This window comes from Caballeronia sp. AZ7_KS35, from assembly GCF_023631045.1.
Classification (GTDB): Bacteria; Pseudomonadota; Gammaproteobacteria; order Burkholderiales; family Burkholderiaceae; genus Caballeronia; species Caballeronia zhejiangensis.
This window is the reverse complement of the sequence record NZ_JALQDV010000030.1, coordinates 1-114,881: the sequence shown is the minus strand read 5'-3', so window position 1 is coordinate 114,881 and position 114,881 is coordinate 1. Positions and strand designations below refer to the sequence as shown.

Below are 114,881 nucleotides of genomic sequence, written 5' to 3'. Positions count from 1 at the left end.
AGGTGCGCTCCATCGCGACTTCGCCTTCCTCGCGCACGATCTCGTGGATGACGAGCGGATGCGGTGCGGAATGCTCGGCGGCTTGCTCCTGCTCGGCGCTGTCGAGATGCGGCGAGTCGGCCCCCGCTTGCGGGTCGTTCATGTTCTTTCTCCCTGAACGCCGCTCGATGCGAAATGTGGATGAGCGGCTGGCGCATCCACGAAGCAGGAAGAATGCCCGTTGATTATCTGGCGACGCCGCCGTCGAGCGATTCGTAACCGCGCCACTTGTAGATGAGCGCGGAGACGATCCAGCACGCCGCGAACAGCGCGACGATGCCGTAGCCGAGCATCCCGAAGTGCTCGGAGAGCGACGCTGCCACGTCCCACAGTCCGCCCTTCAGCCGCAGCCGGTCCGCGATCAGCCCGAGCGCCTCGATGCCGCCGATCAGCACGGCAATCAGCACCGAGACGAGCGTCACGGTGAGGTTGTAGTAGAGCTTGCGGATCGGCTTCATGAAGGCCCAGCCGTAGGCGCCGGTCATCAGCAGGCTGTCGGCGGTGTCGATGAGCGACATGCCCGCCGTGAACAGCATCGGGAACACGAGAATCGACCACACCGGCATGCCGCGCGCCGCTTCGGCCGCCGCGATGCCCATCAGCCCGATTTCGGTCGCCGTGTCGAAGCCGAGGCCGAACAGAAAGCCGAGCGGATACATGTGCCAGCTCTTGCCGATCAGCCTGAAAAGCGGACGGGCGATGCGCGCGAGCGGACCGCCGCCGACCGTGAGCATGTCGATGTCGTCGTCGCGGCAAGTTTCGCCGCGCCGCACGCGACGGAACGCGCGCCATACGCCGCGCAGCACGAACAGGTTCATCGCCGCGATCGCGAACAAAAAGAGCGACGACACCGACGTGCCGATGATTCCGCCGATCTCGCGGTACTCGGCGAACCGGCCGTGCACGGCCATCGCCGTCGCGGCGATGAGCGCGGTGGCGGCGATGACGATCGTCGAATGTCCGAGCGAAAAGAAGAAGCCGGCGAAGTGCGGCCGCTTGCCTTCGTGCATCAGCTTGCGCGTGACGTTGTCGATGGCGGCGATATGGTCGGCATCGACCGCATGGCGCAGCCCGAGCGAATACGCGAGCAACGACGTGCCGAGCAGCAGCGGATAGTGACGGAACGCGACCAACGCCCAGAGCCATGCGAGCACGTTGAACGCGATCAGCCCGCCGATGAGCCGCGCGGATTTGCGCGGCAGGTTGCGATGCGCCTGATGCGGCGCGGAAGCGGGCTCGATCGGTTCGGACATATGCGCGCGCTTGCGAGGATGAAGGGACAAAGCATAACGTGCGCCGATGCATGGTCAAAAATCGGATGCATATTGCGTCGAATGCGAAATCCTTAGCCGGATTCCTTGGTTGGGAGGCGTGCGACGCGCCGCTACCATGGCCCTTCGCCATTTTCGACGTCCGCCATGCCCCGCTATCTCGACGACGCCCAACGCCAGGAACTCCAACGCCAGCGCGAAACCTGGCGCTGGCGCAGCGAATGGCCGACGTGGGCGGTCGCCGTCGCGATCTACGGCGGATGGTTCGGCGTCGCGCTCAACGCGCGCGCGATCGGGCTGGTTCCGGCCGTCGCGCTGCTCGCGGTGCTGTCGTGCTGGTATATGTCCCTGCAGCACGAGCTGATGCACGGTCATCCGACGCGCTGGCCGCTCGTCAACATGCTCATCGGCATCGCCCCGCTCGCGGTGTGGTTTCCGTATGAGGTGTATCGCGAGTCGCATCTGCGGCATCACGACGACGCGCATCTGACCGAGCCGGGACGCGATCCCGAGAGCTATTACGTGACGCCCGAACAGTGGGCGAGCGCGGGCCCCGTCCTGCGCGCCGCGCTCGCCGCGCGCAATACCTTCGCGGGCCGGATGCTCATCGGGCCGTGGTTCTCGATCGCGGCATCGTGGCGCGAGGCGGCGCAGGCCGTCGTCGAGCGGCGCTGGAAAATCGTCGCGAGCTGGATCGTGCATCTCGCGTCGCTCGTGCTGCTCGCGAGCTGGCTCGACACGCGATGCGGCATTCCGTGGCGCGCCTTCGTGTTCGGTGTCGGCTATGCGTCGCTCGCGCTGGCGTCGATTCGCTCGTTTCAGGAGCATCGCGCGGCGGAGAGCCATAGCGAACGCACGGTCGTCAACGAGGCTGCGTGGCCGTGGCGACTGCTCTTTCTCAACAATAACTTTCACGCCGTGCATCACGATCTGCCGGGCGTGCCGTGGTTCGCGCTCGGGCGGATCTATGCACGGCGGCGCGATGCCTATCGCGCGAGCAACGGCGGTTTCGTCGTGCGCGGATACGGCGAATGGGCGAGCCGTCACGCGTTCGCGCAGGCTGCTGAACCGGTACATCCGTTCGCCGCGCCGGACGCATCTGCCGATCGACGCCGCGACGCGCGCCGCGAACCCGCGCGTCTCGCGAGCTGACGCCTCCCACGGTACGATTCGCGTCATGCACTGGATCGCCGCCCTGCCGATGTACAACGTCGCGCCCGCGCTCGCCGCGGATTGGCGCACGCTGCTCGAACGTGTCCGCGAGCATCTCGCGGACTGGCTACGCGCACGCGGCGATACGCTCGAGATCGTCGATCCCGGTGCGGATCTCACCGCGTTCTGGCTGCGCGACGACGTGTTGTTGTCGCAAACCTGCGGCTATCCGCTCGTGCATGCGCTCGCGAATCGCGTGCAAGTCGTAGGCGCGCCCGATTTCAACGCGCCCGGCTGCGAAACCGGCGCTTATCGCAGCGTGATCGTCGTCGGGGCGCGTGTCGGCGCGCAATCGGTCGAAGACTGCCGGAACCTGCGCGCAGCCTACAACGACGACGATTCCAACAGCGGCATGAACCTTTTCCGACACGCCGTCGCTCCTTACGCGCACGACGGGCGTTTTTTCGCGTCGGTGACGAAAACCGGCGCGCATCTCGCGTCGCTCGCCGCAATCGCCGAAGCGCGCGCTGACATCGCCGCGATCGACTGCGTCACGTTCGCGTTCGCGCAGGCGCATCTGCCCGAATTGACGGCGGGCGTGCGCGTGCTCGACGTGACCGCCGGCGCGAGCGCGCTGCCGTTCATCGCGTCGCTGCGCGTGCCGCCGGATTCCATCGACGCAATCCTCGACGCCCTCGCCGATGCACTCGCGGACGACCCCGCGCTCGCCGCACGGCTGAGGCTCAAAGGCATCGTCAGACGCACACAGACGGACTACGCGGCCATTCTCGACTACGAGCGCGAGGCCATCGAGCGCGGCTATCCTCGCCTCGCCTGACACTTCGCCCCACGGTGCATTCCGGCAGATTCCGCGGACTTTCGGCACAATCGGTCTTTTCAGCGCGTTAAACCAGCGCGATGCCGGATGCATCGCGATCCGTCACGCTTTCGGAAAGCCGCAATGATCCCCTTCTCGCTACTCGACCTTTCCCCGGTTCCGCTCGGCTCGACGCCGGCCGACGCCTTCGCCCATTCGCTCGATCTCGCCCAGCACGCCGAGCGCTGGGGTTATCTGCGCTACTGGCTCGCCGAGCACCACAACATGACGGGCATCGCCAGCGCGGCGACCGCCGTCGTGATCGGCCATATCGCGGCGGGCACGAAGACGATTCGCGTCGGCTCGGGCGGCATCATGCTGCCGAATCACGCGCCGCTCGTGATCGCCGAGCAGTTCGGCACGCTGGCTTCGCTGTTTCCGGGACGCATCGATCTCGGACTCGGACGCGCACCCGGCACCGACCAGACCACGGCGCGAGCGCTGCGCCGCGACCTGCACGGCAGCGCCGAATCGTTTCCCGATGACGTCGTCGAATTGCAGCGCTACTTCGCCGATCCGGTCGAAGGCCAGCGCGTGCGCGCGGTGCCCGGCGCCGGCCTGAACGTGCCGATCTGGCTGCTCGGCTCGTCGCTGTTCTCGGCGCAACTCGCGGCCGCGCTCGGGCTGCCGTTCGCGTTCGCGTCGCATTTCGCGCCGGATTATCTGCTGACCGCGCTCGAGGTCTATCGCAAGCAATTCCGCCCTTCCGCGACGCTGCAAAAGCCCTACGCGATGGTCGGCGTGAACGTGTTCGCCGCCGATACCGCCGATGAAGCACGCTTTCACTTCACGTCGCTGCAGCAGCAGTTCATCAATCTGCGGCGCGGCACGCCCGGACAATTGCCGCCGCCGGTCGAGTCGATCGCGTGGAGCGACGCCGAGCGCGCGGGCGTCGAGCATTCGCTCGCGTGTTCGGTCGTCGGCGCGCCCGCCGATGTCGAAGCCGGGCTGCGCTCGGTCATCGATCAGACGCAGGCCGACGAGCTGATCGTCACCGCGCAGATCTTCGATCACAAGGCGCGTCTGCGCTCGTTCGAGCTCACGAGCCAGGCGCGCGACGCGATCGGCGCGAGCGCCTGAAACATCGGCCTGAGCAGAGAAAATTAGGGGTCGCAAGGCTTCGACGGGTCTCCCGCTTTACGCGCGCGCTTTTGACAGGCAATAATGAGATACCGGAGGACGGCGCGGGCCGCGCCATCCTTCGCGTCCGCTTCACTTGCCAAGTTGAAACTCCGCATGGCGCGCCCGATATTCGTGCATGCCGGTGTTCGGCGCGGCGACACAACAACAACGACGTCGCAAGACGGGAGGAAGAATGTCGATGCCGAGAAGCGCCGCCACTGGCGCCATGACGCTCCTGACGGAATACGACGATGCCAGCGGACAGGAAGTGCGTTCGCTGCGCCTCGAACCGGCAGCGGACGGCAAAGCCGTACTGCTGATTGAAATCGACGAGCGCAAACCCGGCATTCACCGCGAAGTGCGTTATGAAATTACGCCCGCGGAGCTGATTGCCGCCATTCGCGCGCACGGTGCCGAATTACCTGGGGAACAACACAGTCGTTAAAACGTTTTAATAGTTGCCATCGGCAGCATACAATAGAGTTAGCGAGGTTTCGGCCGCCATGCGGAATTGGCGGAGCGGCTTCGCCATCGGTTCGTGGCTCCCCACGTGACGTTCCGCGCGCTTCCCGTTCGCGCGTCCGTCACGGCGATGCTCGGGCGGGCGAACGTTCGCATTGGTGGCAATGCACACATTAAAGGCAAAGTCATCGCGCGAATTAATAGGCGTGCGGTAATACACTAATTGACGCGTGCCATGCACTGCGTCACGCTTCATAAAACACATATATTCAAGTCATCGAACCGCCCCGGTCCGCGCGGGGTTTCGGTTCGTCCTCTGAAAATCAAAAAGCTGAATCAGGAAAGCCGTGGACGAAAGAAAGCGAGACAGCATCATTGCGTATTTGCGCAGCCGAATGGCTGAGTTCGGCATTTCGGAAAGAGCGTTGGCCGAAGCATTGGCCGAAGCGCCGGCGGAGAATCCGCCGCCGCCCTCCTTCACCAAGACCAACGGGACTCATGGCGCACCCAAGGCAAAGCGGCCGATGCCGCAATTGCCCCTGATACCGCATTCGTCGGATGCCGGGGCGCCGATATTCCGAAACGCGAGCGGCGATACGTGGGACGGCATCGGCGATATGCCCGAGTGGCTCAAGCGTGCAGTGCACGCCGGGCAGGACATTGAGTTTTATCGCGTTTGAGCGTCGTCGGCACATTGCCGAGGCAGGCCGCGCCTCGCTCGCGGCGGTTCGCGCGCGTCCTTTGAAACGCAGACCCGGTACATTGCGCCCAGCGCGCTCGCCGGTCGCGTTTTCGCTGCTCATAGGCAGCGTTCATAGGCAATTCACAGGGATTTATCAAGCCCAAAAAATTTTCGCCGATGGTTGCCCATCGAGCCTGAAAACGTTTATTGATACTTCTCTGTAAGTCGGCTCCTATTCGAGCCACGCATCGGCCTGACGTCAAGCACGCCCGATCAAGTCCCGCCGTCTCCATTCGACCAGGGGGCACGCATGAACGCATACGGACGCCGCAACGTTGCACCCGCCGCTCGCCGGCATCGACCGGCACAGGAACGCGCGCGAGGCACCGGCTCGGGTTCGCACAGTGGCGCCTGACGTCCCGGTCAACCGAAGTAATCCTAACGATCGAGCGGCGCGCGCCATGCTCTCCCGTCCCGACACACTGCCGAGCGTCGTGCGGCGCATGACGGCCGGACGCATGCTGCTCGGTGGCGCGTCGGTCGAGGCGGTGGCCGAGGCGCTGCATCTTTCCTTGCAAACGGTGCGGCGTTACAAGGCGATCGTCGACGAAGGCGGCCTCGACGCGCTCGGCAAGATGGGCGTCGGCGGGCGCGCCTCGGTGCTGGATCGCGAGGCGCTCGACTGGATCGCCGCCGCGCTGCGTGGGCCCGCGCGCGCGCACGGTTTCGAGAGCGATACGTGGACCAATGCGCGTCTGCGCGAACTGATCGAGCGGCGCTACGGCGTGCGTTACTCGCGCGTCTATATCTGGCAGATCGCGACGAACCTCGGGCTCGGACATTTGCTGTCCAAGTCGCGCCGCTGAGCGCGTTCCGCAAGTTGACTGAAGCAACACGAACATAAGGAGGCACGGCATGTTCCGCTCGTCATCTCAAATTTCGCATCGTTCGGTCAGGATTCTCGCTGCCTGCATGGCGCTCGCTTTCGGCGCGGTCGGAAGCGCATCCGCCGACGATGCCGCGTCCGCCCCGACGACGCGCGGCGCGGCGGCCATCGCACAGGTGCAGGCGCGCGTGGTCGGCATCGATCCGACGACGAACAGCGTGTCGCTGCAGGGTCCGGGCGGGCGCGTCGTCGAAGTGGCGGTGAATCCCGAAGTCGGCGATGTGAAGAAACTTCAGCTCGGCGATATCGTGAACATCGAATATCGCAGCGCGGTGCTCGTGAGCGCGACGAAGGTGAAGTCGAACGGCATCCGCGAGCGCATCGACACGGACGCGTTGATTCCCGCGTCGGGGGGCGTGGCGGCGGAGGCGCGCGTCGTCGAGGTGATCGGGACGATCGAGCGCGTCGATGCGAAGAACCGGCGCATCACGCTGCGCGGGCCGAACAAGACGGTGACGCTGCAAGCCGCGCCGGATGTGCCGCTCGCCGGGTTGAAATCCGGGGATATGGTGCACGCGCGGTTCGAATCGGCGACCGCCGTGCAGGTGATGCGCAGCGGCCAGGGGATCAAATGAATGTGTGCGGTTGTCCACAGTTTTTGTGGAGAGCCTTGTGGATAGCCGTGGGAGCATCGCCTCAACGCTTTGATCGCAAAGGCTTTTCCTTCGTGCATCGACAACGCGGCAGCCGCTGAAAAACGAAACGCCCCGCAGGGCGTTTCGTCATCCTCTCAGGCTCGAAGCGCGCCCTTCTCGTCAGAAATTGAAGTTGTCGATATTCGCGGCATCGAAGGTCGTCGGCGGGCCGAGAATCACTTCCCCGCTCTTGCCCACCGTGCGCTTGCCCAGCTTGCCCGCCTCGAACGAATCGCCTTCCTTGCCGGTGATCGTCCCCGATGCGAGATTGGCCGCCGCGAACGCCGCGAGATAACCCAGTTGACCCGGATCCCACAACTGGAACGCCTTGACCGTGCCGTTCTTCACGAACGCGCGCATCTGATTCGGCGTGCCGAGGCCCGTCACGACGACCTTGCCCTTCGCCGGCGAACTGGAGATATAACGCGCCGCCGCCGCGATCCCGACCGATGTCGGCGCGACGATACCCTTCAGGTTCGGATAAGCCTGCAACAAGCCCTGCGTCTCGACGAAGGACTTCTGATCGTCGTCGTTGCCGTACGCGATCTTCACGAGCTTCATCTTCGAATATTCGGGCTTCTTCAGTTCCTCCTGCATCCACTTGATCCAGGTGTTCTGATTCGTCGCATTGGGCGTCGCCGAGAGAATCGCGAATTCGCCCTCGCCGCCGATCAGCTTCGACAGCAACTGGATCTGTCCGCGCCCGATCGCTTCCGAATCGGCCTGATTGACGAAGATCTGCCGGCCATCGGGCGCCGTGTCCGAGTCGAAGGTCACGACCTTGATCCCTTGCGACATCGCCTTCTTGAGATACGGCACGACCGCGTTGGCATCGTTCGCCGCGATCACGATCGCGTTCTGCCGCTGCGTGATGAGCGTGTTGATGTAGCTCACCTGCGACGACGCGCCCGCATCCGACGGACCCACGACCTTGCCATCGCCCTTGAGCTCCTTGATCGCGGCCATGCCGCCGTCGTCGGCGATCACTTCGTACGGGTTGTTGATCTGCTTCGGCAGGAAAGCGATCTTCAGGCCGCTCTTGATATCGGCGGCGCTCGCCGAAAGCGCCACGGTCGCCGCGAGAAAGGCCGCCGCCAGCGCCGGCCCGCGCAGGAATCGATGAGGTTTATTCATGTTGGCATGTCTCCTGTCATTGCGCATTGGCTGCGCTGGTTGATTACGACGTTCAAAGCGCCTGCGCCATCAGACGCTTCTCGCGCGCGGCCCGCCAGCGCGCGACGAGATTCGGGATCAGCACCGACGAAAGCAGCAGCGCGCCCGTCACGATGGTGAGCGTTTCGCTCGATACGTCCGCGAGCGTCAGCGCATTGCGCAGCACGCCGATGATGACGAGCGACAGCAGAACGCCGATCATCGAGCCGCGTCCGCCGAAGATGCTCACGCCGCCGAACAGCACCGCCGCGATCACCGAGAGCTCGAAGCCTTCGCCGTTGTCGCCGCGCGCGCTCGTGAAGCGCAGCGTGTAGACGATGCCCGCGAGCGCCGCCATCGCGCCCGACATCATGAAGAGCTTCAGCTTCGTCTTCGCCACATCGATGCCGGAAAATTGCGCGGCCGTCGGATTCGCGCCGATCGCGAAGAGGCTGCGGCCGAAAGGCGTCGCTTGCAGCAAGACCGTGAAGATGATCGCGCCTGCAATGACGAGGACGAACGGCATCGGCAGGAAGGTGTCGCCGACCGTATCGATGCCGAACGCCGTGTACGACGCGGGAAAATCCGCGATCGCCTGATCGCCGAGCAGCACGTACGCAAGGCCGCGAAAAAGCGCGAGCGTGCCGATCGTCACCGCGAGCGATGGCAGACTGAAGCGCACGATCACGAGGCCGTTGAGCAGGCCAGCAAGCGTGCCGAACGCGAGCACGAGGACGATCACGAGCGGCATCGGCAAGCCCATGTGCCACAGCACGCCCATCAGCGCGCTCGATGCGCCGAGCACCGACGCCACCGACAAATCGATCTCCGCCGCGACGATGATGAGCGTCATCGGCAGCGCGATCAATGCGATCTCGGTGAAGTCGGCGAGCATGTTCGAGATGTTCGCCGTCGACAGGAACAACGGCGACAGCACGCGCCCGGCGACGAGCGATACGACGAGCACGATCGCGAGCATCGCTTCCCATTGCAGAGGGCGGCGTTTCGTCGTGGACAGAGCGGAATCCGGTTTAGCCATGATCGCGTTTCCTCATCATGCGGCGCGCGACGGAACGCGCGAGCAAGGTATCGAGCGCGATCGCCGCGACGATCAGCGCGCCTTGAATCGCCTGCTGCCAGAACGGCGACACGCGCAGCACCACCAGTGCGATGTTGATGACGCCGAGCACGAGCGCACCGAGCGTCGCGCCGGCGATGGTCCCGACGCCACCCGTGATCGCGACGCTGCCCACGACCGCCGCGGCGACGACTTGCAGTTCGATGCCCTTCGCCGTGCTGGCATCGACGGTGCCGAAACGCGCGAGCCACAGCACGCCCGCGAGCCCCGCGATCGCGCCGGAAAGCAGGAAGCCGATCATCACGCGGCGATCCACGCCTATGCCCGCCAGACGCGCGGCCTCGGGATTCGAGCCGATCGCATAATGCTCGCGCCCGCCGCGATACTGCTTCAGATACACCGACAGCGCGATCAGCACGACGAGCGCGATCAGCACGAGATTCGGCACGCCGATAAGCGAGCCCGTCGCGATGGACGCGAATGCGTCCGGCAGGCTCGTCGCGTTGATCTGGCCGCCGTGGACCCACGCGTAATCCGCGCCGCGCACGATATAGAGCGTCGAGAGCGTCGCGACGAGCGACGGCACGCGCCCGAACGTGACGAGCGCGCCGTTCACCGCGCCGATCACGAAGCCGATGCCGATGCCCGCGAACATCGCCACGATCACCGGCATGTGCGGGAACATGACGAAGAGGCTGCCGACGCCATACGCGCTCACGCCGACGACCGACGCCACCGACAGATCGATATGCCGCATCAGCATCACGATCGTCATGCCCGCCGTCAGCAGGCCGATGATCGACACGTTGAGCAGCACGTCGCGCAGGTTCTGCAGGTTCAGGAAATCGGGCTTCACCGCGGCGGTCGCGCCGATCAGCACGAGCAGCACGATGAAGAGCGTCAGCTCGCGGCTCTTCGCGATCGTGACCGCGAGGCTTTCGCGCTTCGTATCGGCGGCGTGCATCGCGGGGAGTGAAGATGTAGGTCGAGTCATCATGCTGCGTGCCCCAAAACGGCAGGCGATGCGCCCAGCGCAGCGCTCATTACGCGTTCTTCGTTCGCCTCGGCGCGCGCGATATCGGCGCTGATGCGGCCTTCGTGCATCACGAGCACGCGATCGGCCATGCCGAGCACTTCGGGCAGCTCGCTGGAAATCATCAGCACGGCCATGCCTTCTCTGACGAGTTCGGCGAGCGTGCGATACACCTCCGCTTTCGCGCCCACGTCGATGCCACGCGTCGGTTCGTCGATGATGAGCACCTTCGGATTCGTCGCGAGCCATTTGCCGAGCACGACCTTCTGCTGATTGCCGCCCGACAGCGTGCCGACGGGCGCATCGAGATCGCTGGCCTTCAGACGCAGGCGCTTGCCCCAGTCGGCGGCGAGCGTCGATTCGCTTCTCGCCGTGATGAGCCCGTGGCGCATCAATCGGCCGAGCACCGTCAGCGATGCGTTGCGCGCGATGCTCAACTCCAGCGCGAGCCCTTGCGCGCGACGATCTTCCGGCACCAGCGCGAGCCCGGCGCGCACCGCCGCCGCCGGATGCCCAAGCGCGAGCTTCTTGCCGGCGATCTTCACCTCGCCGCCATCGACCGGATCGATGCCGAAGATCGCGCGCGCCACTTCGCTTCGTCCCGCGCCGACGAGTCCCGCGAGCGCGACGATCTCGCCCGCGCGCACATCGAAGGACACGTTCTTGAACACGCCTTCGCGCGTGAGATTGCGCACCGAAAGACGCACGTCGCCGGGCGCGACATCGGCTTTCGGATAGAACGTGTCGAGATCTCGGCCGACCATTTTGCTCACGATCGCATCGATGTTCATGTTCTCGGTGAGCGCGTCGTGGACCTTCATGCCGTCGCGCATGATCGTCATGCGCTGCGTCAGCGCGAACACTTCATCGAGACGATGCGTGATGAAGAGAATCGCGGCATCGCGCTCGCGCAACGCACGCACGATCGCGAAGAGCCGCTCGACTTCGGGCAGCGAAAGCGCGGCCGTCGGCTCGTCCATGATGAGCACGTTCGCGTCGAGCGACAGCGCCTTCGCGATCTCCACGACTTGCTGATCCGCGATCGACAATCCGCGCACGAGCCGTTGCGCGCGCAGATTCACGCCGAGCGACGCGAGCAACGCATCGACTTCGCGATGCATCTCGTCGTAGCGAATGCGCCCGAAGCGATCGCGCGGCTGGCGGCCCATGTAAATGTTCTCGGCGATGGAAAGATCGGCGAAAAGCGTCGGCTCCTGATAGATCACGGCGATGCCCGCATCGCGCGCTTGCGCCGGATTCGCGAAGCGGCGCGCCTCGCCTTCGACGAGCAACTCACCCGCATCCGGCTGATAGACGCCCGCGAGCAACTTCACGAGCGTCGATTTGCCCGCGCCGTTTTCGCCGAGCAGCGCGTGCACTTCGCCGGGAAAGAGTTGCAGGCTGCCGTCGCCGAGCGCGCGCACGCGGCCGAACGATTTGCTGGCGTGTCTCAGTTCAAGACGTGGCGTCGTCATGTCGTTTTCCTCAGATGCGGTAGATGCGTTCCGCGTTGCGCACGAAGAGCGCTGCTTTCTCGCTGTCGCTCGCGTCGGCGACGATGCGCGCATACGCGTTCCACAACGCCGTGTACGTGCCGAACAGCCGATCCACCGGAAAGTTCGATGCGAACATCGCGCGCTCGACGCCGAACGCATCGATCGTCTCGTGCACGTAAGGACGCAGGCTTTCGATAGTCCAGCCGTGATCGAACATCGCAAAGCCGCTCAGCTTCACCGCGACGTTCGGGCAAGCGGCCAGCAAGCGCATGCCGTCGCGCCACGCGCGATAACCTTGCGTCGATGCGCGATCCACGAACATGCCCGCATGATTGACGATGAATTGCGTATCCGCATGCTCGCGCGCGAGTTGCGCCGCCTCTTCCATCTGCGATGGATAAAGCTGCAGATCGAACGACATGCCGAAGCGCTTGAGCAAGCCGAAGTGCCTGCGCCATTGCGGCTCGCGCATGTAATGACGCCCGACGTAGTCGTAGAGCTTGCTGTCATGCACGTTGAGAATCTGGCGGATGCCGCGCGTATTGGCGAACGCCGCATGCGCTTCGAGCACTTGCTGCGCGTTATCCGCCGACAGATCCGCGCCCGCGACGATGCCGTTCGGCATGCCTTCGATATCCGCGATCGATTGAAGCCAGCGCGTTTCCTCGACGGGATCGGCGGGATCGTGATTTGCATCGACGTGCACGAGCTTCAGCACTTCGATGTCTTCGGCATCGCGCAGCAGATCGGTGAGCAGATAGTCGTGCTGCAAGTCGCGCGCATCGCCGACGAACGACGTCTGCGGATTCGCAAGCCACGGGTAATGATGCGTCTTCAAGTCCCACAAATGAATGTGCGGATCGACGACCTGCATGATGGCGTTCCTCGCGAAAGAGGCGAACGTTTCAGGGAAGATGAAAGACCGGCACGAGCGGCGTCGTCACGGGCGAATTGTCCGCGTGCGTGTCCATCAACTCGGCCATGAGGTTCCACCACTTGCGCATGATGGGCAGCGTCGGCAACACATCGGTCGTGTGCGTGTCGGTGCGCTGATAAATGGCGAAGAGATGCCCGTTCGAGTCGTCCAGAAAGATCCGGTAATCGCGGATTCCGGCGGCGCGCAACGCATCGGCCAGTTCCGGCCATATCTCGCGATGACGCTTCTCGTATTCCTCGCGCATGCCCGGCTTGAGGGTCATGCGAAATGCCACTGTCTCCATGGCGGACCGCCTTTTTATGTTTGGTGAATCCCTGTGTTCGGGACTTGTCGTGCTGCGACTATAATTCGCCGACCGATAACACGACAATCCGATTGCAGGATTGGCCGATCGCAAAAACGTATCGCTGCGCCGTATCATCGCGCGGTTTCGAGCGGACTGTCGAATGAACCAGAACGTGTCCCAAAGTGTGTCGTCCAGCCTTTCACCGATCGCGCTCGTCAATCGGCTGAAGTTCAAGCATCTCGCCCTTCTCGTCGCGCTCGACGACGCGCGCAATCTGCATCAGGCCGCCGACGCGATCAACGTCGCGCAGCCGAGCGCGAGCCGTATGCTCGCCGACATCGAGGAAGCATTCGGCTTTCTGCTCTTCGAGCGCAATGCACGCGGCATGCAGCCGACGCCGCTCGGCACCGCCGCGCTCGCTTACGCGCGCCGCTCGCTCGCGGACCTGACGCGCTTCGCCGACGATCTCGACGCCAAGCGCCGCGGCGGTCACGGTCAACTGACGGTCGGCGCGATCATGGGCGCAGCGCCCGACGTGCTGGCGATGGCCGTCACCGAATTGAAATCCGAACGTCCGCTACTGAACGTGCGCATTCTCGGCGAGACGAGCGATCAGGTCGTGCAATTGCTGCATCGCCGCGAAGTCGACCTCGCGCTCGGACGCCTCACCACGCCGTTGCAGCACAACGATTTCGACTTCGAGCCGCTCGCGCGCGAAGCGATGCGGCTTGTCGTGCGCGCGGGGCATCCGTTGGCGGACAAGGCTTCGCTCGAGCTGCAAACGCTCGTCGGCTGGCCCTGGATTCTGCAACCGATCACGAGTCCCGCGCGCGGCCTCTTCGAAGACGAACTCGCGCGCGCCGGGCTGACGACGCCCGCCGATATCGTCGAATGCGCGTCGATCTTCGCGACGCTGCAACTGCTGCAAAACAGCGAAGCCGTCGCGATGCTGCCGGAATCAGTCGTGCGCGACTATCTGCGCGCGCAATTGCTGATCGAACTGCCGATCGAGATCGGCAAGAGCCTGTCCGGATTCGGCTTGTTGCGGCGCAAGTTCGAAACCTTGAGCGAACCGGCCGAGTACTTCATCGCGTTGTTGCGCAAGTACTCGGCGTCGTCGCGTCACTGAAGGTTCACGAACAGCCCGCCATCGACGAGCAAGGACGCGCCCGTCACATAGCGCGCCCGATCCGAAGCCAGAAACACGACGCACTGCGCGACATCGTCCGGTGCGCCGAGACGTCCGAGCGGGATGCGTTTTTCCATGTAGGCGCGCTTGTCCTCGTTCGAGAGATCGTCGGCGTTGAGGTCCGTCGCGATCGTGCCGGGCATCACCGAATTGCAGCGGATGCCGTACGGTCCCAACGCGATCGCGCAGGATTGCATCAGCGAATGCACGCCCGCCTTGGTCGGCGTGTAATGCGTCTGCATGCCGCCGCCGACGAGCGCGCTGATCGAACTCGTCGCGACGATCGCACCGCCCGTGCCCTGCGCTTTCATCTGGTTCGCGGCGGCCTGCGTGACGTAGAACGCGCCGTTCAGATTCACGGCGACCGTGGTTTCATAGACAGAAGCCGGCATGTCGAGGAACGCGTGAAACGGACAGATGCCCGCGTTGCTCGACAGCACATCGACGCGCCCGAACGCTTCCACCGTGCGCCGGATCAGTTCGATGCCGGTTTCGCGCTCGGCGACGTTGCCTTCGACCGCGATCGCGCGCCGCCCGAGCGCCTCGATCTCGCCGACGATCGATTCCACCGCCGACGCCTTCCCGTAAGACGTGTCGTTGTCGCGCCAGTAGTTAATCGCGACGTCCGCGCCTTCGCGCGCGCTCGCGAGCGCGATCGCACGGCCGATGCCGCGCGAGCCGCCCGTCACTACGACGACCTTGTTCTCCAGCAACATGCGATGCCCCTCAGTGTGTGTAAGGCCGCGTCAACGCGCATTCCGGATTCAGCCGCACGCCGAAGCCCGGCGTCTCCGGCACCTTCATGCGGCCGTTGACCGGCACGGGTTCGTCGAGCAGCAAGGGCGTAAACATCGGCACGACCTGATCGGCCTTGGGCGCCATCATCAGAAACTCGGCGAACGGCGAGTTATGACGCGTCACGACGAAGTGATAGCTGTACACCGACGAACCGTGCGGCACGACGAGCACGTTGTGCGCGTCCGCGAGCGCCGAAATCTTGATGAGCTCCGTGATGCCGCCGCACCAGCCGACATCCGGCTGCACGAGATCCGCGCAACCCATTTCGAACAGCATGCGAAAGCCCCAGCGCGTCGCTTCGTGCTCGCCGGTCGTCACCATCATGCCGCCCGGCACGGAACGGCGCAGTTCGGCATAGCCCCAGTAGTCGTCGGGCGGCAGCGCTTCTTCGATCCACTTCAGGCCGTGCTCGCGCGCCGCGTTCGCGAGGCGCTTCGCGTAGTTGAGATCGAGGCTCATCCAGCAATCGAACATCAGCCAGAAATCGTCGCCGACTTTCGCGCGCATGTCCGCGAGCTTCGCAATGTTCTTGTGCAGCCCTTCCTCGCCTTCCGCCGGGCCGTGCTGCAAGGGCATCTTGCCGCCGATGAAACCCATCTCCTTCGCGAGATCCGGACGCGCGCCGGTCGCATAGAACTGCAGCTCGTCGCGCACCGGTCCGCCGAGCAGATGGAACACCGGCTCACGGCGCACCTTCGCGAGCAAATCCCACAGCGCAAGATCGACGCCCGAAATCGCGTTGAGCACGATGCCCTTGCGCCCGTAATAAAGCGTCGCGTTGTACATCTGATCCCACATCTTTTCGATGTCGGTCACGCGCTGGCCTTCGAGAAAGCGCGCCAGATGCTTCTCGACGATGAACGCGCCGATCTCGCCGCCCGTCGTCACCGCGAAGCCGACGGTGCCGTCGCTCGCTTCGATCTCGACGACGAGCGAGCCGAGCACGTTCAGCCCGAACGACTGGCGGCTCGCGCGATATTCGGGATAGCGGGCCATCGGCGTGGCGATGTGATCGTCGATCCAGTGATCGGCGCCCTGATCGTGGTAATCGGCGCCGCCGCCGCGAACGGTGAAAGCGCGTACTTGCTTGATCGTCGGCATGGACATGTGTTCGTCTCCTTCTCGGTTCTTTCTGTTCAGGATGCGCTGGCGGTTTCGCCGCGCGTAATCGAATGACGTTCGGGCACGCGCACCAGCACGACGATGACAAGCGCCGCGAGCACGCTCGCGCCCGCCAGCACCATCAGCCCCGCGCTCGCCGAATGGAACGCGGCTTCGGCGGCGGTGCGGGCCATCGGCGCAAAGAAGCCGCCGAGTCCGCCCAGCGAATTGATGAGCGCGATGCCCGCCGCGGCGGCCGCGCCCGTGAGATAACGCGTCGGAAAGGTCCAGAAGAGCGGTTGCGCGGCGATGAAGCCGCTCGCCGCGCAGCACAGCGCGATCAGCGACACGACCGGCGATCCCGCGATGCCCGACACGGCGATCGCGACGCCCGACATCGCGAGCAGCGCGACCGCGCACACGCGATGCCGGCCGGTGCGATCGGCGTAGCGCGGCACGATCCACGTCACGATCACGGCGGCCATCCACGGCAGCGCCGTCACCAGTCCCACGCGAAATCCGACTTTCGTGCCGAGCAGCGCCGACACCTGTTGCGGCAGATAGAACACGACGCCGTACACCGCCGCCTGAATCAGGAAGTACACGCAACAGAGCACGAGCACGCGCGGATCGACGAGCGACGCGAGCACACTGCGCGGTCCGTGCGACGACGCCGCGCGCGCATCGTCGTCGAGGCGGCTGGCGAGCAGCGCGCGCTGATCGGGCGTAAGCCAGCGGGCTTTCGCGGGATCGTCGTCGAGATACCAGAACGCCCACACGCCGACGATCGACGCGAGCAGTCCTTCGACCAGAAAGAGCCATTGCCACCCTTTCAGGCCGAACGCGCCGTGCAGATCGAGCAGCAGACCGGACAGCGGCGCGCCGAAGATGAACGCGAGCGGCGCGCCGAAATAGAACACGCCGAGCGCACGCGCGCGCGACGATTGCGGAAACCAGCGCGTGAGGTAATAGACGATGCCGGGAAAGAAGCCCGCCTCCGCCACGCCGAGCAGGAAGCGCAGGGTATAGAACGTCGTGGCGTTATGCGCGAAGGCCATCGCCGCGGAGACGAGGCCCCACGTCACCATGATCCGGCACATCCACAGCTTTGCGCCAACGCGATGCAACAGCAGATTGCTCGGCACTTCGAAAATCGCATAGCCGACGAAAAACACGCCCGCGCCGAAGGCGAACGCGGCGTTCGTGAGGCCGGTGTCCTGCTGCAGCGCCTTTTGAGCAAAGCCGATATTCGCGCGGTCCAGAAACGCGAGCACGTACATGAGCAGCAGAAACGGCAGCAGCCGGCGCATGACACGCGACGTGACCGCGCCTTCCGCCTGTGCGGAATGGTTCATGTGAGTCTCCCGATGATGCGTTTCAGTACGTCGCGCGTCCGCCCGACAGATCGAACACCGCGCCGGTGCTGAACGCGCAGTCCTCGGACGCGAGCCACAGAATCAGCGACGCAGCTTCTTCCGGCATCAGGAAGCGGTTCATCGGAATTTTGGAGAGCATGTAGTCGATGTGCTGCTGCGACATCGAATCGAAGATTTCGGTCTTGGCAGCGGCGGGCGTGACGGCGTTCACGAGGATGTTCTTGCCCGCGAGTTCCTTGCCGAGCGATTTCGTGAGCCCGATCAACCCGGCCTTCGACGCGCTGTAGTGCGACGCGTTCGGATTGCCCTCCTTGCCCGCGATCGACGCGACATTGACGATGCGCCCGTAGCCCGACTTCAGCATGTGAGGCACGACGGCGCGGCACGTCAGGTACGGCCCGATCAGATTGACATCGATCACGCGCCGCCATACGTCGGGCGCGAGTTCCCAGGTCGTGCCGTTGCCACCGGTGATGCCCGCGTTGTTGACGAGCACGTCGATCTTGCCGTGCGCCGCCAGCGCCTTGTTCACGGCTGCATCGACGGAGGATTCTTCGGTCAGTTCGACGACCGCGTCGCTGACTTTGCGCTCCCTGTACTTTGCCGCGAGCTCGGCGCTCGTGCGGGCGAGGCGCTCGCCGTCGACATCCCAGAGCGATACCTCGGCGCCGGACTGCAGCGCGCGTTCCGCCACAGCGAGGCCGATGCCACGCGCGCCGCCCGTGACGATCACGACGCGGTTCGCCAGGTCGATACGGTTCATGGATGTGTCTCCTTTCGTTGTTCGTTGCTTTGGATGGTCATGCCGTGAGAGGCACTATAGTCCGGCGGCAATAGCGCAACAATTCGAAAGGGCGATCGTTCGATAGCAAAAGCGGATCGGTGGCGGAGTCGAAGCGGGCGGGGGTTAAGATTTCTCGATACGAATCGCGGAAACGCGCCTAAAGTTATAATTTCTCGATAAACGTTAAGAAATCTCGATGACACCGATCGGTTATTCCCGACTCATCGCCATCGGCGAACTGCGCGTAACGCCGCCGCGGAGGCTGGCGTACGCCAGTTCGTCGGTAAACCGGCGCGTCGACAGCGAGAGCCATATCCTGTTTCCAAACAGCGTGGCGTTCGACGATACGCCCGTCGGTCATCTGGAGTTCGCGCTACGCCACGAAGGCGTGAATCTCGAGATTATCGATGCCGCGTTCGAGCATATCGAGCCGGAAGAACTCATCGCCCGTCTGCGCGCGACGCCTTCCGGCGAGCAGATTCGCCGCGCCTGTTTCCTGTGGGAATGGCTGACCGGCAAGGCACTGGATGCGGGCGTGAGCGTCCGCGGCGGTTACGTCGACCTCTTTGCGCCCGATGTCTATTACACGGCGCCGCAGCCCGTGAATTCGCCTCGCTACCGCGTGCGCAATAACGCGCCGGGCACGCCGTGGTTTTGTCCGGTCGTGCACCGCGCCGCGATTCCGGACGATCCGCCCTTGAGAGACCTGCTTCAGGAAGCGCAAAGCGCGCTCGACGCGATGCAGGACCCCGATCTGTACAAGCGCGCGCTCGCTTTTCTGTATTTATCGGAGACGCGCGGCAGCTACGCGATCGAATCCGAAACCCCCAGCTCCGACAAGCAAGAGCGTTTTGTGCAGCTTCTGAAGCGCGCGGGCGAGCCTGCGAAGATCGACGAAGAATGGCTGGTGCAGTTGCAAAACGTGATCGTGCGGGACGTGTATAGCCAGGAAGCGTCGTATCGGACGAGACAAAACTGGCTGGAGGACGCTGCGGGCCGGATCGACTTCTTTCCCGCGCCGGTTGACGATCTTCGACGCGTGATGACCGATTGGGAAGCCTTCGTCAACGATCGGAAACGGTGCCCCGATGTGCTCGTGAAGGCCGCCTGCGCGGCCTTCGGCTTCGTTTATCTGCATCCGTTCTTCGATGGCAACGGCCGGCTGCATCGATTTCTCATCCAGCACGTGCTTGCGCGCTCGGGCGTGCTAGGCGCGGATACCGTGATTCCGGTGTCGGCTGTGATGGAGCGAAACATTCCGGCTTACCACGCCGTGCTGACGGCGTTCTCGCGCCCGGTCACGCGACTATGGAATTACCGTCGCGTCGATACGGAGCCGCTCGTACTGAGTGCGCCTTCGAGCCGCGCGTACCGGTTCTTCAACGCCGATCGTGAAGTCGCGTTTTTGCACGCGATGATCAAGGAGGCCGTGCGCGAGGAAATTCCGCGCGAGATCGCGTGGCTTCAGGGCTACGACGCCGCTTTTGCGCAACTGAACGACGAGTTCGACTTGCCGCGAAAGGATCTTTCAGCGCTCATTCGGATGGTTCAGTCGAACAAGGGGGTCCTGTCGGCGCATCGCAGGAAGCAGTATCAGCACCTTCCTCGCCCCGTACTCGACCGAATCGAGGAAGTGGTGCACGGTGCGTTCGCAAGCAGGGCGGCAGACTCGGAAAGTTAAGATTTCTCGAGTCAAACGCCAAAAATCCATCGAAAATCAAAATATCTCGTTGGGCGTGTAGAAATCTCGATTCCCTCGCCCCTCAGTGCGTTTGCCGGCGCTCGGGCCTTTCCATCCCGGAAACGTGGCCGCGCGGCATGGCGACCGAATCCTTGAAATGCTTATCGGCAAAAAGCGCGAATCCGAAAAGCGCGGCCACGCCGAGCGGGCAAATGACGAAAGCAGCAACGAGCACGGCAACCTCCATTCGATGATGCTCGCAGTGTATCCCGCGTAAAGCCGCCAATTGTCGTGAAAATCGACAATACTCCGTTCAATGTTCGCGAACTTTCACCCTGTTTGATTTGATGAGCGTGCGTATTCGCACCGGATCGTGGTGCCAGGCACGGCCGTTGCTATATGCACCAGCCGTCGATCCCGACACCGAATCAACCTGGAAAAGCATGTTCACACCGAAAGCCTGCACCGCTACCTGCGTACTGGACGGAATGCCCGTCACGCTGACCTACTTCCCCGACACCACGCTGCTGCGGATCACCGACGCGAATGGCCGCTGCGTGCGCGAAACCCGCTGGCCCGCGCCGTGGCGGACGTTTCTCGCGACCTTGCGCGAATTCAGCGGACGCGATGCCGAAAGCCAGCTTTCGACCTTGCTCGACGAGATTCCCGCCATGTCGAAGCCGACGCGCGAGCTGGCATCGGCGCTCGCGTAGCGGAATGTTTCATCACTAGAATCAATGAGTTCCATCGAGACAATTTTGAGCGCGCGGACCTGCGCCATTTACAATGTCGGATCGGCCGCGCATGGGCTGCCCGGCCCGCGCCGATTCACGCCCCTCGCGGTCCCACTCTCACGCATCCGACTGGCTGTATGGTCACTGAAACGTCTTCATCGGAATCCCTCGCCGTCGCTGAACGCGTGCGCGAACTCATGGGCCGTCACGGCATCGGAAAGCGTCAGCAGACAGCGGAGCTGTGCCGCATTCTCGACCTGAGCTTTTCGCAGGGCCACCGGAAGCTGCGCGGGAACAGTCCGTGGACGCTCGCGCAGATTCGCCGCGTCGCCGATGCCTTCGACGAACCCGCGCTCAAGCTCTTCGATTCGATCAACACGCGCCCCGACGAAACCGAAGGCACCGCGCACGACGCCGTGCTCAAGCTCGGTTCGGTGGAAATTCCCTGCATGGCGTGGGTCGGCAACGCGCTCGATGCGGGCAGCCGTCCGGATTTCATCGCGCAGAAACTCAACAATCGCTGGATCGTCACCAAGCACGAAGGCGTGCTGCTGCACGAAGCCAGCGACGTCCACAAGATCGAAATCCAGCCGCGCCGGCCGGATACCGACAAACCCATCATCGCCGTGGTCGACGACGATCACGCCTCGGCCGACAATCTGCACGACTATCTCGAAGCCACCGGATTCGCGGCGATGGCCTTCTACGGCCTCGACGCGTTCCTCGAAGCGCTGCAGACGCAAGTGTTCGATGCCGTCGTGATCGACTGGCTGTTCGGCGTGCATACGTCGGCGGATGCGATCCGCGCGGTGCGCGAGTCGGACAATCCGGACGCGCCGGTTTTCGTGCTGACGGGCGAGCTCACCACGGGCAAGGCGAGCGAATCGGAAATCAGCCAGGTCATCCGCGACTACAACGCGACGTGTTTCGAGAAGCCCGCGAGGCTCGGCATTCTCGTCGCCGATCTCTCCAAGCGGCTGATGCGCAATTAGCTGACGCGCCGGCGCACCGTCACCGCGCGATGCACCGCGCCCTTCAGCACCTCGTAGCGCACCGGCTTCAGCAGATAGTCGAAGAACAGCACGGCCGCGCTCGGATCCACCAGTTCGGGCGCGTACGCGCTCACCGCGATGATCGGCACGCTCGCGCCGGGCGCACTGCGCGCACGATACTCGTTCGCGAACGAATAGCCGTCCTTGCCCGGCATATGCAGGTCCGCGAGGATCACGTCGGCGTCGTTCGCGCGCAGCCACGCGAGCGCGCTGTCGACATCCGGCAGCGCGACCGCGTAATAGCCGAGATGCGTGAGCATTTCGATCAGAGAATCGCGGATCGACTCGTGGTCGTCGATCACGAGCACGCGCGACTTGCGCAACTCGGGCGCATCGGCTTCCGGCTCACGCCGGGGCACATGACGCGCCGCGACCGCCGGCAGGCTCACGCGAAACGCCGCGCCCTGCCCGACTTCGCTCGAAACCTCGATCTTCCCGCCAAGCAGCTCGACCAGCCCGCGCACGACCGCGAGGCCCATTCCCGCGCCGTCGAAACGCCGCGTGCTCGATGAATCGAGCTGCGTGAATTCCTGGAAGATGAGCGGCAACTGCTCGCGGGAAATGCCCGGCCCCGTATCGATCACGGAGATGTCGAGGCGCTTCTCCGTGCGCGCGAAATGCACGTCGATGGAACCCGCTTCGGTGTACTTGATCGCGTTGGTCACGAGATTCGTCACGATCTGCCGCACCCGATGCGGATCGGATTCGATCGGGCCGCGCTCGCCCGCATAATCGCCGCGCAACGCCAGGCCCTTCGCGCTCGCGGCGGGTGTGTTCGCATCGACGATGGATTCGAGCAATTCGACCGGATCGAAAACGGCCATGCGCAGTTCGAGCTTGCCCGCGCCGAGACGCGCGTAATCGGTCAGATCGCGCATCTGCGCTTCGAGATGACGCGCGCCCGCTTCCAGACGCTGCATGATCTTGCGGTCGGCGTCGCCGCGCGCGTTCAGCCCGAGCAATTCGACCGACGAGACGATCGCATGCAGCGGCGTGCGCAGCTCGTGGCTGATCATGCCGAGGAACGTGTCTTTCGCGACGCCCGCCTCGCGCGCCGCGCGCGTCGCCTGATGCTCCGCCGCCAGCGCCGCGCGCTGCTGTTCGATAAGGCGCGTGCGCCGATAGCCGTTCAAGAGCAGCAGGATCGTCGCCGCCGCCGAGAGCAGGCCGAGCAGCACGCCGCCGTAAATCAGATAGCGGCGCTTCGCCTCGAAATCGCGCACGATCGCCTCGCGCTCCGCGACATCCATCAGCCGACGCCCGCCCGCCAGTTCCGCGACGACGGGCGCGTTCTGCCGCAATACGCCGATCACACGCAGGGTGCGCTGGTGCTCGCTCTGCAATCCGTCGATATCGCCTTGAATGGAATCGAGCGCCGTTTGCAACTGACGCAGAATCTCGCGCTGCCGGTTCAGCAGCGCCTGATGATCGTCCGACACACCCGCCGATTCCGACACCTGCCTGAGCCGCGCCCGCAGCAGCCGATAGCTCGCGCGCACGCCCCCCGCGTCCTCGTCGATGCCATTGCGATACAGCAGAACGTGATTTTCGAAGCGCGCGTACGCGATCTGAAACTGCGCCGCGTCCCAGTACACGTCGTAAGGCAGAACGAGCCGATGCGTCTCGCGCGCGACCAGACCCGAATACAGCATGTAGCCGACCGCGCCGATCGGCGGCGCGACCGCGAGCGCGATCAGCGCCGCATACCAGAGCCGGCGAAACCAGGGTCGCGCGGCGTGTGCGCGCAACGGGGATTCGGTGCGGATGACGGCCATCCGCTATTGCAAGGCTTCGATCGCCCGGGCCGCGCGCTCGGACGCGACGACGATCAGCTTCATCGTCGCCCGCGTCGCGCCGACGAAGATCTTGCGCGCGGCCTGCTCGTCGAGCGCGTCGAAATCGACTTCGGTGAGAATCACGCAGGGCGCCGATTGCCCCTTGAAGCGATAGATCGATTCGAGCAGTACGTCTCCCTCGCGATACTCCGGGTTGCCGAACAGATCGTACGTTCCGGTGAAGGCGCGCAGCCGATGCGGGCCGAGGTGATCGACGGCAGTGAGCGCCGAACCCTCGCGGCCCCGGAACGACAGCACCGCGATGTCCTGCTTGCGAAAGCCGAGCGACAACGCGTGGGTGATCGCGCGCTTGGTCGCCTCGATGATTTCCTCGGGATGCCCGTCGGCGTAGGTCGAAACGCTCACGTCGGAGCCGTCGAAGGGACTGCCCGCATCGAGCCGCACATCTGGCCCGACGACCTTGCGGATGAAACCGAGCAGATCGCGCGGGCTGCGATAGTTCGTCGTTTCGCGCAGGATCGTCCAGCCCGGCAGCGGCACCGGCTCGCGCAAATACAGGTTCTGCATCGGATCTTCGAGCCACCACCACGCGCCTTCAGGATTCAGCAGACGTTCGAGCGCCTCGACCCACGCCGCCTGAAAATCCTGGCCTTCATCGACGATGAGCACATCGGTCTTCCATTGCTCGGGCACGGGCACGGCGGCGAAGCGATCTTCGAGCGTCGCGAAGACATTCGGCTGACTGAAGTCGGGCGGACTGCCCGCATCGCGCGCGACGGCCGCGCTCAACTGATGGTAATTCGCGATCTTCGCCTCTTTCGGTGCGATCGCACGGATATGGTCGGCGAGCGGCCGGTTGAAGCACACGTAGAGCACGCTCTTGCCCTGCGCGAGCGCGTCGCGCATCACGCGCACGGCGAGTTGCGTCTTGCCCGCGCCCGCGGTCGCGATCACGCGAAGACGGAACGGTTCGAATTCGAGCCGCCGCGCCCACGTCGCGAGCCCGCCCGACAGACGCGTGACGAGCGTGTTCGCCGCACCGACGAGCGCGTTGGTATCGGGCGTGAGCGAAAGTTCGTCGGCGAGAAAATGATGGATGCGCGCCGCCGATTCGAAGCGCGGCTCGTCCGGCGGCAGGATTTCGAGCACGACGCGCGCAAGCTGCGACTTGCGGCTCGCATCGACGATGCGCGCCGGCGACACGCCCGCGATGGCCGTGTTCTTGACGGTGTAATCGGGGCAGTAAAGCAGTTCCTCGATCCGGTACGTGCCCGCGCCGAACGCCGCCGTGAACCGCCGATGCAGGTTCTCCAGCGTGCGCGCGAGCTGAATGGCGACGTTGCGCTCTTTCTGCAAATAGACCTTGACGAGACCTTGCCCCGTCTCGCGCAGAAAACCGGCCTTCTGCTCGATCATCAGCACGCGGCCGGACGGCGCGACGACTACGAAATCCGCTTCGCCGAAGACCGAAAATCCTTCGTTGACGCGAGTCCAGTGCACGCCGTGATAGACCGTGTAGTCGTCGGGCAGCTTTTCGAGGCGCGCGAGCGTTTCGAGTTCGCGCGCCGCCGCGCCGGTCGCTTCGAGGTTCTTCCAGTCGTCGGGAACGATTCGGGCCATGCGTCGCCTTTGGGCTGAGTGATTGCGTCCGAGTCATTGTACGCAACGCGCTTACCGTTCCCGCAATAGGCCGGATGGCTAGCTTGCGTAATCGTATCGGCCGCCTTTTTCGAGCGCGCGCTGATATGCCGGACGCGCGTGAATGCGTTCGAGAAAGGCGCGGATATGCGGCATCGACTTCGCGCCCGCGCGGGCGCTGCCGGCTTCGAGGGGAAAGCTCATTTGAACGTCGGCGGCGGTGAACGAATCGCCGGCGAACCACGGCGACTTTGCCAGTTCGGCATCGATATAGCCGAAATGCAGACGCAGTTGCGGATCGATGAAACTGCTCTGCATCGTCTGCGCGATGCGCCTTGCGATCGGCTTAGCGAAGAACGGCATTTTCGCGCTCTCCAGCCGCCGCGCGACGAGCTTGAGCAGGAGCGGCGGCATCGCGGAGCCTTCGGCGTAATGCATCCAGTAGTTGTAGCGCACGCGTTCGGGCGTCGTGCCGGGCGGCGGCGCGAAACGGCCTTCGCCGTACCGTTCGACGAGATATTCGATGACCGCGCCCGACTCGGCGAGCGTGAGGCCATCGACGGTCACGACGGGCGATTTGCCGAGCGGATGCACCGCGCGCAACTCGGCAGGCGCGAGCATCGTGCGCGGGTCGCGCTGATAGCGCTTCAGCTCGTATTCGACGCCGAGTTCTTCGAGCATCCACAGCACGCGCTGCGAGCGGGAATTGTTGAGATGATGAACGGTCAGCATGCCTGGACTCTTCTTCATATTCGACGATGCCGCTCGCGGTACGCCACTTGCATCCAGCGAACTGATGCGCGGCCGGGCGTCGAAAGCATACGGCCCTTCGATGAAGGCCGCGCAACGATTTCTAACACACAACGAAAAAGGAGAAGTCGATGACGCTGATCATTTATCTCGTAGGCTGGCTGATTTTCATTGGCGGCGTGTCGTGGGCGCTCGTGGCGATGCACGTCTCGCAGCACACGATCATGATCGTGGCCGTCATCATGCTGGGCATCGCCGTCATCACGGGCGCGACGCGGGCGCGCAACCGCGACCGGTCCTAGGCGTTCCGGGCCGCCGTCGATGGCGGCCCGCGCGACTCACATCACATCACCACACGGGCCCGAGCCGCGTCCTGGATCAGCGTGACGAGTTCGTCGGGATGCACCGGCTTCGTCATGAAATGCTGAAAGCCTTCGCCGATGCTGCGTAATCGGTATTCCTCGCCGCCGTGCCCCGTCAGCGCGATCGCCACGGACGGCGGCAGATTTCCGCGTATTTCGTGATCCCGCAAACGTTGGACGAGGTAGAAACCGTCCATCTCGGGAAGGTCGAGATCGCAGATCACCGCATCCGGAAGATGCTCGATCGCCGCTTGCGCGCCGTCTTCGGCGTCGGCTACGGCGATGACTTCGGCACCCTCTTCTTCCAGCAACGTCTGCAGCGACGCTCTGCTCTCGGGATCGTCTTCGATGAGGACGATCCGCATATGCCCCAGTCTTGCCACTTCGTTCATGATGTTCTTTTCTACTGCCAAAAACGGAATTCTCGCGTCGGTCTCCAGCTCTTTCCGCCGCGCGCGCGGTAGCGCGCACTGATTGACACGAGAACGCGGCGGGAATTCCGAACGCACCGTTTTTTATGCCGCGCGTACGCCGGTGCGGAACGCCTCGCGGTTTGTGACTGCGCCGACGCGAAAAATCGCCCGGTTGCAGCGTGCCTAAAAGAGCAAAAACCGGACCGGTTTGCATCTTTCGCCGCAAGCGCCGCGTCGCGCGGGCCTCCCGGCCGATCCGCCTCGCCCAAACGCTCGTCACACGCGCACGATCGTGTAATTCCGGCATCGGCCGTGCCCTGTTTTCCCATCAGACGTTTGTCTCGCGGATGGAATCGGGGCGCGAGGCGCTCGACGTGCCCGCCTGCAGCAGCGCGCGATATTCGCTCGGCGTGAGGCCGACCGTCGCCTTGAACTGGCGCGTGAAGGCGCTGTGATCGGTGTACCCGCACAGCGCGGCGACATCGGTGACTTTCTCCTGCGAGACGAGGAGCGCAGTGGCCGCGTCGAGCCGCGTTTTCAACAGCACCTGGCGCGGCGTCAGATGAAAGACCTTGTGAAAGTAGCGCTCCAGTTGCGCGATGGACATGTTCGCCATCTGCGCGAGCTGCCGCATGTTGAGCGGCTGCACGTAATTTTCCTGAATGTGCTGCACGACCGCCGCGAGCCGGCTGTACGCGGGATGCGTGCCTTCGGCCGCTTGCAGATCCCGCGAAATGCCCGCGAGCCCGACGATATGTCCCTGCGTATCGTGCAGCGGCTGCTTGCACGTCATGCACCAGCCGGGCTCGCGCCCCGGATACAGATGCAGTTCGAGCTGATCGATCAGCTGATGTCCCTGCGCGATGATCGCCTGATCCTGCGCCGTGTAGATGCGCCCGAAGCGACGCGGGAATACGTCCTCGGCGGTCTTGCCGAGCAGCGCGGATTTGTCGTCCTTGTGACCGCAGCGGCGCGCGAGCGTGCGATTGACCATCGCATAGCGCGCCTCGCGATCCTTCACGAAGAACACGATGTCGGGCATCGCGTCGAAGACCGGCGCGAGCAGCGCGAAATGCGCGAGCATGTCGGCGAGCGTCGATGCCGGAGGTGGTGCGATCGTCATGCGTGCGGGTGTCGGTTGCGCTCGGTGGATTCTGGCGACCGATTATAGGAGCGCCAATACGCGGACAAAATTGGCGCTGGCCCCACTAGAAATGACGCGTTTCGGTCAGTTCGCCCGCAGCGATCAGCGTGTCGATGCAAACCGGCGCGAACGGCGGACGCGCCACCGCACGCGGCCATCCGAACAGGACCGACGCCGCCTCGCCGCAGATGCGCCCCTGACACGGCCCCATGCCGCAACGCGTCTGCAATTTGGCATCGCGCCAGCTCGCGTGCGCGGCGACTTCGCCGATTGAAACATCCTCGCAGCGGCACAGCAACGTATCCGGCGATGGCATCGCGCGGGCGTCGGCGCCGAGTTCGAACGTACGTGCGACGCGTCGCGCGAAGGCACGCCAGCGATCGCGTTCGCGCACCAAACGCGCATCGATGGCGACGCCGAGCGCCGCCTGCGCCGCGATCGCGCCTTCGACGCGCGCGAGTTCCATCCCGCCGATGCCCGCGCATTCGCCCGCCGCGAATACGTCTCGCTGAGAGGTTCGCTGGGCGCCGTCGACGTGGATCGCGCCGTCGCGTTCATCCGTCAAGCAGCCGAGTGCGAGCGCGAGCGTCGTGTTCGGCACGAGTCCGAAACCGCACGCGATGCGATCCGCTTCGAGCGTTTCATCGCGCCCGCGCGTGCGGATCGTGACCGCCTCCACGCGCGCGCTTCCATGCGCCTTCACGACGACGCTGCCCGTCCGGTAACACGCGACGCCGAGCGCGACGGCCTGCGCCAGCTTTCCCGGCGTCAGCGCCAGCGACGCGACGAATCGTGCGACCCGCGCGAACGGCGCCTGTTCGACGACCGCGACGACGCGCGCACCGTGACGACGCGCGGTATCGGCGGCGGCGAGCAACAGCGGCCCGCTGCCCGCCACGACGATGCGCTCGCCAGGCACCGGCATGCCGCCTTTGACGAGCGCCTGCAAGCCGCCTGCACCGGTCACGCCGGGCAAGGTCCAGCCGTCGAAAGGAAGCAGCCGCTCGCGCGCGCCGGTCGCGAGGATGAGCTTCGAATACGCGAGCACGAGCGGCGCGCCGTCGCGTTCGAGCAGCAGCCGTTTGTCGCCGGGCGCTGCCGCGACCTTCGTCGAGTTCATCACGATCAGCTTCGCGTGCGAGCGCGTTTCGTCGAGCCATTGGCGCAATGGCGCGGCGGGCGCTTGCGTCGGACCTTGCCGCCAGATCTGGCCGCCAGCGCGCGGATTGTCGTCGATGAGCGCGACGCGCCCGCCCGCTCGCGCCGCCATTCGCGCCGCGCTCAAGCCCGCCGGTCCCGCGCCGACGATCGCGATGTCCACTCGTTCGATGTTCATCGCGTCGTCTCGATCGACAGGCCGTCGCGGCAAAGCGTCTGACAGCCGAGCACATGCGCGCGGCCATCGACCGTCACGCGGCATTCGTGACACACGCCCATGCCGCACAGCGCGGCGCGCGGCTCGCCGGTGACAGAGCGCCGCGTGCCACGAATGCCCCGCATCGCGATCGCGGCCGCGACGGTCGCGAACGCGGGCACGTCGAGCGATTCGCCGTCGATGATGACGCGCACGCGCTCAGCCATCGGCGTGCTCCGGCGCGAATCGTTGCGGGCAGAAAGCGTTCATGTCGGGCATATCGAATGCAAGCGGCTCGCCGAGCATCTGCGCGACGAGGAGTTTCGCGGTGCCGAGCGACGTCGTCACGCCGAGCCCTTCGTGACCCGCCGCGAGCCACAGCCGGTCGCCGGGGAAACGCGCCGGTCCGATCAGCGGCAAGCCGTCGGGCGTGGCGGCGCGAAAACCGGTCCACGCCCGAATCGCATCGAGCCCGCCGATTCCCGGCAGATAGCGCGTCGCGCGCGCGAGCATCATCGTGAGCACGTTCATTTCGACGGCGGGATCGAGCGTGCCGAATTGACGCGACGACCCGATCAGCACTTGCCCGGTCGGACGCGGCTGCGCATTGAACGCGACCGACGTGCCGCGCGCGTGATGCGCGCTCTTGATATAGCCGAGCTCCAGCACCTGATGACGAACCGTGCCCGGATAACGATCGGTGATGAGCAGATGCCCCTTCTTCGCTTCGAGCGGCAGGCCCGCGATCAGATCCGGCGCGGCGAGCCCGTTGGCGATGACCACGTGCGCAGCCGTTCGTCGTTCACCATTCGCGAGCGTGACGCGCGCGTGCGCGCCGGCGGCATCGACGGAATGCACCGCGCAGCCGGTCGATACGCGAATGCGCGTCGAGCTCGCCAGCAGCCATTGCGCGGCGGCGGGCGCGTAGACGATCGCGTCGTCGTCGATGAGCAGGCCGCCTTGCATCGCGTGGCTCACCGACGGCTCGGATTCGCGCAGCGCGGCGCGGTCGACCATATGCGCGCGCACGCCCGCCGCGGCGAATGCGTCGCGCATCGCGCGCGCGGCGTCGAGTTCCTCGTCGTCTTCGGCGATCCAGAGCGTGCCGCAGCGCGAGAACGCATCGCGCTCGCGCAGTTGCGGGCCGAGCGCGAGCCACAGTTCGCGCGAAGCCCGCGCCAGCGCGAATTCGGCGGGCGAATCGTTCATCACGACGATATGGCCCATGCCCGCCGCCGTCGCGCCGCCGCCGATGCCGCCCGCGTCGAGCACATCGACCGTCATGCCGCGCGCGGCAAGCTCGGCTGCGCACGCCGCCCCGACAATCCCGCCGCCGACGACGATCACGTCCGCCGTCATATGCCTTTGATGAACGGATCGCGCGCGTCGAACACGAGCCGTCCTTCGCACATGACGTGCGCGTAACCGGTGATCGTCGGGATCAGCGCGTCGCCGTCGAGCGCGTAACTGCCCTCGAACACGCTGCCGATGATGCTCTCCTGGCGCCAGATGTCGCCCGGCGCGAGCGCGTCGTCCGCCGCGAGGCACGCGAGCTTGGCGCTCGTTCCGGTGCCGCACGGCGAACGGTCGTAGGCGCTGCCCGGACACAGCACGAAATTGCGGCTGTCGACGCCGGCGACGGGCGAATTCGCGAACAGTTCGATATGGTCGATGAACGCGCCGTCCGCGCCGGTGATGCCCTGCGCATGCAAGGCATCGCGGATCGCCTCGGTGAACGCGGTCAGCTCGGCGATGCGCGCGGGCACCAGTTCGCGACCGTGATCCGCGACGAGAAAGAACCAGTTGCCGCCCCACGCGACGTCGCCGGTGAGCGTGCCGTGGCCGGGCACATCGACCGATACCGCCCGCCGATGCCGATACGCCGGCACGTTGCGCACGCTGACGCTGCCGTTCTCGTGCAGCGTCGCATCGACGGGCCCGACGGGCGTATCGATCCGATGCCGCCCCGGCGCGATCCTGCCCGCATGGGCGAGCGACGCGACGAGCCCGATCGTGCCGTGCCCGCACATGCCGAGATAGCCGACGTTGTTGAAGAAGATGACGCCCGCCGCGGCAGCGGGATCGTCCGGTTCGCAGAGCAACGCGCCGACCATCACGTCCGAGCCGCGTGGCTCCGTGACGATGGCGCGGCGCCAGTCATCGAAGCGCGTGCGAAACGCGTCGAGCCGTTGCACGAGTGTGCCGTTGCCCAGATCGGGGCCGCCCGCGATCACGAGGCGCGTCGGTTCGCCGCCCGTATGCGAGTCGATGATGTCGATGGTTTTCATGCCGCTATCGTAGAAACGCGTACGCCGGGCGTCTTGACGCGGCTGGACGGTTTGGATGACGAAATCGGCATAATCGAAGATCGTCCGGTGGGGCTTTTCGCGGTGCGAAACGGCTATGCCGAAATCGGCACGCGGCGCGCGCGAATCACGCAAGACGCCTGATTTTTCGGTGCTTACACTGCGTACCGTCCAATCAATTTCGGAGAGCCGCCGTGACGCATATCTGGGAAGGCGTGATGCCCGCCGTGACCACCAAGTTCAACGCCGATTTCAGCATAGACCGTGCGTGGACCGCGAAGAACATCGACGCGCAGATCGAAGCGGGCGTGGACGGCATCATCGTGTGCGGCTCGCTCGGCGAAGCATCGACGTTATCGCTGGACGAAAAGCTCGACGTGCTCGACATCGCCGTGGACGCCGCACGCGGCCGCGTGCCGGTGCTCCTGACGATCGCCGAGAACAGCACGCTCGACGGCTGCCGCCAGGCCGAGCGCGCCGCGCGCCACGGTGCGGCGGGCTATATGGTGCTGCCGGGTTTGCGTTATCTGTCGGACCGGCGCGAGACGCTCAATCATTTCCGCACGGTCGCCGATGCCAGTCCGCTGCCGCTGATGGTCTACAACAATCCGCTCGCTTATGGCGTCGATGTCACGCCGAAGATGTTCGCCGAACTTGCCGAAGACAAGAAGTTCGCGGCGATCAAGGAATCGAGCGGCGACGTGCGCCGCATCACCGATCTCATCAACGAAACAGGCGACCGCTATGCGATTTTTTGCGGCGTCGACAATCTCGCGATGGAAGCGATGCTGATGGGCGCGCACGGCTGGGTCGCGGGTCTCGTGTGCGCGTTCCCGCGCGAAACGGTCGCGATCAGCAAGCTGATTCGCGCGGGGCGTGTCGAGGAAGCGCGCGCGATCTATCGCTGGTTCGCGCCGCTGCTCGCGCTCGACGTGTCGCACAAGCTCGTGCAGAACATCAAGCTCGCCGAGGCGATCGTCGGTCTGGGCACGGAGCCGGTGCGTCCGCCGCGCCTGCCGCTCGCCGGCGATGAGCGCAAGGAAGTCGAAACGCTGATTCGCCGGAGCATCGAGACGCGCCCCGCATTGCCGGCGCTTTAAGACGCGCGCGAAATGAAAAATGCCGCCGGTTTGTCAACCGGCGGCATTTGCTTTTTGATGGGCTTCAGGCCGCGATCTGCGCAGGCGCGGGATCGGTGAGACCGCCATCCGAATCCGCGCCTTCATCGTAGAGATGTAGCAGACGGTAACCGCTCTTGTACACCGGCTGCAGGCGGAAGTTGTTGACCGGCTCGATTTCCAGCGCGAGACGCAGGCGCGAAACGTGGCTGTCGATCGTGCGGGTCGTTTCGCGGAACTCGCGTCCCCAGACCATCGCGAAAATATGATCGCGCGACAGCACGCGGCCGATGTTCGAGAAGAAAAGCTGCGCGAGACGGAATTGCGTGCCGCTCAACTGCACCGGCTTGCCGCGCACGGTGACGGTTTGCTGGCGTGCGTCGAAACGATACGGCCCGACTTCGAGGCATGCGCTCGACGTCGCGGGATACGCGCGGCGCAAGAGCGCTTCGACGCGCGCGCCGAACTCGCCCGGGCGGATCGGATACACGACGAAATCGTCCGCGCCGGCGGTGAGCGCGCAGACAACGTTGTGTTCGGCGCCGTCCGGCGTCGCGAACATGACCGGCACGCGTTCGCCGAAGCTCGAGCGCACGGATTTCAGCAGATCGAGGCCGCAGAGGCCCGTGGAATTCCAGTCGAGAATCAGCAGATCGACCGTGGAGCGGGACAGCGCCTTCGACAGCACGAGGCCATCGCCGAAAGTCACGCAAGTGTGGCCGAGTCGTTTGACGACATCGCTGATGAGATTTCGATAACTGGGGTCGGTTTGCAAAACGGCGACGCGCATAGTGTCTTACCTGATGAGTCCAAGGGACATGAAGCGGAGGCCGTTTTGCGGCGCCCGCCGGGCGTCTCGTCGCGGGATGAGACGGGGATTTACAAGCTGCGAATTCTGGGCAGCGATGCGACCCTTTCCCATCGGACTCATCCGAATTGTCAACGCATGTGACTGCCTAGCGCCCGGAACGGGCGGCGTCTGATGCGCGCAACCATCTCGAAATTAGAACGGGTTTTCGCTTTTGCGAGCGCTTTCATCCTGTAACATGCCGTGTTTGGCTCAAAAGTTCCCGCTTCCGCCGTTTTACCGAGACGTCGCGTAGCAAGCTGCGCCGCGACTGTCCGTCGCATCGCGCAGCGCGGATGACGGGCAGCGGCTTTCGAATCCGCGCCCGCTGGCTTCCGGCCCGGATCGTTCGCGTTCCGCGCCCGGGCCTTCGCTTCGCGTCCACCCGGCGCGTTTAGTCACTCCCGCAGGGCAAAGCCTCGTTCTACCGCGCGTCATGCGTGGCTTTTCCACTTACGGGTTCTTTTCCGATGCAGGCAACACCTCTGTCCGACGCCCCGCGCGCGGCCGGCCGTGCGCTCACGCGCGGCGATTACAAGACGCTCACGCTCGCCGCGCTCGGCGGCGCGCTCGAGTTCTACGACTTCATCATCTTCGTGTTCTTCGCGCCGGTCATCGGCCAATTGTTCTTTCCGCCGTCGATTCCTGACTGGCTGCGTCAATTGCAGACTTTCGGCATCTTCGCGGCGGGTTATCTCGCGCGCCCGCTCGGCGGGATCATCATGGCGCACTTCGGCGATCTGCTCGGACGCAAGCGCATGTTCACGCTTTCCGTGCTGCTGATGTCCGTGCCGACGCTCCTGATGGGCCTCCTGCCCACGTACGCGTCGATCGGCCTGATGGCGCCCGTCCTGCTGCTCGTGTTCCGCGTGATGCAGGGCGCGGCGGTCGGCGGCGAAGTGCCGGGCGCGTGGGTGTTCGTGTCGGAGCATGTGCCGGGGCGTCATATCGGCTATGCGTGCGGCACGCTCACGGCCGGCCTGACGGCGGGCATTCTGCTCGGCTCGCTGATCGCCACGGGCATCAACAAGGCGTTCGCGCCGGCCGAAGTCGCCGATTTCGCGTGGCGCCTGCCGTTCCTGCTCGGCGGCATCTTCGGTCTGTGCTCGGTGTATCTGCGTCGCTGGCTGCATGAAACGCCGGTGTTCGCCGAGTTGCAGAAGCGCAAGTCGCTCGCCGCGGAACTTCCGCTCAAGGCCGTGCTGCGCGATCACGGCCGCGCCGTCATCGTGTCGATGCTGCTGACGTGGATGCTTTCCGCCGCGATCGTCGTCGTGATCCTGATGACGCCGACGCTGCTGCAGAAGCAGTTCCACATCGCGCCGGCGACGGTGCTCGTCGCGAACTGCGCGGCGACGCTGTGTCTCACGATCGGCTGCGTGCTGGCGGGCGCGATCGCGGGCCGCATCGGCGCGGGCAAGACGATCTTCGTCGGCGGCGTGGCGCTCGCCGTCACGTACTGGATGATGTTCCAGCAGGTCGCGGCCGATGCCTCCGCGCTTTTGCCGTGGTACGCGCTCGCGGGCTTTTTCGTCGGCGTGATCGGCGCGATTCCGTTCGTGATGGTCAAGTCGTTCCCCGCGGCCGTGCGTTTCTCCGGCATCTCGTTTTCGTACAACGTCGCGTATGCGGTGTTCGGCGGACTCACGCCGATCGTCGTCTCGCTGATGATGAAATCGAGCCCGATGGCGCCCGCGATCTACGTCGGCGCACTGTGCGCGGTCGGCGCGCTGACGACGTTGTTCATCAAGCAGGCGCGCTGATCCGGCGTTAGCGTTCCACACGCGAAGTGGCGCACCGTTCACGCGGTGCGCCATTTTTCATTGCGCTTTCACGTTTCGGCCCACGCCGAAACATCGGCCGCGCCGCGCGCCTACGATGGCCGGCATGAACTCGAATCTTTCTTCATCCGAAACGCGTCTGTCCGCACGGCAGACGCTCACCGTGACCGCGACCAGCGTCGGCTTCGTCGTCTCGCAACTCGATGTCTCGATCGTGAATGTCGCGCTCGCGCGCATCGGCCACGATCTGGGTGCGAGCGTCGCGAGCCTGCAATGGACCATCGACAGCTACGCGCTCGCCTTCGCCGCGCTCATGCTCTCGGCCGGTTCGCTCGGCGACCGCTTCGGCGCGCGGCGCATGTTCGTCGGCGGACTTGCGCTTTTCGCGCTGGCGTCGCTCGCGTGCGCCTTTTCCGGCGACGCGACGCAACTCATCGCCGCGCGCGCCTTGCAGGGCGTCGGCGCGGCGGCGATGCTGCCGAACTCGCTCGCGCTGCTGAACGCGGCGTGCGGCCACGACCGGCGTCTGCGCGCGCGAGCCGTCGGCTTGTGGACGGCGGCGGGCGCGGTGTCGATCGCGGCGGGGCCGATCGTCGGCGGCGTGCTGATCGCGGCGTTCGGCTGGCGCAGCATTTTCTGGGTCAATCTGCCGATCTGCGCGGCGGGCATCGTCGCGACGCTCGCGTGGATAGAAAACGCGCGACCCAAAGATGCCGGTCATGCGCGCGGCATCGACCTGCCCGGCCAGGCGCTGGCGATCGTCGCGCTCGCCTCGTTCGTCGGCGCGGTGATCGAACTGCGCCCGCTCGGACCGATGCATCCGCTCGTCATCGGCGCTTTGCTGCTCGCGCTGGCGGCGGGCGGCGCGTTCATCGCGATCGAGCGCGAAAGCCGCACGCCGATGCTGCCGCTGTCGCTCTTCGCCGAGCGCACGTTCAGCGCGGCCGTGGCCTTCGGTATCGGCGTGAATCTCACCTACTATGGAATGGTCTTCGTGCTGAGCCTGTATTTGCAGCGCGTGCTCGGTCACACGCCCTTGCAGACCGGCCTCGCGTTCCTGCCGCTGACGGGCGGATTCCTGATCTCGAACCTGGCGAGCGGCCCTGTCGTCGCGCGCTTCGGCTCGCGCGGCCCGATGATCTTCGGCGCGCTGCTCGACGCCGCCGGTTTCGCCGCGCTCGCCTTCGTCGATGCGACGACGCCCACGGCCGCGCTGCTCGTGCCGTTCCTGCTGATTCCATCGGGGATGGGACTCGCGGTCCCGGCGATGACGACCGCGCTGCTCGGCACCGTCGGCCAGCCGCGTGCGGGCACGGCGTCGGCGGTGCTCAACACGGCGCGGCAGGCGGCGGGCGCGATCGGCGTCGCGGCGTTCGGCGCGCTCGCGGCTCATGGCGACGGCGCGGCGAGCGCGCACCAGATCGTCGATGCGGTGCGCTGGTCGGCGGCGATCTCCGTCGCGCTTCTGTTGTGCGCCGCGTTGATCGCGCGTCATGTGAACAATCCGGCGAGCGCGAACGCCGAAGAACGTGTTACTTAGAGACGGACGTCGGGAACGGCCGTTGCAACGCCCAGGTAAAGCCGCGAATCTTTTGAGGACAACACCATGTCGACAATGCCCCGCTCCCCCGAGGAGCCGCTCGAACCGGACCCGGACAAGCTGCTCGATCCCGACGCCGCGCCGAACCCCGAAGATCCGGACATGCCTGACGGCCCGGATTCCGCGACGCCGATGGTGCCCGCCGATCCGAAAAACGGCGAACCGCGCATGTAGAACGCCGGGCGGCCATCGCGCGCATAAAGCAATGCCCGCGCGGCCTTGAAAGCGGCGCGGGCATTCTTACTGATGCTCGTGGACGAAGAGCGTTACAGGCTAGTGGTCTGCACCGCGCCGGTTTCCAGCGCACGCTCGATGAGCGCTTCCTGCTGCGCCTTGCGAACGGCATCGGCGACGAGCGTATCGGGCGCTTCCACTTCGGCCTTGATCGCGCCGATGATGCCGTCCGCTTCGACGATCACGAGCGATTCCGCCGAATCCGCACGGCTGATGATGACGCGCAGCGGCCCGCCGCCCTCCGCGATGCTGGCGCAAAACTGCATCGTTTGCCCGCCGATCACTTGTTCGAATGTTTGAATCATCGCTGCCTTCCGCGTTGGTTGGACAAAAGCTGACACAGGCTGCGCGCCAAGCGGCGCGCAGCCTGCTTTCTCATTGATCCGCGCATGTCGACTAGGTTCAATTCTGTAAGCATGCGCGGCGCGACGCAAGCTCAACGTCTTGCGTCGGCGAGTTCGCGAAGGATGGCGGCGGTCGAATCGTCGGCGGGAAAGAAGGCTTCGATCGCAAGCTCCGACAACGTGATGTCGACGGGCGTGCCGAAAACCGTCGTCGTGCTCAAGAACGACAGCACGCCGTGCTGCGTGCGCAAACGCAAGGGCACGACGACGGGATCGGTCTCGCCGCGCGGCTCGTGGGTCGCGTGACGCGGCGCGGGATACGCCTCCAGTTCGGCCAAGAGCGCGACGAGCGTCGCATCGCCGGACACGTCGATTTGCCGGCGCAGGCGCGCGAGCAGATGCGCGCGCCACTCGTGCCAGTTGTCGATGGCATCGGCGAGACCTTGCGGATGCATCGACAGCCGCAGCACGTTGACGGGCGGCACGAGCAATTGCGCATCCGCCGATGCGACGAGCGGCGCGAAAGCCGCGTTGGCCGCGATCATCGTCCAGTGACGATCGACCGCGAGCGCGGGATACGGCTCATGCCCTTTGAGCACGAGATCGACAGCACGCCTGGCAGCGGAAAGTTGCGGATCGGCCAGCGCGCGCTCGCGATAAAGCGGCGCATAACCGGCCGCGACGAGCAGCGTGTTGCGCTCGCGCAGCGGCACGTCCAGTTGCTCGGCGAGGCGCATCAGCATGTCCCGGCTCGGCAGCGAGCGGCCCGATTCGACGAAGCTCAGGTGACGCGTGGACACGTCCGCAACGCCTGCGAGATCGAGCTGGCTCATGCGCCTGCGCTGACGCCATTCGCGCAATAGCGCGCCGACGTCCGATCGAACGGCTGGATGTACGAGGGTCGAGTTCATGCAACCGATGTTAGACGAAACATGATCACGCGATCCATTACCTGCGAAGTAAGCGGCGCCACGAACGTAACATTTACGCCGCAAACATTTGCGAAGAAAAACTTGCGCGCGACACCCTAAATCTCCGGCACTTTCGCGCCGATAAGTCCAACAACAAGCGAACAATGCGTCGCGAGCCGTGCGCGTCTCAATCCCGAGCACGCACGGCCCGCGGCGCCCGGACTTTTGCGGAGAAATCATGTTTGTCATCATCGGATGGTTGTTGGTCATCGGCTCGGTGATCGGAAGCTTCGTCGGCGTCGGCGGCCACCTCGCGGCCCTCGTGCAACCGTTCGAGCTGCTGTGTATTTTCGGCGCGGCGATCGGCGCGTTCGTCGTGTCGAATCCGACCGCGACGCTCAAGAAAACGTTGCAATCGATTCCGAAGGCGTTCAAGGGCGGCGGCTACACGAAAGAGAAATATCTCGCGCTGATCGCATTGCTCTACGAACTGCTTCAGAAGGCGCGCAAGGAAGGCATGATGGCGCTCGAAGCCGATGTCGATGCGCCCGAGTCCAGCCCGGTCTTTCAGAAGTACGAGCACGTCATGGCCGATCATCATCTGCTCGACTTCATCGTCGACTATCTGCGCATGATGTCTGCGGGCAATGTCAACGCGCTCGAAATGCAGGATCTGATGGACGAAGAGCTCGACACGCACCACACCGAAAGCTCGATCGCCGCGAACGCCATTCAGAAAATGGCCGATGGCCTGCCTGCATTCGGTATCGTCGCCGCGGTGATGGGCGTCGTGCACACGATGGGCTCGGTCGGCGCCGCGCCCGCCGTGCTCGGCGAGATGATCGCGGGTGCGCTCGTCGGCACGTTCCTCGGCATTCTGCTGGCGTACGGCTTCATCGGCCCGCTCGCGGACCTGCTCAACGCGAAGGGCGCGGCCGAAGCGAAGCCGTTCCAGTGCGTGAAGTCCGTGCTGCTCGCATCGATGAACGGTTATGCGCCGACGATCGCGGTCGAGTTCGGCCGCAAGGTGCTCTTCACCGCCGATCGTCCGAGCTTCAAGGAACTCGACGACGCGGTTCGTGCCACCAAGATGCCGAAGGCGGCTTCGTGATGACATCGGGTACGCAAAGGACCAACGCACATGGCTGAGAAACCGTCACGCGATCCGCTGCAGTCCGTGCTTGCGCCGACTGTCGTCGTCAAGCGCAAGAAGAAGGCGCACGGACACGGCCATCATGGCGGCGCATGGAAGATCGCCTACGCCGACTTCGTCACCGCGATGATGGCGTTCTTTCTGTTGATGTGGCTGCTCGGATCGACATCGAAGTACGACAAGGAAGGCATCGAGCAATACTTCAATACGCCGCTTTCCGCATTGTTCGGCAACGATGGCGGCGCGTCGGCGCATACGAGCGTCATCGCGGGCGGCGGCAGGGATCTGTCGAGCACGCGTCCGGGTGAAGGCAACAAGACCCAGACGCAACCGGTGCCGCAATCGATCGCGCGCGCTGCCGTTGCGATGGACGACTTGCGCAAGCTGCAGCAGCTCAAGCAGAAGCTGATGGCGCTCATCGAGCAGACGCCTGCGCTGCGCGCGTATAAGGACCAGATTCGCATCGCGATCACGAGTGAAGGCTTGCGTATCGAGATCGTCGATTCGCTCAAGCGGCCGATGTTCGCATCGGGCAGTTCGAGACTCGAAAGCTATGTGACGACGATTCTGACGAACATCGGCGCATCGCTGAACGATGTCGATAACCGCGTGTCGATCGCGGGGCATACGGATGCAGTGCCCTATTCCGGCGGTCAGGCGGGCTATTCGAACTGGGAGCTTTCGAGCGAGCGGGCGAATGCCGCGCGGCGCGCGCTCGTCGCGGGCGGCATGAAGGAAAGCAAGGTGCTGCAAGTGCGCGGACTGTCCGACGTGCTGCCGCTCAACAAGGATGTCGTCGACGAGCCGACGAATCGGCGGATCAGTATTCTCGTGCTGAACAAGGCCGCGGAACAGGCGTTCTTCCGCGATGGCGGCAGAACCACGGTCGATGAAACGCGGCCTGTCGAAGCGGCGCTTCCCGCGCCGGTCTCGGTCAAGTCGGATGCGCCGGCGGCGGTAGTGAAGTAGACAACGCTCGCGGCTTGACGAAGCGCCATGCACATCGAATCGTGCATGGCGCTTTTCATTTCAGCCGAGCCACTCCGCGACCGTCTGCACCACGAGCCAGACGTTCGCCGCGCTGATGACCACGAACAGCGCCCACGCGACGAGCTTCATGAACGGTTTGTTCGAGAACGCTCCCATGAGGCCGCGATCGCTCGTCATCCGGATCAGCGGATAAAGCGCGAACGGCAGTTGCAGGCTCAGCACGACCTGACTCGCGACCAGCAGCTTGCCGACCGCGCCGTTGCCCATCACGTACACGCCGATCAACGCTGGCACGAGCGCAAGCGCCCGCGTGATGAATCGGCGCTGATAGCACGGGATTTTCAGTTGCAGGAACCCTTCCATGATGACCTGCCCTGCAATGGTCCCGGTGAACGTCGAACTCTGGCCCGATGCAAAGAGCGTCACCGCGAAGAGAATCGCCGCAAGCCCGGTTCCCACGATAGGCGCAAGCAGCTTGTACGCATCTTCGATCTCGGTCACTTGCGTGTGTCCCGTCGCGTGAAATGCCGATGCCGCGAGAATCAGGATCGCCGCATTGATCAGCAGCGCGAGAACGAGCGACACGATCGTATCGAGCCGCGAGAGATTGATCGCCGATGCAAGGCTCTTCGCATCGCGATTCACCACGCGCGTCTGCACGATCGAGGAATGCAGATACAGGTTATGCGGCATCACGGTCGCGCCGAGAATGCCTATCGCGAGATAAAGCGGCTCGCGATCGCTCAACGCGTGAATCGATGGCACGAGCCCGGCAGCAACCGAAGGCCAATGCGGTTTGACGAGCACGAGCTCGACGATATAACCGACGCCGATCGTCGCGATGAGCCCGAGCATGATGGCTTCGAGGTCGCGAAAGTTCTTGCCTTTCAGGCCCAGCACGATGAGCGTATCGAATGCGGTGAGCACCACGCCCCACATCAGCGAAACGCCGAACAGCAAATGAAACGCGAGCGCGCCGCCGAGCACTTCCGCGAGATCGCACGCGATGATCGATAACTCCGCGAGCATCCATTGCACGCTCGCGACCGGTTTCGCGTAACGCTCACGCGATAGCTGCGCGAGATCCTTTCCCGTGACGATGCCAAGGCGCATCGAAAGACATTGCAGCACCATCGCCGCAAGACTCGACAACACGACGACAAAGAGCAGGCTATAGCCGTAGCGTGAGCCGGCTTCGATATCCGTCGCCCAGTTGCCCGGGTCCATATAGCCGATGGAAATGAGCAAGCCCGGCCCCGCGAATTGCAGAAGCTTCTTCCATAGCGGCGCGCCCGGCGAAACGGCGATGGAGCCTTTGACTTCCGATGGGCAAAACGGCGCGGTGGCCGTGGTCGGCAGATTGAACGGCAATTTATCGAGTCCTGATGGGATATCGGGGACAACATCCGCGAACGATGTTGTTCAGGTAGCTTACAAGGCGCGTCTCGCGGGCGAGTCTATCACCGGCTGCGCGCATTCACAGACAGCCCCAATCTGACCAAAGCGTCATCTCATCGCCAGCATCTCGTCACGGTACGACAAATAGAATTCAGTGGTGGCTGTAGCGAGCGTGCCGACGCTGCATATCGCGCAACCGCACGTCCCGTTCATTTTTACCCGCATGAGGAGTGCGCCATGAAACTAGTCACACGCATCGCTGTAATCGCCCTTGCTGCCGCGCCGCTCGCCGCGCTCGCACAATCCGAAGGTCTCACGCGCGCGCAGGTGAAAGCGGATCTGCAACGCGTCGAACAAGCCGGCTATAACCCGTCCGAGCGCGATGCGTTCTATCCGAACGACATCCAGGCAGCCGAAGCCAAGGTCAGCGCGCAAAGCGCATATGGTTCGTCCAGCGACGGTTCGTCGTCTTCGGGACGCACGATGTCGACGACGCCGCTCGGTCAAACCCCGCAGTAACGCACGCTCATCGAACGAGACACGCGCGGCCTTCCGCGCCGTCTCGCTCGCGTCCCTTCGAAGCGCGTAACCCGCGCTCGCGCTTCGCTATTCCCCGCTGTCCGATGCGAATGCTCCGCCCTACCATGGGCTTTCGCAAGCTTGCTTTCAAACCGCCTTATCTGACATCGGCGCCATATTCACGTCATATTGTCGTTGGCACCCGGCCACTACTATAACGACACTGATGGCGAACCGCACGCCCCGCTCCGTCATTGCGTCCCGCGCGTTGCATTCGCCTCATTCGCAGCGCCCTCTCCCAGCTTCTTCCGAACGACTCAATGTGGATAGTCAACGTTGCGCTTAAGCGGCCATACACGTTCATCGTGATGGCCATCATGATCCTGCTGGCGACGCCGTTCGTCCTCATGACGACGCCTGTGGACGTGCTTCCCGAAATCGACATTCCGGTTGTCAGCATCATCTGGAATTACACAGGCCTTTCCGCGCAGGACATGGCCAATCGCATCACGTCGGTCAACGAGCGCAGCCTCACGACCACGGTGAACAATATCGAGCACATCGAGTCGCAATCGCTGCAAGGCATCGCGATCATCAAGCTCTTTCTGCAGCCCACCGCGAACATCCAGACCGCGATCGCGCAAACAGTGGCCGTCGAACAGGCGCAAGTGAAGCAGATGCCGCCGGGCGCGACGCCGCCCCTCGTCATCAGCTATTCGGCGTCGAGCATTCCGGTGATTCAGCTCGGGCTTTCGAGTCCGAAGCAATCCGAGCAGGACCTGAACGATACCGCGCTCAATTTCTTGCGCCCTCAACTCGTGACGATTCCGGGCGCGGCCGTGCCTTATCCGTATGGCGGCAAGACGCGCCTCATCTCCGTCGATCTCGACACGCGCGCGCTGCTCGCGAAAGGACTCACGCCGACCGATGTCGTCCAGGCCGTCAACGCGCAAAACCTGATCCTTCCGACCGGCACCGCAAAGATCGGCCCGCGCGAATATACGGTCGACATGAACGGTTCGCCCGCGACCGTCGCGGGCCTGAACGACATTCCGGTTCGCACGATCAACGGCGCGACGACCTATCTGCGCGAAGTCGCGCACGTCCGCGACGGCTTCTCGCCGCAGACCAACATCGTGCGTCAGGACGGGCATCGCGGCGTGTTGATCTCGGTGCTGAAGAACGGCAACGCGTCGACGCTGTCCATCGTCAATACGTTGCATGATCTCTTGCCGCAAGCGCGGGCGTCGCTGCCTTCCGATCTGAAGATCAGCGCGCTCTTCGATCAGTCGGTGTTCGTGAAGGCCGCCGTGCAAGGCGTCGTGCGCGAAGCGCTCATCGCCGCCGCGCTCACCGCCGCGATGATCCTGCTCTTTCTCGGCAACTGGCGCAGCACCTGCATCATCGCGATCTCGATACCGCTCTCGATTCTCTCGTCGCTGATCGTGCTGCATGCGCTCGGGCAGACGATCAACATCATGACGCTCGGCGGCCTCGCGCTCGCAGTCGGCATTCTCGTCGACGATGCCACCGTCACGATCGAGAACATCGAGCGTCATCTGCACATGGGCACGAATCTGCACGACGCGATCCTCGAAGGCGCAGGTGAAATCGCGGTGCCCGCGCTCGTCTCGACGCTGTGCATCTGCATCGTGTTCGTGCCGATGTTCTTTCTCACCGGCGTCGCCAAGTTCCTGTTCGTGCCGCTTGCGGAAGCCGTCGTGTTCGCAATGCTCGCGTCGTACATCCTTTCGCGCACGCTCGTGCCGACGCTCGCGATGCTGTTGATGGGCCACGCGCACGCACCCGATGGGAAGGCAAAGCCGAATCTCTTCGTGCGTCTGCATCAGCGCTTCGATCGCGGCTTCGAGCGCATGCGCGGCGCGTATATCGTGATTCTGTCGAGCCTGCTCGTGAAGCGGCGTCTGTTCGCGACGCTCTTTCTCGGCTTCTGCCTGTTGTCGGCGGGCCTCGTGTTCGTGCTCGGCGAAGACTTCTTCCCGAGCGTCGATGCGGGCGATATTCGCCTGCACATGCGCGCGCCGACCGGCACGCGCATCGAGGAGACCGCGCGACTCGCGGATGAAGTCGAAAAGGTCGTGCGCCAGATCGTGCCGCAAGACGAACTCGCGACGATACTGGATAACCTCGGTCTGCCTTATAGCGGCATCAACCTGTCGTACAGCAATGCCGGAACGATCGGCACGCTCGACGGCGAAATTCAGGTCGCGCTCAACGCGGATCATTCGCCGACGCAAAAGTACATCGACGAATTGCGTGCGCTCCTGCCGCGCCGCTTTCCCGGCGTCGAATTCTTCTTTCAACCTGCGGACATCGTCACGCAGATTCTCAACTTCGGCTTGCCCGCCGCCATCGACGTGCAGATTCAAGGACAGAACGGCCAGGCGAATTTCGAAGTCGCGAGCAAGCTGATGAAGCAGATCCGCATGATTCCCGGCAATGTCGATACGCACATCCAGCAGAAGCTAGACGAACCGGCCATCGATTTGCAGATGGATCGCACGCGCCTGCAGCAACTCAATCTGTCCGCAAGCAACGTCGCGCAGAACGTGCTGGTTTCGCTTTCGGGAAGCTCGCAAACCGCGCCGGGATTCTGGTTCAACCCGCGCAACGGCGTCGAATACAACCTCGCGGTGCAGACGCCGCAGTATCAGATTTCATCGATCGACGAACTGCTGCGAACGCCCGTGTCCGCATCGCTCAACGGTCCCACGCAACTGCTCGGCAACCTCGTGCGCCTCTCGCCGAAGAATCAGTTCGCGGTGGTCACGCACTACAACATCCGGCCCGTGATCGATCTCTTCGTGAGCGTCGAAGGCCGCGATCTCGGCAGCGTCGCGCGCCAGGTTAATCAACTCGTCGATGAAGCGCAGAAGACGCTTCCGCGCGGCAGCCAGATCGTCGTGCGCGGTCAGGTCGAGACGATGCGGACGTCGTTCGTCGGCCTCGGATTGGGCGTCGCGATGGCGATCGTGCTCGTGTATCTGCTGATCGTCGTGAACTTCCAGTCGTGGATCGATCCGCTCATCATCGTAAGCGCATTGCCCGCCGCGCTCGCGGGCATCATCTGGATGCTCTTTCTCACCGGCACGCACCTGAGCGTGCCCGCGCTGACCGGCGCGATCATGACGATGGGCGTCGCCACCGCGAACAGCATCCTGATGGTCTCGTTCGCGCGACAGCGTCTGAACGCGGGCATGCCGCCGCTCACCGCCGCGCTCGAGGCGGGCGCGAGCCGCATACGCCCCGTGTTGATGACCGCGTTCGCGATGATCATCGGCATGATTCCGATGGCGCTCGGCCTCGGCGAAGGCGCCGAGCAAAACGCGCCGCTCGGCCGCGCGGTGATCGGTGGCCTGCTGTTCGCAACGGTTTCCACGCTCTTTTTCGTGCCGCTCGTCTTCGCAGGCATTCACGCACGTCTTGCACGGCGCGCCGCGCGAAGAGGTAACACGCAACATGAAGACGGCAGCGGCCAACACTGACATCAAAGCATCCCGACGAACATGACTGAAAAGAACCACGCATCGCTTGCGATTCCCGCTCGCGACCCGAACGAAGGGCCCGCGCTGCCGCCGCGCAACGTCGAATGGAAACGCGCGAAGATCGCGCTCGTGATCGTGCTCGCGTTGCTCGCGATAGGCGCGGCGCGCACGGTCGTCACCGATGTGCTGCATGGCCATTCCATCGCCGCGCGCACGCAGCAGAACGCGCAGCAATACGTGAACGTCGTCATGCCTAAAGAGACCGATGGCGGCGGCGAAACGACGTTGCCGGGGACCTTGCGCGGCTTCGTCGAATCGCCGATCTATGCGCGTGCGACGGGTTATCTGCTGCACTGGTACGTCGATATCGGATCGCGCGTGAAGCAAGGCCAGTTGCTCGCCGATCTCGACACGCCCGAGATCGATCAGGAGCTTGCGCAAGCGGTCGCGCAACGCGATCAGACGGCATCGAGCCTCGGACTCGCGAAGAGCTCGCTCGAACGCTGGCAGCAATTGCGTCAGCGCGATGCCGTGTCGCAACAGGAACTCGACGAGCGTCAGAGCACGTACAACCAGGACGTCGCGAATCTCGCGGCCGCCGATGCCAACGTGAAGCGTCTGCGTCAGCTCGAATCGTTCAAGCGCATCGTCGCGCCTTTTGCGGGCGTCGTCACGCAGCGCAATGTGGATGTCGGCGATCTGATCGATGCGGGCAGCGGCACGAGCCGCGCGCTCTTCGCGCTCGCCCAGTCGGACCCGTTGCGCGTGTTCGTGCAGTTGCCGCAGGCTTACGCGCAGAACGTATCGGTCGGACAGGACGTGACGGTCACGCAGGCGGAGCTGCCCGGCGAACAGTTCCACGGCAAGATCACGCACATCTCCGGCGCGATCGACGTGCCCACGCGCTCGTTGCAAGTCGAAGTGACGCTGCCGAATCCCGATGGGCGGCTACGGCCCGGCGCGTATGTGCAGGTCGCCGTGCCCGCGACCGCGCACGCGCGTCTGCTCGTGCCAGGCAACGCGCTGCTCTTCCGTTCCGAAGGTCCACGTCTCGCGGTCGTCGATGGCAACGGTCATGTGAGCCTGCGCAAGATCGTGATCGCGCAGGATCTCGGACAATCGCTCGAAATCGAGAGCGGAATCGACGCGACCGACAAGGTCATCATCAACCCGAGCGATTCGATCGCCGATGGCGATCACGTCGTGATCGCGCCGCAGCAAACGCAACGACAGCCCGCGTCGGGCAGCAAGGCCGCATCATGAAGACCGCGCTTGGCATCACGCTCGTCTCGCTGCTTGCCGCGTGTACGGTCGGGCCCGACTATCATCGGCCCGTCGCCGCAACGCCGCCTACGTGGAAGACGGATTCGTACTGGCGCGTGGGCGAGCCGTCGCATGCGCCGCTCGCGCTCGACTGGTGGCAAGGCTTCGGCGATGTGACGTTGAACGGTCTCGAAACGCTGGCGCTCGCACAGAATCAGACGCTCGCCGCGGCGAGCGCGCACTACGCACAGGCTCGCGCGACGCTCGCGCAAACATCCGCGCTGACGCTGCCTGAAGTCGATCTCGGTGCAAACGCGTCGCGCTCGCGCATTTCGAAGAACCGGCCCGTCACCAACTACGCGACGCCGAGCAACGCTACCGTTCAAAGCGATCTGAAGCTCGCGCCGACGGTCAACTACGACGTCGATCTGTTCGGCCGCATCCGTCGCGAAGTGGAGGCCGCGCATGCATCGGCGGATCAGTCGCGCGACGATCTCGCGAATGCGCGCCTCGTGCTGACCACCGATCTCGCCAGCGACTACTTCTCGATGCGCGAGCTCGATGCGGAGATCGACGTGCTGAATCGTTCTGTCGTGCTGCAAAAGAAAGCGCTCGATTACGTGCAGGCGCAACACGATCTCGGCGCGGTGTCAGGCCTCGATGTATTGCAGCAGCAAGCGCAACTCGATCAGACGCGCGTGCAGGCGCAACTGCTGCTCAATCAGCGCGCGCAATTCGAACATGCGATCGCCGCGCTCGTCGGGACGCCCGCGCCGCAATTCTCGATCGCGCCTGAATTGAACGAACGCCCGCTTCCGCCGATTCCACTCGGCGTGCCGAGCGATGTACTGCAACGCCGGCCCGATGTCGCATCCGCCGAGCGTGCGATGGCCGCGGCCAATGCGCAGATCGGCGTCGCGAAAGCGGCGTTCTTTCCGAGCCTCACGTTGAACGGCACGGTCGGCTGGGAAAGCACGGCGTTCTCAAGTCTGATTTCCGCGCCGAGCCTTTTGTGGACCATCGGGACGATGGCAAGCCAGGTCATCTTCGATGGCGGACGGCGCTCGGCAGCCGTCGATTTCGCGAACGAAGGCTATGTCGCGGCCGTCGCGAATTATCGGCAGACGGTGCTCGGCGCGTTTCAGCAAGTGCAGGACGGCATCGTCGGATTGTCGGTGCTGGACGGCGCGGCGAAACAGTCGCACGCCGCGGTCGTCGATGCGCAACGCTTGCTGTCGCTCGCGAACGATCGTTATTCGGGCGGGCTCGTCGCCTATCTCGACGTCATCACCGCACAGCAGCAATTGCTCACGAGCGAACGACAGGACGTGCAGATTCGCGGACAGCAGCGCACCGTATCGGTGGCGCTCGTGAAGGCATTGGGCGGCGGATGGGACACTGCATCGAACGACGATCAGAAGCTTGCGAACGCAACTACTTCGGGCGAGTAGAAAGAAAACGTAAGCACGATGCCCGCGAGGCTCGTATAGTTAGCAGTTGAACAATGCGGTAAACACACACTGAACGCGCACAGGTGCCAGGCATGAAAGTCCTGATAGTCGAAGACGAACACAAAGTGGTGGATTACCTGCGCTCGGGGTTGACCGAGCAAGGCTGGGTCGTCGATGTCGCGATGGACGGCGAGGAAGGCACGCATCTCGCCATCGAATACGACTACGACGTGATCGTGCTCGACGTGATGCTGCCAAGACGCGACGGCTTCGCGGTATTGAAGGCGCTGCGCCTCCAGAAGTCGACGCCGGTCATCATGCTGACCGCGCGCGATCACATCAACGATCGTGTGCGCGGCCTGCGCGAAGGCGCGGACGATTACCTCACGAAGCCGTTCTCGTTTCTCGAACTCGTCGAGCGTCTGCATGCGCTCGCCCGCCGCACGCGCGCGCAGGAATCGACATTGATATCGGTCGGCGATCTGTATGTCGATCTGATCGGCCGCCGCGCAACACGCGACGGCGTGCGGCTCGACCTCACCGCGAAGGAATTTCAGTTGCTCTCGGTGCTCGCGCGCCGTCACGGCGACATTCTCTCGAAGACCGCGATCACCGAGCTCGTCTGGGAAGTCGATTTCGAAAGTCACACGAACGTCGTCGAAACGGCGATCAAGCGGCTGCGCGCGAAACTGGACGGACCGTTCCGCACCAAACTGCTTCATACCGTGCGTGGCATGGGCTATGTGCTCGAAGTGCGCGAAGTTCGCGACACGCGCGAAGCAAGGGAAGACGCGAGACCATCATGAACACGCAGTGGATATCGTCGACGCCACGCGAGGCACGCGACGCGCGCGAGCCGCGCACGCAACGCTCCATTTCGCGGCGGCTCGCCGTCATGTTCGCGCTCGTCGCGCTGTTCGTGTTTGCGCTCGTCGGCTCGGGACTCTTTCTCGTGCTGCGCGTGCAACTGGAGCAGCATTTGCGCGACTCGCTCGACAATCGCGCGGAGATTGCGCGGCTCATCGTCACGCATGTATCGACGCCGGAGAAATGGAAGATCGCGAAGGAGAAGCTCGCCGACATCACCCCGCGCGACGGCTCCACGCTCTTTGCCGTGTCCAGCAACGATCCGCGCTATGAATACGGCTCGCCGCCCGCGGGCCGCGTCGTCAAGCGCGTGATGGGCGGTTACGTTCACTTCCGTCCGGAAGATCGCGCCTACGACATGCTGATGACCACGCTCACGATTCCGCCCAACGGGGATCGTCCGCCGCTGCAGCTCTTCGTCGCGATCGATTGCTCGCCGAACGTTCATACGATGCGCGCGTTCGGTCTCGCGCTCGCCGCGCTGATGGCGCTCGCCACGGTCGCGGTCCTGCTGCTGAGTTATTCGGTCGCGCGGCTCGGCCTCGCACCGCTCACGCGCCTCACGCGCGATGCATCGAAGCTGAGTCCGACCAATCGATCGCAACGCCTGAACACGCGCGCGCTGCCGATGGAACTCGAAGATCTCGCGAAGTCCTTCAATGGCGCGCTCGAACGGCTCGATCACGCATATGGCCGGCTCGAATCCTTCAACGCCGATGTCGCGCACGAATTGCGCACGCCGGTCACGATTCTCATCGGTCAGACGGAAGTCGCCTTGACGCGCGATCGTTCGATCGACGAGCTGCGTCACACGCTGCAATCGAATCTCGAGGAGTTCGAACGCGTGCGCGCGATCATCAACGACATGCTGTTTCTCGCGCGCGCCGATCAGGGCGAACGCGCGACGGGACTCGTCGAAGTGTCGCTCGCGGCGGAGGTCAATCGCACACTGGAGTTTCTCGAGATTCCGCTGGAAGAAGCGCGAGTGCGCGCCGTCGCGAACGGCGATGCGCGCGCGTTCGTCAATACGTCGCTATTCGGCCGTGCGCTGTCCAATCTCGTGATGAACGCAATTCAGCATTGCGCGCCCGGCGCGACGATTTCCGTGGCCATCACGCGGGAACATGGGCGCATTCGCATCGCCGTGGCCAATCCCGGCGAATCGATCCAGCCGCATGTGATGGCGCATCTCTTCGACCGCTTCTATCGCGCGGAAAGTTCGCGCACGAATAGCCGCGAGAATCACGGCCTCGGGCTTGCCATCGTGAAGGCGGTGGCCGAGATGCATCGCGGCACCGTGTCGGCGACGAGCGAGAACGGCGTCAACACGTTCTCGTTCTCGGTCGCGCGTTTCGGCACTGAATCGCGACCCGTCGAAGACGTCGCCTTGCCCGTGCCGCCGGTCGTGGAACGGAAGTCCGCCACGACATGAAGCGCGTGCATCACTGACAGAAGTATTCATCCGATGCGGCCATCGGCGCTTCGGCTGTCGCCGGCCTGAAGTGGCTGTACTTGCGATACGTCTTGCCGTTCACCGTCACCGATTCGGCGGCTTCGGTCTCGCCCGTTGCCGACGCGATCGCGCTGCTATGCGCTTCGACGTTGCCATTGCCCCAACTGCTCGCGCGCGCATACGATCCGCCTTTCGACGTATCCGTCTTGTTCGCTTCCGATATCGTGCTCGTGACGGGATTGCCGAAGCTCTTCGTATCGATCGACGATTGCGGCGGCACGTAGCCCCACTTCGACGTGACCGTGCTCATGTCGATCTGCTGCGGCTTCCAGCCGATCACCTTCGCGCCGATCGCGAGCGGCGACAACTCCACTGCGACGATCTGCGTTCCGCGCCGCGCGACGAGCAGGCACTTGCCGCCCGACGTCTGCAAGGGCACGTAGCCGCTCGAAGGCAAGAGCGCGAGCGCCTGCGCATCGGGCATCGACTGCACGCCGACCGGGTTCGCGGCCCAGATCACGCCGGCGCTTGCATCGGCGCGCGCGCTCATCGGCATCATCGAGACCGTCGCACTCGCCGCGAGCGCGATGGCCGCCATTTTCTTGTGACTCTTCATCGCATGCCTCAGCGGGAAAACGAGGGTTGACTCTCCGGGACCAGTCTTTCAAAAGCCAACCCTTCAAAGGTAGAGACGGCCCGATTGCTCAGGCGCGTCTCTCTCGCTCCATGGCGTCACCCTGCCATTGGACCTGTTGCTTCCTCACTTCACCAGCGAGACTTCGATCTTTTCGCCGATGGGCGTGCTCGCCACTTCGACGCCATTCGTATCAGCCTGATCGTACACGCGAGCGGCGACCGGCGTCGGCTGCGCGACCTGCTTCGCGGGCGCCGGCTGAGCCTGCTTGGCCTCGTTCTGCGTCTTCATGCTGACTTCCGGATTGTTGGCGGCGGTCACCGGCAGGCCGAGGCGCGCGCGCACCAGCGGATCGCGATACTTCTCGTCATCCGACAGCACCGCGTCCTCGCCCGATTTCGCGAGCGGCGTGGTCGTGCCCGGGCACAGATGACCCGTCGCCTCGACGGCGCGGCGGTTCGCTTCGCTCTGGCAGAGGAGCGCGAGCGCGACATCGGTCAGGCCCATCGCGCGGAATTCGCGTGCATCGAGGCGGCGTACGCAAGCCTGATCGACGAGCGTCGTGCCGCCGGTCGCGCCGAAGCCGGTGATCGACAGGCCGAAGCTGGCCGAGCCCATGCAGGTGTCGGAGAGCGTCGTGGTGAGCGACGGTGCGGCGATCGACGGCGTCGTGCGGACCGAGTACGAGCTCTGGTTGTAGTCGACCGTCGTGCGCGTGTCGAAGGCGCTCGTGCCGGGGCCGCTCGTGGCCGCCTTGCCGGTCGCATCGGCGCCGCTTGCATCCGTGCCGGATGTCGTCAGTTGCGGCATCGTCAGCGAGATGTTCACATTCGATGAGCCGCCCTGCGCGGTCGAACGGCCGCCGCTCGCCGTCGCGACGCCGAGGCCGCCGACCGACGACGAATTGGAACTGGTGTTGGCCGTCGAATTCGCCGACGTGCCGATGTTGTTGAGGCTCGATCCGCCGCCCTGGCCGATGCCCGTCGACGTCGAACCCGAAACCGAGCCCGACGAGGAATTGGCGGTGGTGTCGGCGTGGGCGAGTTGCGCGGCGCAAAACAGCACCGCGCATGCCAATTGCAGAGTGGTCTTGTTCATTTTGGTTCTCCGGAAGAAAAGGGGAACGCCACAGCGCATGACGGTCCCGGACGACTTAGAGTTTTTTTATGAGTTCGGCAAAGGCGGTATCCCGCAAGCGCACGCTCGTCATGACGCCGCCCCTGCCTTGAGTCGCCGACCAGCTTAGCGCCAGCCGCCGCCCAGCTTGCTCCATGCATTGGCCGCTGCGTCCGCGCCCGAGGTGCCGCCCGCTTGTGCGTTGCCGTGGCCGAAGCCGCTCACCGTCGACGTATTCGTGTGGCTCGTCGTTGCGTTGGTGGCGTTGCCCGTCACGCCGAACTTGTTGCCGGCGATCGATTGCGCATTGCCATTGGCCGTGCCCGAGTTCGTCGCCGTGAAGCGGCCGAAGCCCGAGACCGAAGCGGACGTCGTGCCGCCCGAGGTCGAGGACGAGCTGGAGTTCGTGGTCGTGGCCATCGCGGCGACGGAGACGAACGAGAGCAGTGCAGCAGCGATCAGAGTGCGTTTCATGATTTGCATTCCTTATCGAATCGGTAAGATTGGATTTCGTTTTTTGTTGTTCGAACCGGGATCACATCGGTTGCGGGAAAGCGAACCCCGTTGCGGCGAAGTTCGCCGTCCGTCGCCGTGTGCTTAGCGCCAGCCGCCGCCCAGCTTGCTCCAGGCATTCGCGGCAGCGTCGGCGCCCGAGACGCCCGTCGCCGTCGAGCCGCCGAAGCCCTTGCCGCCCACCGACGACGTGTTGATGTGGCTCGTCGTCGCGTTGGTCGCGTTGCCCGTCACGCCGTAGCCCTGGCCGGCGATCGACGAAGCGTGGCCGTTGGCGGCGCCCGCGTTGGTTGCGGTGAACGAGCCGAAGCCGAACACGGCTGCGCTGGTCGTGCCGCCCGAGGTCGAGCTCGAGCTGGAGTTCGTGCCCGTTGCGAAGGCAGCGGCGGAAACGAGCGAGAGGACGGCGGCTGCTGCGATCAGTTTGCGTTGCATGGTGAGGTCTCCAAGTGTAGGCGCACAGTCAATTCCAGCTACATCGACGCCGGTATGTAGCGGATACAGCAAATATCGTTTCGTTAGTATTCCTATCTCCGACGTCTGATCGAATCTGGCTTCGATGGATCAGCGAGCGTTTGAGAAAGGACGCCCCTTTGGGGCGGCTTGACGAATCAGACTGGGAATGAGGCTCGCACGTCGATCAGAAGTCGTCGTTCGTGCAACAGGTCGATGCTGGCCTGGGATGAGCGGATCGTGGCGCGCTGGCCTCCCGCTTGTTCGAATAGTTTTGCGTTCTTCATCGCAATCCCCGTATTACCTTTTGGTGTTGTTTTCAGGCATCCGTTTGTTTAGTGCCTGTGTTTTGAGGTGACTGTACGGAAGATGAACCGGCGAATGCGTTGGCAATCCAACACACCATTTCACGTCGTAATAAATCGTAAGGAGTTTGGTTGGCGAGCGCTCATTCGAGCATACCAATAGCCCGGAAACGCCCTGTTTTCGAGGGTTTTTCCGGAGATCTCCGCAGGAATCGGAAGGCTTGAAAACGCGAAACGCGGGCGACATGCGCCCGCGTTCGTTCGTTAGACCACGGACGAATCAGACAGTGGAGAGACGCGCCATTTCCGTCTCAACGATGAGCTTCTTCAACTCCGGCACGCACGATCCGCAGTTGCCGCCCGCCTTCACGCACGAGGTGATTTCGGCGGCTGTCTTCAATCCCTTGTCGCGGATCGCGTTGCAGATCGTATTGCGTCCGACGCCGAAGCACGAGCACACGGTCGGCCCGGTGTCCTCGCCCTTGCCTATCGGCTGACCGAGCAGGAGGCTCGCGCGGTCCTCGTCGTCGAGGCGTCCCTTTTCGAACAGCGTCGCGAGCCACGCACGCGCGGGCAGATCGGGCCGCTCGGAGATGAACACGCAACTCTCGATACGCTCATTGACCACATGCGCCGCGCGATACACGCCCGCGCTCTTGTCCTCGTATTCGATCCAGTCAGCGTGCTCATCGTCGATATGAAAGAGCGCACGCGCCCAATCGTGATGATCGCCATGGGATGCATCGAAACGATTACGGCCCGCCATTTCGTAACGGACGAAGCCTGTGCCGTGCACGCGCGTCCAGTGCGTGACCATGTCGAGGTCCGGCGCGGCGCGAGAGAGCGAAAAGCCGTGCCATGTCACGTGAAACTTCTCGATTGCGACAGGCGTGTGCTTGAACTCCGGTTCACCCGAAACCGGATCGACGACGGGATTCACCACCGCACCGACGCGCGCGTCGGAGGCGGTCTGATCGTTCCAGTGGATCGGCACGAACACGCTGCCGCGCGGCATGCCACCGCCATGCTGCACGCGCGCGATCATCGAGCCCCAGCGACTCGACACGCGCGCGAGTTCGCCTTCGCGCACGCCGCATGCGAGCGCGTCTTGCGGATGCATGTCGATGAACGATTCGCTGATATGGCCCGCGAGTTTCGAGGAGCGGCCCGTTCGCGTCATCGTGTGCCATTGGTCGCGCACGCGCCCGGTGTTGAGCACGAGCGGATAGTCGTCATCGGGCGCGTTCACGGGCGCGCGTGCAACGGTTGCTACGAAGCGCGCACGGCCATCTGCATGACTGAAGCGGTGATCTTCGAAGAGCCGCTCCGTTCCTCCCTCTGCCGAGTCGCGCAACGGCCATTGTGTCGGCTGCAGCGCATCGTATTGCGCGCGATCGAGCCCGGCCAGTCCACCGATATGAAACGCGCGATGCACGCCCGCCGACGCATCGTTGCGATACGCGCTCAACCGTGCGTGCTCGTCGAAAATCTCATGCGGACCCGCAAAATCGAAGCCTTCGAAGCCCATGCGCCGCGCGACATCGCAGATGATGCGCCAGTCCGCGCGCGCCTTGCCCGGCGTCGGAATGAACGCGCGTTGACGCGAGATGCGCCGCTCCGAGTTCGTCACGGTGCCATCCTTCTCGCCCCAGCCGAGCGCGGGCAGCAGCACATCGGCGAACGCGTTCGTATCCGTCTTTTCGATGATGTCCGATGCAACCACGAGCTCGCATTTCTCGAGCGCGCGCTTCACGCGATCGCCATCGGGCAGGCTGACGACAGGATTGGTGCCCATCACCCATACGGCTTTCACGCGGCCCGCTTCGATTGCATCGAACAACTCGACGGCCTTCAATCCGGCGCGCTCTGCAATCGCAGGCGAATTCCAGAACGTCCGCACCATCTCGCCATGCAGCGGATCGCCGAACTCGAGATGCGCGGCAAGCGTATTCGCGAGGCCGCCGACTTCGCGTCCGCCCATCGCGTTGGGCTGGCCGGTGAACGAGAACGGTCCCATGCCAGGCTTGCCGATTCGCCCCGTCAGCAGATGGCAATTGATGATGCAGTTGACCTTGTCCGTGCCGGCGCTCGACTGATTCACGCCTTGCGAATAGACCGTCACCACGCGCTCCGTGCGCGCGAAAAGACGATAAAACTCCATCAGATCGTGTTGATCGAGCTTGCAGTCTTTCGCGGTTTGCGCGAGATCCGAAGAACCCGCCGCTGCGAGCGCGTCGTCGGAACCGCTGGTATGTGCATCGACGAAAGCCGCATCGATTGCGCCGTGCTCCGCGAGGAACGCGAGCAGGCCGTTGAACAGCGCCACATCGCTGCCAGGCTTGAGCGGCAGATGCAGATCGGCCATTTCGCAAGTCGCGGTATAGCGCGGATCGATGACGACGATCTTCATCTCCGGTCGCTTCTCCTTCATCTTCACGATGCGCTGAAAGAGAATCGGATGACACCATGCCGTGTTCGATCCCACGAGCACGACGAGGTCCGCGAGTTCGAGGTCCTCATAACTCATCGGCACGAGGTCTTCGCCGAACGCGCGCTTGTGTCCCGCCACCGACGACGACATGCACAGCCGCGAGTTCGTATCGATGTTTGCGCTGCCGATGTAGCCCTTCATCAGCTTGTTGGCGACGTAGTAGTCCTCGGTGAGCAACTGACCCGATACATAGAACGCGACCGCGTCGGGACCATGCTCCGCGATGATGCGCGAAAAGCCGCTCGCAACCGTGCCGATGGCATCGGCCCACGATGCATCGCTAAGCGCGCCGCTGCGGCGGTCGCGCAGTTTCGGATTGAGCAGACGCCCTTCGAGTCCAATCGTTTCGCCGAGCGCCGAGCCCTTCACGCACAGACGGCCGAAGTTCGATGGATGCGTTTCATCGCCGGCGATCGACACTTCGGTCGCGCTCTTCGGCGATGCGTTCACACCGCAGCCGACGCCGCAATACGGGCAAGTCGTTTTAACAGAAGCCGTTTGAATGGGGATGATGGACATGCTCACGTTTCTCTATCCTTGGCCGTATTCAGGCTTCACAAAGCGTCTTGCCGAAAAGAAGCTTGCCGCGCAGATGCGATACGTCCGCGCGGCTCTGAATCAGATCGAAATACCAGCCGCCGTCCTTCACGTCGCCGTACAGCACCGCGCCGATCACGCGTCCCGCCTGCAGCACGACACGCTTGTACACGCCGCGGCGCGGATCGCGCAGCACGAGATCCTCGCTGTCCTCGCCGCCGATGAAATCGCCCGCCGAATACAGATCGACGCCCGTCACCTTGAGCTTCGTCGCCGTCGCGCGCTGCACGTAACGGCGATGCCCCGCGCCCGCGAGATGCGCGCCCGCCACGCGCGCCTGATCCCAGATCGGCGCGACGAGACCGAAGGTCGCCGAGCGATGCTGCACGCATTCGCCCACCGCATACACGCGCGGATCGAAAGTCTGCAGCGTGTCGTCGACGACGATGGCGCGCTCGCAGTGCAGCCCCGCCTCTTTCGCGAGCGCGATGTTGGGCCGCACGCCCGCCGTCATCACGACGAGATCAGCGTCGATCTGCGTGCCGTCCGCGAAACGCACGGCGCGCACGCGGTCGTCGCCGACGATCTCCGTGGTCTGCGCGGCCATCGCGAAGTTGAGGCCTTTCGCTTCGAGCGAACGCTTGAGCAACGCGGACGCGGTAGCGTCGAGCTGACGATCCATCAGGCTGCCGCTCGCATGCACGACCGTTACCGACATGCCCTGCCGCTGCAAGCCGTTGGCCGCTTCGAGCCCGAGCAGACCGCCGCCGATGATCACCGCGTGCCGATGATCGCGTGCCGCTTCGAGCATCGTTTCGACATCCTGAATGTCGCGAAATGCGATCACACCGGAAAGCTCGCAACCCGGCACCGGAATGATGAATGGCTTCGAGCCGGTCGCGATCAGCAGACGGTCGTAGTGCGCTTCCACGCCCTTCTCCGAACGCACGACGCGCCGCGCACGATCGATTTCGATCACGGCATCGCCCGCATGCAGCGTGATGCCGTTCGCGTCGTACCATTCGCGCGTGTTGAGAATGATGTCGTCGACGCTCTTCTCGCCCGCGAGCACCGGCGACAACAGAATGCGGTTGTAGTTGCCGTACGGCTCGGCGCCGAATACGGTGATGTCGTACAGCTCGGGCGCGATCTTCAGCAGTTCTTCGACCGTACGCATACCGGCCATGCCGTTGCCGATCACCACGAGCCGCTGGCGCGATGCGGCGTGCTTCAACGCCGCCATGCCCGCAACCGCATATTCGGTCTTCATGCCGCGACCCACACCTTGCCGCCCGCGACCTTCACGCGATACGCGCTCACCGAAAGCTCCGGCGCTTCCAGGCATTCGCCCGTGCGCAGATCGAAGTGCTGCTTGTAGATCGGCGATGCAACGACGATACGCTCGCCCAGACTTCCCACGATGCCGCGCGAGAGCACCGCGGCTTGCGAATGGGGGTCGTAGTTGTCGATCGCGTACACGGCTGCCTCTTCGCCCGCGACATGAAACACCGCGACTTGCGTGCCCTTCACGAGCGCGCACACGCCCGTATCCGGCACGATATCGTCGAGTTCACAAACGGCGGTCCAGTCCTGTTCGATACGGTCGTTCATGATGTTTTTCCTCACGCGTTAAACGGTTTCGGCAAGCTTCGACTTGCGCTCTTCGAGCGTGGCGGGGCGAATCTGGCCGCGCTCTTCCACGAAGGTCACGTTCGCATCGCCCTGTTCGCTGTTGACGAAGTGACGGAAGCGCTTGCGCGTATGCGGATCGGTGACGGCCTTCTTCCATTCGTCCTCGTAGGTATCGACGACGAGTTGCATCTCCGCTTCGAGCTCGGCGGCGATGTCGAGCTTGTCCTTGATGACGACGTCGATCAGATACTCGAGTCCGCCTTCGAGGTTGTCGCGCCATACGCTCGTGCGTTGCAGGCGATCCGCCGTACGCACGTAGAACATCAGGAAGCGGTCGATGTACCGCACGAGCGTGTCGTGATCGAGATCGGACGCAATAAGCTCGGCGTGACGCGGCTTCATGCCGCCGTTGCCGCATACGTAGAGATTCCAGCCCTTCTCCGTCGCGACCACGCCGACGTCCTTGCCTTGCGCTTCGGCGCACTCGCGCGTGCAGCCCGACACGCCGAACTTGATCTTGTGCGGCGTGCGCAGACCCTTGTAGCGATTCTCCAGTTCGATCGCGAGTCCGACCGAATCGCCGACGCCATAACGGCACCACGTCGAGCCGACGCACGACTTCACGGTGCGCAGGGCCTTGCCATACGCATGACCCGATTCGAAGCCCGCCGCGATGAGCTCTTCCCAGATGAACGGCAATTGCTCTACGCGCGCGCCGAACATGTCGACACGCTGGCCGCCCGTAATCTTCGTATAGAGGCCGTACTTCTTCGCGACCTGGCCGACCGCGATCAAGCCATCGGGCGTCACTTCGCCGCCCGGCATGCGCGGCACGACGCTGTACGTGCCATCGCGCTGGATGTTCGCGAGGTAGTAATCGTTCGAATCCTGCAGGCTCGCGTGCTCTTTCTTCAGCACGAACTCGTTCCAGCACGAAGCAAGAATGCTCGCGACGGCAGGCTTGCAGATATCGCAGCCGCGTCCCTTGCCGTGCTTCGCGAGCAGCGTGCCGAACGTGCGATGTCCTTCCACGCGCGCGATGTGATAAAGCTCCTGACGCGAATACGGGAAGTGCTCGCACAGATGATTGTTCACCGCGAGACCCTGCCGCTTCATCTCCGACTTCATCACTTGCGTGACGAGCGGCACGCAGCCGCCGCACGATGCGCCCGCCTTGCACGACGACTTGATCGCGCCAATGCTCGTTGCGCCCGCGCAGACAGCCGCGCAGATTTCAGCCTTGCTTACGTTGTTGCACGAACAGATCTGCGCCGCATCGGGCAAGGCTTCGACGCCGAGCGCGGGCTTCGCTTTTCCATCGCTCGACGGCAGGATCAGGAATTCGGGCGCTTCGGGCAACTCGATCTTGTTCAACATCATCTGCAGCAGCGTGCCGTATTCCGCTGCATCGCCGACCATCACGCCGCCGAGAAGAAACTTGCCGCAGTCGGACACGACGATCTTCTTGTAGACCTGCTTGCGCTCGTCGCTGTACTGATACGTCCGGCTGCCGGGCGTCTTGCCGTGTGCATCGCCGATGCTCGCCACATCGACGCCCATCAGCTTGAGTTTGGTGCTCATGTCCGCGCCCGCGAACGCCGCTTCCTCGCCGATGATCTGCTTCGCGACGATGCGCGCCATGTCGTAACCCGGCGCGACGAGGCCGAACAACTGGCCCTTCCACAACGCACATTCGCCGATGGCATAGATCGCTTCGTCGCTCGTGCGGCAGGCGTCGTCGATCACGATGCCGCCGCGCGCGCCGATGTCGAGACCCGCTGCACGCGCGATGTCGTCGCGCGGACGAATGCCTGCCGAGAACACGATCATGTCGGTGTCGAGATGCGTCTCATCGGCGAAATTCATGCGGTTGGCCGCGCCTTCGCCATCGACGATCGCAAGCGTGTTCTTACCCGTATGAACCGTGACGCCGAGCTCCTCGATCTTCGCGCGCAGCACGCGTCCGCCGCCGTCATCGACCTGCACGGCCATCAGGCGCGGCGCGAATTCGATCACATGCGTTTCGAGTCCCATGTCGCGCAGCGCCTTCGCTGCTTCGAGACCGAGCAGACCGCCGCCGACGACCGTGCCCGTCTTCGAGCGCGCGCCGCATGCCTGCATCGCTTCGAGATCTTCGATCGTGCGATACACGAAGCAGCCGTCGCGATCACGGCCTTCGATGGGCGGCACGAACGGATAGGAGCCGGTCGCGAGCACGAGCTTGTCGTACGCGAGCACTTCGCCCGTCGAAGCCGTCACCGTGCGCGCCGCGCGATCGATCGACACCGCGCGCGCATTCAGTTTCAGCGCATAACCCGAACGTTCGAAGAAGCCCTCTTCGACGAGCGAGAGATCATCCGCGCTCTTGCCCGTGAAGAATTCGGTCAGATGCACGCGGTCGTACGCGGCGCGCGGTTCTTCGCACAGGACCGTCACGTCGAGCGCTTCGTTGCCGCTCTCGGCGAGACATTCGAGGAACTTGTGGCCGACCATGCCGTGGCCGATGACGACGATTTTCATGACGGGGCCTTCTCAGTTTGCAATGACGTTATTGGCTGCGAGCGCGCTTTCGCGCAGTGCCGCTTCGCGTGCCTTGTGTTCGGGGGAGAAGCGCACGGCGAGCGCGCAGAGCGCCGTCGTCGCGACGATCACGCCGAGCATCGAGAGCGTGGCTTGCGCGTTGCCGAGGCCTTTCATCAGGAAGCCCGCTGCGACCGCGCCGACGTTGCCGCCGGCGCCGATCACGCCAGCCACGCCGCCGAGCGCCTTGCGATCGATGAACGGCACGAGCGCGTAAGTCGCGCCGCATGCCATGTGCGTGAAGAGGCCGAACGCAAGCATCGCGACGATGGCGAGCACGACGCTCGGCGCATGCGCGAACGCATAGAGGCCGATGCCTTCGCCCGCGATCAGCGCGAACAACAAGGTCGCGCGGATATCGAGGCCTTTCTTCGCGGCGGCTTTATCGGAGAGCCAGCCGCCGAGCGCGCGGGCGAAGAGCGCGAGCAGACCGAAGCTGCCCGCCGCCATGCCGGCTTGCGCGAGCGAGAGGCCGAAGTGATCGACGTAATAGATCGCCGCCATGTTGTGGATGAACACTTCGACGCCGAAGCACGCGCCGTACGTGACGAAGAGCATCCACACGCGATAGTTCGAGCACGCGGTCAGGAAGCTCTGCCAGCCGCCCTTCTTGCCGCCGTCGATCGCGACGCCGGCACGGCGCAGCGCGACGAAGTCGCCTTGCGGGCAATCCTGCGTATAGCGCCAGTAGAAGAAGGCCATCACCGGCATCGCGATGCCCGGCACGATCAAAGCGACGCGCCATGCCGATGCTTCGCCCACGCCGAGCGCGATCGCTGCCGCGACGAGAAGCGGAATGATCGCCTGCGCCGCGCCCGCGCCCGCGTTGCCCCAGCCGGCAGTCGTTGCGTTCGCGGTGCCGACGACGTTCGGCGCGAACATCACCGACGTGTGGTACTGCGTGATGACGAAGCTCGCGCCGATCGCGCCGATCGCGAGACGGCACCACAGGAAGCTGTCGTAGCCCGTAGAGAGCGCCGCGCCGATGACAGGCACCGAACCCGCGAGCAGCAGCGCGCCATACACGCGGCGCGGGCCGAAGCGATCGCACATCGGTCCGACGACGAGGCGCACCAGAATCGTCACGGCGACGGCCGCGATATTGATGTTCGCAACTTGATCCGCCGTGAGTCCGTATTCGCGCTTGATGAGCGGCATCAGCGGCGCGCAGGCGAACCACGCGAAGAAGCATACGAAGAAGGCCATCCACGTGAGATGGAAGGCGCGCATCGGCGCGCTGCGCATGCTGAAGAGATCGATCCGGGTGGCTTTGTCCATCGTCTTTCCGCAAAAAAAGAAAGGCGTCCCGCGCATGGGCCGGGAAGCCGATGCGGGGGACGCCGTTGTCCGATGCCCGCATGTTCTTCACTTGCCGGGCGCTGTATTCAGGACGGATCGCCGTTGATCCGATGGCGAGACATAAGGCAAGGCCTATGCCATGCGCGCCGCATCGACTTCGGACGCTTGTCGCGCAAGGCTTTGCGCGTTATATGCACGGACTGCGCGCATGAGCTTCACGTCATGTTTCGATGCAGGCGGGCACAGGGATGGTGCGACGCAGCACTGATGCCGTGCGAACGTGCAAGCGATCGCTTCGTACGCTCCTCGACTTTGTACTGCACGGTTAACGCACGCAATCACATCGAGCAAGCGCCCATGCGCCCTCGCGGTGCCGCCCGCGCACAACGACAGTGCGGATAACGTGCTCGAAGCCTTATTCGACCAATGGCCCGCTTATTGCATTGTCGAAAGCGCTGCGAGCAACGGCGTTCGCGGCGCCCCGATACATGAAAGCAAGGACAAAGGCGTCCCCATCGTGCAGCGACACGAGCGGACGCTATCTGCGTTTGCCGCGCCGATGCCTCACATACGAAGCACGCAGACTCAGGAAGCAACGATGAGCACCATCAAAGGCAAAGTCACTCTGTTGAGCGCGGGCCCCGGCGATCTGGACTTGCTGACCTTGCGCGCCGCGAAGGCGCTCGCCGCCGCCGACGTCCTTCTCGTCGACGATCTCGCCAACGCCGACATCGTCACGCTTGCGCCGAACGCGCGCGTGATTCGCGTCGGCAAGCGCGGCGGATGCAAGTCCACGCCGCAAGCCTTCATTCAGCGCCTCATGCAGCGATACGCGAAGAAAGGACTGCATGTGGTGCGCGTGAAAGGCGGCGACGCGTTGCTCTTCGGACGCGCGGGCGAAGAGATCGCCGCATTGCGCGGGGCGGATATTCCGGTCGATATCGTCAATGGCGTGTCATCGGGATTCGCGGCGGCGGCTGGACTCGGCATCTCGCTCACGCATCGCGATCATTGTCAGGGCGTGACGTTCGTCACCGCGCACATGCAGGATCACAGTCAGCCGGATTGGGCCGCGCTCGCCGCAACGGGCACCACGCTCGCGATCTATATGGGCATGAGCCGCATCGCGAGTCTGACGGCATCGTTGCTCGATACGTTGCCCGCGAGCACCCCTGCGGCCGTCGTGCAGCACGCGGGATCGTCGCAGGAAAAGCGGCTCGTGACGACGCTCGATCGTCTTGCCGATGATGCCAACGCTGCCGGCCTCGGCAGTCCGGCGGTGATTCTGATCGGCGGTGCGATCGGCGAAGCGGCGGAATTCGCGGCGCATATGCAAAGCGCCAAAGGCTTCGCTCATGCCGCGTAAAGCGGGTTCTCAAAGCGCGGACGGCGCGTTAAAGTCTCAAGCGTCCCTCGCATGACCGCTTCCGCTTCCCGCATGCTTCGCGTTCTTCTCGTCACCGACACCGACAAGCCCATAGGCGATTTGCGCGAGCAACTCGCGCGCATGGGCTATGACATGCTCGCCGAAGCGGCCGCGCCTTCGGCGCTGCACAAGGCCGTCGAGAGCCAGAAGCCCGATGTCGTCATCATCGATACCGAGTCGCCCTCGCGCGACACGCTCGAACAGCTCGCGGTGATGAACAAGGCCGCGCCGCGTCCCGTGCTGATGTTCAGCAACGACGCGGATCAGCAGTTCATTCGCGCGGCAGTGGGCGCGGGCGTCACCGCGTATTCCGTCGAAGGACTCGCGCCCGAGCGTCTCGCGCCGATCATCGAAGTCGCGCTCGCGCGTTTCGCGCATGAAGCGCAGTTGCGTCAGCGGCTCGCGAAGGTCGAGGACGAACTGGAGCAGCGCAAGGTCATCGACCGCGCGAAACGTCTTCTGATGGACAGGCGCGGCATGTCCGAAAACGAAGCCTATGCGGCGCTTCGCAAGCGCGCGATGGATCAGGGCGTGAAGGTCGCCGAGATCGCGCGCCAATTGCTTTCGATGGCCGATCTGCTCTAGCTTTATCGACATCTCATGAACATCACTTCCTCCCAACCCGAACGCACGCATTTGCGGCTCGGCTTCGTCGCCCTTTCCGATGCCGCGCCGCTCGCCGTCGCCGCGTTGCGCGATCTCGGCGCGCGTCATGGCATCTCGATCGAGCTGTGCCGTCAGCCGTCGTGGGCGGCCGTGCGCGACAAGCTGCTGTCCGGCGAGATCGACGCGGCGCACGCGCTCTATGGCCTCGTGTACGGCGTGCAACTGGGTATCGGCGGGCCGCAGGCGGACATGGCCGTGCTGATGGTCCTCAATCGCAACGGTCAGGCGATCACGCTGTCGCGTCCGTTGGCCGATGCGATCCGAAACGGCGCCAGCGTGAAGGAAGCGTTGCATTCGCTCGGGCGGCCGCCGGTCATCGCGCAGACTTTTCCGACCGGCACGCACGCGATGTGGCTGTATTACTGGCTCGCGGCGCACGGCGTGCATCCGTTGCGCGATGTGCAGAGCATCGTGATTCCGCCGCCGCGCATGGCCGATGCGCTCGTCGAGGGCGCGCTCGACGGCTTCGGCGCGGGCGAGCCGTGGCACGCCGTCGCCGAGGCGCGCGACGCGGGCAGGACGGTCGCGTACACGAGCGAGATCTGGCCGGATCATCCGGAGAAGGTGCTCGCGTGCCGGCGCGATTTCGCGGCGCTCTATCCCGCGACGGCGCGCGCGCTCGTTCGCACGATGCTCGATGCGTGCGCCTGGCTCGATACGCGGGCGCATCGCGAGGAGATCGCCGAGGCGCTGTCGTCGTCCGCGCTGCTCGGCGTGCCGCGCGCGCTGATCGAGCCGCGCCTCGCCACATCCGATGGCGGCGATGCGCGCGCGCTGCCCGTGCGTTTCTTCGATGAAGGCGCGGTGAACTATCCGCGCGTATCGGACGGCGTCTGGTTCATTACGCAATACCGGCGCTGGGGCATGCTCGGCGCCGATATCGACGATGCGGCCATCGCGGCGAGCGTGAATCAGACCGCGCTTTATCGCGAGGCGGCGCAGGCGGCGGGCATTGCGATTCCCGGCGAACGGCGCGCGGCGACGTTCTGCGATGGCCGCGTCTGGGACGGCGGCGATGCGGCGGCGTATCTCGCGGGGTTCGAAATACGCGCGTAGAAAAGCGCCTACCATGGAATTTCCAGCGCGCACCGGAGATCCGCCATGGAACTGCTCGCCATCGCCATCGACAAGCCCGAAGACACCAACTTCATCCTCGGTCAGTCGCATTTCATCAAGACGGTCGAGGATCTGCACGAGGCGCTCGTCGGCGCGGTGCCCGGCATCCGCTTCGGACTCGCGTTCTGCGAGGCGTCGGGCAAGCGGCTCGTACGCACGTCGGGCACGGACGAGCATGGCGTCGAGCTGGCCGCGCGCAACGCGCAGAACATCGGCGCGGGACACAGCTTCATCATCGTGCTCGGCGACGGCTTCTTTCCCGTCAACGTGCTCAATACCGTGAAGGCGGTGCCGGAGGTGTGCCGTATCTTCTGCGCGACCGCCAATCCGACGCAGGTGCTTGTCGCGCAGACGGATCAGGGACGCGGGATCGTCGGCGTGGTGGACGGGTTCCCGCCGCTTGGCGTCGAAAGCGAAGACGACGTGAAGTGGCGCCACGACCTGCTGCGCAAGATCGGCTACAAGGCCTGAAACGCGCCGCGAAGCCTGCCGCGCCTTGACTTGACGGCGCAAATCGCGAGAATGAGGCCCGCCGCCGCGCGCCCATCCGGAGCGATTTTCCCGGCCGGGGCGCGACATCATGGAAAATATCGGGATACGGTATAAAGGCCGTTGGCGTTTTTCGTGCCTTTTCTGAAAAGCCGCACGGGCAGACATTCCCGGCATCACCCCGCCGATACGGCACCGAACACCGGCCACCCGCGCCGCCCGAGGATAGGGTCGTCCTCGCGCGGCCTACAGGAGCATCACATGACCGACATGAATCCAGGCTTTTTCGGCAGGATAGGCATTGCCTTCGGCGCCTTCTTCGGCATTCTCGGCAATGCATCGTTCGCGGGCCGCGTGCAGCGCCTGCGCGAAGCGCCCGAAGCGCCTGAAGCCCCCGCAGCCGCGCCCGATTTCAAAGCCGAAGCGCCGAAGCCTGCCGCCGCGCCGGTTCAACCCGCGCCGTCCGCGCTGAAGGAGGCGAGCCCGGTCGCCGCGTTGCAACTGCTCGGCCTTTTGCAGCGCGACGCGCGTTTCATCGATTTCGTGGAAGAAGACATCGTCAATTACAGCGACGCCGATATCGGCGCGGCCGCCCGCCTCGTGCACGACGGCTGCCGTAACGTGCTGCGCGAGCATTTCACGGTCAAGCCCGTGCGCACCGAAGCGGAAGGCACGCGCATCACGCTGCAGGAGGGTTTCGATGCCGCCGCCATCCGGCTGACGGGCAACGTAGTCGGCAAGCCGCCCTTTTCGGGCAGCATCAGCCATCGTGGATGGAAGGTCGAGGACACGCGCCTGCCGAAGCTCGCGCCGTCCCATGATGCGAGCATCGTCGCGCCCGCGGAGGTGGAACTGTGAGCGACATTCAAGCGAACGATAACCCGGTGCGCTACTCGATCGGCGTCGATCTCGGCACGACGCATTGCGCGCTCTCCTACGTCGACATGAGCGCGAGCGACGGCGAAAAGACCGCGCAAGGCGTGCTGCCCATCTCGCAACTGACCGCGCCCGGCGCCGCCGAAGAACGCGATCTTTTGCCCTCGTTTCTCTATCTGCCGCACGAGAACGAGCTCGCGCCCGGCGATCTCACGCTGCCGTGGACGCAGGAGCGCAGGTTCATCGTCGGCGAACTCGCGCGCAGCCGGGGCGCGGGCACGCCGATCCGCCTCGTTTCCAGCGCGAAAAGCTGGTTGTGCCATCCGGGCGTCGATCGCCGCGCGTCAATCCTGCCGTCCGATGCGCCCGAGGAAGTCGAGCGCGTGTCGCCGCTGGAAAGCTCGGTGCGCTATCTGACGCATTTGCGCGAAGCGTGGAACCACGCGCATCCCGATGCGCCTTTCGATCAGCAGGACGTCACCGTGACGATTCCCGCGTCCTTCGATCCCGCCGCGCGCGAACTCACCGCCGAAGCCGCCGCCGCAGCCGGCTACACGCGCATGACGCTGCTCGAAGAGCCGCAGGCCGCGCTCTATAGCTGGATTCAAAAATCGTCGGGCGGCTGGCGCAAGCAGGTCAAAGTGGGCGATGTGATTCTCGTCGTCGATGTCGGCGGCGGCACGACCGACTTGTCGCTGATCGCGGTCGTCGAGCGCGAAGGCAATCTGGAACTGCATCGCGTGGCCGTTGGCGAGCACATCCTGCTCGGCGGCGACAACATGGACCTCGCGCTCGCGCATACCGTCGCGCGCAAGCTCGCGCAATCGGGCACGCAGCCCGATCCGTGGCAGTTGCGCGCCCTCACCTACGCGTGCCGCTCGGCGAAGGAAACGCTGCTTTCCGATCCGTCCGTCGATGCGGTGCCGCTCGTTGTCCCGAGCCGCGGCTCGAAGCTGATCGGCGGGTCGCTGCGCACCGAACTCACGCGCGCCGAACTCACGCAGATCCTGCTCGAAGGCTTTTTCCCGCAAGTCGATGCCGCAGCTCGCCCCGTTTCGCGCGCGCGCGTCGGTCTCACGCAACTCGGTCTGCCGTACGCGCAGGACGCCGCCGTCACGCGCCATCTCGCCGCGTTCCTCGGCCGTCAGGTCAACGCGCTCGCGGAAGTCGAAGGCTTGCAGCATCAGGCGCCGCAGGGCGCGACGCTGCTGCATCCGACCGTCGTGCTGTTCAACGGCGGCGTGTTCAAGTCGCCGCTGCTCGTCGAGCGCGTGATGACGACGCTGAATTCATGGCTCGCCTCCGAAAACGCGCCCGCCGCGCGTCTGCTCGAAGGCGCGGACCTCGATCTCGCGGTGGCGCGCGGCGCGGCCTATTACGGCTACGTGCGGCGCGGCAAGGGCGTGCGCATCCGTGGCGGCACGGCGCGCGCGTACTACGTCGCGGTCGAATCGGCGATGCCGGCCGTTCCCGGACTGGAGCCGCCCGTGCAGGCGCTGTGCGTCGCGCCGTTCGGCATGGAGGAAGGCACGGACGCCGAATTGCCCGCGCAGGAATTCGGGCTCGTCGTCGGCGAGCCGGTGCATTTCCGCTTCTTCGGCTCCTCGGTGCGTCGTCAGGATCAGGTCGGCACGCTGCTCGATTACTGGCAACCGGACGAATTGCAGGAACTCGAAGAGATCGAAGCGTCGCTGCCGCCCGAAGGCCGCACGCCGGGCGAGGTCGTGCCCGTCAAGCTGCACGCGCGCGTGACCGAAGCGGGCACGCTCGAACTCGAAGCGATTCCGCGCGGCTCGTCCGAGCGCTGGAAGGTCGAGTTCGACGTGCGCGGCGGCGCGAACGCGGGCGCGGATCAGGGCATGGGCCTGTAAGTGTCCGGGCGCAAGAAAAAGGTGTCCGGCGCGCGGTACAGCGTCGGCATCGATCTCGGGACGAGCAATACGGTCGTCGCGTACGCGGAAATCGGCTCGAACGATATCCGCGTGTTCGACATCGACCAGCTCGTCGGCGCGGGGGAAGTCGCGGCGCTGCCGCTTCTGCCGTCGCTGCGCTATCACTTCGCGCCAGGCGAACTCAAGTCCGAGGATCTGCAATTGCCGTGGGGCGAGATGGAAGCGCCCGCCCTCATCGGCAGATTCGCTCGGATGCTCGGCGCGCAGGTGCCGGGACGGCTCGTGTCGAGCGCGAAAAGCTGGCTGTCGCACGCGGCGGTCGATCGCCTCGCGGCCATCTTGCCGTGGGGCGCGGGCGACGACGTCGAAAAAATCTCGCCGGTGATGGCGAGCGCGAGCTATCTCGCGCACGTCCACGCGGCGTGGAACGAGCGCTTTCCGGATGCACCGCTCGACACGCAGGACGTCGTGCTGACCGTGCCCGCCTCGTTCGATGAAGGCGCCCGCGCGCTGACGCTCGAAGCCGCGCGCATGGCGGGACTCGAAACACTGCGGCTGCTGGAAGAGCCGCAGGCCGCGTTTTACGACTGGCTGTTTCATCATCGCGCGACGCTCGCGGATGATCTGAAGGCGACGCGGCTCGTGATGATCGTCGACGTCGGCGGCGGCACGACCGACCTCACGCTCATCCAGGTCGCGATGGAGAACGGCGAGCCGGTGTTGACGCGCATCGGCGTGGGCAACCATCTGATGCTCGGCGGCGACAACATGGATCTCGCGCTCGCGCATCTCGTCGAGAAGCGTCTCGCGGGCAGCGATGCGCGTCTCTCCGCCGGACGCCTGTCGCAACTCGTCGAGCGCTGCCGCGCGGCGAAAGAGCAATTGCTAGGCGACAACGCGCCCGCATCCACGTCGATCACGCTGCTCGGCGCGGGCTCGAAGCTGATCGGCGGCGCGCGTTCGGCCGATGTCACGCGCGACGAGATCGAGCGGATCATCGTCGAAGGATTCTTTCCGATGGTCGCCCCGAGCGATCGCCCCGGCCGTTCGCGCGGCGGCATCGTCGAATTCGGGCTGCCGTATGCGAGCGACGCGGCCATCACGCGGCATATCGCGGCGTTTCTCGGCCAGCATGCCGGCGAGGCGAAGAAAGCGCTCGGCCTCGTCGATGCGCCCGCCGAAACGCTCGCCATTCCGGACACCTTGCTGTTGAACGGCGGCGTGTTTCGCGCCGCTCCGCTCGCGCGCCGCATCGCCGATACGCTTTCCGGCTGGCGCGGCGAAGCCGTCAACGTGCTCGCGAACGGCAATCCCGATGTCGCGGTCGCGCGCGGCGCGGTCGCCTACGCGCTCGCGCGCGCGGGCAATGCGCCGAAGATCGGCGGTGGCTCGGCGCGCAGCTTCTTCCTGCTGCTCGAAGACGATGCCAACGCGATGCGTGGCGTCTGCGTCCTGCCGCGAGGCACCGAAGAAGGCCAGGCGATCCATCTCGCCGATCGCACCTTCTCGCTCACGCTCGGCGCGCCGGTGCGCTTTCACCTGGCGTCGTCGGTGTCGGAGACGGCTTACGAAGCGGGCGCGCTCGCAGACCTCGCGGCCGCATCGGGCGATTTCATCCGTCTGCCGCCGATCGCGACCGTCGTCGATCCGCATGCCGCCGGCAAGGGCCGAGCGCGCGAAACGGCGGTTCAGCTGACGACCTCGCTTACCGAAGTCGGCACGCTGGAGATGCACTGCATCGCCGTCGACGATCCCGCGCAACGCTGGCTGCTCGAATTCCAGTTGCGCCGCGAGGCGTCGCAGACCGACGAGACCGTGAGCGAATCGCATCCGGCGCTGCCGAAAGCCATCGAACTGATAGACCGCACGTTCGGCGCGAAGTCGCACGATGTCGGGCCGAAGGAAGTCAAACGCCTGCGCGCGCAGCTCGAACAGACGCTCGGCCCGCGCGACACCTGGGACATCGCACTCTTGCGCGAGGTCTTCGGCGCGCTGTTCGAGCGCGCGAAAAAGCGCCGCCGCACCGCCGATCACGAGCGTCTGTGGCTCAATCTCGCGGGCTACTGCATGCGTCCGGGCTTCGGGCATCCGCTCGACGAATGGCGTGTCGAGCAACTCTGGACGCTTTTCGATCAGGGCATTCAGTACAGCAACGAAAGCCAGATCTGGTCCGAATGGTGGACGCTCTGGCGCCGCGCGGCCGGTGGCCTGCCCGAAGCGGCGCAACTCAAGCTGCTCGACGACATGGCCTTCGTGCTGCAACCGCCCGGCACGAGCCGCTATCGCAAGGCGGCGGGCGCGGCGCGCGCGGGCTACGAGGACATGGTGCGGCTCGCGGCGTCGCTGGAACGCGTGCCGGTCGAGCGCAAGATCGAGGTCGGCGAATGGCTGCTCACGCGCCTGAAAAAGCCTTCGGAGAGCGTGCAAAGCTGGTGGGCGCTGGGCCGCATCGGCGCCCGCGCGCCCTTTTACGGCAGCGCGCACGGTGTCGTGCCGCCCGAGGTCGCCGTCGTCTGGCTCGATGCGATCCTCGCGCTCGACTGGAAGAAGGTCGATCCCGCCGCGTTCGCCGCCGTGCAGATCGCGCGCATGACCGGCGACCGCTCGCGCGATCTGCCCGACGATGCGCGCGCGGCTGTCGTGCAGCGCCTCGAAACGATGGGCGCGGCGCAGGCGTGGATCGCGATGGTCCGCGAGACCGTCGAGCTCGATCGCGCCGACGTCGGACGCGTGTTCGGCGAAACGCTGCCGGCGGGGCTGAAGCTCATCCACTGATCGCGCTCGCCGCCCTCGTTGCGGGCATCGGGCGAAATGCTTCGCTCTCAGAAGTTTTTTGGCCGATGCGCCGCGCGAGAAGCCCGCCGAGTCTTGAATACCGGCTGACCGCATCCTATGGTTATCAATGTGTCGATATGGACACATACTGAAGGAGGTCAACATGCCATCCCCACGCAAGGCTCAAGCGAGCCAACCCGCAGAAACGGAAATGTCGAGCCGCAAGAAAACGGCCGGCAGCAAGGCATCGCCCGCGAAGGCCGCAGGCGCGAAGGAAACGCAGGTCACGAAGCGCACCACCAAGGCCAAACCGAAAAGCTGAACGGTTCTCCTCGAGACCGCCCTCGTCATCGTGCGGGGGGCATTCGTTGTGGCTGTCCTTCGAATCGGCGGGCAAACGATCAAACGCCCGCCGATCGGCTCCCTTCCTCCTTCCTTCCGTCTCGCCGCGTGCCCTCGCAACTCGCCAAAAAAGCGCAATAATTGCCGGAGATAATGGCCGATTCTAAAAAAAGGCGTATTTGTCTGACCGCGTTGGCCTAAAGTAGATATCCCGATTCCCTGAGCGAGCATGAAGATGGCCGTACCGCAACGCGCCGCCGGCGTGCGCAATCCAGGCATTCTTCTCTCGGCGGCCCGCGAGGCCGGCGCGAGCCTGGTGCGCAATCTCTCGATTCCGGCGCCGTTTTCCGATCCCGTCCTCGAAGCGCAGTTTCTCGAAGACCACAGCCAGCGCTTCTGCGCATTCCGGCGCGCGTCGACGCTGCTCGCGCTTGCCATCTGGACGTGCTTCCTCTGGTGGGACTTCAGCTTCGCGCGGGGCAACCGCGCGCTCGATTCGCGCCTGCCCGACATCCTCGCGCTGCGCTCCGCGGGCATCGCGCTGCTGTTTTTTGTCGGCGTGCTGGTGCTGCGGCCGTCGTTCCGCTCGCACGCCACCGCGCAACGCATCATTCTGACGGGCATTTACGGGCTCTTGTGCCTGATCCTCGCAATGGTCGCGATCACGCCCGCGCCCTATAACTACACGCAGCATTTCATCGGGCTGTGCCTTGCGCTGTTCTTCCAGTTCAGTTTCTTTTATCTGCGCTCTCGCGTCGCGCTGACAGCGGGCATCATCACGCTGGCGTCGATCGTGGTGCTGCAGGTGACGATTCATCTGCTCAACCCCGAGGATTTCTTCGCGGGGCTCTTCTATATGTTCAACGTCGTGGTCGTGGGGCACGGCGTCTGCACGCACGCCGAGCGCGTCTCGCGCGAGCGCTATAGTTCGGAGCGCGCGCTGGCTTCCCTCAACGACGAATTGCGCACCGCGAATGTTTCGCTCGGCCGCAAGAATCGCGAGCTCGAAGTCTCCAAGAAGGATCAGGAGAACAAGACCAACGCGCTGCTCGCGCTGCGCGAACAGCAGATGATCGCCGCGCAGACCGCGAGCCGCGAGAAATCCAACTTTCTCGCCGCGGCGACGCACGATCTGCGTCAGCCGATGCACGCGCTCAATTTGTTCCTGCAGGCGGCGGCCGAGGCCATCCGCAATGGCGAATTCGATCAGGCCGAACGGCTCATCAACGAGTGCGGGCGTTCGTCCGTTATCCTCGCGCGGCTGCTGAACGCGGTGCTCGATCTCTCGCGGCTGGAATCGGGGCGCGTCGTGCCGCGCTATCACGTATTCGACGTGCGACAGATCGTCGAGGAAGCCGCCGAGCAGTTGCGTCCGTTCGCGATGAGCCGCGGCGTCGAATTGCGCCTGCGGCTGCCGAAGGACGATGTCGTCTGCGTGCGCAGCGACGCGCACTGGCTCGGGCGCGCCGTGGCCAATCTGGTGTCCAACGGGATCAAGTATGCAGATCAGAGCAAGACTTCGAAGCCGACCGTGATCGTCGGCGTGGTGCGTTCGCCGACGCGCGCGCGTATCGACGTGCTGGATAACGGCATCGGCATTCCGGCCGATTATTTCGATGCGATTTTTCAGCCGTTCTTTCAGGTCGACAATCCCGAGCAGGATCGCGACAAGGGGCTGGGGCTCGGGCTGTCGATCGTCAATGCGGTGATGTCGATGCTCGATCAGCATCGCATCGAACTGAAGTCCACCGAAGGGCGCGGCTCGCGCTTTTCGCTCGAAATGCCGCTGTGCGGACCGTCGCCCGACACGCCGTCGGCGCGTGCGCCGGCGCGTTCCGAGGCGGCGGAAATGGCGCAGCTCAAGGGGCGTTATGTGTTGCTCGTCGAGGACGATGGGCTCGTGCGGGCGTCGACCGAAGCGCTGCTGTCGCAATGGGGCGTGCTTTATGACTCGGCGGCGAGCTTCGAGGAGTTCGGGACGATTCTCGGCGATATCGAGCGGTTTCCGGATCTCATCATTACCGACTTTCGACTGCGTGATGCCAAGACCGCGCGGGAAGTGGCGATGCTCGGTGCGACGCGGCTTGGGCGGCCTTGTCCTTGTCTCGTCGTTACCGGTGAACCGGCCGCGTGTATCGTGCCGCTCGCGTGTGAGCAGGACGTGCTTTCCAAGCCCGTTAGTCCTGGGGAATTGCGGCGTGGGATGCTTGCTTTGATTGCTGGTTTTTGTGACTCGGGTGCGTGAGTCTTTTTTTCGCCGGATCCCGGTTTCGCGTCGGTCTATTAGCACTGCCCCGCACAGGGGCAACGCTAATAGACCGACGCCAATACGGGATCCGGCGAAAAAAAACCTCACCCTCGCAACCGCCCCCCCAACCAAGCCCGCAACGCCTCAACCTCCTCCATACAAACCGAATGCGCCATAGGATAGGCATGCCATTCGACCTCACACCCTTGCCCGCGAGCGAATTCGCACGCCTGCTCACCGAGAGCCACATTGAGCACATCATCGAAGCTCCCATGCGCGGCAAAGATGGGAACCGATCGGTTCGCTTCGGAAAGCGATTCATCGATCAGCCCTTCGGAAGGAATGTAGCCCGACAGCACGATCAACCCAGCGAGCTTCTCAGGATGAGTGAGCCCCGCCTGATAGGTCATCGCACCGCCCTGCGAAAATCCCGCGATAAAAATGCGCTCACTGGGAATTCCCCGCGCGTTCTGCGCCTCGATAAGCGCCCGCACGCGCCCGACCGAAGCGACGATGCCCGCCTCGTCCACGCGCCGGTTGATGCCCTCGAACGACAGAATGTCGTACCACGCGCGCATCACATAGCCGTTATTCGCCGTCACGGCGATCTCCGGCGCGTTCGGAAACACGAAGCGGATCGCGGGCGCATCGGCGAGACGCAATTCGGGCACGAGCGGCACGAAGTCGTTGGCATCGGCGCCGAGGCCGTGCATCAGGATCACGGCGAATTCGGGATTCGGCGCGGTTTCGATCTCGATGGTTGAAGCTTGATCGGTCATTGCCCTTCACTCCTCGTCAGATGATGGGAACGAGAATCTGCACGATGCCCACGACCGACACCAGCCACACCAGCGAGCGCACGAACGGCACGCCGGCAGCGTAGAGCGGCACGTAGACCAGACGCGCGACGAAATACGCAAGCGCGCCATAGTGCGTGAGCGTGTTCTCGCGCCCCGTGACGTGCACGATCAGCACCGCAATGGCGAAAATCGGCAGCGTCTCGAACAGATTCGACTGCGCCCGCATCAGCCGTCCGGAAAGCTTGCCGGGCGGCGGCGTGGCGGCATCGCGCGGGCCGGCCTGGTATCTGATGCCGACTTCGCGGTTGCGCACGACCGCAGGGAGCAACACTTGCACCAGCGCGAGCACGAGCGTCCAGGCAAGCATCGTCAGTTCGAAACTCATGGCGTCTCCACAGTAAGAAATAGCCACGGCGGACCGCGCCCATGATGCCACCGCGATCCGCCAGCGTGTAGTCTTGAACGTGATCCCCTACGAGTCCTTCATCCATGCATGCGATGACCCTTCGTCTGTCGCCCGGCGACGATCTGCGCGCCGCGCTCGATCATGCCTTCCGCGCGCACGCGCTCTCCGCCGCGTTCGTCCTTCAGGGCATCGGCAGCCTGAACGTCGCGCGTCTGCGCTACGCGGGCCGCGACGAAGCCGTTGAATTGCGCGGCGATCTCGAAATCGTCACGCTCGCCGGCACGCTGTCAGCGCAAGGCCCGCACCTGCACATGAGCATCGCCGATGCCGATGGCCGCGTCTCCGGCGGCCACGTCACGCCGGGCTGCATCGTGCGGACGACGGCGGAGATCATCGTCGCGCATCTGCCCGGCGAACGTTACACGCGTGAGCACGATGCCGCGACGGGCTTCGCCGAACTCGTCATCCGGGCGACGTGACAGCATCCGTCGGTTGCGCGACGCCGAGCGCGAGATCGTGGCGCGCGATCATCTCGAATGCTTCGGTCGTCTCCGAATAGTCCCAGCGTTCGACCGTCGCGCGACGCCCGTCGCCATTGCCACCGCTTGCGTCGTGGCGGATCACGTTCACCGAATTGTCGATTGTGCCGCGCGTGCGCGACGACAGCGCCGTGCCCGCCTGCACCGCCCACATGCGGCGCGTGAGTCCCGCGAAGGTATCGTGCAGCGGCAACACGTAGGGCAGATGAATATGCCCGCCGAGAATCAGGTCCGCGCCCGCACGCGCCCAGCGCGGCACCGCGCGCTCGCGTCCGTGCAGCAGATTGTTTTCGTCCTGAGTGCGCGTGACGGCCACCGGCTGATGCGTGACCACGACGCGCAACTGCGCCGCGCTCGCCGCCTCCAGCCGCGCGGCGACGCGCCTCACCTGCTGCATCGACACTTCGCCGTCCTTGTGACGATACGCCCGCGTCGTGTTCACGCCGAGCACGAGCAGCCCCGCCGAATCGAACGCCGGTTCGAGATCGGCGCCGAACGCGCGCTGATGATTCGCGTACGGATAACACAGCCGCGCGAGCGGATCGAAAAGCGGAATGTCGTGATTGCCGGGGATGACGAGCGTCGGCGTCGCGCCGAGCGCATCGACGAACGCGCGCGCCGACGCGAACTGCCGCTTGCGCGCGCGCTGGGTGATATCGCCGGACAGCACGACGAGATCGGGAGCGAGCGCATCGGCGAGCCGCAGGAGCGCTGCGACCACCGGCGGCCGCTCGGTGCCGAAATGCGTATCGGAAATCTGCAACAGCAAGGTCATGAGCGATTGGCTTCGGCCACTGTCGGCTCAGGCTTGAGCAGGAAAAGCGGTTTGTCGGACACGCGAAATTCCAGCGGCATCTGCAGTTTCGCGACCTCGCCATCCGTCGCGATCTTGACGAGTCTGCGCTTCTTCGACGGATGCGTCACCGTGATGCGCTCGAACGTGAAGCTCACGACGTGATCGGAATCCGACAGACGCCCCGCCGCGCCGTGCAGCGACAGCCACAGATGCATGAGCCGTCCGACCGGCCGCGGCGCAATCGCGACGAGCAAGCCCTGTTCCAGCGCGCGCGCTTCGTCCGGCATGCCGATCTGCTCCATCTGCAGGCGGTTGTTGCCGACGAAGAGCGTCGACGAGCGAATTTCGGTCGTGCTGCCATCGTGATCGATATGCAGACGCAAATGGCGATGCGGCTTGAGCATCGTGGAAAGCGCCGACCAGAGCGCGACGAGCCGGCTGCGCCCGAATTGCCGCTTGTAGATTTCGCGATCTTCGAGCAAGCGCGGATAAAGCCCGAGGCTCGCGTTGACGAGAAACATGCGCGCGTTCACGAAGCCGACCTGCACCGGATAGGCGCGCGCGTCGAGCAGAAGTTTCGTCGATTGCTCGAGATCGGCGGGAATGCCGTGGTCGCGGCTGAAGTAGTTGAACGTGCCGCGCGGCAGCACCGCGAACGGGCAGCCGGCGTCGTGCGCCGCGTGCGCGACCGTGCAAAGCGTGCCGTCGCCGCCCGCGCCGACGAGCACGCCGCCCGCTTGGCACGCCGCCGCCGCGGTTTCGCGCGCGACGTCCGCGAGACCGCGCGGATCGTCGACGACGCGCAATTCGAAACGTCGCCCGGCCGCGCCGAGTTCGCTTTCGAGCAGGCTGCGGGTCGCGTCGGACTGACAGCGTCCCGAGCCCGCGTTCATCACGATGAAGAACGGCGCGTCGGCGGCGAGCGTTTTTGCGGTGTCGGCGGATGGAGATGCGGATGCGGCAGTCGGTGTCATCGGCGGCGCTCCCTCGATGCTCCGCGCGCGCGGATCGCGCACGACGAGCGTGGCTCCGCGCTCATAGGCGAAGCCTGCCGATTATAACGAAATGCTTACAGCCGGATCGCCGGCAATCAAGTGTGCTCGCCGCGAATGTAGTACTCGAGCTGCTGGATGGTGTACTGCTGCTCGGCCATGATGTTCTTCACCAGATCGCCGATGGAGATCATGCCGATGAGCTTGCCGTTGTCGATCACCGGCAAGTGACGCATGCGCTTGTCGGTCATGAGCGCCATGCAGTCGTCGGTGGTCTGGTCGGGGCGCACGTAGCGCACGTGCGACGTCATAATGTCGCGCACCGGCGTGTGCTTCGAGACGCGGTCCATCAGGACGACTTTGCGCGCATAGTCGCGCTCGGTCATGATGCCCACGATCTCGTCGCCTTCGGTGACGATCACCGCACCGATGTGCTTGTCGGCCATCAGCTTGATTGCATCGAAGACCGACGCCGTGGCTGGAACGGTAAAGACCGTCTGGTCGGGTTTCGAATTCAGAACCTGTGCGACTGTTGCCATCGAGCGCCTCCGTTATGAGCGGGGAACGTTGTTGCGCCTGGGCGACGGGTTACCTTGCGCCTGTATGCAGCGTAAAGCCTCGCGCGCGATGCCTTCATCGGCATTAACCCGACCATTCGAAAAAAGTATAGATCACCGGCGCCGCGCGAGACGTGCGCCGCGCGTTTCATCTCGCGCGTCGTCACGCATGCCTTCAGTTTCGCCGATTAATGCCGCTAATCAGGCATCTGGTGGAAAGTGAAGCCACCGGCAAACACACGAAGGCATCGCTTAGAGGGAGAACGAGGTGAGCAGTTCACAACAGGATATCGAGCAGCGCGTGCGGCTCGCGGGCAGCAACATGTTCGAATTGCTTCTGTTCAGGCTCGGCGAGTCGCCGGGCTCGGAGCAACGGGAGCTGTACGGCATCAACGTGTTCAAGGTGCGCGAGATTCTCGCGATGCCGACGATCACCGCCGTCGCCGGTTCGAGCGAGGAGATTCTCGGCGTCGCGGATATCCGCGGCCAGATCATTCCCGTGATCGATCTCGCGCGCATCACCGGCTGCCGGCCGAAAAACGGTCCGAAAATTCTGCTCGTCACCGAATTCGCGCGCACGACGCAAGGCTTCGCGGTCGAGGAAGTCGACGATATCGTGCGGCTCGAGTGGAATCAGGTGCTGTCGGCGGAATCGCACTCGGGCGGCAAGACCGTGACGAGTTTCGCGCGGCTCGATGGCAACGTCGACGGCTCGCGGCTCGCGCAGGTGCTCGACGTCGAGCGCATCGTGCGTGATGTGCTGCCGTCGCAGGAAACGGATATCACCGAGGCCAACACCGGTCGGCTGCAGCTCAAGCCGGGCGCGCGCGTGCTTGCGGCAGACGATTCGGGCGTCGCCCGGGCGCTCATCGAGCAAAGTCTCACGGCGATGGGCGTGCCCTTCGTGATGACCAAAACCGGCCAGGAAGCGTGGGACGTACTGGAAGCGGCGCTCAGAAAGGCGGAGAAGGACGGCACCGAGGTCGCGGATCACATCGCGCTCGTGCTCACCGATCTGGAAATGCCCGAAATGGACGGTTTCACCCTCACGCGCCGCATCAAGGCGGAGACGGGGCTGATGCACATTCCGGTGGTGATTCACTCGTCGCTGTCGGGATCGGCGAACGAGCAGCACGTGCGCAAGGTCGGTGCGAACGCGTATGTGTCGAAGTTCGAGGCGTCGGAGCTCGCGAACGTGATGCGCGGCGCGCTCGCGGCCTGAAACGCGTTCGGCGCGCGCAACGCAGACCTTTTGAGCCTGCGCGGCGCGCGCCGAATCAGTCTTTCGGCCTGTCGGCCCGGCGGATGAGCCGGGCTGGCCGAACCGGTTATTGACCGAAGAAGACGGACTGAGCCTTGTTGGCCGATTGCGTGCGGGTGCCCGACTGAGCCAGCGCGTCGCGCGAGCCGCCGAAAGCGGTCGTGCTCGTGCCGTTCGCGTTTTCTTCGGCGGCGATCGCTTGTGCGCTCGGACCTTGTTGCGACGTCGGCGCGCCGACAGCCGGACGGTAGAACGGAGCCGGACCGTAGCCGCTTGCAAAAGCGGGAGCGGCGAGCGTGGCGGTAGCGGCGATCAGAAGGGTAGCGAGAAGATTGCGTTTCATGGTGTGAGCTCCAAAGACGGTTGACGTTCAATCAGAAAGCGCCGCAGCGGTCTTGCGAGAAACTGTCTGCTACGTCGATGGAATGCAGTGTATACCCCTACTATCGCTTTTTTATCTCCATAAATTTCAATTCAGTTTTCGATATGGACCAACAATAGTTGGCCGCACGATCGTTCAAAATCGTCCTAAACGTCCGCCTGGCGGGCGATTGCGCGTGTTGACAAGCGGCGCGCTCGGCTGCTTCGTTTAGCGGGGAACGAACAATTATTTAGCGCACGGGCGTGCGAATTTCCCGCTAGCGCGAACGACATCCCGCGTTATCTCAGTGAACGAGCCGTCCGATCAGGCGGAGCAGTTCCGTGGGCGGGTTGCCCTTCTGGCAATAACCGTCGAATCCGGAATGCATGCCCTCCGCCCGCACGATGTCCTCACCGAGCGCCGTGAACGCGATGATCACCGCGTCGCGCGTGCGGGCGATACGGCGAAGCACGCGCGCGGTTGCGAAACCGTCGTGTTCCGGCATCGTGATATCGAGAATGACGATGTGCGGCACCCAGTTGTCGATCGTATGGAGCGCATCGACGCCGGACAACGCAAAACGCGTGTCGAAGCCCTCCGCTTCGAGCGCGGCGCAAAGCGCTTCTGCGCTATGGGCGTTGTCGTCGACGATGAGGATGCGCCACGAATCGCGGTCGACATCGACGCTGCGATTCGTCCAAAGCGCGCAATGAGGAGAATGCAAGTACAGGGGCATGGGCGTTCGACGGAAACATACGACTGCCCAACAGCATGTTTCGCGCCCGCCCGCCGCCAAGCTCAGGCGTCGCCGCTCTTCCGGCTTTTGCGACGCTTTCCCGACGCGCTTTCGCTCTCGCGCAGCCGCGCATTCGCCTCGACGAGCGATGCCGCGTCGCGCTGGCGCAACGCGACATCCAGTTCTCCGAGCGCCCCGAACAGCGCGGACTGCTCCGTCTCGTCGAGCGGCGCGCCGCCGGGTTCGGATACGCGCCGCGCTTCCTTGTCGAGCCGCTTGAGGAGCTTCGCGCCGAAGCGCGTATCGATCGCGCCTTCGCGCGCCAGTCCCGCAATCACCGACGCCAGGCGAACCAGCCCGTTCGCGGTGGTTTGCGTCGCCCCGTCCATGTCGTCATGGTCTTCCACTGCCTTCTCCCCAGTTTCGCGCGCGGCGCCTCGCGTGCGCCCGTCTTGCGTGGCGCGATGATACGCCGACAAAATGACAGTCATATTTGCACGGCGCACCGCGTTCGTGGCCATCGTTTCGCTCGCTTTCACGCGATACGATCGCGATCCGGGGCGCGACCGATGGCACACTAGCGCGTGGCGACGCGCATGCCAGAAGCGTCGGGGGCCGCGTCATCCGCCGACACGCCGACATACTCAGAATGTAACCGAACGCCCGCATGAATCCCGCTACCCTGCAAAGACCGCCTTACGGCTCCGACTTTTCCGGCCTCGTCTGCGGTTTCCGATTTCATGCCGATCTGCCCGGCGTGCCGATCGATGCCGAAGCCGCAAGCGAATGGCTCGCCCGCGACGACACGCCCAAGGAATTCGTCTGGCTGCACTTCGATCTCGCGAACAGTTCGTGCGAACGGTGGATGCGCGGCCGCCTCGGCCTGCCCGACGCGTTCTTCGACACGCTCAACGAAGGCTCGCATTCGACGCGCATCGAGCATCAGGAAGGCGCGCTCCTCGCCGTCATCAACGATGTGATGTTCAACTTCGAGCTGACGCCCTCGGAGATCGCGACGCTGTGGGTCTACACGCATCAGAAGCTGATCGTGACGGCGCGGCTCAAGCCCTTGCGATCGGTCGATTCGCTGCGCGAGTCGGTTAGACGCGGCGAAATTTTCCGTTCGCCCGCCGAGTTGCTCGCGCATCTGCTGCGCGATCAGGCGGATCTGCTCGTGCATATCGTGCGGCGCACGAGCGTCGAGGTCGACGGCATCGAAGACCGTTTCCTGTCGATGCGCGGCGCCGCGACCCGCACCGATCTCGGCGGACTGCGGCGCGTGCTCGTCCGGCTGCAGCGCCTGCTCGCGCCCGAACCCGGCTCCGTGTTCCGGCTGCTCGCGCGGCCGCCGCGCTGGCTGCATTCGCAGGACATTCAGGACCTTCGCGACGCGACCGAAGAGTTCTCGCTCGTGCTCAACGATCTCGCCGGGCTCGTCGAGCGCATCAAGCTCCTGCAGGAAGAAGTCGCGACGCGCATGGACGAGCAAAGCAACCGCACGCTCTTCACGCTGACGCTCGTGACCGTGCTCGCGCTGCCGATCAATATCGTCGCGGGTTTCTTCGGCATGAACGTCGGCGGCATTCCGCTCGCGGAAAATCACCACGGCTTCTGGCTGCTCGTGGCGATCGTCGCGACCTTCACCGCGCTCGCCGGATGGTGGGCGTTCCGGCGACGACGCGATATGTAGCCGCCCCCGAAGTCAGAAGCCCAGGTCGCTCAGGCCCGGATGATCGTCGGGCCGGCGACCGAGCGGCCAATGATATTTGCGGTCCGCTTCCTTGATCGGCAGATCGTTGATCGAGGCGTGACGGTGCGTCATCAATCCCGCTTCGTTGAATTCCCAGTTTTCATTGCCGTAGCTGCGATACCAGTTGTTCGCGTCGTCGTGCCATTCGTACGCGAAACGCACCGCGATGCGATTGCCCGTGTACGCCCACAATTCCTTGATAAGCCGATAGTCGAGTTCGCGCGCCCATTTGCGACGCAGAAACGCGACGACTTCCTCACGCCCGTTCGCGAATTCGGCGCGATTGCGCCAGCGCGTGTCCACGCTATACGCGAGCGATACGCGCTCCGGATCGCGCGTGTTCCAGCCGTCTTCGGCGAGACGGACTTTCAGCTTGGCGGATGTTTCATCGAACGGCGGAAACGGCGGCTTGGATTCCATGGCGAGTCCTCTTTGCTCTAAGCGATGAGATGAGTAGACAGGTCTGTCTACCCGACGCACTCTAGCGCAGGTAGACGAACCTGTCTACAATCGATTGCATGAATACTTCCGCAATCTCCAGCGATTTCTCCGAGCTCGCGCCGGACGCGCGCATCCTGTACACCGCGCACGATCTCTTCTACCGCGATGGCATTCGCGCAACGGGCATCGATCGCGTGATCGCCGAATCGGGCGTCGCGAAAAAGACGTTCTATCGCTATTTCCCGAGCAAGGACGATCTGATCGTCGCGTTCCTCACGTTTCGTCACGATAACTGGATGGCATGGTTCCGCGACGCGCTCGCGCGCCACGGCGGAACGCTCAACGCGCTCGTGCCCGCGCTCGCCGAATGGTTCGGCAGCGAGAATTATCGTGGCTGCGCGTTCATCAACTCGGTCGTCGAAGTCGGCGCGACGCTGCCGCAGGCCATCGATATTTCACGTCGCCACAAGCGTGACATGACCGCGGCGATCCGCGCGCTGATGCCGGCTTCGCGCACCGCCAAAGCCGATGCACAAGCGCTCGCGCTCGCCGTGGATGGCGCGATCGTCGCCGCGCAATTCAGCGATTCGCCCGCCGATGCATTGAAGGCGCTCGCACGCGTCGTTCGCGCGGTCCGGCGCGGCGCAGCCGAGTAGCGCGATGAACGGCTTCATGCCTGCGCGACCTGCATGGGCGCCATTGCGTGCTCGATCACATCGGCGAGCTTCGCGAAATTCGGCGCGATGTCATGATTCGGCACGCACGCGTAGCCAAGCATCAAACCGCGCAACGCCTCGTCGCGGTTCATGAAGTAATTGACCAGTGGGCGCGTGACGACGCCGGCCGCCAGCGCATCGGCGGCGACCGCGCGATCGTCGACGAACTGCGGCAGTTCGAGCACGAAATGCAGTCCGGCTTCGTCGCCGCGCACGGCGAGCGTATCGCCGAAACGCGCGCGGATCGCGTTGATCAGCAATTCGCGACGCTCGCCGTACAGTCCGCGCATGCGCCGCACATGCGACGTCAGGTGCCCGTCGAGAATGAACTCGGTCAGCACCGCCTGCTGCATCAGTTGCCCTTCGCGATACAGTTCCGCCACGCCGATGCGAAACGTTTCGACAAGTTCCTCCGGCACGACCATGTAACCCATGCGCAAGCCGGGATAAAGCATCTTGCCGAGACTGCCGACATAGATCACCTGCCCCGCGTCGTCGAGTCCCTGCAACGACGAAAGCGGCCGGCTGCCGTAGCGGAACTCGCTGTCGTAATCGTCCTCGATGATCCACACCTTGTGCTGGCGCGCGAACTCGAGCAGCGCGCGACGCCGCGCGAGACTCATCACCATGCCGAGCGGATATTGATGCGACGGCGTCACGAGCGCGATGCGCGGCGGCTCGGTCATGTCGCGCGCGGCCGGATTGAGCCCTTCCTCGTCGACGGGAATCGGCACGAGCGTCAGCCCCGACGATTGCAGCACGCTGCGCGCGCCCCAGTAGCACGGCTCCTCGACCCACGCGCGATCGCCGAAATCGGTGAGCAGGCGCACGGCGAGATCGATCGACTGATGAATGCCGGTCGTGATGATGATCTGGTCTGGCTGACACTTCACGGAGCGCGCGACGCGCAAATAATCCGACAACGCGCGCCGCAGCGGACGATAGCCGCCGCCCGGCGCATACGTCAGCAGATCGGGGTTCGCGCGCTTCCATAGACGCGCCTGCAAGCGGCTCCATGTGCGTGCCGGAAACTCGGCGACGTCCGGCACGCCGGGCATGAACGCGCCCCACTGTTTCGGCGACACGCCCGCCTGCGCGATCAGGCGCTCGCCGCGCCGCGAGATCGTGCACGACGCCTTCGTTTCCTCGGCTTTCGCTTTCTTCGCGACGCCATCGCGCGGCGCGGTGTCGGCGACATACGTGCCGCTGCCGGTCGTCGAATTCACATAGCCTTCGGCCGTGAGCTGATCGTAGACATGCAGGACGGTATTGCGCGCGATGCCGAGATCGATCGCGAGCGTGCGCGAACTCGGCAACTTCGTGCCCGGCGCGAGCTGGCTCGTGAGAATGGCCTGCTGCATCAGTTCGAGCACTTGCCGGTACATCGGCTCGGCGGCCGTGCGATCGAGCCGCGCGCTCAGCCAGTCGGCCAGGATGATCGTATCCACGGTATCTCCCATCGCATGAAAACCACTATTCCGGTCACCCTCAAGTGGTTCTATTTTGAATATTGAAATGGCTCCACATTGTAGAACCGTGGCGGGCTATAGTTATCGCAGGTAGTGGAAATAATTTCCGCACGTCGGCAGCCGTCCGGCAGTAGGCAACAGGGTTTTTCCGAAGGAGACACGGACAGATGAAATCCGATCAGGTGATCGTCAGTTTTCGCGGCGTTCGAAAGACGTACGACGGCGAAACGCTCGTCGTCAAATCGCTCGATCTCGACATCTATCAGGGCGAATTTCTCACGCTGCTCGGGCCATCCGGCTCGGGCAAGACGACCTGTCTCATGATGCTCGCCGGCTTCGAGTTCCCGACCGGCGGCGAGATCTGGCTCGACGGCAAGTTGCTCAACAAAGTGCCGCCGCACAAGCGCGACATCGGCATGGTGTTTCAGAACTACGCGCTCTTTCCGCATCTTTCGGTGCAGCAGAACGTCGAATATCCGCTGACCGTTCGGAAGATGTCCGCCGAAGAGCGCGCGCATCGCGTGAACAACGCGCTCAAGATGGTTCGCATGGAGAGCTTCGCGAAGCGTTATCCGGCGCAGCTTTCCGGCGGGCAGCAGCAGCGTATCGCGCTCGCCCGCGCGCTCGTGTTCGAACCCAAGCTCGTGCTGATGGACGAACCCCTCGGCGCGCTCGACAAGCAGTTGCGCGAGCACATGCAGATCGAACTCAAGGCGCTGCACGAGAAGCTCGGCGTCACGTTCGTCTACGTCACGCACGATCAGGGCGAAGCGCTCACCATGTCCGACCGCGTCGCCGTATTCGACAAGGGCATCGTGCAGCAGCTCGACACCGTCGATCATCTGTATGAAGCGCCGTGCAACGAGTTCGTCGCGAACTTCATCGGCGACAGTAACCGGCTGCGCGGGACCATCGAACAGATTCAGGGCGAGTTCTGCGAGATCCGTTTAGCCGACGGCACGCGCGTGTCCGGGCTCAATGTCGCGAACGCGAAGCCCGGCGCGGAAGCGATTGCGTGCATCCGGCCCGAACGCATGAAGCTCACGGATCTCACGCAAGGCAACGGCCATGCGAACGGCAACATCAACGCGCTGTCCGGCGAAGCGAAAAGCCTCATCTATTTCGGCGACCACGTTCGCATGCGCTGCGGCGTGCGCGAACAGGACGAATGCTTCGTCAAGGTGCCGCTCGGCACGCCCGCGCTCGACGGCTTCACGCCCGGCGCGCCCGTCGGGCTCGAATTCGCGCCCGAGCATCTGCGCGTGTTCGCCTGAACTTCCCAACCGTAGGTCCACTGACAAAACCAAGTCGAAGAAGAGAGGAAACCATCATGAAGAAGTTCGCTTTGTGTTCCATGGCGGCGGCGCTCGCATGCGCGTCGGCGATGTCGGGCGCGGCGGAAATCACCGTCGTCAACTTCGGCGGCGCGAACGGCGACGCGCAGAAAGTCGCGTTCAACCAGCCCTTCGAGCAGTCGTCGAAGAACAAGGTCACGGCCGTCGAATACAACGGCGAGCAGGCCAAGGTCAAGGCGATGGTCGAAGCGAAGCACGTCAACTGGGACGTCGTCGAAGTGGAATCCGGCGATCTCGGCCGCGGCTGCGACGAAGGTCTCTATGAAAAGCTCGACTGGTCGAAGATCGCGAAGAAATCCGATCTCGTGCCCGAATCGCCGCAAACCTGCGGCGTCGGCTTCTTCGTGTGGTCCACCGCGCTCGCCTACAACGGCGACAAGCTGAAGACCGCTCCGGCCGGCTGGGCGGACTTCTGGGACACGAAGAAATTCCCCGGGAAGCGTGGCATGCGCAAGGGCGCGCGCTACAACCTCGAATTCGCGCTGATGGCCGACGGCGTCGCGCCGAAGGACGTCTACAAGGTGCTCGGCACCAAGGCGGGCGCGGATCGCGCATTCAAGAAGCTCGACGAACTCAAGCCGTCGATTCAGTGGTGGGAAGCGGGCGCGCAGCCGCCGCAATTCCTCGTCGCGGGCGATGTCGTGATGTCCACCGCGTACAACGGCCGTATCGACGCTGCGCGCAAGGAAGGCAAGAACCTGAAGGTCGTCTGGAACGGCAGCATCTACGACCTCGACTACTGGGCGATTCCGAAGGGCTCGCCGAACAAGGACGTGGCGCAGCAGTTCATCGCGTATTCGGTGTCGCAGAAGCCGCAGGAAACCTATGCGAAGAACATCGCGTACGGCCCGGTGAACAAGGCCGCGATCGCCGCGCTCGACGCGAAGACCAAGGCCGACATGCCGAACTCGCCTGAGAACGCGAAGAACGCCGTGCTGCAGGACATGGCGTTCTGGACCGATCACGGGGACGAGCTCGAGCAGCGCTTTACCGCGTGGGCGTCGAAGTAAGCACTGGCTGGCGCGACGGTCGCGCGTCGCCAGGAGGCGCGACCGTCAAGAAGGAGACACAAGCGTGAACACCATGACGATCCCCGCCGAAGAATCGCGCGAATCGAGCGCGCGTCTGAAGCGCGAACTGAAGATCGCCGATGCGAAAAAGCGCGCGATGGCGCTCGCGCTGATCGCGCCGCTCGCCATCTTCCTGTTTCTGATTTTCGTCGTGCCGATCGGCGCGCTGCTCACACGCGCCATCGAAAATCCCGAAGTGGCCAATGCGCTGCCGCACACCGGCGCCGCGCTCGCGAAATGGGACCGCAAGACGCCGCCATCGGATGAAGCGTATGCCGCGCTCGCGCAGGATTTGACCGCGATTTCCGAAGGCGAATCGATGGGCGCCCTCGCCCGCCGGCTGAACACCGAGATTCCGGGCTACCGCTCGCTCGTCGCGAAGACCGCGCGCGCGATGCCGCTCACCGGCGACGACGGCAAGCCACTGCCCGCCGCGCAGATCAAGTCGAAGATCGTCGAACTCGACGAGCGCTGGAACGATCCCGCCTATTGGCAGGCGATCGCGAAGAACGCCGGCCGCTATTCGCCGTTCTATGTCCTCGCGTCGCTGGATCACAAGCAGGACGGCTTCGGCAATATCGTCCATGCGGACCCGGATCAATCGATTTATCTGAACGTATTCGGCCGCACGTTCGTGATCGGCGTCGGCGTGACGCTGTTTGCCTTGCTGCTCGGCTATCCGCTCGCGTACTGGATTTCGACGCTGCCCGAACGCCGCGCCAACCTCGTGATGGTGCTCGTGCTGATCCCGTTCTGGACGTCGGTACTGGTGCGTGTCGCCGCGTGGATCGTGCTGCTGCAAAGCGAGGGCCTCGTGAACACGGCGCTGATCGGCGCGGGACTGATCGGCTCGCCGCTCGCGCTGCTGTTCAATCGTGTCGGCGTGTATATCTCGATGACGCATATCCTGCTGCCGTTCATGATCCTGCCGCTCTACAGCGTCATGAAATCCGTGCCGCCGACGTATCAGCGCGCGGCCGTGTCGCTCGGCAGTCATCCGTTCGCCGCGTTCTGGCGCGTGTACGTGCCGCAGACGTATCCGGGCATCGGCGCGGGCGTGCTGCTCGTGTTCATTCTCGCCATCGGCTATTACATCACGCCGGCGCTCCTCGGCGGGCCGAACGATCAGATGGTCAGCTATTACATCGCCTACTTCACCAACGTAACGATCAACTGGGGCATGGCGTGCGCGCTCGGCGCGCTACTGCTCGCCGCGACGCTGCTGCTCTACGTGGTCTACGGCCGCTTCACGCGCGCGAACGTGAGCCTGGGGTAAAGAAGATGAAACTCGCCAAACCGATGTTCGCGCCGCACACGTCCGCGATCGAGCGCATCTGGTATTTCGCGCTGCGCATCCTGTGCGTGCTGACGCTCCTGTATCTGATCCTGCCTGTGCTCGCAATCGTGCCGCTGTCGTTCTCGTCGAGCACGTTCCTCGTCTATCCGATTCCGGGCTGGTCGATGCGCTGGTATCACAATCTCGTCATGTCGCAGGAATGGCGCATGGCGGCGAAGAACAGCTTCATCGTTGCACCTTCGGCAACGCTCGTCGCGACGATCCTCGGCACGCTCGCCGCGGTCGGACTGACGAAGGCGAATTTCATCGGCAAGAGCGTGCTGATGGCCGTGCTCATCTCGCCGATGATCGTGCCGGTGATCGTCGTCGGCGTCGGCATGTATCTGTTTTTTGCACCGCTCGGCATCGCGAACACGTATTTCGGGCTGATTCTGGCGCACGCGGCGCTCGGCGTGCCCTTCGTCGTGACGACCGTCGGCGCGACGTTGCAGAACTTCAACCACAATCTCGTGCGCGCGAGTCAGTCGCTCGGCGCGAGCCCGCTCAAGACGTTCTTCCGCGTGACGCTGCCGGTCATCGCGCCGGGCGTGATTTCGGGCGCGCTGTTCGCGTTCGCCACTTCGTTCGACGAAGTCGTGGTCACGCTCTTTCTCGCCGGCGCCGACCAGACGACGCTGCCACGGCAGATGTTCACCGGCATCCGCGAAAATATCAGCCCGACGATAGCGGCGCTCGCAACGATTCTCATCGTGTTCTCGACGAGCCTGCTGCTCGCGTTGGAGTGGCTGCGAGGCCGCGCGGCGGCGCGCGCCGTCGCGTAAATTGGCCGGTCCACGACGCGCATCGCGGACGATGCGAAGGGCCCATCCCGCGAGGCTCCGATCGGGGCCTCGCTGTCGCTCTCGCATCCGCGCCAGGTGCTCTTGCCGTACAAATTGCGCAAAACCCTCGCGAACGAGGGAGATTCCGATCGATTTTTCGGTCTGCACCGGTCCGCGAGCGAGCTTACGAATCGCTTAAGCGCCCGCCCACCAAGGCGCGACGAAGGGTCGCTTGTGTTGCCGCCCGATTATTCGCAGCAACGGGATAGTGTATTCACTGATGCGGTATTTATCGGAATATGCTTAATGACGTACGTTCTAGGTCGAGTCAAAGCCTGGAACAATGCCATGACAGCTTTTACGAAAAGAGCGGACCCGTGGTCACAGACGGTTCACCTGCTCGAGGCGATGCCCACGGATATCGCCCGCACCGCACCTTCCCAGAAATCCGCCCGCGCGGAGAGCGCGTTTCTCGAACGCCTGACGCGCGACTGGAATCGCACGCATCCGCATCATTCGGATGATCGGCTGCCGTTTCCGCAAGCCATCGTGCGCGTGATCGAGCGCCCGAGCAGCGCGACGGCGCTCGTGTACTGGTCCGATCCCGGTACGTGCCACTACGGCTATCAGGGCTGGCGCGCAACCACGGCGACGGCCGAAGGCGTGTGCTCGCTATCGGGAATGCCGATTCATCGCGGGGATCAGGTTTATCGGCCGTCGCAGCGCGATCCGAAGCCGCAAAACGCATCCGCGATGATTCTGGCCGCCGCGATGCCCAAAGACGCCGAGCAAATGGAAGTCGATTTGCACGGCTGACGGGCGTTCAATATCCGATGGTGATGCGCTGTTTGATGTGCGATTCGCGTTCGAACTCGTTCAGAAACGCGATCGCGTAATCATCGAACGAAATCCAGCTACGGCCGCTGCCGTCGACGAGCAATTCGTCGACGCCGAGCCGGAATTTCTGCGTCCGCGGACCCGGTACGAATTCCGCCGACGGCGAGATGAACGTCCAGTCGACGTCGCGTTCGCGCCGCAACGCGTCGAGAAATGCCGCGCCCGCCGTAGCTTCCGGTTTGTACGCCGGGGGGAAATCGGGCAAATCGAGCACGCGCTGGCCGGGCGCCGCGTACAGGCTGCCCGCGCCGCCCACGACCAGCAGGCGCCGCACGCCCGCCCGCTTCACCGGCTCCACGATGGCCGGCTCGGAGACCGTGGCGAAGCGCGTCGCGCTGAACACGGCGTCGTGTCCGGCGAGCGCGGCGGCGAGCGCGGCGGCATCGAGCGCGTCGACGTTCAGCGGACTCAGGCCATCGCGCTGCGCGAGCCCGGACGTATCGCGCGCGATCGCCGTGACCGTGTGTCCGCGGCGCAACGATTCTTCCACCAGACGGCTGCCGACATTGCCCGTCGCCCCGATGATCGCGATTCTGCTCATTGCCACTTTCTCCTTTGCACGTGCGGCAGGCGCGCCGGCGTGATCCGACCGCGCGGTTGATGATAGAGCGAAATAACCGGCGCCACAGCCGACGCTTTCGATGGCGTTTGTTTCCGGAGAATACCGATTCGTAGAATCGAATAGCGTGCGGCGATGATTAAAAACTTACCTGATAAACATGGACTCATGCAATTTCCGGGCCGAATTCGCGAGGCGGGCGCAATATCGGCATGCGATCGTCATAATGAAACGGCGCTTTCGGAGGCGCGCCGCACCATTAAACTAGAGGCCCCGCACTCTTTCGAGATGCGCGACAGCGGCGATTACCGGCGCGCCGCCCGCAGCAGTTTCGGAGCGAGTTTCCAAATCGAAGTCGCCAAAATGTCATGACATTGGTTTATATTGCAGTTCCTCGCCGCTCCATTACCGGAAGGAGTTAACCGTGAAGAATCCGCAATTGCAGGGTGCCATCGAAGGACGCGACAATCCGGCAGGCGAAACCGCCTACGAACCGATTCCGGTTCACGCTGTCCCCAAGGAGTCCGCCGACGAACCCGGCTACTCCGATTCGCTGGACATCCCGCTCAATTACGGCATTGTGATGGACGCAGTCAGGGACGCCGTACGCGCGAATCCCTGAACGTTCGAAACGTCATACGAAACGCCCCATTCGGGGCGTTTTTTTTGGCCTTGCGAAACCCTTTGAAGCGGCGTTTCGATTGCCTGTCGGCCGTTGCCCGCGGGAGATAAATGCTCCGCAACGCGTCCGATTGCGTTTAGGCCGTTTAATCAGACAAAACAATGGCTTAGTTCACGCCGTGGCTGCGCCGTTTTGCGAAAAGTCAATCGGTGTGATTCAGAGCCAACGCTCTGATTTTGCTCATTAACGAGATGGTACACTTCCGCCGCCGTTGCGGGCGAGCCCGAATCCGACTTCGGAATAGCGCGCGTCTGTCGATATTTCGTCCATCCTCGCGAGGGCCGAACGCCCGAATTGGGTCGTCTGCTGCGTCCTGATCGCCCGATCCGACAAAAAATCCTCTGCTAGTGTTTCTACTGGCGAAAACAACTGCATTGAAGTAAGTTCAGACGTGTCATAGCGCCTGGACAAACGTCCGGATCCATCGTCGCGGTTCGGCAGTCCCCCGCGAGAACGCAAACAAGTCTGCAGGACCGATCAACCACGCGCGGCGGCTCACGCCCTGCCGAACAAAACATGGCCGCTATTTTCGATTATCTGTTGGACAGTCAGATTTCCAGACAATGGCGCGGCCTTTTGGCAGCGCTCGCGGAGGAGTTCGAAGCGCAGATCGGGCGCAACGAACTGCGTCAACTGATGCACAACGTCGGCAGCCGCTTCGCCGAAGCCCGGCCGCTGCCGCCCTGCGATTCCACGTCGACGCTCGCCGACGCGCTCAACGCGCTGTGGCACGACACCGACTGGGGCTTCGTCGAGCTCTCCGACGAGCGCGACTATCTGAGCATCGTGCATTTCTGCGCGCCGCTGCCCGCCTTCGGCGAAAGCGCGCTCGCATGGACGCCCGCGTTCCTCGAAGGCGCGTATCAGCGATGGCTCGCCGGGCTCGGCGCACAAGGACTCGCGATCCGTCAGGCGAGCGACTTCGGCGACGACGCGGCCATCGAATTCAGGCTCGCGCGCGTCGCGGCCTGAAGCATCTTCAGCACATTGCGACCGCCGCCTCGACGCGGCGGCATCGACCGCCCCGAACGGGCGGCTAAAAACAGGCAGCACCGGCCAGGCATCAAGAACAGGCACGACGAGGAAGCGGCATCATGAATACTTCGCGCGATATCGAGAAGCTCTTCGATCATTTCGGCGGCAATGCAGGCGACTATCAGGAAATCGGCCGGGAGAAGGAGGCCACGACGGCCCGCACCCGCTGGCCGCTGCTTGCCACGCTCGACTTCGCGCAGCCGGCGATTCCGGAGATCGCGCCGCGCCACGACGTGCAGCCGAACGCCGCGCGGGCGCGCCCGGACGAAGCCGCCGCCCCGCCCGCCGCTCACCATGCCGACAAGCCGACGCCGATCCATCGCGGCAGGCAGCCTCTCTTCACGCGGCCGCATCGCCGCACGATTCCGGCCGTCAATCCGCCGGCGGCGGAGTCGTTGAGCGCGCTGCGCTTTTCGGTGCTCGGCGAATCGGCGCCGGCGCAAACGGAAACGATTCCAGATTCGGCGACCGTGTCCAAGACGAACGCAGCGCCGGTTCATACAATGGTCCCGCCGGTCGAATCGAACGCTACTGAACTCGCGCGCCCCGCCGCCTCGTTCGGAACGGACTTCGCGGCGCGCCGCACGCCTGCGCAAGTTGCGCCGGTGACAGCCGCTGCGGCCGCCGCGCCGCAATCGATCCTCGGCAAGCTCTTCAAGCCGCAAACGCAGAGCGCGCCGAGCGCGTCCGCGAACTCGCTCGACGCCATGTTCGAGCGCCTGCGCCACGCCCGTCCGCAGGGCGACGAATCCACGAACACGCACGCTCGCGCGAGCCGCCTCTCACGCTCATGAAAGTCATCACGGTAGTTTCCGCGAAAGGCGGTGTCGGGAAGACGACGCTCGCCGCCAATCTGGCGTCGGTGCTCGCCGCGCGCAATCGTCGCGTGATCGTGCTCGATCTCGATCCGCAGAACGCGCTGCGCCTGCACTTCGGCATTCCGCTCGATAGCATCGACGGCATCTCGCGCGCGACGCTCAGCCGCGATCCCTGGCAGACGGTGATGTTCGATGGCGTCGACGGCGTGACCGTGCTGCCTTACGGCGCGGTGACCGAAGACGACCGCCGCCGCTTCGAGGCGCTCGTCGATAGCGACCCGGCGTGGCTCGCGCATGCGCTCGGTTCGCTCGCGCTCGACGCCAACGACATCGTGATCGTCGATACGCCGCCGGGCTCGTCCGTCTACACGCGCACCGCGCTGACGGCGGCGAACTTCGCGCTGAACGTCGTGCTGGCCGATGCGGCGTCCTACGCCGCGATCCCCGGCATGGAGCGCATGATCGACGCCTACGCCGCGCCGCGCGCCGATTTCGCGGGTCAGGGCTACGTCGTGAATCAGGTCGATCAGTCGCGTCAATTGAGCAAGGACGTGCTGAAGGTGCTGCGCAACATGCTCGGCACGAAGCTGTTTCCGGGCGTCATCCATCAGGACGAAGGCGTCTCCGAATCGCTCGCGTGCGACACGACGCTCATCCACTACGATCCGCTGTCGCAAGCCGCCGCCGATTTGCGCGCGTGCGGCGAGTGGCTCCTCTCGGCCGTCGATGCGATGGCCGCTTCGCCGAGGAAGCTCGCATGAGTTCCGCCAAGATCCCGTCGCCCGAGACCGAAGTGAGCGTCGCGACCTCGCGCCTCGAACGTTTCGTCGATGCAGGCATCTGGAGCAGCCGGATCGTCGTGATCCTGCTCACGCTCTTCGCCGCGTTCGCGCTTTACTTCGTCGTCACGGTGCCGCTCGCGTTCGGCCAGCAACTCGCGTTCGCGACGATCTGCTTCGTCTGCGCGCTCGGCTTTCGCCGCCTGCAAGGCCAGTACGCGACGCTCGTGATGATCATGCTGTCGATCGTCGCGTCGGGCCGCTACATGTTCTGGCGGCTCACGGAAACGACTTACTGGGAACGTCCGCTCGACGCCGCGTGGGGCATGTTGCTCGTCGCCGCCGAAGTCTACGCGACCCTCGTGCTCATGCTCGGCTACTTCCAGACCGCGTGGCCGCTGAAGAGAAAGCCCTTGCCGCTGCCGGCCGACCGCAGCCAGTGGCCGACCGTCGACGTATTCATCCCGACGTACAACGAGCCGCTTTCCGTCGTGAAGCCGACGATCTACGCGGCGCTCGCGCTCGACTATCCGTCGGACAAGCTCGCGATCCACGTACTCGACGACGGCCGTCGCCCCGAATTCAAGACGTTCTGCGAGGAAGTGGGCGTCAACTGGACGATCCGCACGCATAACCGTCACGCGAAGGCGGGCAACATCAACGAGGCGCTCAAGATCACGAAGGGCGAATTCCTCGCGATCTTCGATTGCGATCACATCCCGACGCGCTCCTTCCTGCAAATCTGCCTCGGCTGGTTCCTGCGCGACAAGCTGCTGTCGATGCTGCAGACGCCGCACCATTTCTTCTCGCCCGATCCGTTCGAACGCAATCTCGGCACGTTCCGCAAGGTGCCGAACGAAGGCGAACTGTTCTACGGTCTCGTGCAGGACGGCAACGATCTCTGGAACGCGACCTTCTTTTGCGGCTCCTGCGCCGTGCTGCGCCGTTCGATGGTCGAGGAGATCGGCGGCATCGCGGTCGAGACCGTGACCGAAGACGCGCATACGGCGCTCAAGCTGCATCGGCTCGGCTATACGACCGCGTACCTCGCGATTCCGCAGGCCGCGGGTCTTGCCACGGAAAGTCTTTCAGGGCATATCGGGCAGCGCATCCGCTGGGCGCGCGGCATGACGCAGATCTTCCGCATCGACAATCCGCTTACCGGCAAGGGCCTCAAGATCGGCCAGCGGCTGTGTTATCTCAACGGCATGCTGCACTTCTTCTACGGCGTGCCGCGTCTCGTGTTTCTTACCGCGCCGCTGTCGTATCTGTTCTTCGGCGCGCATGTGATCGAAGCGGCGGCGAGCACCATCGCGATCTTCGCGCTGCCGCACATGATGCACGCGAGCATCACCAATTCGCGCATGCAGCGCAGCTTCCGCCATTCGTTCTGGGCCGAAGTGTACGAATCGGTGCTCGCGTCGTACATCACCGCGCCGACGCTGCTCGCCGTCATCAACCCGAAGCTCGGCAAGTTCAACGTGACGGCCAAGGGCGGGCAGATCGCGAAGGATTACTTCGACTGGTCCATCTCGCGGCCGTATCTGTTCCTGCTGCTCCTCAATCTGCTCGGCTTCGTCGCGGGCATCGTGCATATCGCCATCAACTGGCATGTGCGCAGCGAAGTGAACACAACCATCCTCAACCTCTGCTGGACGGTCTACAACATGCTGATTCTCGGCGCATCGGTGGCGGCGGCGAGCGAGCGCAAGCAGGTCCGCGCGACGCATCGCGTCACGATGAAAATGCCCGTCATGCTCAAGTTCTCGACCGGCCGCACGCTCGCCTGCGAGACCATCGATTATTCGGAAGGCGGCGTCGGCGTCGCGTTGCCGAGCAAGATCGAAGTGCCGATGCACGAGCGCGTCACCGTCTCGCTCTTTCGCGGCGACGAGGAATACGCGTTTCCGGCGACGGTCGGCTATACGGAACCCGGACGCGTCGGCCTGCGCTTCTCGCAACTCACGCGCGAGCAGGAATACGACTTCGTGAAGACCACTTTCGCGCGCGCGGACGCCTGGACCGGATGGTCGGAGGGACGCCGTCCGGACACGCCGTTGCGCGGCCTGTCGCATGTGCTGCTCGTCGGCACGCGCGGCATCGCGGGACTGTTCGAGCACTTGTACAGCGACCTTCGAACCTGGATGAACAAGCGCCCGGTCGATGTGAAGAAGCTGAAAACCAAAGACCAATAAAAATGGGCATCGGTATGTCGAAGTTGCGCGTTGAAAAAGAAACGGGCGAGCGCGCGCCGCGTTTTTGCGAACGACCCTTTGCACGCGCGCTGGCCGTCTTCGTGGCCTTGCAGACGGCGTTCGCCGCGCCCTTCGCGTCCATCGCGGCGGCGGCCGAAAGCGCTGCGGCAATCGGCGGCGCGCAGCAGGCGACCGGCGTCGGCGCCGTGCCCGCGCCGAGTCCCGCCGTCGTCTACAACCCGGCGTCGATTCAGCAAGCGCCGCTCGCGATGCCCGTGCCCGCGTTTTCCGGCAAGCCCGAGAAGCCGCTCACGTCGCGCATTCCGACGACCGCCGATCCCGGCACGCTGGTTCCGGGCGGCCGCCGTCAGACGCTGACCTTCGCCGATTACGGCGCGCTCGATCCGCTGCAACTGCGCGGCACCGATGGCCAGAACGGCATCGCGTTTTCGGTGCGCGGCGACGAAGTCGTGACCGGCGCGATCCTGCATCTGATCTATAGCTATTCGCCGTCGCTGTTGCCGTCGATTTCGCAGTTGAAGGTGCTCATCAACGGCGAAGTGGCCGCGACGCTGCCGGTGCCGAAAGAACAGGCCGGCACGCTGGTCGCGCGCGACGTGGCGATCGATCCGCGCTTCATCACCGAGTTCAATCACCTCAACGTGCAGTTGATCGGCCACTACACGCAGCAGTGCGAGGATCCGTCGAACTCGACGCTCTGGGCGACCGTCAGCAACGCGAGTTCGCTCGATCTCACGTATGCGTCGATCGCGAACAAGCCCGATCTCGCCGCGCTGCCGACTCCGTTCTTCGACCGGCGCGACGTGCGCCGCCTCGAACTGCCTTTCGTGTTCGCGGGCAAGCCGAGCCTGCCGACGCTCGAAGCCGCCGGCATGGTCGCGTCGTACTTCGGCTCGCTCGCGGGCTATCGCGGCGCGATCTTTCCGGCGCAGACGGACAACGTGCCGCTGTCGGGCAATGCCGTGGTGTTCGCCATCGGCGATGCGAAGATCGCGGGCGTCGACATTCCGCCTGTCTCCGGTCCGACGATCGCGCTCGTCGAACGCGACGCGAACGCGCGCGGGCGTCTCTTGCTCGTGCTCGGCCGCGACGACAACGAGCTGAAGACCGCCGCGAAGGCCCTTGGCGTCGGACAGAACACGCTGTCCGGCACGAGCGCGACGATCACGCAGTTCAACGACCTTCAGCCGCGCCGCCCGTACGATGCCCCCAACTGGCTGCCGACCGACCGCCCCGTGCGCTTCGGCGAGCTCGCGGAAGCGCGCGACCTGACCGCCTACGGCTACGACGCCGATGCCGTGCGCGTGAATCTGCGCGTGCCGCCCGATCTCTTCATGTGGCAGACGAAGGGCGTGCCCGTCGATCTCGGCTATCGCTACACGGTGCGGCCCGCGCCGGATCGCTCGTCGCTCAATATCAGCGTCAACAATGGCTTCGTGCAGTCGCTGCGCATTCCGGCCGTATCGACATCGACGTTCGATCTCGGTCACTACTTCAGCCGCGTGATGCCGGACAAGACGGTCGCCGCGCGCCGCGAGATTTATCTGCCGCCGCTGCTCATCACGCCGCGCGCGCAACTGCGTCTGCATTTCTATTACGACATCCCCAAGACGGGCGAATGCCAGGGCCGCGTGCTCGATAACGTCGTCGGCGCGGTCGATCCGAATTCGACCATCGATCTCTCCGGTTTCCCGCACTACATGGCGCTGCCCGATCTGGCCGCGTTCGCCAACGGCGGCTTCCCGTTCACGCGCATGGCCGATCTTTCGCAGACGGCGGTCGTGCTGCCGAACGAGCCGAACTCGGCCGACTACAGCCTGTATCTGCTCGAAATGGGCCGCATGGGCGCATCGACGGGTTATCCGGTGACGGGCGTGACGGTCACGAGCGCGAACGACGTCGACCGCTTCGCCGACAAGGATCTGCTGATACTCGGTTCGCCCGGACGCCAGCCGCTGCTGCAACGCTGGGCGAAGCAGATGCCCTTTTCCGGCGACGGCGACGCGCGCACGTTCCAGCTTTCCGATGTCGCGTTCAAGCTCGTCGACTGGTGGCATGGCGAGCAAGGCCCGGAACGCTCGCCCGCGCGCGCGGATTTGTCGCTCGTCAGCTCGAACGGCGATGCGCTTCTGACCGGCTTCGAATCGCCGCTCAAGAACGGGCGCAGCGCGGTGGCGCTCATCAGCGCGGCGGGCCAGTCCGACGCCGATCTTTCCGCCGCCCTGCTCGACAACGACCTGCTGCCGTCGATTCAAGGCGCGATGGCCGTGATCCACGGCCGCACGGTGACGGTCACGTCGAACGGCGAGGCGTACTACGTCGGCCATCTTTCGCCGATGCACTACATGCGCTGGGCGCTGTCGTCGCATCCGATTCTGCTGGTGCTCGCCGGCGTGCTCGCCGCGCTCATCATCGCGGCCCTGTTCTACCGTACGCTGCGCTCGATCGCCGCGCGGCGCCTGAGGGACTGATATGCGGGTATCGACCGCCAAGATTTTCGCTGGTGCAACGATTGCCGCGTCCGTGACGGGCGCAAACGCGGCGCAGCAATGCGACTGGTCCGCGTATCGGCTGTTCGTGGAGCGCGTCGTTCAGGCCGATGGCCGCGTGATCGACCGTTCGACCGAAGCGCAGCAGACGACCTCCGAAGGCCAGTCCTACGCGCTGTTCTTCGCACTCGTCGCCAACGACCGCGCGACCTTCGACCGGGTGCTCGGCTGGACGCGCACGAACTTGTCGGCCAATCAGTTCGATTCGAATAACGTGCGTCTGCCCGCATGGCAATGGGGCAAGAAACCGGACGGCTCGTTCGGCGTGATGGACCCGAATTCGGCGTCGGACTCGGATGTGTGGATCGCGTACGACCTCTTCCAGGCCGGTCGCCTGTGGAAGGAACCGGCGTACACGAAGCTCGCCTACGCGCTCGCGACGCAGATCGTGAAGCAGGAAACCGTCGACCTGCCCGGCCTCGGACCGATGCTTCTGCCCGGTCCGCAAGGCTTTCGCATCGGCGACGTGACGCGGCTGAATCCGAGCTATCTGCCGCTGCCGGTTTTGCGCGGGCTCGCGCACGACATGCCCGACGGCCCGTGGACGAAGCTCGCGCAGAGCGCCGCGAAAACGATCAAGGTGACGTCGCCGCGCGGCTACGCGCCGGACTGGGCCGCGTATCAGAACGGCCGGTTCGTCGTCGATCCGAAGAACGGCGATGTCGGCAGCTACGACGCGATCCGCGTCTATCTGTGGGCCGGCATGACGTCGCCGGGCGATCCGCTCGCGCGTCCGTGGCTCGATGCGCTCGGCGGCATGCGCCAGAGCGTCGCGCAGGCGGGCTTTCCGCCGGAAAAGGTCAACGTGACGACCGGCGCGGCGACGGGCGAAGGTCCGCTGTCTTACTGGGCCGCGCTCGCGCCGTACTTCAAGGCGCTCAACGACGAACGCGGCCTGGGCCTCGCGCGCGCGCATCTCGAAGCGCTGACCGCGCCGCCGGGCGCGGGACGCGAGCCGGTCTATTACGATCGCGTGCTCGGTCTCTTTGGCGGCGGTTTCATCGACGGTCGATATCGCTTCGATGAAAACGGCCGTCTCGTGCCGAACTGGAGAAGCGCATGCTGATCCAGACCAGAAAACGCGTGATCGCGGCGCTGATCTGCGCCGCACCGGCGATGGCCTTCGCGCAGGCCGCCGCCGATCCGCTGAACGTGCTCATCGATCAAGGCAAATACTGGCAGGCGCACAAGCGCGGCGATCTCGCGGAACAGGCGTGGCAGAAAGTGCTGCGCATCAATCCGAAGCAGCCCGATGCGCTTTTCGGCATGGGCATGGTGCTCGCCGATCGCAAGGACGGCAGCGGCGCGCAGCAGTATCTCGCGCAGTTGCGCCAGGTCGCGCCGAGTTATCCGAACATCGACGAACTCGGCCGGCGGCTTGGCGAAACCAGTTCGCGCGATCAGACCGTGAACGACGCGCGGCGTCTCGCGCAAAGCGGACAAAGCGCATCGGCGGTGCAGGAATACAAGCGCGCGATCGACGGCAAGCCCGCGACGCCCGGACTTCAGCTGGAGTATTACCAGGCGCTCGCCGCCACGCCGCAAGGCTGGGACGAAGCGCGGCGCGGCCTCGAACAACTGGCGCGCGAGAATCCCGACGAGCCGCGCTATCAGCTCGCCTATGCGCAGCATCTGACGTATCGCGATACGACGCGGCGCGACGGCATCGCGCGGCTCGCGAAGCTGTCGGGCGACAGCGCTGTCGGCGCCGACGCGAGAAAAAGCTGGCGGCAGGCGCTCTTGTGGCTCGGCGCGCGCGCATCGGATGCGCCGCTTTATCAGGCGTATCTGCAAGTCGCGCCCGATGACGCCGCCGTCAAAGCGCGCTTCGATTCGATGGTGCAGCAGGACAAATCGGCACGCGAGCGCTCGCAGGCCGACGCCGCCGTCGATGCGCGCGGACGGACCGTCGCGGAAGGTTTCACCGCGCTCGATCGCGGCGACCTCGTGACGGCGCGCGCGCGTTTTTCGTCGGTGCTGGCGAGCAATCCGAACGACGCCGATGCGCTCGGCGGCATGGGCGTCGCGTCGTTGAAGCAGGAGCGTTTTTCCGAAGCGCGCACGTATCTCGAACGCGCGTCGCGGGCCGGCAATGCGGCGCGCTGGAAAGACGCGCTCACGAGCGCGACCTACTGGACCTATACGAGCGATGCCATCGGCGCGCGCAGCAACGGCCAGATCGCGCAAGCGAAGGCGCTGTTCGAACGCGCGATCGCAACCGATCCGTCCGAAGTCACCGCGCAAGTGCTGCTCGGCGAAATGCTGCTCGCGAACGGCGACCCGCGCGGCGCGGAAGCGGCGTATCGCATGGCGCTGCGCCGCCAGGCCGACAATCCGGATGCGATTCGCGGACTCGTCGGCGCACTGGCCGCGCAAGGGCGCGGCGACGAAGCGCTCGAGTTCGCCAATCGGCTGAACACGGAACAGCAGGCGAAGGCCGGCGGCATCAACAAGCTGCGCGGCGAAGCGCAGGCGGCACAGGCGCGCGCGGCGGAAGCACGCGGCGATCTCGGTGCGGCGCGCAGTCTCTTCGAAGACGCGCTGCTCAACAATCCCGACGATCCGTGGCTGCGGCTCGATCTCGCGCGCATCTACGTCCGTCAGGGCGCGGTCGGCAATGCGCGCAGCATGATGGACGGCCTGCTCGCCACGCATCCCGACATGACCGACGCGCTCTACGCGAGCGCGCTGCTCTCCGCCGAAACGCAGGACTGGCCGGCCGGGCTCGCGCAACTCGACCGCATTCCGGCCGCGCAACGCACGCCGGCGATGACCGCGTTGCAACATCGCCTGTGGGTGCATCAGCAGGCCGATCTCGCGACGCGCGCCGCTGCGTCCGGTCAGCGTCAGCAGGCGTTCGCGATTCTGCGCCGCGCGGAACCCGTTGCGGCGGGCAATGCGGAATTGATGGGCGCGGTGGCATCGGCCTACGTCAAGGCGGGCGATCCGGCGCGGGCGTTGTCGCTCGTGCGCGGCGCCATCGCCAATGCGCCGAACGATACCGGTCTTCTGCTGCAATACGCGGGCATTCTGTCGGCGACGCAGCAGGAAGCCGAGCTCGGCTCGGTGATGCGCCGCCTGCAATCGATGCCGCTCACGACGCAGCAGCGCGCGGACTTCAACAATCTGAACGTGGGCATCGTCATCGCGCGTGCGGATGTCGTGCGCCGGCAAGGCGATCTCGCCGCCGCCTACGACGTGATCGCGCCGTGGCTCGCCGCGATGCCCGACAACGCCGACCTGCAGGCGGCGCTCGGCCGCATGTACACATCGGCGGGCGATGACCGCAACGCGCTCTCGTGCTATCAAAAAGCGCTGTCGCGCCGTCCGGACGATATCGGCTTGCAGACGGCGGCGATGTCGGCGGCGAGCGGCGTGCGCGATTTCAAGCTCGCTCAGACCTACGCGAATCAGGCGTACGAAGCCGCGCCGAACGATCCGGGCGTGCTCGCCGCGATCGGCCGGATGTATCGCGCGCAAGGCAAGCTCGATCTCGCCGCGCAGTTCCTGCAACGCTCGCTCGTCGCCGCGAATACGCCCGCGCCGGCGGCGTCGGCGCAGGGACGCGGCAATGTCCCGCCCGGCTGGGAAACCGCGATGAGCCGTGTCGGCTCGAATCCGCTGCCCGGCACCAATCCGTTCGAAGGCAAGACGGCCGTCGATACGGCGTCGAACCCGGCGCTCGCATCGGACGCGTCTTATCGTCAGGCCCTTCCTCAAGGTTATTCGCAGCCCGTGCCGAACTATCTGCCGCCTCCTCAGCCCGCGCCGTATTCCGTGCCTTACGTCGCGCCGTCCTCCGCTCCGATGACGATGCCCAACGCCGCGCCGCGCCCGGTGCCGAGCGGCGGCTACGGACCCGACGCGTATGGCTCGGGTCAATCGGGCGCGCCGTTGCAGCCGTATCCGGGACAGGATGGCGGGTATCAGCCGGCTTATCCGCAGCCGCCGCAGTATCAACAGCAGCCGTATCAGCAGCAGCCTTACGCCGCGCAGGATCCGTATGCCGAGCCCTGGCCGATGTCGCCCGGCGCGCGCGAGGCGCAAGCCAATGCGTACAACGCGCCGCTGCCCGCCAGCTCGAAGAGGAAGCCGGCGTCATCGCCCAAGACCGCGACGACGCGTCCCGCCGATCCGTACGCCTACGGCGCGCCGCCGCCGCAGCAGCAGCCTTATTACCAGCAGCCGCAACAGTACGCGCCGCAGCCATACGCGCCGCCGCAGTACGCGCAGCAGCAGTACATCCCGCAGCCGCCCGCGGGCTACGCGCAGCCTTATTACCCGTCGCAGGCGCAACCCGCGCAGCGCGCCGCCGCAGCCGCGACGATGAGCACGGGCGGCGTTCCCGCGCCGGTCGCGAATTCGCAGACGGCGGGCGTCGCGGAGGAACTCGCGCAGATCAATCGCGAGCAGGCGAGCACGATTTCCGGCGGCCTCATCTTCCGCAGCCGCGACGGCGAGGACGGCCTCTCGAACCTGACCGATATCGAAGCGCCCATCGAAGGCCGCATCAAGGCCGGCAACGGCCACGTCATCGTGCGCGCGACGCCCGTCACGCTCGACGCCGGCACCGCGAGCAGCGAGCCGAACACGCTCGCGCGCTTCGGCTCCGGCCTCGGCGCGACCGCCACGCCGCCCACCAACAACTACGGCTCGCAGACGGCGACGGGCGTCGGGCTCTCGCTCGGCTACGAGAACCGCAACTTCAAGGGCGATGTCGGCACGACGCCGCTCGGCTTTCGCGAGACCAATGTCGTCGGCGGATTGCAGTATCAGAACGCAATCACCGACAAGGTGTCGTATTCGCTCGCCGTCGCCCGCCGCGCCGTCACCGACAGCCTGCTTTCGTACGCCGGCGCGCGCGATCAGGGCGCGAACCTCGAATGGGGCGGCGTGACATCGACGGGCGCGCGCGCCGACCTCGGCTGGGACGACGGCACGAGCGGCGTCTACGTGAACGCGGCGTATCAGTTCCTCGACGGCAATCAGGTCGCGACCAACAACGCGGTGAAGGGCGGCGGCGGCATCTACACGCGTCTCATCAAGGATGCCGACCAGACGCTGACCGTCGGCGCCAACACCACGCTGATGCACTACGACAAGAACCTGTCGTACTTCACGTATGGCCAAGGCGGCTACTTCAGCCCGCAGCAGTACGTGATCCTGAACTTCCCGGTCGAATACATGGGACGCACGGGGCTTTTCACGTACGACCTGAAGGGTTCGATCGGCGTGCAGCATTATCGGCAGGACGCGTCGGACTATTTCCCGACGAACGGCACGTATCAGGCGCGAGCCGCGAGTTCCGGCGCGACGCCGGATGCGGGCGCGGTCTATCCCGGCCAGAGCAAGACGGGCGTGTCGTATTCGCTCAGCGCGACGGGCGAATACCAGCTCGCGCCACAACTCGCGTTCGGCGCGACGGCATCGTTCGGCAACGCGTATCAGTATCGCGAGTGGCTCGCCGCCGTTTATGTGCGCTACAGCTTCACGCGTCAAGGCGGCGCGCAGCCGGTGTTTCCGCCGCAGGCGTTCAGCTCGCCGTATCTGTCGCTGTCGAACTGATGTTCTTGCGCGTGCGCCGCGCTTGCGGCTAGGCTTGATCCACTGCCGCAAGCGGGCCAACATCGTTCGAATGAAAACGCAAAGCGCGCTCGTCGCGAACAACGACCAATTCCTGCGCGACTTGCAGTTGTTCTGCATCGTCGCGCGGCGTTCGAGCTTCATCGCCGCCGCGACCGAGACCGGCATCTCGCCGGCGCACGTCAGCAAGCGCATTGCGATGCTGGAGACGAGTCTCGGCGTCAGGCTCTTCACGCGCACGACGCGCCGCGTGTCCATCACGAGCGACGGCGAAGCGGCGTTCCAATGGGCGCAAAAGATTCTCGACGACGTCCAGGGCATGGCCGACGCCTTCGCCGGCCTCGACGATCCGCGCGGCGTCTTGCGGATCGGCACGAGTCTGCGGCTCGGGCGCGAGCATGTTTCGCCCGCGCTCACCTTGCTACGGCGTCGCCATCCGGGGCTGGAAATCTGGCTCGAACTGCTCGACCGGCGCGTCGATCTCGTCGGCGAGAACTTCGATATCGACATTCGCGTCGGCGAAGTGCTGGAGCCGCATCTGATCGCGCACAAGATCGTCGACAGTTTTCGCGTGCTCGCCGCCGCGCCCGCGTATCTCGAACGGCGCGGCACGCCTAGAACGCTGGCCGAACTGGCGCATCACGATTGCCTGCTGTTTCGCGGGCGCGATCAGCGTTTCGGCGTCTGGCGGCTCGCCGGGCCGAACGGCGAGGAAAGCGTCAAAGTGACCGGGCCGATTGCTTCGAACCACAGCGACATCGTGCGGCAGTGGGCCGAGGAAGGTTTCGGCATCGTGATGTGCTCGATCTGGGACGCCGCCGGCAGTCTTCAAAACGGCCGTCTCGTGCCCGTTCTGCCGGCTTATCGGCAGCGCGCGGACGTGTGGGCGGTGACGTCGGCGCGCTCGTCGCATTCGGCGAAGATTCGCGTGTGCATCGAGTTTCTCAGACAGCAATTGACGAGCGGACCTTACTCGCTCGTTACATCGGGCGTCGCGGGGTTCTGAAGCGCTTCGTCGTAGCGTCGTTCTTCATCGCCTGCTGCTCGCCCGCTCAATCCCGTCCAGCAAGCCTTCAGCGGCGCCGCCCAAGCGCCAAAGCCAACCTTACAGAATCTTACGTTGCGCCGCCGTCACAAAAAGGGGCAAAAAGACCCGTCGCGAAACTAGGATATTTCCAAATGTTTCTGAGACATGTAATGATACTGATTCGCATTTAACACCATCGCGCCGATAGGTTGACTCAATGAAGCCCGTCGAGCGCGACGTGCGCTCCCAGGGCGCCGCCGCCGGTTCTTTCTCGACGACGTCGCCCGCCTTCGCCTCGATCTCGGATCGGTCAACGTCGGCAGTCGAAAACCCGCTTCGCTGCCGATTTGAATTTCACTAACAAGCATCGGGAAAACGACATGTTGAGAAAGACGCCGCTTGCTGCGGCATTGGTGACTATTGCCGCCGTGCCCATGGCCGCGCCGCTTTACGCCCAGACCGCCCCGCAATCCGCACAAGCCGCACCGCAAGACACGCCCTCCGCCGCCGCACCCGAAACCGCGACCCTGCCCGCCGTCAAGGTGACGGGTCAGGCCGACGCGCCCGACTTCCAGCCGGAGATGTCGAGCGTCGGCGCAAAGGTGCCGACCGCGCTGCGCGACATTCCGCAAGCCGTCGTCGTGGTGCCGAAGGCGGTGCTGCAATCGCAGGCCGTGAGCTCTTTCTCCGATGCGCTGCGCAACGTGCCCGGCGTCACGCTCGGCGCGGCCGAAGGCGGCCAGATCGGCAATAACATCAACCTGCGCGGCTTCTCGGCGCGCACCGACATCTATCTCGACGGCTTCCGCGATCGCGGCCAGTACTATCGCGATACGTTCAATCTGGAATCGATCGACGTGCTGTACGGGCCGTCGTCGCTGTACTTCGGGCGCGGTTCGACGGGCGGCGTCATCAATCAGGTCAGCAAGCAGCCGACGCTGAATCCGCGCGCCGATGTCTCGCTGCAAGCCGGCACGCACGACCGCTATCGCACGACGGTCGATATCAATCAGCCGATGACGGATACCTCCGCGTTCCGCATCAACGCGTTCGGCCAGTCGATGGGCTCGACGCGCGACGAGATGATCAACAAGGACTACGGCATCGCGCCCGAAGTGAAATTCGGCATCGGCACGCCGACGCAGGTGACGTTGTCGGCGCTGATCCAGCACAACCGCGATCAGCCCGACTACGGCATTCCGCCGTTGAACGGCCATCCCGCGCCCGTCGATACGAAGACCTTCTACGGCTTCACCGACGACCGCACGATTCAGGATGTGCAGACGGTGAACGCGCGCATCGAACATCGCTTCGACGACATGTTCACGCTGCGCAACCAGACGCAGTTCAGCCACTACAGCACCGAAGCGCGCGCGACCAACGCGGCGGCCGTGCTGACGGGCCCGCTCGGCACGTCGCCCGCGCTCTCGAACGGCAATTACACGACGCTGCCGCTCTCGTCGCTCTTCGTGCGTCTGCAAGGCAAGGACCGCACCATCAACGATCACTCGGTCTACAACACGACCGACGTTCAAGGCAAGTTCGCGACCGGCCCCTTGAAGCACGACATGCTCGCGGGCGTCGATCTGAGTCACGAAACGTATAGCAACCAGACCTTCACGGCGACCACGCCGGGTCTGCCGTCGAACACGCTCGCCATCGTGCCGCTCGTGGATCCGGCGTATGTGCCGCGTCCAGCGAACTATCGCGAAGTGGCGACCAATCTCGCGGAGTCGAGCGCGAACGGCATCGGCGTCTATTTGAACGACACCATCTCGATCGGCGAGCACTGGAAGTGGATCGGCGGCGTGCGCTGGGACCGCTATGAAGCGGCGATCAACAACTCGATCAATCAGCCCGGTTACGCGACGCAGACGAACTATTTCACGAGCGTGCGCACAGGCGTCGTATGGCAGCCGACGGACTGGCAGTCGTACTACGTCTCGTACGGCACGTCGTTCGATCCGTCGCTCGAAGCGCTCACGCTCACCAACGGCCAGCAAAACCTGCCGCCCGAGCACAACAAGTCCTATGAAATCGGCTCGAAGTGGGATCTGCTGAACGGCGGCCTGTCGATCACGCAATCGCTCTTCAACATCGAGAAGACCAATGCGCGCACGCTCGCTTCGGACGGCAGCTATTCACTCGATGGCGACGTGCGCGTGCGCGGCTATCAGCTCGGCATCGCCGGCCACATCACGCGGCAATGGCAGATGTTCGGCGGCTACACGTACATGGATGGCACCATCCTGAAGGCATTCGACGGCACGCAAGGCAACACGCCCGCCAACACGCCGAAGCACATGTTGACGCTGTGGACGACGTACGACTTCACGCCCGTATGGCAGATCGGCGGCGGGCCTTCGTATGTATCGTCGCGCTACGCGGCGAACAACAATTTCGTTCAAGCGGGCGGCTACGTGCGCTGGGACGCGATGGCCGCATATCATCAGAAGCGCTACGATATCCAGTTCAACGTGCAGAACCTGTTCGACAAGAAGTACTACGACGCCCTGATTCCGTCCGATGGCGGACGCGCGGTGCCGGGTCTCGGCCGCACGTTCATCGCGACGTTGAATTACCGCTTCCGTTGATGTGATGTGATGCGAATGCGCGCGCCATGCGACTCATGGCGCGCGCTCGCGAAGGCAATGACAATGATCCTCTCGATACCGAACGTGCTCTCCCCCGAGGACGCCGCCGCAATGCGCGCGCGTCTCGAAGCAAGCGACTCATGGGTCGATGGCCGCGCGACCGCCGGCTATCAGGGCGCGCCGGTCAAGCGCAACATGCAGATCGCGGAAGGCTCGCCGATCGCGCTCGAACTCGGCGACGCGCTCGTCGGCGTGCTGGAGCGTCATCCGCTTTTCATCAGCGCGGTGCTGCCCAATCGCGTGTATCCGCCGCTTTTCAATCGCTATGAAGGCGGCATGCATTTCGGCAGTCATGTCGATGGCGCGATCCGCATCGTGCCGGGGCATGGCGCGCGCGTGCGTACCGATGTATCGATCACGCTCTTTCTCACGCCGCCCGACGAATACGACGGCGGCGAGCTCATCATCGAAGACACGTACGGCGTGCAGGAAGTGAAGCTGCCCGCGGGACATGCGATCGTCTATCCCGCGACGAGCCTGCATCAGGTGCGGCCCGTCACGCGCGGCGCACGCGTGTCGAGTTTCTTCTGGGCGCAAAGCCTCGTGCGCGACGATGCGCAACGCGCGCTGCTCTTCGATCTCGACAACTCCATTCAACGCCTGAATGCGACCAACGGCGACGAAAGCGCGAAACGCACGCTCGTCGGCTGCTATCACAACCTGTTGCGCATGTGGAGCGATACGTGATTCACGCGGCGCGCAGAACCTTCGATGGCGTTCGGCCCACTTCCGCGAGCAACGCTTCATCGCGCGCGATCACGTCGGGAAGATGCGCGCGCAGGAATTCGACCCACGTACGCGTCTTCGCATCGACGAACTTGCGCGACGCATAGAGCGCGTAGAGATTCGTGCGCTGCAGCGTGTGCTGCGGTAGCACGCGCACGAGCGAGCCATTGCGCAAGCCTTCGATCGCAGCATAGAGCGGCAACATGCCGATGCCCATGCCTTCGCGAATCGCGACGACGAGCGATTCCGCGATGTTCACCTGCACCGTTCCGCTGATCTGCATCGTCTCGCGGCCTTCCGGCCCTTCGAGCGTCCACTCGCGCGCGGGAAACGCGGGCGTCTGCAGCGTGAGGCAATCGTGTTGCGCGAGATCCGCGGGCACGTCGGGCGCGCCGCGCGAACGTATGTATTCCGGCGACGCGCACAGAATGCTGAAGGTCTCGCCCAGCTTGTGCGAAATCACTTCAGAATCCGACAGCGCGCCCGCCGACACCACCGCTACGTCGCTGCTGCCTTCGAAGAGATCGGGCATGCGCTGCGATAGCGTGAGTTCGACTTTCACATCGGGATAGAGCGCGCGATATCGCGCGATCGCAGGCAATATGTAATGTTGTCCGACGCTCGCGAAACTGGACATGCGCAACGTGCCCGTCGGATGCTCATACGCGCAGCTTGCTTCTTCTTCGGCGCCGTCGATATCGGCGAGAATCTGCCGCACGCGCTTCAGATAACGCTCGCCCGCCGATGTCAGCGCGAGACGCCGCGTGGAGCGGTTCATCAGGCGCGTGCGCAAATGGGCTTCGAGTTCGGATACGGCGCGCGACATCGCGCCGGTCGTCGAGTTCATCGACTGAGCCGCAGCCGTAAAGCTGCCGGCCTCGATCACGCGAGTGAAAACCCGCATGTTCTGTAGGGTGTCCATCAAACCGTCACATTCACTTCGGAAGCGCTATTGTCCGCCTTGGCGCGCGATCGATTGTTGTTGAATCAGGAAAGAATGTTCCCTGATTTGCACATTAATCCGCCCGGTCCGCTTGCCTACAATCGGCGCCTTCATGACGAGAGGACTATCGGCGGTCAGCATGTCGCTCCAGCAAGCACGCCTGTCGATGCGCGACTGGCTCGTCACCGATGGCCACGTCTGGCTGCATCTCGCAAAGACCTTGCTGGCCGCGTTCATCGCGATGAGCATTGCGATGCGGCTGGAATTGCCGCAGCCGCGCGTCGCGATGACGACCACCTTCGTCCTGATGCAGCCGTTCTCCGGCATGGTGCTCGCGAAGAGCGTCTATCGTTTCGCGGGCACGGCGCTCGGCATGATCGCCGCGCTCGCGCTCGGCGCCGTGTTCGTGCAACAGCCCGAGCTCCATGCGCTCGCGCTGACGATATGGGTCGCGGCGTGCACCGCGCTCGCCGTGCGTTACCGGCACTTTCGCTGGTATGGCTTCGTGCTCGCGGGCTATACGGCTGCGCTGATCGGCATTCCCGCCGTCACCGATCCGAACAGCCTGCTCATCGCAACGCTCACGCGCGGTGCGGAAGTGATGCTCGGCATCGTGTGTTCGAGCGTGGTGAGCGCGCTCGTGTTTCCGCGTCATGCGAGCGCGACGCTCACGCAGTCGCTCGATGCGCGCCGGATGCGTTTCGCCGCATTCGCCGCCGACGTATTGCGCGGACGTCTTTCGCGTATCGCGCGCGAACGCCGCTTCGCCGATTTCGTCGATGAGATCGTCGGCTTCGAAGCGACGCGTGGTTTCGCCACGTATGAGTCGCCCGCGATGCGTCAGGGCAACGGCAAGCTGGCGCAACTGAACAGCGCCTTCATGGACGCATGCGCGCGCCTGCATGCGCTCGATCAATCGATGAAGCGCCTGCGCGCGAGCGATGCACTCGCGCCCTTCTTCGAAGAGCTTGCGCAGATCTTCGAACGCGAAGCGCTGAAGGAACATCTGGAGCGCTACAAAGCGACGCTGCCGAAACGCCTGCGCGATGCACAACGCGCGCTCCCTCACACCGATCACGCGACGCAACTCGATTTCACGACATCGGCGGAGCTGCTGTATCGCTTCATCGCCGATACGATTCGCTATCTGTCGATTCCGAACCATCGCGCGGCGCCGCGATACGACGCGCGGACCAGCCGCTTCGTCGTCGTCGCGACCTTCATGCGTACAGGCATCGTGATCGCGGCGACGGCCTGGTTCTGGATCGTGACGGCGTGGCCGAGCGGAGGCTACGCCGTCATCGGCGCGACGCTCGCGTGCGCGTTGTCGTCGGCATTGGCGCGGCCTTCGAAATTCATCGCGCAGATGGCCGCGGGTGCGGCGCTCGCGATCGTCATCGGATATGCATATCTGTGTCGCGTGTATCCGGCGATCGACGGCCTGGCGCTCCTGTGCGCGATGCTCGCGCCGCCGCTCGCGGCAGGCGCTTTTCTCGCGATGCGTCCGTCGAGCGCGGGCTATGGCATCGGCTTCTGCGTGTTCTTCTGCCTGCTCGCCGCGCCCGACAATCGCATCGTCTACGATCCGGGCCTGTTGCTGAACAACGGCGTTGCCGTTCTCGTCGCGATGCTCGGCGCGGCCATCGCGTGCGCGGTCATCGTGCCGCCACGCACGCGTTGGCTCGTCGGCAAGACGCTCGCGCAATTGCGCGCGCAAGCGGCGCTCGCATGCGAAGGCAAGCTCGCGGGACTCGGCGAGCGCTTCCATTCGGGCACGCACGATCTGATGTCGCAATTGCGCGCCTTGCTCACGCGACGCTCGCGTGAACATCGGCATGCGCTTCTGTGGATGCTCGTCACGCTCGAAGTCGGACAAGCGATGATCGATCTTCGGCGCGACTCCCGCGCGCTGCATACGGCGTGCTTTCCCGATGCATTGCGCATCGCGTGGAGCACGTCGCTCGCGCGTGTGCTGCGCGATATCGCCGTGCTGTTCCGCACGCCGGATAGCCGGACGCTGCGTCGCGCGATAGCTTCGGTCGTCGCGTCGATCGTGATCGCAGAAGACATGCTCGAACGCACGCGCGACGAACGCAACGCGCGGCGCGAGGTGCAGCGCGTGCTCGCGTGCCTGCACTTCGTCCGCACGGCGCTGGTGGATCCGGATGCGCCCTTCGACGCGCATCGCTGAACGCATCCTTCCTCGCCATGCAAAGCTGACTTCCTGGTCCGGCGATTAATCCACGGCGTCGCGCGTCTTATAGTCGAATCGATTTTTCGCCAGCGCGCTCTTTTGCCGCACTTTCATGGCGCGTGCGAACGCGCTCGCGTGCATCGATTTGGACAAAGCGCAATGTCGCACGGCATTGGAACAATGTCTTTCAACGTTGCGATTTCGACGGCAAACCGCGCTACCTATAATCGCCTTCGGTTAAACGAAGCTCTTGAAGATAGACGTCGATGTACGAAGATCGTATTCGCTGTGCCGCGTTGCGCGGAAAAATCACCACGGCCGCCGAAGCGGCTCAACTCGTTCGCGACGGTATGATCGTCGGCGCAAGCGGCTTTACGCGCGCGGGTGACGCGAAAGCCGTGCCGCTCGAAATCGCGCGCCGCGCCCGCGAGGAAGACGAACCGTTGCGTATCACGCTCATGACGGGCGCATCGCTCGGTCATGACACGGACCGCATCCTGACCGAAGCCGGTGCGATTGCGCGACGCCTGCCGTTTCAGGTCGACACGACCTTGCGCCGCGCGATCAACCGCGGCGACGTAATGTTCGTCGATCAACACCTGTCGGAGACGGTCGAACTGCTGCGCGCGAATCGCCTCGGCAAGCTCGACCTCGCGATCGTCGAAGCAGCCGCGATCACCGAGAGCGGCGGCATCGTGCCGACGACCTCGGTCGGCAATACCGCGAGCTTCGCGATCCTCGCCGAACGCGTGATCGTCGAGATCAATCTGGCGCAGCCGCTCTCGCTCGAAGGCCTGCACGACATCTGGATTCCCGAGCGCCGTCCCGCGCGCGAAGCGCTGCCGATCGTGCGCCCGCATGACCGGATCGGCGCGGCCGCCATCGAGATTCCGATCGAGAAGATCGCCGCGATCGTCATCACCGACAAGCCGGACAGCGCATCCACCGTGTTGCCCGCCGACCAGGACACGGCGTTGATCGCCGGTCATCTCATCGAGTTCTTTCAGCATGAAGTCTCGCGCGGGCGTCTGCCGAAACAGTTGCCGCCGTTGCAGGCCGGCATCGGCACCATTGCGAACGCTGTGCTGTCGGGGTTCGCGGCGTCGCCGTTCGAAGCGCTGACGATCTATTCCGAAGTGCTGCAAGACTCGACCTTCGATCTGCTCGACTCAGGCAAGGCGACGTTCGCATCGGGCGCGTCGATCACGCTGTCCGCGCAACGGCAGGAGAAAGTGTTCAACGAGATCGAACGCTATCGCGACCGGCTCGTGCTGCGGCCGCAGGAAGTGAGCAATCATCCTGAAGTGATTCGGCGTCTCGGTCTCATCGCGATCAACACGGCGCTCGAAGCCGACATCTACGGCAACGTGAATTCGACGCACGTCGGCGGCACGCACATGATGAACGGCATCGGCGGCTCGGGCGACTTCGCGCGCAATGCGGCGTATGCGGTGTTCGCGACGAAATCGGTCGCGAAGGACGGCCGTATCTCGAGCATCGTGCCGATGGTGCCCCATTGCGACCACAACGAACACGATGTCGATATCGTCGTGACCGAACGCGGGCTCGCCAACCTCACCGGCCTCGCGCCACGCGAACGCGCGATGAGCGTGATCGAGCACTGCGCGCATCCGCTCTATCGCGATCTTTTGCGCGACTATTACCGCGATGCAGCAGCGCTCGGCGGACATACGCCGCATCGCCTCGATCAGGCGTTTTCGTTCCACACGCGCTTCGCAGCGAGCGGTTCGATGCTGCCTTGATGCACATTCGCGCGCGCGTTGCTGCGCCGCGAAAACGAATGCGGGGCGACAACGAAGCCGCTAAACGAAGATTAGGCGCACAATGGCGGGAGCCCGCTTGGGCTGGCGAACAGGAGGAGCATCATGACCGCCATCACCTGGGTTCTCGCCGCCGACGGCAGCCGTGCCCGGATCTTCGAAACGCAGGGATTGAAGCTGGATTTGCGGCAAGTCGAGGACCTCAGGAACCCCGCGCCGCGCGCGACCGAAACGGCAGAAATGGATCGTGAGAAGTTCGCGCGGGCCGTCGCGGATTATCTCGAACGGAGCCGCTTGCATCAACGATTCGACCGGCTGCGTCTCGCGGTCGAGCCAAGATTTTTGGGCCTCTTGCGTCAATATCTGAGCGTCGAAACGCTCAAGCTCGTCTACGAAGAAGCCGATAACGACGCGTCGAAGTTCGGCACGCGCGATATCGGCCGTCAACTGAACCGGCCCTGAACGACGCTTGCGGTGGGGGGGGGGGGGGGGGGGGGGGGGGGGGGGGGGGGGGGGGGGGGGGGGGGGGGGGGGGGGGGGGGTGGGGGGGGGGGGGGGGGGGTGGGGGGGGGGGGGGGGGGGGGGGGGGGGGGGGGCGCG

At 64.5% G+C, this 114,881-nt stretch carries 104 protein-coding genes (1 of these 104 running past the window's edge); 57 read left to right on the top strand and 47 right to left on the bottom strand.

Translation table 11 applies throughout. From position 1 onward, the window contains the following. Both NCT05_RS18845 and NCT05_RS18840 read right to left on the bottom strand, forming a co-directional pair. Window positions 1-142 carry the beginning of a formate/nitrite transporter family protein gene (locus NCT05_RS18845; protein WP_008353518.1) on the bottom strand. 716 nt of this gene lie to the left of the window's left edge, so the window shows 142 of its 858 coding nt (coding positions 1-142); its start codon is at window positions 140-142; the stop codon falls past the left edge of the window. A gap of 82 nt (window positions 143-224) precedes the next feature. Then, the gene (locus tag NCT05_RS18840) at window positions 225-1,292 is read right to left on the bottom strand and encodes a HoxN/HupN/NixA family nickel/cobalt transporter (protein ID WP_008353519.1); all 1,068 of its coding nucleotides are present in this window, start codon (window positions 1,290-1,292) and stop codon (window positions 225-227) included. A gap of 165 nt (window positions 1,293-1,457) precedes the next feature. Between NCT05_RS18840 and NCT05_RS18835 the strand changes: the two genes are divergently transcribed. The 7 genes from NCT05_RS18835 to NCT05_RS18805 all read left to right on the top strand — a co-directional run bounded on the left by NCT05_RS18835 (window position 1,458) and on the right by NCT05_RS18805 (window position 7,126). After that, window positions 1,458-2,462, top strand: a complete 1,005-nt coding sequence (locus NCT05_RS18835) for a fatty acid desaturase (protein WP_175979242.1) — start codon at window positions 1,458-1,460, stop codon at window positions 2,460-2,462. A 25-nt stretch (window positions 2,463-2,487) separates the two neighbouring features. Beyond that, window positions 2,488-3,300, top strand: coding sequence for a phosphate/phosphite/phosphonate ABC transporter substrate-binding protein (locus tag NCT05_RS18830; protein WP_250502923.1), 813 nt, complete (start codon window positions 2,488-2,490; stop codon window positions 3,298-3,300). 123 nt (window positions 3,301-3,423) lie between these two features. After that, window positions 3,424-4,419, top strand: a complete 996-nt coding sequence (locus NCT05_RS18825; protein ID WP_008353522.1) for an LLM class flavin-dependent oxidoreductase — start codon at window positions 3,424-3,426, stop codon at window positions 4,417-4,419. 241 nt (window positions 4,420-4,660) lie between these two features. Beyond that, complete coding sequence (locus NCT05_RS18820; protein ID WP_008353523.1) at window positions 4,661-4,906, top strand: hypothetical protein; 246 nt, start codon at window positions 4,661-4,663, stop codon at window positions 4,904-4,906. A 364-nt stretch (window positions 4,907-5,270) separates the two neighbouring features. After that, window positions 5,271-5,603 (top strand): H-NS family nucleoid-associated regulatory protein, encoded by a 333-nt coding sequence (locus tag NCT05_RS18815; protein ID WP_008353524.1) that lies wholly within the window; start codon window positions 5,271-5,273, stop codon window positions 5,601-5,603. A 463-nt stretch (window positions 5,604-6,066) separates the two neighbouring features. Continuing rightward, on the top strand, window positions 6,067-6,471 hold the full coding sequence (locus NCT05_RS18810; protein WP_008353526.1) for a helix-turn-helix domain-containing protein: 405 nt from the start codon (window positions 6,067-6,069) through the stop codon (window positions 6,469-6,471). Between the two features lie 49 nt (window positions 6,472-6,520). Beyond that, the gene (locus tag NCT05_RS18805; protein ID WP_250502922.1) at window positions 6,521-7,126 is read left to right on the top strand and encodes a copper-binding protein; all 606 of its coding nucleotides are present in this window, start codon (window positions 6,521-6,523) and stop codon (window positions 7,124-7,126) included. Window positions 7,127-7,306: 180 nt separating this feature from the next. Here the strand turns inward: NCT05_RS18805 and rhaS are convergent, their stop codons facing one another. Genes rhaS through rhaM form a run of 6 tightly spaced genes read right to left on the bottom strand, consistent with a single transcriptional unit; the run spans window position 7,307 to window position 13,165 of the window. After that, window positions 7,307-8,320, bottom strand: a complete 1,014-nt coding sequence (gene rhaS / locus NCT05_RS18800; protein ID WP_008353534.1) for a rhamnose ABC transporter substrate-binding protein — start codon at window positions 8,318-8,320, stop codon at window positions 7,307-7,309. 52 nt (window positions 8,321-8,372) lie between these two features. Continuing rightward, complete coding sequence (locus tag NCT05_RS18795) at window positions 8,373-9,377, bottom strand: ABC transporter permease (RefSeq protein WP_175979240.1); 1,005 nt, start codon at window positions 9,375-9,377, stop codon at window positions 8,373-8,375. Next, the gene (locus NCT05_RS18790) at window positions 9,370-10,410 is read right to left on the bottom strand and encodes an ABC transporter permease (RefSeq protein WP_502800884.1); all 1,041 of its coding nucleotides are present in this window, start codon (window positions 10,408-10,410) and stop codon (window positions 9,370-9,372) included. The genes NCT05_RS18795 and NCT05_RS18790 overlap by 8 nt, the downstream gene beginning before the upstream one ends. Continuing rightward, on the bottom strand, window positions 10,410-11,924 hold the full coding sequence (locus NCT05_RS18785; RefSeq protein WP_008353538.1) for a sugar ABC transporter ATP-binding protein: 1,515 nt from the start codon (window positions 11,922-11,924) through the stop codon (window positions 10,410-10,412). The genes NCT05_RS18790 and NCT05_RS18785 overlap by 1 nt, the downstream gene beginning before the upstream one ends. Window positions 11,925-11,934: 10 nt before the next feature. Continuing rightward, window positions 11,935-12,819, bottom strand: coding sequence for an amidohydrolase family protein (locus tag NCT05_RS18780; RefSeq protein ID WP_008353541.1), 885 nt, complete (start codon window positions 12,817-12,819; stop codon window positions 11,935-11,937). Window positions 12,820-12,850: 31 nt separating this feature from the next. Continuing rightward, window positions 12,851-13,165, bottom strand: coding sequence for an L-rhamnose mutarotase (gene rhaM, locus NCT05_RS18775; RefSeq protein WP_250502921.1), 315 nt, complete (start codon window positions 13,163-13,165; stop codon window positions 12,851-12,853). 163 nt (window positions 13,166-13,328) lie between these two features. Between rhaM and NCT05_RS18770 the strand changes: the two genes are divergently transcribed. Next, window positions 13,329-14,297 (top strand): LysR family transcriptional regulator, encoded by a 969-nt coding sequence (locus NCT05_RS18770; protein WP_008353543.1) that lies wholly within the window; start codon window positions 13,329-13,331, stop codon window positions 14,295-14,297. Here NCT05_RS18770 and lra1 read toward each other — a convergent pair. The 4 genes from lra1 to NCT05_RS18750 are packed head-to-tail and all read right to left on the bottom strand — an operon-like array spanning window position 14,291 to window position 18,395. Next, window positions 14,291-15,073, bottom strand: a complete 783-nt coding sequence (lra1, locus tag NCT05_RS18765; RefSeq protein ID WP_008353544.1) for an L-rhamnose 1-dehydrogenase Lra1 — start codon at window positions 15,071-15,073, stop codon at window positions 14,291-14,293. The genes NCT05_RS18770 and lra1 overlap by 7 nt on opposite strands. Before the next feature lie 10 nt (window positions 15,074-15,083). After that, window positions 15,084-16,262, bottom strand: coding sequence for an L-rhamnonate dehydratase (gene rhmD / locus NCT05_RS18760; RefSeq protein ID WP_008353545.1), 1,179 nt, complete (start codon window positions 16,260-16,262; stop codon window positions 15,084-15,086). Window positions 16,263-16,291: 29 nt separating this feature from the next. Next, window positions 16,292-17,611: an MFS transporter gene (locus tag NCT05_RS18755; protein ID WP_008353546.1), complete on the bottom strand. Its 1,320-nt coding sequence runs from the start codon at window positions 17,609-17,611 to the stop codon at window positions 16,292-16,294. Window positions 17,612-17,633: 22 nt separating this feature from the next. Continuing rightward, window positions 17,634-18,395 (bottom strand): SDR family oxidoreductase, encoded by a 762-nt coding sequence (locus NCT05_RS18750; protein WP_250435683.1) that lies wholly within the window; start codon window positions 18,393-18,395, stop codon window positions 17,634-17,636. Between the two features lie 217 nt (window positions 18,396-18,612). Between NCT05_RS18750 and NCT05_RS18745 the strand changes: the two genes are divergently transcribed. Beyond that, entirely contained in the window at window positions 18,613-20,097 is a 1,485-nt protein-coding gene (locus tag NCT05_RS18745; RefSeq protein WP_250502920.1) for a Fic family protein, read from the top strand. 82 nt (window positions 20,098-20,179) lie between these two features. On the opposite strand, the gene NCT05_RS18740 is transcribed toward NCT05_RS18745, so the two are convergent. Continuing rightward, a complete protein-coding gene (locus NCT05_RS18740) occupies window positions 20,180-20,344 on the bottom strand; it encodes a hypothetical protein (RefSeq protein ID WP_160172889.1) in 165 nt (54 codons plus the stop codon). A gap of 196 nt (window positions 20,345-20,540) precedes the next feature. Here NCT05_RS18740 and NCT05_RS18735 point away from each other — a divergent pair, with 196 nt between their 5' ends. Continuing rightward, window positions 20,541-20,810, top strand: coding sequence for a hypothetical protein (locus NCT05_RS18735; RefSeq protein ID WP_250502919.1), 270 nt, complete (start codon window positions 20,541-20,543; stop codon window positions 20,808-20,810). 158 nt (window positions 20,811-20,968) lie between these two features. Further along, on the top strand, window positions 20,969-21,823 hold the full coding sequence (locus NCT05_RS18730) for a helix-turn-helix domain-containing protein (protein WP_008353552.1): 855 nt from the start codon (window positions 20,969-20,971) through the stop codon (window positions 21,821-21,823). On the opposite strand, the gene NCT05_RS18725 is transcribed toward NCT05_RS18730, so the two are convergent. From NCT05_RS18725 to NCT05_RS18715, 3 genes are all read right to left on the bottom strand, one after another. After that, entirely contained in the window at window positions 21,820-23,658 is a 1,839-nt protein-coding gene (locus NCT05_RS18725; protein WP_008353554.1) for an ATP-binding response regulator, read from the bottom strand. The genes NCT05_RS18730 and NCT05_RS18725 overlap by 4 nt on opposite strands. Window positions 23,659-23,661: 3 nt before the next feature. After that, window positions 23,662-25,299 (bottom strand): ATP-binding domain-containing protein, encoded by a 1,638-nt coding sequence (locus NCT05_RS18720; RefSeq protein WP_008353556.1) that lies wholly within the window; start codon window positions 25,297-25,299, stop codon window positions 23,662-23,664. A gap of 78 nt (window positions 25,300-25,377) precedes the next feature. Beyond that, a complete protein-coding gene (locus NCT05_RS18715) occupies window positions 25,378-26,049 on the bottom strand; it encodes a glutathione S-transferase (protein WP_250440545.1) in 672 nt (223 codons plus the stop codon). 149 nt (window positions 26,050-26,198) lie between these two features. Between NCT05_RS18715 and NCT05_RS18710 the strand changes: the two genes are divergently transcribed. Then, window positions 26,199-26,369, top strand: a complete 171-nt coding sequence (locus NCT05_RS18710) for a hypothetical protein (protein ID WP_008353559.1) — start codon at window positions 26,199-26,201, stop codon at window positions 26,367-26,369. A gap of 41 nt (window positions 26,370-26,410) precedes the next feature. Here NCT05_RS18710 and NCT05_RS18705 read toward each other — a convergent pair whose 3' ends face one another. From NCT05_RS18705 to NCT05_RS18680, 6 genes are all read right to left on the bottom strand, one after another. Then, window positions 26,411-26,821, bottom strand: coding sequence for a response regulator (locus NCT05_RS18705; protein ID WP_051079069.1), 411 nt, complete (start codon window positions 26,819-26,821; stop codon window positions 26,411-26,413). A 349-nt stretch (window positions 26,822-27,170) separates the two neighbouring features. After that, complete coding sequence (locus NCT05_RS18700) at window positions 27,171-27,965, bottom strand: AraC family transcriptional regulator (RefSeq protein ID WP_008353561.1); 795 nt, start codon at window positions 27,963-27,965, stop codon at window positions 27,171-27,173. Window positions 27,966-28,050: 85 nt separating this feature from the next. After that, window positions 28,051-29,322: an NAD(P)/FAD-dependent oxidoreductase gene (locus NCT05_RS18695; protein ID WP_250502918.1), complete on the bottom strand. Its 1,272-nt coding sequence runs from the start codon at window positions 29,320-29,322 to the stop codon at window positions 28,051-28,053. Then, window positions 29,319-29,567, bottom strand: coding sequence for a 2Fe-2S iron-sulfur cluster-binding protein (locus tag NCT05_RS18690; RefSeq protein ID WP_008353563.1), 249 nt, complete (start codon window positions 29,565-29,567; stop codon window positions 29,319-29,321). Before NCT05_RS18690 ends, NCT05_RS18695 begins: the two co-directional genes overlap by 4 nt. After that, on the bottom strand, window positions 29,560-30,699 hold the full coding sequence (locus NCT05_RS18685) for an NAD(P)/FAD-dependent oxidoreductase (RefSeq protein WP_250502917.1): 1,140 nt from the start codon (window positions 30,697-30,699) through the stop codon (window positions 29,560-29,562). The genes NCT05_RS18690 and NCT05_RS18685 overlap by 8 nt, the downstream gene beginning before the upstream one ends. Continuing rightward, complete coding sequence (locus NCT05_RS18680; protein WP_034471826.1) at window positions 30,696-31,628, bottom strand: 4-hydroxyproline epimerase; 933 nt, start codon at window positions 31,626-31,628, stop codon at window positions 30,696-30,698. Before NCT05_RS18680 ends, NCT05_RS18685 begins: the two co-directional genes overlap by 4 nt. Window positions 31,629-31,840: 212 nt before the next feature. On the opposite strand from NCT05_RS18680, the gene NCT05_RS18675 reads away from it, so the two are divergent. Beyond that, window positions 31,841-32,746 carry a dihydrodipicolinate synthase family protein gene (locus NCT05_RS18675; RefSeq protein ID WP_250502916.1) on the top strand — a complete coding sequence of 302 codons (906 nt, stop codon included), beginning with the start codon at window positions 31,841-31,843 and terminating at the stop codon, window positions 32,744-32,746. 64 nt (window positions 32,747-32,810) lie between these two features. On the opposite strand, the gene NCT05_RS18670 is transcribed toward NCT05_RS18675, so the two are convergent. Next, window positions 32,811-33,554, bottom strand: coding sequence for a response regulator transcription factor (locus NCT05_RS18670; protein WP_008353569.1), 744 nt, complete (start codon window positions 33,552-33,554; stop codon window positions 32,811-32,813). A 527-nt stretch (window positions 33,555-34,081) separates the two neighbouring features. On the opposite strand from NCT05_RS18670, the gene NCT05_RS18665 reads away from it, so the two are divergent. From NCT05_RS18665 to NCT05_RS18655, 3 genes are all read left to right on the top strand, one after another. Beyond that, window positions 34,082-35,374, top strand: coding sequence for an MFS transporter (locus tag NCT05_RS18665; RefSeq protein WP_033536124.1), 1,293 nt, complete (start codon window positions 34,082-34,084; stop codon window positions 35,372-35,374). Window positions 35,375-35,489: 115 nt separating this feature from the next. Continuing rightward, window positions 35,490-36,932 carry an MFS transporter gene (locus NCT05_RS18660; RefSeq protein WP_250502915.1) on the top strand — a complete coding sequence of 481 codons (1,443 nt, stop codon included), beginning with the start codon at window positions 35,490-35,492 and terminating at the stop codon, window positions 36,930-36,932. Window positions 36,933-36,998: 66 nt separating this feature from the next. Further along, a complete protein-coding gene (locus tag NCT05_RS18655) occupies window positions 36,999-37,166 on the top strand; it encodes a hypothetical protein (RefSeq protein ID WP_008353574.1) in 168 nt (55 codons plus the stop codon). A 92-nt stretch (window positions 37,167-37,258) separates the two neighbouring features. Here NCT05_RS18655 and NCT05_RS18650 read toward each other — a convergent pair whose 3' ends face one another. Continuing rightward, complete coding sequence (locus NCT05_RS18650) at window positions 37,259-37,531, bottom strand: hypothetical protein (RefSeq protein ID WP_008353575.1); 273 nt, start codon at window positions 37,529-37,531, stop codon at window positions 37,259-37,261. 131 nt (window positions 37,532-37,662) lie between these two features. Beyond that, on the bottom strand, window positions 37,663-38,481 hold the full coding sequence (locus NCT05_RS18645; protein ID WP_175979224.1) for a helix-turn-helix domain-containing protein: 819 nt from the start codon (window positions 38,479-38,481) through the stop codon (window positions 37,663-37,665). A gap of 238 nt (window positions 38,482-38,719) precedes the next feature. Between NCT05_RS18645 and motA the strand changes: the two genes are divergently transcribed. Together motA and motB are read left to right on the top strand one after the other, a co-directional pair. Further along, the gene (gene motA, locus NCT05_RS18640; protein WP_008353577.1) at window positions 38,720-39,592 is read left to right on the top strand and encodes a flagellar motor stator protein MotA; all 873 of its coding nucleotides are present in this window, start codon (window positions 38,720-38,722) and stop codon (window positions 39,590-39,592) included. A 30-nt stretch (window positions 39,593-39,622) separates the two neighbouring features. Further along, window positions 39,623-40,603, top strand: coding sequence for a flagellar motor protein MotB (motB, locus tag NCT05_RS18635; protein WP_008353578.1), 981 nt, complete (start codon window positions 39,623-39,625; stop codon window positions 40,601-40,603). 60 nt (window positions 40,604-40,663) lie between these two features. On the opposite strand, the gene NCT05_RS18630 is transcribed toward motB, so the two are convergent. Continuing rightward, complete coding sequence (locus tag NCT05_RS18630; protein WP_250502914.1) at window positions 40,664-41,995, bottom strand: Nramp family divalent metal transporter; 1,332 nt, start codon at window positions 41,993-41,995, stop codon at window positions 40,664-40,666. Between the two features lie 264 nt (window positions 41,996-42,259). Between NCT05_RS18630 and NCT05_RS18625 the strand changes: the two genes are divergently transcribed. The 6 genes from NCT05_RS18625 to NCT05_RS18600 all read left to right on the top strand — a co-directional run bounded on the left by NCT05_RS18625 (window position 42,260) and on the right by NCT05_RS18600 (window position 51,060). Next, window positions 42,260-42,541: a DUF4148 domain-containing protein gene (locus NCT05_RS18625; protein WP_008353580.1), complete on the top strand. Its 282-nt coding sequence runs from the start codon at window positions 42,260-42,262 to the stop codon at window positions 42,539-42,541. A gap of 320 nt (window positions 42,542-42,861) precedes the next feature. Continuing rightward, on the top strand, window positions 42,862-46,047 hold the full coding sequence (locus tag NCT05_RS18620) for an efflux RND transporter permease subunit (protein WP_250502913.1): 3,186 nt from the start codon (window positions 42,862-42,864) through the stop codon (window positions 46,045-46,047). A 21-nt stretch (window positions 46,048-46,068) separates the two neighbouring features. Next, on the top strand, window positions 46,069-47,310 hold the full coding sequence (locus NCT05_RS18615) for an efflux RND transporter periplasmic adaptor subunit (RefSeq protein WP_250440537.1): 1,242 nt from the start codon (window positions 46,069-46,071) through the stop codon (window positions 47,308-47,310). Next, the gene (locus NCT05_RS18610) at window positions 47,307-48,761 is read left to right on the top strand and encodes an efflux transporter outer membrane subunit (protein WP_250502912.1); all 1,455 of its coding nucleotides are present in this window, start codon (window positions 47,307-47,309) and stop codon (window positions 48,759-48,761) included. Before NCT05_RS18615 ends, NCT05_RS18610 begins: the two co-directional genes overlap by 4 nt. A gap of 92 nt (window positions 48,762-48,853) precedes the next feature. Beyond that, entirely contained in the window at window positions 48,854-49,567 is a 714-nt protein-coding gene (locus NCT05_RS18605) for a heavy metal response regulator transcription factor (RefSeq protein ID WP_008353587.1), read from the top strand. Continuing rightward, on the top strand, window positions 49,564-51,060 hold the full coding sequence (locus tag NCT05_RS18600) for a heavy metal sensor histidine kinase (RefSeq protein WP_008353588.1): 1,497 nt from the start codon (window positions 49,564-49,566) through the stop codon (window positions 51,058-51,060). Before NCT05_RS18605 ends, NCT05_RS18600 begins: the two co-directional genes overlap by 4 nt. A gap of 10 nt (window positions 51,061-51,070) precedes the next feature. Here NCT05_RS18600 and NCT05_RS18595 read toward each other — a convergent pair whose 3' ends face one another. The 9 genes from NCT05_RS18595 to NCT05_RS18555 form a co-directional block, all read right to left on the bottom strand. Further along, the gene (locus NCT05_RS18595; RefSeq protein ID WP_175979219.1) at window positions 51,071-51,697 is read right to left on the bottom strand and encodes a hypothetical protein; all 627 of its coding nucleotides are present in this window, start codon (window positions 51,695-51,697) and stop codon (window positions 51,071-51,073) included. A 144-nt stretch (window positions 51,698-51,841) separates the two neighbouring features. Next, a complete protein-coding gene (locus NCT05_RS18590) occupies window positions 51,842-52,813 on the bottom strand; it encodes a hypothetical protein (RefSeq protein WP_008353590.1) in 972 nt (323 codons plus the stop codon). A gap of 144 nt (window positions 52,814-52,957) precedes the next feature. Continuing rightward, the gene (locus tag NCT05_RS18585; protein ID WP_175979218.1) at window positions 52,958-53,305 is read right to left on the bottom strand and encodes a hypothetical protein; all 348 of its coding nucleotides are present in this window, start codon (window positions 53,303-53,305) and stop codon (window positions 52,958-52,960) included. Between the two features lie 123 nt (window positions 53,306-53,428). Then, complete coding sequence (locus tag NCT05_RS18580; protein ID WP_175979217.1) at window positions 53,429-53,779, bottom strand: hypothetical protein; 351 nt, start codon at window positions 53,777-53,779, stop codon at window positions 53,429-53,431. A gap of 603 nt (window positions 53,780-54,382) precedes the next feature. Further along, on the bottom strand, window positions 54,383-57,112 hold the full coding sequence (locus tag NCT05_RS18575; protein WP_250502911.1) for a nitrate reductase: 2,730 nt from the start codon (window positions 57,110-57,112) through the stop codon (window positions 54,383-54,385). 28 nt (window positions 57,113-57,140) lie between these two features. Continuing rightward, window positions 57,141-58,400: an NAD(P)/FAD-dependent oxidoreductase gene (locus NCT05_RS18570; RefSeq protein WP_008353594.1), complete on the bottom strand. Its 1,260-nt coding sequence runs from the start codon at window positions 58,398-58,400 to the stop codon at window positions 57,141-57,143. Continuing rightward, entirely contained in the window at window positions 58,397-58,741 is a 345-nt protein-coding gene (gene nirD / locus NCT05_RS18565; RefSeq protein ID WP_008353596.1) for a nitrite reductase small subunit NirD, read from the bottom strand. Before nirD ends, NCT05_RS18570 begins: the two co-directional genes overlap by 4 nt. 18 nt (window positions 58,742-58,759) lie before the next feature. After that, window positions 58,760-61,282, bottom strand: coding sequence for a nitrite reductase large subunit NirB (nirB, locus tag NCT05_RS18560; protein WP_250502910.1), 2,523 nt, complete (start codon window positions 61,280-61,282; stop codon window positions 58,760-58,762). Window positions 61,283-61,294: 12 nt separating this feature from the next. Further along, window positions 61,295-62,620 carry an MFS transporter gene (locus tag NCT05_RS18555; protein ID WP_008353599.1) on the bottom strand — a complete coding sequence of 442 codons (1,326 nt, stop codon included), beginning with the start codon at window positions 62,618-62,620 and terminating at the stop codon, window positions 61,295-61,297. A gap of 619 nt (window positions 62,621-63,239) precedes the next feature. On the opposite strand from NCT05_RS18555, the gene cobA reads away from it, so the two are divergent. The 9 genes from cobA (at window position 63,240) to NCT05_RS18510 (ending at window position 74,468) form a co-directional block, all read left to right on the top strand. Then, window positions 63,240-64,007, top strand: a complete 768-nt coding sequence (cobA, locus tag NCT05_RS18550; RefSeq protein WP_239295021.1) for a uroporphyrinogen-III C-methyltransferase — start codon at window positions 63,240-63,242, stop codon at window positions 64,005-64,007. Between the two features lie 72 nt (window positions 64,008-64,079). Beyond that, window positions 64,080-64,652, top strand: coding sequence for an ANTAR domain-containing response regulator (locus NCT05_RS18545; protein WP_034471835.1), 573 nt, complete (start codon window positions 64,080-64,082; stop codon window positions 64,650-64,652). Between the two features lie 15 nt (window positions 64,653-64,667). After that, complete coding sequence (locus NCT05_RS18540) at window positions 64,668-65,789, top strand: CmpA/NrtA family ABC transporter substrate-binding protein (RefSeq protein ID WP_250502909.1); 1,122 nt, start codon at window positions 64,668-64,670, stop codon at window positions 65,787-65,789. 45 nt (window positions 65,790-65,834) lie between these two features. Beyond that, window positions 65,835-66,320, top strand: a complete 486-nt coding sequence (locus NCT05_RS18535; RefSeq protein WP_008353603.1) for an adenosine-specific kinase — start codon at window positions 65,835-65,837, stop codon at window positions 66,318-66,320. A 279-nt stretch (window positions 66,321-66,599) separates the two neighbouring features. Next, on the top strand, window positions 66,600-67,196 hold the full coding sequence (locus NCT05_RS18530; protein WP_250435658.1) for a DUF2760 domain-containing protein: 597 nt from the start codon (window positions 66,600-66,602) through the stop codon (window positions 67,194-67,196). Further along, window positions 67,193-69,085 (top strand): Hsp70 family protein, encoded by a 1,893-nt coding sequence (locus NCT05_RS18525; protein WP_250502908.1) that lies wholly within the window; start codon window positions 67,193-67,195, stop codon window positions 69,083-69,085. Before NCT05_RS18530 ends, NCT05_RS18525 begins: the two co-directional genes overlap by 4 nt. After that, window positions 69,086-71,881, top strand: a complete 2,796-nt coding sequence (locus NCT05_RS18520; RefSeq protein ID WP_250502907.1) for an Hsp70 family protein — start codon at window positions 69,086-69,088, stop codon at window positions 71,879-71,881. A 163-nt stretch (window positions 71,882-72,044) separates the two neighbouring features. Beyond that, window positions 72,045-72,203: a hypothetical protein gene (locus tag NCT05_RS18515; protein WP_160172890.1), complete on the top strand. Its 159-nt coding sequence runs from the start codon at window positions 72,045-72,047 to the stop codon at window positions 72,201-72,203. Window positions 72,204-72,452: 249 nt separating this feature from the next. Further along, window positions 72,453-74,468: a hybrid sensor histidine kinase/response regulator gene (locus NCT05_RS18510; RefSeq protein ID WP_250502906.1), complete on the top strand. Its 2,016-nt coding sequence runs from the start codon at window positions 72,453-72,455 to the stop codon at window positions 74,466-74,468. A gap of 107 nt (window positions 74,469-74,575) precedes the next feature. On the opposite strand, the gene NCT05_RS18505 is transcribed toward NCT05_RS18510, so the two are convergent. Together NCT05_RS18505 and NCT05_RS18500 are read right to left on the bottom strand one after the other, a co-directional pair. Continuing rightward, window positions 74,576-75,250, bottom strand: coding sequence for an alpha/beta hydrolase (locus NCT05_RS18505; protein ID WP_008353612.1), 675 nt, complete (start codon window positions 75,248-75,250; stop codon window positions 74,576-74,578). Between the two features lie 16 nt (window positions 75,251-75,266). Next, window positions 75,267-75,656 carry an MAPEG family protein gene (locus NCT05_RS18500; RefSeq protein ID WP_175979206.1) on the bottom strand — a complete coding sequence of 130 codons (390 nt, stop codon included), beginning with the start codon at window positions 75,654-75,656 and terminating at the stop codon, window positions 75,267-75,269. Window positions 75,657-75,760: 104 nt separating this feature from the next. Between NCT05_RS18500 and NCT05_RS18495 the strand changes: the two genes are divergently transcribed. Beyond that, entirely contained in the window at window positions 75,761-76,156 is a 396-nt protein-coding gene (locus tag NCT05_RS18495) for a PPC domain-containing DNA-binding protein (RefSeq protein WP_008353614.1), read from the top strand. Here the strand turns inward: NCT05_RS18495 and NCT05_RS18490 are convergent. From NCT05_RS18490 to NCT05_RS18480, 3 genes are all read right to left on the bottom strand, one after another. After that, the gene (locus NCT05_RS18490; protein ID WP_250502905.1) at window positions 76,140-76,991 is read right to left on the bottom strand and encodes a metallophosphoesterase family protein; all 852 of its coding nucleotides are present in this window, start codon (window positions 76,989-76,991) and stop codon (window positions 76,140-76,142) included. The two genes, NCT05_RS18495 and NCT05_RS18490, sit on opposite strands and share 17 nt — an antisense overlap. Then, the gene (locus NCT05_RS18485; RefSeq protein WP_250502904.1) at window positions 76,988-77,986 is read right to left on the bottom strand and encodes a diacylglycerol/lipid kinase family protein; all 999 of its coding nucleotides are present in this window, start codon (window positions 77,984-77,986) and stop codon (window positions 76,988-76,990) included. The genes NCT05_RS18490 and NCT05_RS18485 overlap by 4 nt, the downstream gene beginning before the upstream one ends. Before the next feature lie 116 nt (window positions 77,987-78,102). Beyond that, complete coding sequence (locus NCT05_RS18480; RefSeq protein ID WP_175979204.1) at window positions 78,103-78,543, bottom strand: CBS domain-containing protein; 441 nt, start codon at window positions 78,541-78,543, stop codon at window positions 78,103-78,105. Window positions 78,544-78,829: 286 nt separating this feature from the next. On the opposite strand from NCT05_RS18480, the gene NCT05_RS18475 reads away from it, so the two are divergent. Then, window positions 78,830-79,783: a chemotaxis protein gene (locus NCT05_RS18475; RefSeq protein ID WP_008353618.1), complete on the top strand. Its 954-nt coding sequence runs from the start codon at window positions 78,830-78,832 to the stop codon at window positions 79,781-79,783. A 106-nt stretch (window positions 79,784-79,889) separates the two neighbouring features. On the opposite strand, the gene NCT05_RS18470 is transcribed toward NCT05_RS18475, so the two are convergent. From NCT05_RS18470 to NCT05_RS18460, 3 genes are all read right to left on the bottom strand, one after another. Then, window positions 79,890-80,165, bottom strand: coding sequence for a hypothetical protein (locus tag NCT05_RS18470; RefSeq protein WP_008353619.1), 276 nt, complete (start codon window positions 80,163-80,165; stop codon window positions 79,890-79,892). 322 nt (window positions 80,166-80,487) lie between these two features. Then, on the bottom strand, window positions 80,488-80,919 hold the full coding sequence (locus NCT05_RS18465) for a response regulator (RefSeq protein ID WP_008353620.1): 432 nt from the start codon (window positions 80,917-80,919) through the stop codon (window positions 80,488-80,490). Between the two features lie 62 nt (window positions 80,920-80,981). After that, window positions 80,982-81,326 (bottom strand): hypothetical protein, encoded by a 345-nt coding sequence (locus NCT05_RS18460; protein ID WP_033537148.1) that lies wholly within the window; start codon window positions 81,324-81,326, stop codon window positions 80,982-80,984. 260 nt (window positions 81,327-81,586) lie between these two features. Between NCT05_RS18460 and NCT05_RS18455 the strand changes: the two genes are divergently transcribed. Next, complete coding sequence (locus tag NCT05_RS18455; RefSeq protein WP_008353624.1) at window positions 81,587-82,609, top strand: transporter; 1,023 nt, start codon at window positions 81,587-81,589, stop codon at window positions 82,607-82,609. A gap of 12 nt (window positions 82,610-82,621) precedes the next feature. Here the strand turns inward: NCT05_RS18455 and NCT05_RS18450 are convergent, their stop codons facing one another. Further along, on the bottom strand, window positions 82,622-83,089 hold the full coding sequence (locus tag NCT05_RS18450) for a nuclear transport factor 2 family protein (protein ID WP_250460390.1): 468 nt from the start codon (window positions 83,087-83,089) through the stop codon (window positions 82,622-82,624). 98 nt (window positions 83,090-83,187) lie between these two features. Here NCT05_RS18450 and NCT05_RS18445 point away from each other — a divergent pair, with 98 nt between their 5' ends. Continuing rightward, a complete protein-coding gene (locus NCT05_RS18445) occupies window positions 83,188-83,766 on the top strand; it encodes a TetR/AcrR family transcriptional regulator (RefSeq protein WP_250440522.1) in 579 nt (192 codons plus the stop codon). 14 nt (window positions 83,767-83,780) lie between these two features. On the opposite strand, the gene pdxR is transcribed toward NCT05_RS18445, so the two are convergent. Continuing rightward, entirely contained in the window at window positions 83,781-85,274 is a 1,494-nt protein-coding gene (gene pdxR, locus NCT05_RS18440) for a MocR-like pyridoxine biosynthesis transcription factor PdxR (RefSeq protein ID WP_034471872.1), read from the bottom strand. Between the two features lie 188 nt (window positions 85,275-85,462). On the opposite strand from pdxR, the gene NCT05_RS18435 reads away from it, so the two are divergent. From NCT05_RS18435 to NCT05_RS18415, 5 genes are all read left to right on the top strand, one after another. After that, a complete protein-coding gene (locus NCT05_RS18435; protein WP_250502903.1) occupies window positions 85,463-86,569 on the top strand; it encodes an ABC transporter ATP-binding protein in 1,107 nt (368 codons plus the stop codon). Between the two features lie 56 nt (window positions 86,570-86,625). After that, window positions 86,626-87,660 carry an ABC transporter substrate-binding protein gene (locus tag NCT05_RS18430; RefSeq protein WP_008353629.1) on the top strand — a complete coding sequence of 345 codons (1,035 nt, stop codon included), beginning with the start codon at window positions 86,626-86,628 and terminating at the stop codon, window positions 87,658-87,660. Window positions 87,661-87,724: 64 nt separating this feature from the next. Beyond that, window positions 87,725-88,996: an ABC transporter permease gene (locus tag NCT05_RS18425; RefSeq protein ID WP_051079071.1), complete on the top strand. Its 1,272-nt coding sequence runs from the start codon at window positions 87,725-87,727 to the stop codon at window positions 88,994-88,996. A gap of 5 nt (window positions 88,997-89,001) precedes the next feature. Beyond that, entirely contained in the window at window positions 89,002-89,838 is an 837-nt protein-coding gene (locus NCT05_RS18420) for an ABC transporter permease (RefSeq protein WP_008353631.1), read from the top strand. 348 nt (window positions 89,839-90,186) lie between these two features. Then, complete coding sequence (locus NCT05_RS18415; protein WP_144403834.1) at window positions 90,187-90,654, top strand: DUF3331 domain-containing protein; 468 nt, start codon at window positions 90,187-90,189, stop codon at window positions 90,652-90,654. Window positions 90,655-90,661: 7 nt separating this feature from the next. Here the strand turns inward: NCT05_RS18415 and NCT05_RS18410 are convergent, their stop codons facing one another. After that, a complete protein-coding gene (locus NCT05_RS18410) occupies window positions 90,662-91,276 on the bottom strand; it encodes an NAD(P)-dependent oxidoreductase (protein WP_250502902.1) in 615 nt (204 codons plus the stop codon). Between the two features lie 153 nt (window positions 91,277-91,429). Between NCT05_RS18410 and NCT05_RS18405 the strand changes: the two genes are divergently transcribed. The 12 genes from NCT05_RS18405 (at window position 91,430) to NCT05_RS18350 (ending at window position 109,324) form a co-directional block, all read left to right on the top strand. After that, window positions 91,430-91,666 (top strand): hypothetical protein, encoded by a 237-nt coding sequence (locus NCT05_RS18405; RefSeq protein ID WP_033537140.1) that lies wholly within the window; start codon window positions 91,430-91,432, stop codon window positions 91,664-91,666. 52 nt (window positions 91,667-91,718) lie between these two features. Further along, window positions 91,719-91,916, top strand: coding sequence for a hypothetical protein (locus tag NCT05_RS18400; RefSeq protein ID WP_008353634.1), 198 nt, complete (start codon window positions 91,719-91,721; stop codon window positions 91,914-91,916). A gap of 576 nt (window positions 91,917-92,492) precedes the next feature. Then, entirely contained in the window at window positions 92,493-92,948 is a 456-nt protein-coding gene (gene bcsD, locus NCT05_RS18395) for a cellulose biosynthesis protein BcsD (RefSeq protein ID WP_250502901.1), read from the top strand. A 122-nt stretch (window positions 92,949-93,070) separates the two neighbouring features. Next, window positions 93,071-93,805 carry a cellulose biosynthesis protein BcsP gene (gene bcsP, locus NCT05_RS18390; protein ID WP_250502900.1) on the top strand — a complete coding sequence of 245 codons (735 nt, stop codon included), beginning with the start codon at window positions 93,071-93,073 and terminating at the stop codon, window positions 93,803-93,805. Next, window positions 93,802-94,590 (top strand): cellulose biosynthesis protein BcsQ, encoded by a 789-nt coding sequence (gene bcsQ / locus NCT05_RS18385; RefSeq protein WP_175979200.1) that lies wholly within the window; start codon window positions 93,802-93,804, stop codon window positions 94,588-94,590. Before bcsP ends, bcsQ begins: the two co-directional genes overlap by 4 nt. Further along, complete coding sequence (gene bcsA, locus NCT05_RS18380; RefSeq protein ID WP_033537141.1) at window positions 94,587-96,803, top strand: UDP-forming cellulose synthase catalytic subunit; 2,217 nt, start codon at window positions 94,587-94,589, stop codon at window positions 96,801-96,803. The genes bcsQ and bcsA overlap by 4 nt, the downstream gene beginning before the upstream one ends. 2 nt (window positions 96,804-96,805) lie before the next feature. Further along, on the top strand, window positions 96,806-99,295 hold the full coding sequence (gene bcsB, locus NCT05_RS18375) for a cellulose biosynthesis cyclic di-GMP-binding regulatory protein BcsB (RefSeq protein WP_250502899.1): 2,490 nt from the start codon (window positions 96,806-96,808) through the stop codon (window positions 99,293-99,295). A 1-nt stretch (window position 99,296) separates the two neighbouring features. Continuing rightward, window positions 99,297-100,439 (top strand): cellulose synthase complex periplasmic endoglucanase BcsZ, encoded by a 1,143-nt coding sequence (gene bcsZ, locus NCT05_RS18370; RefSeq protein WP_175979199.1) that lies wholly within the window; start codon window positions 99,297-99,299, stop codon window positions 100,437-100,439. After that, complete coding sequence (locus NCT05_RS18365) at window positions 100,433-104,938, top strand: cellulose biosynthesis protein BcsC (RefSeq protein ID WP_250502898.1); 4,506 nt, start codon at window positions 100,433-100,435, stop codon at window positions 104,936-104,938. The genes bcsZ and NCT05_RS18365 overlap by 7 nt, the downstream gene beginning before the upstream one ends. 70 nt (window positions 104,939-105,008) lie before the next feature. Next, window positions 105,009-105,962: a LysR family transcriptional regulator gene (locus tag NCT05_RS18360; protein ID WP_175979197.1), complete on the top strand. Its 954-nt coding sequence runs from the start codon at window positions 105,009-105,011 to the stop codon at window positions 105,960-105,962. Between the two features lie 401 nt (window positions 105,963-106,363). Continuing rightward, window positions 106,364-108,577 carry a TonB-dependent receptor gene (locus NCT05_RS18355; RefSeq protein ID WP_250502897.1) on the top strand — a complete coding sequence of 738 codons (2,214 nt, stop codon included), beginning with the start codon at window positions 106,364-106,366 and terminating at the stop codon, window positions 108,575-108,577. 63 nt (window positions 108,578-108,640) lie between these two features. After that, window positions 108,641-109,324 carry a Fe2+-dependent dioxygenase gene (locus tag NCT05_RS18350; RefSeq protein WP_008353646.1) on the top strand — a complete coding sequence of 228 codons (684 nt, stop codon included), beginning with the start codon at window positions 108,641-108,643 and terminating at the stop codon, window positions 109,322-109,324. A 1-nt stretch (window position 109,325) separates the two neighbouring features. Here the strand turns inward: NCT05_RS18350 and NCT05_RS18345 are convergent, their stop codons facing one another. After that, window positions 109,326-110,285 (bottom strand): LysR family transcriptional regulator, encoded by a 960-nt coding sequence (locus tag NCT05_RS18345; RefSeq protein ID WP_033537142.1) that lies wholly within the window; start codon window positions 110,283-110,285, stop codon window positions 109,326-109,328. Between the two features lie 160 nt (window positions 110,286-110,445). On the opposite strand from NCT05_RS18345, the gene NCT05_RS18340 reads away from it, so the two are divergent. From NCT05_RS18340 to NCT05_RS18330, 3 genes are all read left to right on the top strand, one after another. Then, window positions 110,446-112,497 (top strand): FUSC family protein, encoded by a 2,052-nt coding sequence (locus NCT05_RS18340; RefSeq protein ID WP_250502896.1) that lies wholly within the window; start codon window positions 110,446-110,448, stop codon window positions 112,495-112,497. 269 nt (window positions 112,498-112,766) lie between these two features. After that, window positions 112,767-114,263: a succinyl-CoA:acetate CoA-transferase ScpC gene (scpC, locus tag NCT05_RS18335; protein ID WP_175979195.1), complete on the top strand. Its 1,497-nt coding sequence runs from the start codon at window positions 112,767-112,769 to the stop codon at window positions 114,261-114,263. Window positions 114,264-114,386: 123 nt separating this feature from the next. Continuing rightward, window positions 114,387-114,743, top strand: coding sequence for a host attachment protein (locus tag NCT05_RS18330; RefSeq protein ID WP_250460406.1), 357 nt, complete (start codon window positions 114,387-114,389; stop codon window positions 114,741-114,743). The last annotated feature ends 138 nt before the right edge of the window (window positions 114,744-114,881 follow it).

Bases quoted from the DNA above. Each gene is read 5' to 3' on its own strand.
- NCT05_RS18405 (WP_033537140.1), top strand. From the start codon at position 91,430: ATGATTAAAAACTTACCTGATAAACATGGACTCATGCAATTTCCGGGC.
- NCT05_RS18690 (WP_008353563.1), bottom strand. From the start codon at position 29,567: ATGGCTGAGCGCGTGCGCGTCATCATCGACGGCGAATCGCTCGACGTG.
- NCT05_RS18450 (WP_250460390.1), bottom strand. From the start codon at position 83,089: ATGGAATCCAAGCCGCCGTTTCCGCCGTTCGATGAAACATCCGCCAAG.
- nirB (WP_250502910.1), bottom strand. From the start codon at position 61,282: ATGAAAATCGTCGTCATCGGCCACGGCATGGTCGGCCACAAGTTCCTC.
- bcsD (WP_250502901.1), top strand. From the start codon at position 92,493: ATGGCCGCTATTTTCGATTATCTGTTGGACAGTCAGATTTCCAGACAA.
- motB (WP_008353578.1), top strand. From the start codon at position 39,623: ATGGCTGAGAAACCGTCACGCGATCCGCTGCAGTCCGTGCTTGCGCCG.
- NCT05_RS18435 (WP_250502903.1), top strand. From the start codon at position 85,463: ATGAAATCCGATCAGGTGATCGTCAGTTTTCGCGGCGTTCGAAAGACG.
- NCT05_RS18615 (WP_250440537.1), top strand. From the start codon at position 46,069: ATGACTGAAAAGAACCACGCATCGCTTGCGATTCCCGCTCGCGACCCG.
- NCT05_RS18600 (WP_008353588.1), top strand. From the start codon at position 49,564: ATGAACACGCAGTGGATATCGTCGACGCCACGCGAGGCACGCGACGCG.
- NCT05_RS18645 (WP_175979224.1), bottom strand. From the start codon at position 38,481: ATGAACTCGACCCTCGTACATCCAGCCGTTCGATCGGACGTCGGCGCG.
- nirD (WP_008353596.1), bottom strand. From the start codon at position 58,741: ATGAACGACCGTATCGAACAGGACTGGACCGCCGTTTGTGAACTCGAC.
- cobA (WP_239295021.1), top strand. From the start codon at position 63,240: ATGAGCACCATCAAAGGCAAAGTCACTCTGTTGAGCGCGGGCCCCGGC.
- NCT05_RS18665 (WP_033536124.1), top strand. From the start codon at position 34,082: ATGCAGGCAACACCTCTGTCCGACGCCCCGCGCGCGGCCGGCCGTGCG.
- NCT05_RS18410 (WP_250502902.1), bottom strand. From the start codon at position 91,276: ATGAGCAGAATCGCGATCATCGGGGCGACGGGCAATGTCGGCAGCCGT.
- NCT05_RS18825 (WP_008353522.1), top strand. From the start codon at position 3,424: ATGATCCCCTTCTCGCTACTCGACCTTTCCCCGGTTCCGCTCGGCTCG.
- bcsB (WP_250502899.1), top strand. From the start codon at position 96,806: ATGGGCATCGGTATGTCGAAGTTGCGCGTTGAAAAAGAAACGGGCGAG.
- NCT05_RS18490 (WP_250502905.1), bottom strand. From the start codon at position 76,991: ATGACCTTGCTGTTGCAGATTTCCGATACGCATTTCGGCACCGAGCGG.
- NCT05_RS18610 (WP_250502912.1), top strand. From the start codon at position 47,307: ATGAAGACCGCGCTTGGCATCACGCTCGTCTCGCTGCTTGCCGCGTGT.
- NCT05_RS18500 (WP_175979206.1), bottom strand. From the start codon at position 75,656: ATGAGTTTCGAACTGACGATGCTTGCCTGGACGCTCGTGCTCGCGCTG.
- NCT05_RS18750 (WP_250435683.1), bottom strand. From the start codon at position 18,395: ATGAACCGTATCGACCTGGCGAACCGCGTCGTGATCGTCACGGGCGGC.
- NCT05_RS18840 (WP_008353519.1), bottom strand. From the start codon at position 1,292: ATGTCCGAACCGATCGAGCCCGCTTCCGCGCCGCATCAGGCGCATCGC.
- NCT05_RS18430 (WP_008353629.1), top strand. From the start codon at position 86,626: ATGAAGAAGTTCGCTTTGTGTTCCATGGCGGCGGCGCTCGCATGCGCG.
- NCT05_RS18365 (WP_250502898.1), top strand. From the start codon at position 100,433: ATGCTGATCCAGACCAGAAAACGCGTGATCGCGGCGCTGATCTGCGCC.
- NCT05_RS18515 (WP_160172890.1), top strand. From the start codon at position 72,045: ATGCCATCCCCACGCAAGGCTCAAGCGAGCCAACCCGCAGAAACGGAA.
- NCT05_RS18835 (WP_175979242.1), top strand. From the start codon at position 1,458: ATGCCCCGCTATCTCGACGACGCCCAACGCCAGGAACTCCAACGCCAG.
- NCT05_RS18680 (WP_034471826.1), bottom strand. From the start codon at position 31,628: ATGAAAACCATCGACATCATCGACTCGCATACGGGCGGCGAACCGACG.
- lra1 (WP_008353544.1), bottom strand. From the start codon at position 15,073: ATGTTGCTGGAGAACAAGGTCGTCGTAGTGACGGGCGGCTCGCGCGGC.
- NCT05_RS18770 (WP_008353543.1), top strand. From the start codon at position 13,329: ATGAACCAGAACGTGTCCCAAAGTGTGTCGTCCAGCCTTTCACCGATC.
- NCT05_RS18455 (WP_008353624.1), top strand. From the start codon at position 81,587: ATGAATCCCGCTACCCTGCAAAGACCGCCTTACGGCTCCGACTTTTCC.
- bcsP (WP_250502900.1), top strand. From the start codon at position 93,071: ATGAATACTTCGCGCGATATCGAGAAGCTCTTCGATCATTTCGGCGGC.
- NCT05_RS18790 (WP_502800884.1), bottom strand. From the start codon at position 10,410: ATGACTCGACCTACATCTTCACTCCCCGCGATGCACGCCGCCGATACG.
- NCT05_RS18720 (WP_008353556.1), bottom strand. From the start codon at position 25,299: ATGGCCCGAATCGTTCCCGACGACTGGAAGAACCTCGAAGCGACCGGC.
- NCT05_RS18580 (WP_175979217.1), bottom strand. From the start codon at position 53,779: ATGCAACGCAAACTGATCGCAGCAGCCGCCGTCCTCTCGCTCGTTTCC.
- NCT05_RS18685 (WP_250502917.1), bottom strand. From the start codon at position 30,699: ATGACGGCGGACGTGATCGTCGTCGGCGGCGGGATTGTCGGGGCGGCG.
- NCT05_RS18540 (WP_250502909.1), top strand. From the start codon at position 64,668: ATGAACATCACTTCCTCCCAACCCGAACGCACGCATTTGCGGCTCGGC.
- NCT05_RS18740 (WP_160172889.1), bottom strand. From the start codon at position 20,344: ATGGAGGTTGCCGTGCTCGTTGCTGCTTTCGTCATTTGCCCGCTCGGC.
- NCT05_RS18350 (WP_008353646.1), top strand. From the start codon at position 108,641: ATGATCCTCTCGATACCGAACGTGCTCTCCCCCGAGGACGCCGCCGCA.
- NCT05_RS18340 (WP_250502896.1), top strand. From the start codon at position 110,446: ATGTCGCTCCAGCAAGCACGCCTGTCGATGCGCGACTGGCTCGTCACC.
- NCT05_RS18330 (WP_250460406.1), top strand. From the start codon at position 114,387: ATGACCGCCATCACCTGGGTTCTCGCCGCCGACGGCAGCCGTGCCCGG.
- NCT05_RS18345 (WP_033537142.1), bottom strand. From the start codon at position 110,285: ATGGACACCCTACAGAACATGCGGGTTTTCACTCGCGTGATCGAGGCC.
- rhmD (WP_008353545.1), bottom strand. From the start codon at position 16,262: ATGTCCATGCCGACGATCAAGCAAGTACGCGCTTTCACCGTTCGCGGC.
- NCT05_RS18595 (WP_175979219.1), bottom strand. From the start codon at position 51,697: ATGAAGAGTCACAAGAAAATGGCGGCCATCGCGCTCGCGGCGAGTGCG.
- bcsQ (WP_175979200.1), top strand. From the start codon at position 93,802: ATGAAAGTCATCACGGTAGTTTCCGCGAAAGGCGGTGTCGGGAAGACG.
- NCT05_RS18650 (WP_008353575.1), bottom strand. From the start codon at position 37,531: ATGATTCAAACATTCGAACAAGTGATCGGCGGGCAAACGATGCAGTTT.
- NCT05_RS18655 (WP_008353574.1), top strand. From the start codon at position 36,999: ATGTCGACAATGCCCCGCTCCCCCGAGGAGCCGCTCGAACCGGACCCG.
- NCT05_RS18745 (WP_250502920.1), top strand. From the start codon at position 18,613: ATGACACCGATCGGTTATTCCCGACTCATCGCCATCGGCGAACTGCGC.
- NCT05_RS18570 (WP_008353594.1), bottom strand. From the start codon at position 58,400: ATGAAGACCGAATATGCGGTTGCGGGCATGGCGGCGTTGAAGCACGCC.
- NCT05_RS18785 (WP_008353538.1), bottom strand. From the start codon at position 11,924: ATGACGACGCCACGTCTTGAACTGAGACACGCCAGCAAATCGTTCGGC.
- NCT05_RS18575 (WP_250502911.1), bottom strand. From the start codon at position 57,112: ATGTCCATCATCCCCATTCAAACGGCTTCTGTTAAAACGACTTGCCCG.
- NCT05_RS18420 (WP_008353631.1), top strand. From the start codon at position 89,002: ATGAAACTCGCCAAACCGATGTTCGCGCCGCACACGTCCGCGATCGAG.
- NCT05_RS18530 (WP_250435658.1), top strand. From the start codon at position 66,600: ATGACCGACATGAATCCAGGCTTTTTCGGCAGGATAGGCATTGCCTTC.
- NCT05_RS18700 (WP_008353561.1), bottom strand. From the start codon at position 27,965: ATGACGATCGCACCACCTCCGGCATCGACGCTCGCCGACATGCTCGCG.
- NCT05_RS18585 (WP_175979218.1), bottom strand. From the start codon at position 53,305: ATGAAACGCACTCTGATCGCTGCTGCACTGCTCTCGTTCGTCTCCGTC.
- NCT05_RS18660 (WP_250502915.1), top strand. From the start codon at position 35,490: ATGGCCGGCATGAACTCGAATCTTTCTTCATCCGAAACGCGTCTGTCC.
- motA (WP_008353577.1), top strand. From the start codon at position 38,720: ATGTTTGTCATCATCGGATGGTTGTTGGTCATCGGCTCGGTGATCGGA.
- NCT05_RS18715 (WP_250440545.1), bottom strand. From the start codon at position 26,049: ATGCTGACCGTTCATCATCTCAACAATTCCCGCTCGCAGCGCGTGCTG.
- NCT05_RS18510 (WP_250502906.1), top strand. From the start codon at position 72,453: ATGAAGATGGCCGTACCGCAACGCGCCGCCGGCGTGCGCAATCCAGGC.
- scpC (WP_175979195.1), top strand. From the start codon at position 112,767: ATGTACGAAGATCGTATTCGCTGTGCCGCGTTGCGCGGAAAAATCACC.
- NCT05_RS18625 (WP_008353580.1), top strand. From the start codon at position 42,260: ATGAAACTAGTCACACGCATCGCTGTAATCGCCCTTGCTGCCGCGCCG.
- rhaM (WP_250502921.1), bottom strand. From the start codon at position 13,165: ATGGAGACAGTGGCATTTCGCATGACCCTCAAGCCGGGCATGCGCGAG.
- NCT05_RS18710 (WP_008353559.1), top strand. From the start codon at position 26,199: ATGACGCTGATCATTTATCTCGTAGGCTGGCTGATTTTCATTGGCGGC.
- NCT05_RS18590 (WP_008353590.1), bottom strand. From the start codon at position 52,813: ATGAACAAGACCACTCTGCAATTGGCATGCGCGGTGCTGTTTTGCGCC.
- rhaS (WP_008353534.1), bottom strand. From the start codon at position 8,320: ATGAATAAACCTCATCGATTCCTGCGCGGGCCGGCGCTGGCGGCGGCC.
- NCT05_RS18735 (WP_250502919.1), top strand. From the start codon at position 20,541: ATGTTCACACCGAAAGCCTGCACCGCTACCTGCGTACTGGACGGAATG.
- NCT05_RS18670 (WP_008353569.1), bottom strand. From the start codon at position 33,554: ATGCGCGTCGCCGTTTTGCAAACCGACCCCAGTTATCGAAATCTCATC.
- NCT05_RS18830 (WP_250502923.1), top strand. From the start codon at position 2,488: ATGCACTGGATCGCCGCCCTGCCGATGTACAACGTCGCGCCCGCGCTC.
- NCT05_RS18465 (WP_008353620.1), bottom strand. From the start codon at position 80,919: ATGCCCCTGTACTTGCATTCTCCTCATTGCGCGCTTTGGACGAATCGC.
- NCT05_RS18360 (WP_175979197.1), top strand. From the start codon at position 105,009: ATGAAAACGCAAAGCGCGCTCGTCGCGAACAACGACCAATTCCTGCGC.
- NCT05_RS18485 (WP_250502904.1), bottom strand. From the start codon at position 77,986: ATGACACCGACTGCCGCATCCGCATCTCCATCCGCCGACACCGCAAAA.
- NCT05_RS18505 (WP_008353612.1), bottom strand. From the start codon at position 75,250: ATGACCGATCAAGCTTCAACCATCGAGATCGAAACCGCGCCGAATCCC.
- NCT05_RS18480 (WP_175979204.1), bottom strand. From the start codon at position 78,543: ATGGCAACAGTCGCACAGGTTCTGAATTCGAAACCCGACCAGACGGTC.
- NCT05_RS18605 (WP_008353587.1), top strand. From the start codon at position 48,854: ATGAAAGTCCTGATAGTCGAAGACGAACACAAAGTGGTGGATTACCTG.
- NCT05_RS18725 (WP_008353554.1), bottom strand. From the start codon at position 23,658: ATGGCCGTCATCCGCACCGAATCCCCGTTGCGCGCACACGCCGCGCGA.
- NCT05_RS18445 (WP_250440522.1), top strand. From the start codon at position 83,188: ATGAATACTTCCGCAATCTCCAGCGATTTCTCCGAGCTCGCGCCGGAC.
- NCT05_RS18705 (WP_051079069.1), bottom strand. From the start codon at position 26,821: ATGAACGAAGTGGCAAGACTGGGGCATATGCGGATCGTCCTCATCGAA.
- NCT05_RS18795 (WP_175979240.1), bottom strand. From the start codon at position 9,377: ATGGCTAAACCGGATTCCGCTCTGTCCACGACGAAACGCCGCCCTCTG.
- bcsA (WP_033537141.1), top strand. From the start codon at position 94,587: ATGAGTTCCGCCAAGATCCCGTCGCCCGAGACCGAAGTGAGCGTCGCG.
- NCT05_RS18415 (WP_144403834.1), top strand. From the start codon at position 90,187: ATGACAGCTTTTACGAAAAGAGCGGACCCGTGGTCACAGACGGTTCAC.
- NCT05_RS18620 (WP_250502913.1), top strand. From the start codon at position 42,862: ATGTGGATAGTCAACGTTGCGCTTAAGCGGCCATACACGTTCATCGTG.
- NCT05_RS18780 (WP_008353541.1), bottom strand. From the start codon at position 12,819: ATGCAGGTCGTCGATCCGCACATTCATTTGTGGGACTTGAAGACGCAT.
- NCT05_RS18470 (WP_008353619.1), bottom strand. From the start codon at position 80,165: ATGAAACGCAATCTTCTCGCTACCCTTCTGATCGCCGCTACCGCCACG.
- NCT05_RS18805 (WP_250502922.1), top strand. From the start codon at position 6,521: ATGTTCCGCTCGTCATCTCAAATTTCGCATCGTTCGGTCAGGATTCTC.
- NCT05_RS18535 (WP_008353603.1), top strand. From the start codon at position 65,835: ATGGAACTGCTCGCCATCGCCATCGACAAGCCCGAAGACACCAACTTC.
- NCT05_RS18355 (WP_250502897.1), top strand. From the start codon at position 106,364: ATGTTGAGAAAGACGCCGCTTGCTGCGGCATTGGTGACTATTGCCGCC.
- bcsZ (WP_175979199.1), top strand. From the start codon at position 99,297: ATGCGGGTATCGACCGCCAAGATTTTCGCTGGTGCAACGATTGCCGCG.
- NCT05_RS18545 (WP_034471835.1), top strand. From the start codon at position 64,080: ATGCTTCGCGTTCTTCTCGTCACCGACACCGACAAGCCCATAGGCGAT.
- NCT05_RS18820 (WP_008353523.1), top strand. From the start codon at position 4,661: ATGCCGAGAAGCGCCGCCACTGGCGCCATGACGCTCCTGACGGAATAC.
- NCT05_RS18555 (WP_008353599.1), bottom strand. From the start codon at position 62,620: ATGGACAAAGCCACCCGGATCGATCTCTTCAGCATGCGCAGCGCGCCG.
- NCT05_RS18755 (WP_008353546.1), bottom strand. From the start codon at position 17,611: ATGAACCATTCCGCACAGGCGGAAGGCGCGGTCACGTCGCGTGTCATG.
- NCT05_RS18695 (WP_250502918.1), bottom strand. From the start codon at position 29,322: ATGAACATCGAACGAGTGGACATCGCGATCGTCGGCGCGGGACCGGCG.
- NCT05_RS18730 (WP_008353552.1), top strand. From the start codon at position 20,969: ATGGTCACTGAAACGTCTTCATCGGAATCCCTCGCCGTCGCTGAACGC.
- NCT05_RS18810 (WP_008353526.1), top strand. From the start codon at position 6,067: ATGCTCTCCCGTCCCGACACACTGCCGAGCGTCGTGCGGCGCATGACG.
- NCT05_RS18495 (WP_008353614.1), top strand. From the start codon at position 75,761: ATGCATGCGATGACCCTTCGTCTGTCGCCCGGCGACGATCTGCGCGCC.